Origin of the sequence: Pseudomonas arsenicoxydans (assembly GCF_006438915.1) — a bacterium.
Lineage (GTDB): Bacteria > Pseudomonadota > Gammaproteobacteria > Pseudomonadales > Pseudomonadaceae > Aquipseudomonas > Aquipseudomonas arsenicoxydans_A.
The window spans coordinates 112,442-227,784 of the sequence record NZ_RCZE01000009.1 but is presented as its reverse complement, the minus strand read 5'-3'; the positions used below and the strand labels follow the sequence as shown (position 1 = coordinate 227,784).

The following is a 115,343-nucleotide window of genomic DNA, read 5'->3' as shown; positions in this document are numbered from 1 at the left end:
ACGGCCAGGGCCGTGTCGAAGTTGATCTTCTGCGCGGTATAGGTGATGTCCGCGACACCAATCGCAGCCCCAATGGCCGACGCCTTGATTTGAATGATGAACAGATTGCCCAAAGGTCCAATGACCGACTGCACGGCTTGTGGCAACACCACTTCGCCCAGGATCTGGTCGAAGCGCATCCCGATGCTGCGTGCGGCTTCGATCTGGCCAATCGACACAGTGTTGATACCCGCCCGCACGACTTCACAGATCCAGGCCGCGCTATACAGTCCCAGGACCAGGACCGTGGAAGTGAACAGCGAATAGATGAAGCCCAGCTTCGGCAGTCCAAAGGTGAACAGCAGCAATAGCGCCAGAAGCGGCATCATCTGCATAAGTTCTACGTAACTGCTGGCAAACCAGCGAAAGGGTGGCCATGGGCTCACCCTCATGATTGCCAGAAGCAGCCCGAGAACGATCGCAATGGCGAAGGACAGCAGGGTCAGCTCGACGCTGACCGCGATGCCCCCCAGAAAGCGTCCGATATAAGACATCAGGTTCGCCTCTGCGCAGCTCTTACTGTTCGATCACTGGCACCTGCGGTGCGCCCAGCCCGGCTTCAAGATCCTTGCCGTACATTTCTTGCCACTTGCCACTCTGGATAGCCGCCCCCAACTGATTGCTGATCCAGCTACGCCAAACCTTGTCTTCCTTGGCCACGGCGATGCCGTAGGGCTCTTCAGTGAACGGAGTGCCAACCACCCGCAGCTTGCCGGGCTGGCGAAGTGACTCACCGACCAACGTGGCGCCATCGTCGACATAGGCGTCGAAACGCTTGTCGATCAACCCCTCGACACAAGCGGAGGCATCGCTGAAAGTCACGATCTTGGCATTCGGCGCTAACGGTTTGAGATTGCGCTCTACGGTCGTCCCGCTGAGTACGCAGACAGTCTTGTTATCGAGGTCAGCGGTTTTGTTGATCGAATGATCGTCGATCCTTACCAGAGAGTCCTGTCCGGCGAGGTAATACGGGCCCGCAAAGCCTATGACCTGCTTGCGTTCGTCGGTCACTGTCATGGTGGCGATGACCAGGTCGACGCGTTTGTTCTCCACCAGAGGAATGCGGTTTTCCGGTGTGGTGCTGACCCACTCGATGTTGTCTTCGGAGCCTGTGAGCTGTTTCGCCAGCATCCTGGCCAGATCAGCCTCGAAGCCTTCAACGTCTCCAGTCATGGGATTTTTGGACGAGAACATCAGCGTATTTAATGAGCTGCCAACCACCAGTTTTCCGCGCTGGTGAATTTTCGCCATCGTCGAATCGGCGGGGAATTGTTCGACGGTGGCGGCCGATGCAAGCGTCGCGAACATGCAGGAAGCCAGGAGGGAGACGCTGAAAGTAACGAACCGGTTTGAGCGCATGGTTGATCTCTCTTTTTATTGTGTTTTCAGATGAGTTGATTAATGAGCCAGAATCTTGGAAAGAAACTCCCGGGCACGCTCTGAGCGGGGGGCGCTGAAGAAGGTTTCCGGTGGAGCACTCTCAACAATCCGGCCGGCGTCCATGAAAATAATCCTGTCGGCAGCGGAGCGAGCGAACCCCATTTCATGGGTGACCACGACCATGGTCATGCCTGTGCGGGCCAAATCGACCATGACCTTGAGAACCTCGTTGACCATTTCCGGATCAAGTGCCGAGGTCGGTTCATCGAACAACATCACACTGGGCTTCATCGCCAGCGATCGAGCCAGCGCAACGCGTTGTTGTTGGCCACCCGACAGCTCCGCGGGATAAGCCTTCCCCTTGTGTGCCAGGCCGACTTGTTCGAGCTGTTGCATTGCCCACGCGTCGGCGTCCTGACGTTTCATGCCAAGGACCTTTCGGGGCCCCATGGCAACATTCTGCAGCGCGCTCCGATGTGCAAACAGATTGAAACTCTGGAAGACCATGCCGACCTTGGCACGCATTTTCGCCAGTGCCCCGCCCTCTTCAGGCAGGCGTTCGCCGTGCAAGAAAATCTCGCCACTGGTGATGGTTTCCAGGCGGTTGATACAGCGACACAAGGTCGATTTACCAGAGCCCGAGGGGCCGATAATCACGACCACTTCACCGGGCTGAACCTCCAGATCAACATCAAACAGGACTTGCTGACTGGCAAAGAACTTATTGACCGCGCGTAGTGAGATGGCCGGGGTTTGCTGGTTTTGCGCGTGAGTCGATAGCATGGTTTCTGATCTGCGTTAGAGGTCTGGTGGACGCCCGTAAGGCACCCGCACTAAACAAACTTCAATTGCACTGTGGCCTTCAACTGGCCTACCGGCGCGCCGTTGCAATTGTTCAACGCCGGATCTGCCCAAGGTGCCAACAACGGGTTATCGCTTCCCTGCTCCAGCACTCCCAGTTGCTTGAGTACGGCAATGGTGATGGCGAACACGGTAGGGAAATCGCCATCGCTGACTTTCACCGCCACACCCAACCCTCGACTACGGATACCGACCGTCTGCACACCATCGGCACCGGTTTTCGCGACCCAGTCGCCATTTGATGCAAGCGTGATCCCCAGGTCGGATCGGCCGGTACCGGAGACCATTTGCGGATTGCGCCGCATGGCGTCAAACAGACGTTGCAATACCGCGCTGAGGCTGGCGTCGGAACCGGCATCACCGCTGGCCAGTCGCGCCCACAGCAACGCAAGTCGTGACAGAGGCATCCCCAGGTTTGGCGCGTTACAGCCATCAGTGCCCGCCCAGAACTGATTTTCCGGAACACCGCTCAGCGATGTGACGACACGCTGGATGTCACGTTGCAAGGGATGGTCCGGTGCCAGGTAGGAATCACTGGCTAGCCCGTGAAGGCGGCAATAGGCAAGAAACCCGGTGTGCTTCCCGGAGCAGTTGTGGTGGCGTTGATCGAAGTGGAAGCCGGCCGGCGGCAGATTGTCCGCGCTATAGAAGTCCGGTAAATGGCAGCCGCACCCCAGGTCAGTCACTTCGTGCCGGATTTTCGCCAACATGCTGCTCACGGCATTCACGTGCGATGCTTCCCCGGAGTGACTGGCACACATGACGGCGACTTGATCATCGGAGAACCCAAAGTGTTCGACACCGCCATCGCGCACGAAAGGAACGGCCTGGAACGGTTTGAGCGTTGAACGGGAAAACATCATCGCTCCCGGATCGCCCGCATAGGCCAACAAAGCCCCTTCGGTATCAACAACGGCTACTGATCCCCAGTGAATTCGCTCCACGTGTTGGTTTCGGGTAGCAACAGCCAATGGAACATGTGCAGGAAAATCCATAATGATCTCGATACTCCAATGAGCCCTGGAGATGAGCGATTCTCTCGGGCGAATACGTTGGCGGAAGTTATGAACGGTGTGCGCACTTCGATCGAAATGAGTCTATATACTGGCGAAAATGGATGGAACATCGTCCGATAGAATTCGGTTTTGCAACCAGCGCAAAGGCAACTCTGAAAATGATTAATGAAATTGCACGTATTGATCACTTGGCTGTAATGAGGGCACTGGTCAAAGTAGTGGAGTTGGGCACCTTCTCCGCGGCAGCCCGAGAACTGCATGTCTCCCCTTCGACATTGACCCGAATGATTACAACGCTGGAAAAGTCGCTGAACACAATCCTTCTTCATCGCACAACACACATCGTCGCCCTCACCGAGGCCGGGCAGATTTATCACGCCCGCGCACTGTCGATGATTGCCGATCTTGACGACACGTTACGTGTCGTCAGTGACCTCAATCTTGCACCAAGCGGCCCGCTGAAACTGACTTCGCCCGTGGCTTTCGGCAGGCGCTTCCTTGCACCGCTGATCGCGCCTTTTTTACAGATGTACCCCGGTATCCAGATGGATTTGCGTCTGACCGACAACCACAACGATATGATCTTAGGCGGCTTTGACCTGGATATTCATGAGGGCGAGAATCATCTTGAGAACTTGATCGCCTATCCCATATCCCGCAACGATTCGCTACTGTGCGCAACGCCAGATTATCTGGCGCGCTGCGGTCATCCCCAAACACCTGCCGAACTCAGCCAGCACAATTGCCTCATCTACCTGCACCCCGACAGCGACCCGCATTGGTACTTCACCAAAGATGACGTTAAACATTCGATTTTCCCAAAAGGCAATCTTCAGTCGGACAATTCGGAATTACTGCTCGAAGCGGTTTGTGGTGGACTGGGCATTGCCGAGTTTGAAATCTGGCTGGTGCGTGATCTCCTCTTGAGTGGCGAATTACAAACTGTTCTCCCGCACTATCGTTTTGTTAACTCGCTGACAGGGAGACAGATTTATATGGCTTATCTTCCCAACCGACGCTATTCCACAAAAGTTCGAGTATTACGCGATTTTCTCGAAACCCGGCTCAAAGGCATTGGTGAACTTCCCCCTGAACTCTTTCAACACAATGAGGAATAGCGCGTCTCAATTTTTTAATCCGGCCTGATTGCCACGCCATCAAGTTCGTTCAAGCCAGGCACGGGCGATTTCTTCGCGCGTAGCAAACCAGACACCGCTGTGCTGATTAGCGTACTCGATGAATTGCTTGATCGCCCTGACCCGCCCTGGACGGCCCACCATCCGTGGATGCAGCCCGATCGACATCATGCGTGGTCCTTCAGCCGACTCTTCATAAAGGACCTCAAAGCTTTCTTTCATGTACTCGAAAAAGTCCGATGCCTGCGAAAGCCCCGGCGAGTTCCAGTAGCGGAAATCGTTCACGTCGGCGGTGTAAGGCACCACGAGATGACGCTTACCCTCGACATCGACAAAATAGGGCACGTCGTCGTTGTAGGCATCGGAATCGTAGAGAAAACCGCCCTCCTCTGCGACCAGGCGACGGGTATTGACGCTCGCGCCATACCGGCAATACCAGCCAACGGGACGCTTGCCGCAGGTGCGTTCGAATGACTCGATGGCCAAACGCATGTGTTCACGCTCTTGCTCTTCAGTCAGGCGAAACACTTCCTCCCAACGATAACCGTGGCTGCAAATTTCATGACCACCTGCGACTGCCGCGCGTGCCACATCGGGGTTCTGCTCAAAGGCTACTGCGCAAGCGTGAAAAGTCGCACGAACCGATTGCTGGTCGAGAATATCCAGGATTCGCCAGATCCCGACGCGAGAACCGTACTCATACATCGATTCCATCGCCAGATTGCGTGTGCCGTCGGGTATTGAATAACTGCCCCACTCGGTCATGGATTCCTGGTCCGGGTCGCCCATGGCGAGCGAACGTTCGGAGCCTTCTTCGTAGTTGATTACCAGGCTGATGGCCAAACGTGCGCCATTCGGCCAGGTACCTTGCGGGCGTTGTCTTCCATAACCCACTAAATCGCGTGCAGGTGAAACCATCGGGATATTCTCCTGAAGTGACTGGTTAAATAAGTTCGTGGCGAAAGTTGCGACTTAGCAGTCGATATCTTTCAGCCGGTCATGGCTAAAGGTGTTGTCCGATTGGCCGTCGCTGAAGGCCAGCCCCATGGCCAGGGTTTGCGCGATGCAGAACGAAGCGGTGAGTGAGCGAAAGCCCAGTAATTCAGCGTCGTTGACCTCGATCACCGTATCGGCCATCTGCCCGATAGGGCTCAGGACGCTGTCGGTGATCGCTACCAGCGTCACGCCTGCGGCACGCGCCAGACGACACGCCTCAACGGTGTCATGGGCGTACGGCGGAAAGCTGACGGCGATCAACAAATCATCATCGGCAATGGCGCTGACCTGCTCCGGCAACGTGCCGCCAGCACCACTGATGTGCACGGTTCGCCGGCCCACACGACTTAACGCGTAGCTCAGATACGCCGCCACCGGAAAGGCACGGCGCATACCGATGACGAAGGTGGTGCGCGCGACTTGCAAATGAGCGATGGCGGCTTCGATATTGGCCTGTTCACCCCCTTGAGCCAAATGTTCCAGGGACACGATGTTGGCCTGGCTAAACTCACGCAGAATTCCGCCGACGTCACTAGGGTCCTCCAGCAACGTCTCACCGCCGTAGTGCCGAATGCGCTCGCTGTGGGTGTCGGCAGCCTGCTGCAACGGTGCGCGAAACAGCCGCTGCAAATCCTTGAAACCTGCAAAGCCAAGCGCCTGAGCCAGCCGAATATAAGCGGAAGGCGCGATGCTCGAGCGCTTACCCAGTTCGGCCACCGTATTGAGTGCGATCTCATGCGGGTTGTCGATCAGGAATCGAGCGGCATCGCGCAGACGACCGGTCAGTTGTTCGTGCTGGGCCGCTATACAGTCACGCAGCTCTGCGAGGGTTTCAGGTAAGGCCATAGTGAAGGCTCGTAAAATTAGAAGTGTGCGCGCCTGTCAGCGTAACGCATTGATTGCCTGATCCAGCGCAGCGATAAGCCGGTCGACTTCTTCCAGGGTGTTGTAATGCGCCAATGATACCCGCACTACCCCGCCAAACTGGTCAAGCCCAAGGAATTCGATAAGTCGCCGCGCATAGAAGTCGCCAAAGCGAATGCCGATCCGGTGCTCATCGACCCTGCGCACAACGGCCTCGGACTGAACGCCCTCAACCACGAAACTGATCGTTGGCACTCGATTGCGAGTATCCCTTTTGCCAATGATGCGAACGCCCTCGCGCTGGCGCAAAAATGCCAGCAGACGCTCGGCGAGCAAATCTTCCTGCACTTCGAAGGCATCGAACGCAGCCTGCATGCACTTGCGCTCGCTGCCTTGTGCGCCAAGCCGGGTGCTGATGTCGAGCAAGTAGTCGGTAATGCCGATGCAACCGAAGGACAACTCATAGTTGACGTTGCCCGGCTGCAATTTGTAAGGCACCACATCCTGGCCGATAAAGAAGTGGTTAAGGCTCGGCAACTCCAACAACAGATAACGACGTCCCCAGAGCACAGCAAAGTGTGGACCGAAGGTTTTGTAGAAGCTGTAGACGTAGAAATCGGCACCACTGGCCTGCACATCAACCAGTCGGTGTGGCGCATAAGCAACAGCGTCCACGCACAGCTTGGCGCCCACTGCATGCACACGTCGTGCAACCTCGGCGACTGGATTGATCGAGCCGAGAATATTCGAGGTGTGGGTCATGGCCACATAACGGGTTTTGTCATTGAGCAAGACCTGCAGGTCATCCAGCTCCAGCTCACAACTGTCCTGGTTGACCTGCCAAACCCGCAGGGTCGCACCGCTGCTTTCGCACAGCTTGACCCATGGGCCGATGTTCGCTTCGTGATCGCAATTGGTGACGATGATTTCATCACCCGGAACGATTGACGGGGCGATGGCGCGACACAGTATTTGCAACAAATGGGTGGTCGAGCCGCCCATGATCACTTCTTCGGGATGCTCAGCGTTGATCAATTGCATCACCGAGTGCCGCGCCTGCATCACTCGCGCGCCAGCGTCGACGGAAGGTTGGTAGGAAGCGCCTAGTTGCACGCTGCTGTTGAGCATGTAATCAACGACCCGCTCAGCGACGGCGCCCAGCACCATCGAACCACCGGCGTTATCCATGTAGGCATAGCCATCGGCCAAACCTGGAAATTGCTTGCGAACGTAATCAATATCGAGAGGATTCACTCTACTTTCTCCAGCCGGATTCAATGATGCAAGATGGCCTGCAGGAACGCTCGTGTGCGAGGTTCTTGAGGTGCGGTAAAAAACGGTTCAGGGATGTTCTGCTCAACAATGCGTCCGCTTTCCATGAAGATCACCCGGTCGGCGACCCGACGGGCAAAGCCCATTTCATGAGTAACCACGACCATCGTGACGCCGGAGCGAGCGAGGTTTTGCATGACATCGAGTACCTCGCCAACCATTTCCGGGTCCAGCGCCGAAGTCGGTTCATCGAACAGAATCGCGCGAGGTTCCATGGCCATGGTGCGGGCAATGGCAACACGCTGCTGTTGGCCGCCAGACAGTTGGCTCGGGTATTTGTGCGCGTGATCGCCCATACCGACCTTCACCAAAAGATCCTTGGCCCTGGCGTGCGCATCACGCCGACTCAGCCCGCGAACACGGATCGGCGCCAGCGACACGTTGTCGAGAACGGTGAGGTGCGGATAGAGGTTGAAGCTCTGAAACACCATACCGACTTCACTACGGATGGCGCTCAGTCGCGGACCATTTTCAACCCGCTCCCCGCCCACGCGAATATCGCCCTTCTGGTAGTCTTCAAGCAGATTGATGCAGCGGATCAAGGTCGATTTTCCCGAACCGGACGGGCCAAGAATCACCACCACTTCACCTTCTTCAACCTGCAGGTTGATGTCGCTCAACGCTTTGAAGTTGCCGTAGTACTTGTCGAGCTTTTCGATGTCGATCAAGGTGCTCATGCGGTTTTTCCTCCAGAGGCATTACGACGCTCAACCCAGCTGACCATTTGCACCAGCGGCAACAGCAGCAACAGATACAGCAAGGCGGCTCCAACCAGTGGTGTCGGGTTCGCAGCCAGTGCCTGTGCCTGGGTCGCCTGCTTCAGCAAGTCAGGCATCGCTACCACCGAGGCGAGCGCCGTGTCCTTCATGACGTTGATGCAGTTGCTGGTCATGGGCGGCATTACGATGCGGATGGCTTGCGGCAGAACAACGTCGCGCATGGTGTTGAAAAAACTCATGCCTTGAGAAGCCGATGCTTCGAACTGGCCACGGGGAATGGCCTCGATGCCCGACCGAAAAATCTCTGCGCTGTAGGCGCAGGAGACAAGCGAGAGCGCACTGGCAGCGGCCGCAAAAGAAGACAGTCGGATACCCACAAAAGGCAGCGCGTAATAAATGAGTACCAGCAAAACCAACAATGGAATGGAGCGCATGATATCGATGTAGATTCGTGCGAGCGCTCGAACGGGTGCGTAGGAGTACAACCGCAGCAACGCCAGTAAAAGGCCGCCCACCAGGCCCAGGGCAATGCTCACCACCCCAAGCACAATGGTCACGCCCAGGCCACGCATCATCAGCGGAAGCGAATCGACGAGCACGTTCCAGTTGAAGAATGTCTGCAAAAGATCCATGGGATACCTCGGTCAATACAAGTGGCGAACGGGTGTCGCCACTTGCATGCATCATCAGCAGGGCTTACTTGAGGACAGCGGTCACTTTCAGGGTGCTGGAATCTTTATCGGCGTCGGTGCCGAACCACTCTTTGTGGATTTTTCCGAGCGTGCCGTCTTGTTTCATCTTGCTGATGATGTCGTTGACCTGATCGCTCATCGCCCAGCCTTTGGCGTGCATCAGCGAGTAGCGTTCACCGGTAGGGATTCGAGCAATGATGGTGTATTGCGGCTTGTCCTTGATGTAGTAGAGCACTGCCGGAATGTCGCTGAGGTAGCCATCGATTCGTCCGGAAGCCAGATCGAGCATGGCTGGCGATAGCCCTTCATAACGCGAAACATCGGCAAACTTGTACTCATCCTTATGTTGGTTAATCCACATGTCACCCGTCGAGCCAGTATCGACACCCACCACCTTGTCTTTCATGTCAGCCAGGCTTTTGACCTTGGAAGTGGTCAGTGCGGTGAGCGACTGGTCGCTGTCGAAGTAAGGCTGCGCAAAGGCTACCGACTCCAGGCGTTTCGGGGTAATGGTGATTGAGGAGATTGCGATATCGACACGGTTGGATTGCACGGCGCTGAACAGGCCGTTGAAGGGGATATTGACGAACTCGACGCTTTTTCCGGCGCGTTTTGCCACCTCTTTTACAACATCGACCTCGAAGCCGACAAACTCGCCTTTGGAATCCTGAAATTCCCAAGGCACGTTGCCAACGTTAGCCCCTACGGTCCAGTCCGCGGCCCAGGCTGGCAGTGAAACTGCGGCTGCCATGAACAATCCCAACATCACTTTCGCTTTCATGTTTGCTCCTGATTGTTTGTTGTTTTAGGTGCTAACAGCGGTTGATCTCGTACAACGTGAGATTGAGACTAAGCCAGTGGAGCAATTATTTCAATACCGTTCATCTGTGGATTTTTTGCTCCGCTACCATCGTTCGTTTTCCCGAAAGGGCACGCTCAAACGCTATGCATCGAAGCAACCGGTATTGAACGGACTTTCCTTGCTGCAGACGCGTATGACGGCTAGCGAGGTGAACAAAAAAACTTGCTCCTGAATGCTGATGGCGCGAAATGCCTACATCGCGACACGCCAAAGGGAGTACCTAGCAGGTTGCCGTACGCGCACTCGCGTAGTACGTGGATTCCGGTTCTGTATCGGGCCTGGCAGACAAGGACGCTCTACGAAGAAACCACCTATTTGAATGCCTTGAGGAAGCGTGGCTCATCACACCTCAAGAACCCCGATTTTGGTTGACTGACTTCCTCAGGGCGTGAAGCTGCCCTTCGCGGCAGGCAGCTAATGGCCATATACGGACGATCGTCAAGCTTGAGAACGCTGCATCAAGCCATTCACTTCACTCGCTGCTGACAAACCCGTCATCGCGGTGAAGACTCTTGTATGGCTTGTCGAGGTGCCTGGACACTTTAATTTGCAGCTTCAAGCCAACGATAGCGGAGGGTCTTGCTAACCGTGCAGCATGAACGATAGCTTCAGCTGTCTCAGGATCCGAGACGTTGTGCACATTCGAATATACCGGGTGGACATACCTGACCAGCATTTCGATGTAACGAATTATTTCATAGATGTTTACCTATAGAGTGGATCCTTATACGATGAGGGTCGCATCCACTGCTCTTTATCAGGCGCGAGTGAGGCATGTTGATTTAGCGCATGACAAAGTTACTTGAAAATTTAACTTTGTAGGTGCGCAAAACCTGGACAGACAAATACTCGAACCCGGATACAGACTCAATAACCCCCACCTATAAATATAATATGATTGAGTACCCGAACAATGAACAGTACTAGCTTACCAACTGAACCCCCAAACAATTTCAGCATAGTCATAGTGAATTACAAAACACCAGAAATCACTAAGATATGCTTAGAGTTGCTGCACCAGCACCTAGGCGGCACCAATGTTCCGATATGGGTGGTTGATAACTATTCGGCTGATGAAAGCACCCAATACTTACGAACACTTGACTGGATCAACTTAATCGAACGATCTGTTCCTGAACCAGAACCAGGCCATATCGCACACGGCAAAGCACTCGACCTGGTTTTGGAGCGAATAGATACTGATTATTTGTTCTTAATGCATACCGACACATTTATTTTCGATAAAAATGTCTTCCCGATGATGCTAAACAAGTGTGATAAAAATAAAGAAGTTGTAGCCATCGGCTGTGTAGAACAAATAAATCGGGGCACCGTTAGAACAGCTTGGCGCTTTAGTTCACGACTACTGAAACATCATTACAGACGCCTTAAAACCTCTATGGGATTACAGTCCAGAGAACCAAAACCCTATAGAGAGATCTATTTGAAGAGCTTCTGCACATTATGGAACTGCAAACTCGTAAAACAGCACGGTATGCACTTTTCGATGGATGATCGTGTTCCTGGATATACCCTTCAAGACCGCATGAGCGAGCTTGGCTATGTCATTGAAACTTTATCGCCACGTAAAATCTTCAGCTATCTTGATCATATCCAGTCGGGTACTGTCGCAGCGGCTGGCGGCTATGGAAAGTCTCATAGACGAACCAAAATGTACAATAATATACTTAAGCGCCTGAACAAAGTTGACAGTAAAACTTAAGCGACACCGGCATGCACGATCCGTGCGTTCGACTTTGCTTTAAGTCACCCAAAAGACGTTGTATTAAGTTATCGGAGAAACAATGGCAGTCATCACTCAAGCACTACCCATCACCCTTTCACCGGAGCTTGATTTCGACCAGAACAACGCCAGTGCTTTTGGTGACTCATTGGCTAGCCACTACGTTCAGGCTACGCCATTTCCGCACATAATCATCGACAACTTCTTACACGAAGATCTGATTGCAAGTATTTGCTCAAATTTTCCCGTCGAGCCAACCAACAACGAGATGCTCTACGAGCGCGGCTATAAAGGGCAACTAAAACGCCAAATCAGTCCAAACGAATGCTCTCCATTTTTGAAGACTATTTTCAATGCTTTCAACTCCGCGCCCATGCTGCAATTTCTTGAGAAATTAACAGGTATCGAAGGTTTGATACCTGACCCCTACTTTACCGGTGGCGGCTTGCATGAAACGAAAAGCGGTGGTTTCCTGGGGGTGCACTCGGACTTCAGGCTCAACAAAAAGCTTAATATCGAGCGCAGACTGAATATTATTATTTATCTAAATGAAGACTGGAAAGAAGAATATGGAGGCAATCTGGAACTGTGGGATGTCCACATGAAGACCTGTCTTAAAAAAATCCTGCCTATCTACAATCGCTGCGTCATTTTTAATACCGACAAAGACAGCAATCATGGGCACCCAGAGCCCTTGACAACTCCAGAGCACATTACTCGCAGGTCGATAGCGCTTTATTACTATACCGCGTGTACCTTGGCGATCGATCCAACGCAAAGAAACAAAACCCACTACAAACCAAGGCCCAAAGATCGTTTCAGCCTCAATTACTACATAACCAAATTAATCAAGAAGAAAAAATAAGCAACACAGCCAGACGATTGAGTTCGTGCTTTTTGGGCTTTAACTTGCGAATCCGCATTCGCTCTGCACGCTCAATCGCAGCTATGCAATTGCTTGTTGATTTCTTCACCCCTTTGCAGCCGCTGCACTACCGGCTGACGGCTTTGGGTAGTTTCGGCCTTAATTGCCAGGCAAAAAACAACCAATCACTATGCTGCCCAAGTGACTGAGTCAATCATCGTTGACCTGAAGTTCATCCAGAAGAAACCCAAGTGACTTGGGGGCGGCGTCATGACTTATTTCCGACCGTTGCGCATCCCATGGCATCGCGTCGTTGGTGCAGAAATCGCCCACACACTCCACGCTCAGTCTGGCATCGAGAAGTCCAAGCGGAATCCAGAAGTAAGGTGATTCGCGCAGTGCATTGGGCACGGTCGAGCCACATTGTGAGCAAAAGTCATTTCTGTAGCCGCTGGGTTTGCGCCAACTGGTGATCGCGTCTTGTCCTTCCTCCCATCGGAAGTCGCGCGCGTTGACCAGCGTGGCGAGGTTATGGCCGACCCCGGTTTGCTTGCGGCACAGGGTGCAATGGCAGCGGTAGAAGAATCGTGGTTCAACTGCTAGAGAAAAGCGTATGGCGCCGCAAAGACATTGTCCTGATGTCATGTGTATCTCCTTTGAAGAACGATTCATCGGTGTTTTTCAGGCGCTGATTCCATTAGATAGATTCCCTCGCCACAGGATTGCGATTGCGCGGTTGGCTCTATTTTATCCAGCACACCGTTCGCGGTAATCTCCGCCACCATGATGCAGTTTGAAATGCCCAGCAAGGCATAGCGCGACTCCCCTTCCCCTCGTTTATCGATGGAGTTGCCACGTTCGTTTCCAAGCGAAGGGGTGGCTGCTGTACGCAGGTTGGAAAACCAGGGTAAACGAGCCCGGCAGACCTATAAGGTCTCCCACGCGCAGCCGCCATAACGGAATGCACATCGTGCAAAAAAGTACGTTATGAAAGGTGCCTTCGTGTCGTTTACCCGTCGAGTTTCCAAGCCCGACCGCTGATTATCAGCGACAAGGAAACGATAAGACCATGACTCACTACACACAAGCCGGCGGATTCTGTCTTTCCCGTAGGTGTTGGCGCAAGGCGTTGTAGCCTCTTGCTCGTAACCGAAAGCCTCATTTAAACACTGGCGATTTTTCTTGTTTAAATGAGACCGATTGTTCACCGTCGATCTCCGCTCGACCGCGACCCACTACAAATTCCTTCTCCCCCGCTTTCTCGCCCAATACGTGATGTGTACGCAGAAGAAAATGCGACAGCGCTGGAATCAGGATCAATGCGCCGAGCATGTTCCACAGGAACATGAAGGTCAGCAGGATGCCCATGTCGGCCTGGAACTTGATCGGCGACCAGGCCCAGCACACCACACCGGCCGCCAGGGTGATGCCGACCAGACCGACGACGCGACCGGTGAACGACACCGCGTTGCGGTAAGCCTGGGACAGCGGCAAGCCTTGACGCTGGAACTGCAGCTGCACGCTGAGCAAGTACAACGCGTAATCCACGCCGATGCCCACACCCAACGCGATCACCGGCAGGGTCGCGACTTTCACGCCGATGCCCATCGCCACCATCAAGGCTTCGCAGAGGATCGAGGTCAGCACCAACGGCAACAGCGCCACCAGCGTGGCGCGCCAGCTGCGGAAGGTGATGAGGCAGAACAAGGTCACCGCCGCGTATACGTACAGCAGCATGGTGTGATTGGCCTCGCGCACCACGATGTTGGTCGCCGCTTCGATCCCGGCGCTGCCGGCAGCGAGGAGGAACTGGCGATCGTCGGTGCTGTTTTCCTTGGCGAACTGGTCGGCAATGGCGACCACGGCGTCGAGGGTTTCGGCCTTGTGATCCTTGAGGAAGGCGATCACCGGCATCAGTGAGCAATCAGTGTTGAACAGCTCCGGCGAGTTGACCGAAGCTTGCTGCGCGGCGTAGTTCAACACGTCCTGGTTGCGCTGGATGCTGTTGAGCTTGGGGTTGCCCTCGTAGGTGCCGGCGGTGATTTGCCGCACCGCGTTGACCAGCGAAGCCGTCGCCTGTACGCCGGGATATTGTTGCAGCTCCCAGGCCAGCCGGTCAGCCAACACCAACGTCTTGTAGTTCAGGCAACCTTCCGGCGCGGTCTTGATCATCACCGCGAACAGGTCGCTGGACAGCGCGTAATGCTGGGTGATGTAGGCGTTGTCGCGGTTGTAGCGCGAGTCCGCCCGCAACTCCGGGGCGCCGCTGTCGAGGTCGCCGATCTTCAGGTGCTGGCTGACCGCAAAACCACCGATGCCCAGCAAGGCTGCCGCCAGGACGGCGCCGGTGGCCCACCTGGCTGTGGTGAAGCGATCCAGTTTGTCCCAAAGTTTGCCAAACCCTTTATGCGCGGCCGCGCGGGTGTCGATTTTCAAGGCGCGCTCGGCAGCCTTGGCACCGACGCCGACGTACGACAGCGCCACCGGCATCAGCAACAGCGAGGTGAAGATCAGCACCGCGACACCAATGCTGGCTGTGATTGCCAAGTCCTGGATCACCGGAATGTCGATTAGCATCAATACCGCGAAACCTACGGCATCGGCCAGCAGCGCGGTGACGCCGGCGATGAACAGACGGCGGAAGGTGTAGCGTGCGGCGATCAGTTTATGGGTGCCACGGGCGATGTCCTGCATGATGCCGTTCATCTTCTGCGCGGCGTGGGACACACCGATGGCGAAGATCAGGAACGGCACCAGCACCGAATACGGGTCGATGGCGTAACCCAGCCAGGCGACGATGCCCAGCTGCCAGACCACCGCAATCAGCGAGCAGCCCACCACCAGCAAGGTGCTGCGCACGCAGCGGGTGTAGGCGAAAATGATCACCAGCGAAGTCACGACCGCCAGGCCGAAAAACATCATCACCTGAATCAGGCCATCGATCAGGTCGCCCATCAATTTGGCGAAGCCGATCACCCGAATCTTGTAGTGACCTTTGCCTTCCACACCGGACTTGCGCGCGGCGCTGTCACCGGCGTATTCGATCTTGTCGCGCAACTGCTCTTCGAGCATCTGCGAGAACGCGTGATAGTTGATGCTCTGGCCGGTGGCAGTGGCTTTGTCCAGCAACGGCACGATGAGCATGCTCGATTTGAAGTCGCTGGCGACCAGGCTGCCGACGATCCCGGCACGGGAGATGTTCTGGCGCAGTTGTTCGATGTCCGACGGTGAGCCCTGATAACTGTCGGGCATCACCGGACCGCCCTGAAAGCCCTCTTCCGTCACTTCAGTCCAGCGCACGGCGGGTGTCCACAGCGACTTCATCCAGGCGCGGTCGACGCCTTCGGTGAGGAACAGTTCGTCGTTGACCTGCTTGAGCACATTCAGGTACTCAGGGTCGAAGATGTCGCCCTGAGTGTTTTCCACCACCACCCGCACCGAGTTGCCCAAACCACGCAACGACTGGCGGTTCTCGAGGAAATTCTGGATGTACGGCTGGCTCTGCGGAATCATTTTTTCGAAGCTGGGGCGCAGCTCCAGACGGGTGACCGCCATGTAGCCCAGCACCAGAGTCGCCAGGGTCATGAGCACAATGAACAGCGGGCGGTAGTTGAACACCAGCCGTTCCAGCAGGTTGCCGGAGCGCCGATCAAAGTCGCGCAGATCGCGGATCACCGGCATGTTGTCTTGCTTGGTAGTGGCCATGTCTGGGTACTCGCTCTGGATCTTATTGTTATTGAAGGGACAGCGTGCGCACACCACGATTGCCCACCAGGATCAGCGAACCGTCGCGGGCCAGCGCAGCACCGGCCACCGGTGACAGGGTCTGTTGCGGCATCAATTGCAGCTTGGCGTTGTTGGACTGATCGACCAGCATGTGCCCGGCCTGGGTGAACAGCCGATAGTGACCTTGGGCGTCAATCGCGGCGGCGGTGACACTGATTTGCAGGCCGGTGTCAAACGGCGTCCAGCTCATCCCGCCGTCGGTGCTGCGCAAGGCATTACCGCGCAGGCCGAAGACGATGACTTCGCCAGGCTTGCCGACAACGCCGAAGAAACTGCCCTGATACGGTGTGTTCAAGGCGGCGAAACGCTGATGCGGGGCGTCCCATTTCAACACCAGGCCTTGCTCGCCAACGATGTACAGCGCGTCACCGGTCGAGGTGATGGCGTTCAAGTGAAAGTTCTGAGGGTTGTCGGTGCGATCCTGAAACGGGGTCCAGCTCTGACCACCGTCTTCGGTGCGCAAGATCAGGTTGAACACACCGACCACGTAACCGATTTTGTCGTCGGCGAACCAGACATCCAGCAAGGGTTTGTCGGCGCCCTCCTCCACGAGCCGCTGACCTTCAGCCAACCGCAGCGGCCATTGTTCATTGGCCGGTTCGGTCTTCTCCAGCGCCGCATAATGCTGGACCAGCAACGCACCGATCTCACGACCGTCCAGTTGCTTTTTCCAGGTCACGCCCGCGTCACTGCTGTGCAAAATTACGCCGTCATTGCCCACCGCCCAGCCTTGTTCAGGGGAAGGAAAGTACACGGCGTTGAGGTCGCTGCTGACCGGCACAGAGGACTGTTGCCATTGCTGTCCGGCATCGTCGGAATAAAGAATGTGGCCACGCTGCCCGACCGCGACCAGACGCGGTCCGGCATTCGCGACGTCGAGCAAAGGGCTGCGCACTGCCAATGCACTGGGCTTGGCGGGCAGGTCCAGCACATCAACGTACCCCGAGGCCTGCGCAAGCGTCTGCCACACCACCAACATCAGCGGCGCGAGCGTTTTAAATAAACACATGGTGCGTCCTCTTGCCAAAGCTGAAGCCGGCGCTCTACCGCCACCGGCCCAGACTTTTGTGGTGCGTTACTTAGCGAACGCCATTACCGGCCAGCGCATCAGGCGACCATTGCGACTTGGCAAGGGGCTCGATGTATTTGATGCCGCCGTACGCACCCGACAAACCGTTGATGTTGTACGTCCCGCCCACCAGGTCATAAATCACGTGTGGCGTGGTGTTGGGGGTCGTCACGTCGTAGCTTTGCGAGAGGAAGCTGAAAGAACCGCGATACAGTTGGCCACGGGCGTCGTACTGATCAGAGGCCAGAGCCACCCAGCTGTCCTCGTCCAGATAGAAGCGACGCTTGGCGTAGACGTGACGGGCACCGGCCTTGAGCGTGCCTTCCACTACCCACACCCGGTGTTTCTCCCAACGCACGAATTGCGGCGCCAGGTGGTTCGGTGTGGTCAAGGCTTTCGGGTCCTTGAGGTAGGTCAGTGCGTAGGTGTTGTACGGCACGATCATTTCCTGCTTGCCGACCAGTTTCCAGTCATAGCGATCCAGCGCGCCGTTGAAGACGTACACGTCGTCATAGGTGCCGGAACCTGAGGTGCCCGGGTTGGGCGTGTCGTAGGCCAGGGTCGGTGCCAGTTTCACGCGACGTTGCCCTGGCAAGTACTGCCAGGCACGACGGGCCTGCTCCAGCGGGTTGGCCGAGTCCTTGAGCAGGATCGCCTCGCCCGCACGGCGTGCCGGACCGGTGTAGAACAAGCGCGTCTGGAAGTAGGTGTCCTTGCCATCGATGACCTTGTTCGGGTCTTCGAAAATCGGGAACGAGTTGACGATTTCGCCACTGGTGGCCAGGTTTTGCGAGCCCGAGGAATCCACGTTCCAGGAATCATATTTGGTGGAATAGGCGACGCCCTGATAGCGCAGCAGGTGGTTCCACATGGCCTCGGCACCTGACTGCGGAATCGGGAACGGTACGCCAGGCAATACGTTCTCGATGGCGTTCCCTCCTTCCAGCGACTTGGCACCGGTCGCGTTCTTCAAGGTGTTGTCCAACACACTTTTAGGCAGTGCCACGCTGCGGTGGGTCGGATAGACCTCAACGCGAAAGCTCGGATAACGCGTGGCCAGTTCGACGGTGACGGCGGTCAGCTTGTCCTTGTACTGAGCGACGTTCTTGCCGTCGATCACCAGCAGCGGCTTTTCGTTGGCATAGGGGTCGGGCCGGAAGGTGTCGCCCGTCTTAAAACCGGCCGGTGCAGCGGTCAGCCCGCCGGTGTAGGCCGGAATGGAGCCATCGGCGTTCCCGGCTTTTTCAGCGCCGACAGCGGTCAGGTTGCTTCCCAGTTTCGCGGCGTCGGCGGCGGGCACGGCGGCCTGGACGAAACCGGCGAAGGCCAGTGCCAGGGAGGTGGTCAACAGTGTGTGCATGCGTTTCATGTGTCGTTCTCCTGATTGTTTTTAAGCAATCGCAAATCAGAAAGTGGTCTTGAAGGTGGCCGTGACCATCCCGCGATCCTTGAGTTGGGCCGGGGTTCCGCCAAACGCGGTGGTCTGGCCGGGTACGCAGTTGTACTGGCCGTTGGCACCCGGTGCTGCGCCGTCTCCTTGACTGCCCGCGTTGCCTGGCGAACTGCAGGTATCGAATGGACCGAAGTTGTCCACGTATTTCAGGTCGAAGCGGTATTGGTTGTGCACATCCATGCCGACACCGATCGAATAGCTACCGGAGTCTTCGTTACCGCCCAGTTGCACGGCAGAGTTGCCGTTAAGGCCGACGTTGTAGGTCATCGGCAGGTACATATCGATGCCGGGGAACACCTGGTACCAGGTCGGGTTGAAGTTCACGCCAATGATGTAGTTGTCCTTGGTGACCTTGTCGGTGCCGTGGTACCAGTCCTCGCCCTTGAACAGCTGTTTGTTCTCGGTCACGTCCAGCCAGCGGCTGTAGCCGAGCTCGACCAGCAACGAGGAGCTGTCCCAGACGGGCGTCTTGCCAAAGGTGGCCAGGCCGTTGAGCACCGCGTGCACGGTGTTGCCGCGGGCCACGCCGTTCTCGCCGTTGAAACTGCCAATGAAACCTGGCACGTGGGCGGCGGCCGCTGCCGGGCTGACGCTGCCTGGTACGCTGGCCAGCGGCATGTTTTCGCGGTAGTTCAGGTCGAACCCGACGCTGACGTCGCCGACGTTTTTCGACAGGCTGATGCCATAGATGTCGATGTCATCGACGTAGAACTGGTTGTAGCTGCCGATGTTGCCGGAGATCAGCTGTGCAGGGCCGACAGCGGTCGGTTGCAGTACCAGATTGGGCAGAATGTCGGAGGTTTTGCGGTAGTAGAGACCGAGTGTGCCGTCCAGCCATTCCGGGCTCCACTTGGCCATCAAGCCGAAGTCGCCATGCTTGTCCGGGGTGAAGGTATGGCCATTGCTCAGACGCAGGAACTGATTGACACCCAGTGGCCCGGGCGTACCAAAACGCGGATTCAAGCCACCGATCAGCGACAGGTTGTGCCCGCCATTCTCGATGCCGTCGTTGAAGCCCAGATACGTACCGGACTCCGGCAGGCGCGAAGCGTCCCAGTCGAGGAAGTACTGTGCACCGAGGGTCAGCTCCGGATTGACCGTGAAGTTGACGGACAGTTGATTACGCGGGATGAACAGTTCCTTGGCTTCGGTGCCGGGTACCGCCAAGGCCTTGGAAATATCCAGGCCGGACTGACCGTAGCTGTTGCCATGGGCAAAGGCCAGGACACTTTCGCCCCAGTACTGCGTGTGCTTGCCAAGTTTGCCGCTGAGGATCGAATCTTCGCCGACTTCGGTACTGCCGAAGACGAAGGCATCGAGGATCTCTGCCGACGGCCCGTTGTAATAGCGATCTGCGTAACCGCTGATATGGCGTGAATCCGGCACCCCGTTGTTGATCTGGTTGGTGGCCGCGTTGTCGCTGCCGACATTGTCATAGGCATGGTCGTACCAACTGTTGGTACTGACACGAAAACCCGCCTTCTTTTTGTAGCTCACGTCCAGTTCGGACAGCACATCCAGACGCTGGGCCACCGCACTTCCGGAGGAGAAGTTGCGATTGCCGTCGTTGTTGTTCCACGCGTTCGCCAACTTGCTGTTGGGACTTTCGACCCGCTGTGCATAGTTGAACTTGAACGTGTTGTCGAAACGCACCGCCCAGTCTTCATTGCCGGTGTCGATTTCGAAGGCGTGAGCCGCCGGTAAAGCAACAACGAACAACGCCGAAGCCAGCAGAGTTGGCTCCCAGACACTCACCACCGATTTTTTGTTTACACGCATACATTGGCTCCGATTTTTTTTGTTGTTGTTTTTATGTCTATGAAAAAACATCTGGCCACCCGATTCGGGCGCGACAGTGCTCACCACTCTTATCCCCATCAGGGGAGCGTTCGATTCATTCAAATTGATCATTCATTACTGCCGGCGTCAGGACACCGCTCGGTAATGAACGACCTGACTCAACTACCGAGTCGTATCAACAGCAACACCAGCCCCAACAAGAACACGGTTTCACCGACCATCAACACAATGGGCTTGAGCCCCACCGTGGCCAGCTCCTTCAACTGGATTTTCATCCCCAGCGCACTGATGGCGATCACCAGGCACCAGCTCGACATTTGATTGCCCAGGGTCTGCACCACAGAAGGCAGCCAACCCAGACTGGTGACCGTCGCCAAGGCAATAAAGGCCACGGCAAACCACGGCAACAAGGGCGGTTTCTTACCTGTCCCCTGCCCGCCCTGAGCACGGGTGATCAACACCGCACAGACGATGACCGGCAGCAACATCGCGATGCGCATCAATTTCACCACCGTGGCGGTGTCGCCGATGTCATGCGACATGCTGTACCCGGCACCGACCACTTGCGCGACGTCATGGATGGTGGCGCCGAGAAACACGCCGGCTTGCAGCGGGTCCAGGCCGAGCGCCCGGGCAAGCACGGGGTACAGAATCATCGCCAGGGTCGACAACGCGGAGACGCCAATGACCGTGAACAACGTCGCCCGCTCCTTGGCATGATGGGCAGGCAGCGCAGCGGCCAGCGCCAGTGCCGCGGACGCCCCGCAAATCGCCGTGGCGCCGCCGGACAACAGACCGAACAAGACATTGAAACCCATGGCCCGCGCCGCCAGCATGGACACCACAATGGTGACCACCACCGACACGACCACGATCAGCACCGGGTGCCAACCGAGCGCCACGATCTGCTCCAGGGAAATGCGCAGGCCCAGCAAGGCAACCCCGACACGCAGCACTTCGCGCGCGCTGAAATCGATACCCGGTTTGCTCGGCCCCGCCGCCAGAAAGTTCATGGCCATGCCGAGCAAGAGTGCCAACAGCATCACCGGCGCGTGGTACTGATCCGCCAGAAACCGCGCCGCAATAGCGACCACGATGCTGGCCAGGACACCCGGCAGGTACTGACTGACAACCGACTGAAACTGAATGACGGCGGATCTGGACATACGTTAAACCTTGATACCCATGGCTGGCAGCGCACGCGTGCTTTCACGCTTGGTACGAGCCGCCATATAGAAGAAGAATCCGCCCAGCACCAACGCCAGAATGTCGCTGACCAGCAACACATGGGTCAGCGGCGAGGCAACCCCGGCCACGGTCAGCGCATCGCTGATCCAGCCCACAAAGAACGTGCCGAGCGCCACCGAAAAGAGGTTCAGCAGGAGCATCGAGCAGCCCATGATCGTCGAACGCATGCGCACAGGGACGGCCCCCTGAATCGCCGTGGTCGCGGACCCGTAAAGCGACATCAACATGAAAATGCCGACGGCCATCCCCACGTAGAAGAGCGGTGAATCGCCGGGTACCAGGCGGTAGGCAATCATGAACGGCGCGCTCACCAGCATCAGCAACATCAGCACACTGGCGTGGCCGCCCTTGAATCGAGGGGCCAGGCGATCGCTCAAAATGCCGCCGGCCAACGCGCCCAATGAGCCGAAGACGATCTGCATGACGCCCATGGTCATGGCGATATGGGCCGGGTCCAGCCCCTTCTCCCGCACAATCCACAGTTGCGCGAACGAAATGCCCGGATAGACCAGGTGCGCCAGCACAAATCCGATAACGGTAAACCGCACGACACGGTTGCTGCGCAGCTCATCAAATACCGCGGCCAACTGAGTCTTGAGCGGTGCCCCGCGCTCCTGCACCGCATCGTTGCTGCGCTTGTCGCTCATGAACATCAACGGCAAGCCGATCACGACGCCGCAGACACCCAGCACATAGAACGTCGTGCGCCAGCCATGGGCGGCACCCAGCGTGCCCGCCAACAAAAAGCTGCAACCAATGCCCAGCGGAATGCCGAGGTAGAACAATCCCACCGCGGTGCCCCGGCGCTTCTCGGAGAACAGCTCCATCAGCAACGCCGTGGCGGCAGGCACCAAGGCCGCTTCACCGGTGGCCACCAGAAAGCGTGCGACCACCATTTGTTCGAAGTTCTGGACGAAACCGGAGGCCACCGTACAGGCGCTCCAGACCAGCATCCCTGCACCGATCACCCGTGGCCGGCTGTGACGATCCGCCAGCGCACCGAGAAAGACCGCCATCACGCCATAGCTCAGCACCCAGACCGCGCCGACGAGGAAACCGTACTGGGCGTTATTGATCGCCAGCTCGCCGGTGATTTGCGGCGCGAAACCCAGCAGAATATTTCGGTCCACCTGAGCCAACAGGTGAATCACCATCAACGTTGCCAAAACGGCGCAGGGACTCTTTTTCCAGAACATCGTCTGTACCTTTGAGTTGTTGTTATGAAGGTAAGGCTGGAGGCCGCTCGTCCTGCCAGGACTAGCGCATGGTCCGTCGCTTCGGCCCAAGGGAAAGTGCGGTGATGCGATAGGCGTCACCCACCCAGTTGCACAGCAGCGGACGCGTGCTGTCCGGCTCGATCACGTCGATCACGCCAAAACGCTCGGCCGTGCGCAGGGGCGACGCCAGGGCCTGGTAATGGGCTTCCAGCTCTTTGCGCCGCGCCAGTGGATCATCCGCAGCGGCGATGTCCTGCTTGTAGGCAGCCGCCACACCGCCCTCGATAGGGATCGAGCCCCACTGCGCCGAAGGCCAGGCAAAACGGTGAGGCAAGGCCGTGCCCGTCGGACCGTGCCAGGGACTGACCATGGCGCCGGCAAGCCCGACACAGCGGCGCAGCACGATGGTGATGACGGGCACACTGGCCTGCTCGATCGCGTGCACGGCCTGCATTGCTGCACCCAAGGTGCCCTGCATTTCTGCTTCTTGCCCGGTCATGACACCCGGCTGGTCCACAAGGAAGATGAGCGGCAGATGAAAGGTGTCGCACAGGTCGATGAAACGAGTCTGCTTGAGGGCCGCCGCACGGGTCAGCGCACCGCCGCCGACGCGCGGGTTGTTGCAGATGATCCCGACCGAATAGCCGTTCATACGGGCAAACGCGGTGATGGTCGACGCGCCGAAATCCGGGGACATCTCGAACAGACTGTCTTTGTCGACCAGCGACTTGAGGATCTTGTGCGGGTTGAAAATCTTGCGACGGTCATGCGGAATGGCGTCGTTGAGCCATGCGTCACGACGACCAGGCGCGTCCGTCACGGCGGCCCGTGGTGGCTGTTCCCAGACATTGCCCGGCAGATACGACAGGAAACGCTTGGCCAGATCCAGGGCCTCGGCGTCGGTGTTGGCCGCCAGGTTAATCATGCCGCTGTGACGATGCACCTGGTCATAACCGCCGAGGTCATTCTTGTCGATATCAATACCGAACGCCTGCTTCACCACGGGTGGGCCGGCCGCGAACACCTGGCTCTGGCCACGCACCATGATCGACAGGTGTGAGGCGGCCACCCGCAACGCGCCCAGACCGGCGCAGGCACCGTGGGCAATGCCAACCACCGGAACGGCGCCCAACAGATGGGTGATCGGCAACAGGGCGTAACCAGGAATCTTGGTATGACCGAGCTTGTCGAGCAGCTTCACACTGCCACCTGCGCTGTCGATCATGCGAATGATCGGCAGTTTGTACTCCCAGGCGTAACGATCGGCGTAGATCCACTTTTCAGCGACTGCCGCTTCCGACGAACCGCCGCGAATAGTGAAGTCATCCGCCGCCACCACGGTGCGCCGTTGTGCGATGGTGCCCACGCCAACCACGGCCGTGCTCGGGGTGGCGGAGGCAATCTTGCCTTCCGCGGTGTACTTCACGGCGCCGGCCAGGATGCCGAACTCTTCAAAACTTTCGCTTTCCAGCAAATGGCCAATGCGTTCACGCGCCGTGAGCTTGCCTTGGGCATGATGCTTTTCCACCGCTTCCGGGCCGCCCAACGCATAGGCAACTTCGCGACGGGCGCGGATGTCGGCGAGTTCCAGCGACCATTCAGGGGCAACAGGCGTGCTCATGATTCATTCCTCTCAAGACGCGCGAGATAACCATCGCGCAGAATGTTTTTGACGACCTTGCCGGCGTTGTTGCGCGGCAGCGCATCGACGAACTCGATGAGGCGCGGCTTTTTGTAACCTGCGATCAGCGCAGTGCAGTGATTGGCGAGCGTTTCGCTGTCGACGGTGGCGCCATCGCGGATGACGACAAACGCTGCAATGCGTTCGCCCCACTCCGCATCGGGCAACCCCAGAACCGCGACTTCGACCACCTGCGGATGGCATTCCAACGCATCCTCGACTTCCCGTGCGTAGACGTTGAAGCCACCGGAAATGATCATGTCCTTGTTGCGCCCGACGATATAAAGAAAGCCCTGCGCGTCGAGGTAGCCCAGATCGCCCGAGTAGTACCAGCCATCGCGAATCGCTTCGGCTTCCAGGTCGGGACGGCGCCAGAACGCCACCTCACCGATACCGTCGGTGGCGATAGCGATCTCGCCAATTTCACCTTGCGCCAGCTCCTGGCCGTTGGTATCGCGCACGGTGATCTGCACATTCGCGGTCGGTTTGCCGCAGGAGCGCAGCGCCCCCTCGTCAGCGTGTTCGTGCGGATACAACACCGCCAGCGGCTGCACCGCCTCGGTCATTCCATACTGTTGGCGCATCACTGGACCGAACCGTGTGATCGCCCGACGGATCAGGTCTACGGAGGTCGGCGCCGTGCCGTAATGAATGCACTTGAGCGACGACAGATCGGCATCGACACCGCTGTCGAGCGTGTCGAGCAAGCGTGTGAGCATGGTCGGCACGCACATCATTTGAGTGATGCAATGGCGATCGATTTGCCGCAGCGTTTCCAGTGGCTCGAACTTCTCCAGAATCACGTTGCGCGCCCCCCGCAAATAGCAGGGCAGCAAATGGACACCGGCGGCATGGGTCAAGGGACCGACATGCAACATCGCATCGTCCACGCCCAGGCTGTATTCCATGGCGTAGAAATGGTTGGTCAGGCGTTCGTACCAACGCTTGACCGTGTAAGTAACGCCCTTCGGTTTGCCGGTGGTGCCCGAGGTGTAGGCGATCCGCAGCAACGCATCCGCAGCGACTTGAACATTCGGCGCATCGGCCGGCATTGATGCGAGCAATTCGCGGTAATCCAGAACCGCCGGTGCCTGCCAATCAAGCCCGATCACATGGCGCAAACTGGTAACGCCGTCGCGAACACCTTCACCGATGTCCCGGAACTCTGGCCCTGCCACCAGCAGGGTTGCCCCGGCGTCCTCAAGGATTGCGATCTGCTCGGCCAACGTATGCCGCGCGTTCAGCGCGACATAAACCAGACCGGCCTTCTCGACCGCGAAAACGCTCTCGATAGCCTCCGGCGAGTTATTCAGTAAAACCGCCACACGGTCCCCGACCTGCAACCCCAACGAAAGCAGGGCATGGGCCAGACGGTTACTGCCGGCTTCTACATCGTCATACGTCAAGCAGTCGTCCCCGAATATCAGGGCGGTGCGGCCACGGTGCTGTTTTGCAGCCCAACTGAGCATGAGTCCTGCGGTACGTTTTTTTGTCATGGTATTTTTGTCTTATTGTCGACAATTCGACACAGCACTGGGGAGTGTTGTGCCCCCCTTTGCTTATCCCAATTGATTCAATGCAGCTTGATGGGAAGCGTTGATCAGCTCGACCATCATGTTTCCAGCGGCGGTACTGTTGTTCTGTCGGAGGGCTTCGACCAATTTGCGCCAATGAATGACGGAAGCCTGGCGGCGCTCTGGAGAACGCAACCCCAACCGGGTGTAACGCGCGGTCTGGATACCCAGCGCGCCCATCAATTCTTCCAGCTGCTTGTTGCCACAGGACTGGAACAGCAGAGTGCTGAGGCGGTAACTGCCCTGCGCGTATTCGTCCAGCGCATCCGCTTGCCCGGCGATCAGTTCGAGCCGGGTGACCACCGCATCCATTTGATTGACGACAGACGGATCCAGGTCTGTCAGGTGCCTGGCCAACAAGCCCGCCAACACCGCACGGATCTCGAACAGATTGTCGATCTCCTGCTTGCTCAATGAAGTCACATGCGCACCACGTTGCGGAACGATGGTGATAACTCCCACCTTCTCGAGAATGCGCAAGGCCTCGCGAATCGGACCCCGGCTGACCTGGAAGTGGTCGGCCAGTTCCTGTTCACGCACGGAATCACCCGGCCCGTATTCACCCCGCAGGATCGCAAGTGTAATGCTCTCGGCAATCTGCTCCGGCATCGTCAGCACGCGTTGACGACCTGCGCGCATGACACCTATTGCACTACCGCTCTTGGCGGTCGACGCCGAACCTGCATTCATTGACATAAAATTCAATCGCACTCCATAAGCAAAACATCCTGGCCATCTTTGACCACGTCGCCCTCGGCGACGAGCACGCTGATGACTCGACCCGACTCTGCGGCCATCAGGGGAATTTCCATCTTCATGGACTCCATGATGATCAGCGTCTGATCTTCTTCAACGACGTCGCCCTCGCGGACATGGATCTGCCACACCGTGCCAGCGACATCCGATTTAACCGCGATTGTACTCATTCTCGCCCCCTCCAAAACACTACTGTTTTCTTAAATCGCCGGCCCCTTGGCTGTCGCACGCTACGCTTTTTCTATCAAGTGCAGCGCAATCGCCTTGGGTGATGTTCAGCACAATACTTGATTGTCTGATTGTTGACAATCCTACGTTTGGATGTTTTTATCGGTCAAGGCAAATCTAACAACAAGAGGCCCTGAGGCATGTCGCTCACACATAAAGAAGCACGAAGAATCCTGGAAACGCTGGATCACGCCAGGCATCTGGACTTCCTCGAAGTCCGCATCGGTGACACCACGCTGACGGCGAGCAAGTCCGGCACGGTTCAACGTTCGCTGGAGCCTGTGCAAGGCACCGCGCCCGCTAGATCCGCACAGCCGGCGCCTGCCGTGGCGGTCGCGAGTGAACCTGAAGTCGCCGCAGGTCAAGTCGCCGTACGGGCGACCATGATGGGTACCTTCTATCGCAAACCCAGTCCCGACCAACCGTCGTTTGTCGAAGAAAACACCACGGTGGAGGCCGGTGCGCCGCTGTGCCTGGTCGAGGCCATGAAACTCTTCAACACCCTTGCGTCCCCAGTGAAGGGCCGCGTCGTGCGCATCGTCGCCCAGGACCTGCAGATGGTTCAGCGGGACCAGTTATTGATGATTATTGAACCGGAGGCCCGCTGATGAGCAGCATTCCCGTAGCAACCCGTGACATCCGTCGGGTACTGATCGCCAACCGTGGCGAAATCGCAGTACGCATCGTGCGTGCCTGCAAAACCCTGGGCATCGAATCCGTCGCGGCCGTCTCCGAAGCCGACCAGGACAGCCTGGCCGCCCGTCTGGCCGACCAGTATGTGGTGATTGGCCCGCCACCGGCCGCACAAAGTTATCTGTGCGCCGACCTGCTGGTGCGCACCGCGCTGGAACACCGCTGTGACGCCATCCATCCGGGTTATGGCTTCCTGTCGGAGCGCTCGCATTTCGCCCAGGCCTGCGAAGATGCCGGGCTGGTGTTCATCGGCCCTTCGGCCGAGATCATTGATTCGATGGGCGACAAAATCACTGCCGTTGGTCTGGCCGAAATGGCCCAGGTGCCGCGCGTACCGGGTTCCGATGCCGTGGCCGATGCCGACACCGCCCGTACCATCGCCAGCGAGATTGGCTATCCGGTGCTGTTCAAGGCGACGGCCGGTGGCGGCGGGCGCGGCATGCGCATTGTGCGCAGCGATGAAGAGGCCGAGGCGGCTTTTCGCTCGGCCTCGTCGGAAGCACAAGCGGCCTTTGGCGATCCGACCCTGTATGTCGAGAAGTTCATCGAGCTGGCACGCCACATCGAAATCCAGATCATGGGTGACCGCCACGGCAACGTCGTGCATCTGGGCGAGCGCGAGTGCTCGACTCAACGCCGGCACCAGAAACTGATTGAAGAAGCGCCCTCCCCCAGCCTTGCACCCCACACCCGCGAGCAAATGGGTGAATGCGCCGTACGCCTGGCCAAGAACGTCGGCTACTTTGGCGCGGGCACCATCGAGTTCGTGGTCGATGACCGCGACGGCAAATTCTATTTTCTGGAAATGAACACCCGGATCCAGGTCGAGCACCCGGTAACGGAGATGATCACCGGTTACGACCTGGTCGCCGAACAAATTCGCATCGCCGCCGGCCTGCCGCTGTCGTTCAGCCAGGCCGACGTGACACTGAGCGGCCATGCCATCGAATGCCGGATCAATGCCGAAGACCCGGACCGCAACTTCCTGCCGAGCCCGGGCCTCGTGAGTGAGTGGCTAGCCCCTCAAGGCCAAGGCGTGCGGGTCGACACCCACTGCTACAGCGGCGCCACCGTACCGCCGTTTTATGACTCGCTGCTGGCCAAGTTGATCGTGCACGCGCCGACGCGCGGCGAGGCCATCGCACGGATGCGCAAGGCACTGGAAGACATGAAAGTCGTGGGGCTGTCGACCACCGCCAGTTTCCACCATGCCGTGCTCGATCACCCGGACTTCGTCGCCGGCCTCGTCACCACACGCTGGGTGGAAGATGTCTTCGTACCGGCGCGCAAACTGGCGTTGAAACAAGCCAAGGAGCGCGCATGAACATGACAACACTGGTCGATGTCAGCCTGACCGACGGTCAGACCAGCGCCTGGAACGGTGCCGCCGACACCGCGATGCTGCTGGGGACAATGAACTCGCTGGGGCACGCGCGCCTGGCTGCCATCGAGGTGCTGAGCCCCGCCGTGATCGCGCAATGCATCAAGCGCGATGAGAACCCGCTGCAACGCGTCGACGCGATGCGCGAGCGCGCCAATGGAACCCCCTTGCGCGCGACCGTGAACCTGCTGCCCGCCCACGGTTATCTCGATGTGCTCGCCGGCGAAACGCTGGACACCTGGCTGCGACTGCTCGCCAAATCCGGCATCAGCGAGGTCGTGCTGATTGATCCGCTGCTGGACCTTTCACGCTTGGGCGACGCCGTACAGAAGGCACAGGCCAACGGCCTGACCACCATCGCCGCCCTGCCCTATGTAGACGATCATGAGCATCCCAATGCCTGGTTTGCGGCGTGTGCCGAACGGCTGGCCCAGACCGGTGCACAACGCATCATGCTGCGCGACGAAGCCGGCCTACTGCATGTCGATCGCCTGCCCGACTTGCTCTCGGCCCTGCGCAGCGGCGTGAATGGTAAACCTCTGGATCTGCACACACGCTGCCATACCGGCCTCGGCCCGCAGGTGGCGCTGGAAGCGATCCGACTCGGTGTCGACCGCCTCGATGCCGCACTTCCGGCTGTCGCCAACGGCGCATCGGTGCCTTCGATGCCGTTGCTGATCCGCTCTGCGCCATTGCTCGAACTGCCGCTGCAATCACCGGATCAGGACCGTCTCAAAGAAGCCCAGACTCAACTCGCCGCCGTGGCGGATCAGGAAGGATTTGCCGAAAGCGTGCCTTGGGCTTTCGACCTGTCCCCTTACGAACATCAGTTGCCAGGAGAAATCGCTGCCCAAACCCTGCACGCTTTGCGCGAGCGCGGACGCCTGGCCGATCTGTTCGAGTTTTCCCACGAGTGCACGCGCATACGCCAGGAGCTGGGCAATCCGCCGATGTTGCAACCGTTCGCTAGCGCCATCGCGCGGCAGGCCCTTGAGCACCTCGACGGCACCCCGCGCTTCGCCACGCTGCAGCCAGCTCTACGACGCTGGCTTCAAGGCTGTTACGGCCCGATCGACACATCGCTGATCAGCGTGCAACAACGCATTGGTGCGGTCGCGAACCCTGACCGTCCGATCCACCGGCCCGCGTCTGATGAAGTTCTGGCGGCGCGGATCTGCGGCTGCCCGGCGCTGCCGCCAGTGCAGAAGCTGCACTACGAAATGCGCACCCCCGAGCAAGCCCTGACGCACGGGCTGCTGCAACGCTGGCCCGACTACACCGTATTGAGTGTCACCGGCCCCGGCCTGTCCATCCATCTCGAACACAGCAAGGGGTGACTTGTGCTGAATCAATTACGCGAAAAAGTAGCAGCGGAGTTTGCTCGTACCGGCAAACGTCGGCGTATCCAGCTCGTTGATGCCACCCTGCGTGACGCGCATCAGTGCCTGTGGGCCACGCGTATGCGCACCGAGCACATGCTGCCGATGGCCGAGCGTCTGGATGCCCTGGGGTTTGATGCGATTGAAGGCGTTGCCCTGGTGCAATTCGACGCCAGCGTACTGTTCCTCAACCAGAGTCCGCTGGAACGCCTGCGTCTGCTGTCCGAACGCATCCGCCACACACCGCTGCGCGGCATCGTGCGCAGCAACATGCTGCGCAGTTTCTACCCGGAGCCGGACGACCTGAGCGAGTTGTATGTCGAACGTCTGGTCGCCAATGGTGCGCGTGATATCGGTTTTCTCGACTCTTTGCATTGCTGGGATAACCTGGTGCCGGCGATCACCACCGCCAAGCGACTGGGCGCCACTACGACCCTGGCGATGATTTACAACCTGGCGCCAGGCTACGACGCCGCGTTCTACGCCGCCAAGGCGCGCGAGGCCATTGAACGCTTCGACATCGACGCGTTTACCTTCGGCGACGCCGGCGGCAGCATGACCGTGGAGCAGGTGCGCAGCATTGTGCCGGCGATCAAGGCCGTGATCGGTGACCGACCGCTGGAAATCATCACCCATTGCCTGAACGCGACCGGCTCGCTGGTGGCCATCGAGGCCGCCGTGCACGGTGCCGACGGTCTGCTGTGCTCGATCGATCCGCTGGCCAACGGCAATGCCGGCCCCTCGGCGCAGATGCTGGCGCGCAATCTGCGCGAGATCGGCTTCGAGGTGAGTTTCGATGACCGTGCGGCAGACGAAATCGGTGACTACCTCACTGGGATAGCCGAAGAGAACGGCCTCCCCGTAGGCGTCCCGTCGGAATACGACCCCGCTCACTTCGTCACCCAGTACGCCGGGGGCGCCATGACCAATCTGCAATCGCAGCTGCAACTGGCGGGCATCGCCGACAAGCTGCCGGTGGTGCTCGAAGAGATCGGTCGCGTCCGCGTGGAACTGGGGTCGCCGGTGATGGCCACGCCTTTCCCCGCCATGATCGCCGCACAAGCGGTGATGAACGTGCTGAGCGGCGAACGCTATAAAGTGGTTCCCGACGAAGTGAAAAAGTACGTGTGCGGCTACTTCGGTGCGCTGCCGCTGCCGGTCGATCCCGACGTCAAGGACCGCGTGCTTGCCAACGGTTCCCGTGAAATTGCCACTACGCCACCGGCGCTGGCGCCGAAAGTTCCTGAGCTGCGTCGCCGCTACCCCGGCCTGTCGGATGACGAGTTGCTGCTGCGCGCCATGTACGGCGACGAAAAGATCACCGGGCTCGTTCCTGTGGCGGTCGACGACACGTTCAGCGTGCGGCGTCCGCTGCACGAACTGATCGCGGGCCTGGCCAGGCACCCGGAACAACGTCATGTGCACATCGCCATGGCCGGTTTCGAACTGCGTTCGCACTGAGGCTGCCATGTCGACTCTCCCTGCACGGCCATTACCCCAACCCACCACTGAAACGGCCGCCTATTGGGCGGCCGCGCAGGAGCAGCGACTGGTGATCCAGCGTTGCAGCAGTTGCGGCCATTGCCAGTTTTACCCTCGCGCCTTCTGCCTCTCATGCCTGTCCGATCGCCTCGGGTGGATCAACGCCAGCGGTCAGGGGCGCCTCTACACCTACACGGTCTGCCGGATCGCGCCCTCACCGGCCTTCGAATCCCGGTTGCCTTATGTCGTTGCGTTGATCGACCTCGATGAAGGCGTGCGCCTGCTGGCCAACATCCTCGATGCCGACCTGGAGCGCATCGCCATCGGCGCCCGCGTCGGCGTCTGTTTCGAATCCGTCAGCGAATCCTGCACGCTGCCTCAGTTCACTCTTTTGGATTAGCCGCCACCATGGAAATGATTACCGACCACTTCGATGCCGGCGCCAATCGCCACCCGGATAATGCCTGCCTGCAAGGCCCCGGCTTCAGCCTCACCTACGCCGAGGTTCAGGCCGACTCTCACGCCATCGGCCACGCCCTGTCGCAGCTCAGACTCAGGTCCCCGCATGTCGGGGTACTGGCGCCCAATCATCCGCTGAGCTTCGTCGCCATGCTTGGCGCCCTGCGCGCGGGCGCGACGTTCGTCCCGCTGAATGCCCGCGATTCGATCGACAGCCTGATCTGGTTCATGAGCTTCACCCAGCTGTCCGTGCTGGTGCTGCATTCGCATTATGCCGAACACGCCGACCGCATTCGCGCTGGCGTGCCGACTCTCAAAACCGTGATCGGCCTGGACGAACCCATCGCCGGCCTGAGCATCGCCCAGTGGTGCCGCGAACACGCCGGTCAGCGCTGCACCGTGCGCCAGTCCACCGATGACACCGCCCTGATCAAGTCCTCGGGTGGCACGACCGGGCGGCCGAAAGCGATCATGCAAAGCCATCGGGCGCTGCTGGCGTGCTACCGCACCAGCAACCAGTTCATGCCACCGAGCAAGAGCCCCGCCCATCTGGTCGTGGCACCGTTGACGCATGCCGCTGGCGCAACGGCCATGGCGCTGTCGAGCTTCGGTACACGTAACGTCATTGCGCCGTCCGCCGACCCGGGTGCCGTGCTCGAAACCATCGAACGGGAACGCATCACTCACCTGTTCCTGCCACCGACGCTGATCTATCGGCTGCTGTCGCACCCGGACGCCAAAACCCGTGACTGCTCGTCACTGGAATACGTGATCTATGGCGCCGCGCCGATGTCCGTGGACAAACTGCGCGAAGGCATCGCGTTGTGGGGGCCGGTGTTTGTCCAGGCCTATGGCCAATCCGAAGTGCCAGGGGTGATCACGGTGTTGACCCGCGAAGACCATATGCGCGACGGCAAACACTTGGGTTCTGCCGGTCGCCCCACGGGTGCCTGCGAAGTGGCGCTGATGGATGAGGAAGGACGCATCGTCGAACCGGGTGAACGCGGCGAAATCGTCGCCCGTGGGGAACTGGTCGCGCCGGGTTACTACGACAACCCGCAAGCCAACGCCGAAGCACGACGGTTCGGCTGGCACCACACCGGTGATATCGGCGTGTTCGACGAAGGGGGTTACCTGTACATCGTCGACCGGACCAAGGACATGATCATCTCCGGTGGTTTCAACATCTACCCGAGCGAGATTGAACAGGTGATCTGGGCGCATCCGGCCGTGATGGATTGCGCGGTGGTCGGCCTCCCCGATGCGGACTGGGGCGAGAAAGTCATCGCCGTCATTGAGCTCAAGGCGGGCGCCAGCGCGATGGCCGAAGAGTTCATCGCGGTCTGTCGCGAAAAACTCGGCAGCCTGAAAACGCCCAAACTCGTTCTGTTCTGGGAGAACCTGCCACGCAGCCCGGTTGGCAAGGTGCTGAAGAAAGACATACGGGCGCAGTTGCTCGCGCAGGAGCCACAAGCATGACGAACGACCCTTCCTGCCTGGCGGGCCGTTACGCCATTGTCGGCGTCGGCGAGGCCGGCCTTGGCAAGGCACAGCCTGGTGACACCGCGCTGTCGCTGCAATGCCGGTCGGCTCGCGATGCCTTGCTGGATGCCGGGCTGACGCTGGCCGATGTCGATGGGGTGTTCGCCCACTGGGATGACCGCGCCAATGCGCTGTTGGTGAGTGAGTACCTGGGCATCACGCCCCGCTACGTCGACAGCACGGTGGTGGGCGGCGGTTCGCCGCTCACCCATTTGATTCATGCCATGGCCGCAATCGAGGCGGGCTTGTGCTCGGTGGCTCTGGTCACTTACGGCAGCACCCAGCGCCTGGACCACAGCCGCAATCGTGCCGGCGTGATCACCGACCCGCGCTCACCCTCAGGCCAGTTCGTCGCGCCCTACGGCGTACTCAGCCCGATCAGCTGGTACGCGATGCTCTCGCAGCAGTATTTGCATCGTTATCAGGCGAGTGCCGAAGACCTCGGCGAAGTGGCGATCAACGCGCGGCGCTGGGCGCAATTGAATTCACAGGCGACGTTGCGCAAACCGTTGACGATGGAGGAGTACCTGGCGTCGCCGCTGATTTCGGACCCTTTGCGTAAAGCCGACATTTGCCTGGTCAGCGATGGCGCCGGGGCATTGATCGTCACCAAAGCCGATCACGCACGCACGCTGGCTAAGTCGCCCGTTTTCATCCGAGGATTCGCAGACACCTACCGGCATCACGTGACGCCATTCGCGGTGACGGACTGGCTCGACCCAGGCGTCATCGGCGATTGCACCGAGCGTGCGTTGCTGATGTCAGGCATCACGCGCAGCGCGTTGAGCATGGTGCAAATCTACGACGCGTTCACCATCAACGTACTGGTCGCGCTGGAGGCCATGGGTTTCTGCGCACCCGGCCAGGCAGGCGCGTTTCTGCGCAGCGGGATTGCCGCGCCCGGCGGCGCGTTACCGGTGAACACCTCTGGCGGAGGACTGGCCTTCAATCACTCCGGACAGTTCGGCATGCAACTGATGATTGAATCCGTGCGCCAGCTACGGGGTGAATGCGGCGAGCGTCAAGTCGCCAATGCCAGCAGTTGCCTGGTCCAGGCCAGTGGGCTGCTGATGTCGGCGTTCATGTCCATGGTGTTGGCGACAGAGGAGAGTGACCAATGACCCACGAACACTTATCACCGGAACAGGAACTGCAGGCGCGCCGCGCGAAGACCCTGCAAATGGGCGGTGAGGCCAAGCTTCAGGCACGCCGCGATGCGGGTGTGCTCAACGCACGTGAACGCCTGGAAGGCCTGTTGGACCCGCAGTCGTTCAGTGAGGTCGGGATGCTGGCGCACTCTGCCCGCCCGGAGGATCGAGACAGCACCCCCGCCGACGCCAAGATCACCGGTTTTGGCCGCATCGAGTCGCGTCGGGTCGCCGTCGTGTCCAACGACATGACGGTGAAAGGCGCATCGTCCTCATGGATCAATGCGCGCAAGATCGCTTACATGAAGGAATGCGCCACCCGCAATGGCATGCCGCTGATCTTCCTCGGCGAATCCTCGGGCCAGCGCATGCAGGACGCGATGGGCGCAGGCAGCATGGCCGGTGGCGGTCAGGATGCCCAGCAATATTGCCGACGTCGCGAGACCCCTTGGGTCAGCGCGGTACTCGGCGCATGCTTTGGCTCGGCGAGCTGGTACTCGTGCCTGTCCGACTTCACGGTGATGCGCAAAGGTGCACTGCTCGCCGTCTCCAGCCCGAAGGTCACTTCAGTGGCCATCGGCGAGTCTTCGGACACCGAAGAACTCGGTGGCTGGCGCATGCACTCGGAAATCACCGGGCTGGCCGACATGGTCGTCAACACTGACCAGGAAGCGCTGACGGCTATCCGGCGTTTTCTCAGCTACCTGCCCTCTCACTCGAATGAGACGCCGGCCGCACTGCCCTGTGGGCCCGAGGATCGCCCGGAATCGTCGGGACCAGAAACCATCGTCCCGGCGGAACGCAGTAAAACCTACGACATGCGCAAGCTGCTCGCCACGCTGGTCGATCGCGACAGCCTGTTTCCACTCAAGGACCGCTTCGGCCGCTCGGTGGTCACCGCCCTCGCCCGCCTTGAAGGGGCCAGTGTTGGTATCGTCGCTTCCAACCCGCAATTCAAAGGCGGAGCGCTGGACGCCGATGCCTGTCGCAAGGCCACCGGCTTCATCGCGATGTGTGACTCGTTCAACATCCCGTTGGTGTTTCTTGTCGATACTCCCGGTTTCCTCGTGGGCATCGAAGGCGAGAGGCGCGCAGCACCCGCACACATCATGAACATGATTCACGCCGTGCAACTGTGCTCGGTGCCGAAGATTTCGGTGATCGTGCGCAAGAGTTTCGGTCAGGCCTATCTGAACTTCGGTGGCGGCCGCAACAGCGACCAATCGGCCGCCTGGTGCATGGCCGACGTCAGTTTCGTCGACCCCAGCGTTGCGGTCAGCGTCGTGCATGGCGTAACCCGCGAATCCGACCCCGAGCGCTATGCCCAGCTGCACGCCGAGTTCGCAAAAGACACGTCGGCCTTTGCCCTGGCCGGTGCGATGGGCACCCACGAGGTGATTACACCGTGTGAAACCCGACGTTTTCTCGTCGAGGCTCTAGCAGTACAGCGGCGCGGATTTAATAACGGTATCGGACGGCATGAGATGCGTACGTGGCCGACCTATTTTTGAACAGCGCACGTTCACTTCACGCTGAATACCTTTCTGGATTTCAAGGAACACCATGAATGTTTTGATCGTGCATGCTCACCCCGAGCCAAAATCCTTCACCGCTGCCCTGCGCGACCAAGCGGTTGAAACCTTGCGGGCCCAAGGGCATCAGGTCCGGGTATCTGACCTTTATGCGATGAACTGGAACCCGGTGGCCAGCGCCGAAGACTTTACCGTCAGGGACAATCCCGAGTACTTGGTCTACGCACTTGAACAACGAAGCAACAGCAAAGAACGGACGCTTGCCGCCGATATCCAGCAAGAGTTGGACAATTTGCTGTGGGCCGACCTGCTGATCCTCAACTTCCCGATCTACTGGTTCTCGACGCCGGCCATCCTCAAGGGGTGGATTGATCGGGTACTGGTGTCCGGCATCTGCTACGGCGGTAAGCGCTTCTATGATCAAGGCGGCCTGCGCGGCAAAAAAGCGCTGGTGAGCGTGACATTGGGCGGACGTGAGCACATGTTCGGCGAAGGTGCCATCCATGGCCCGTTGGAGGATATGTTGCGTCCACTGCTACGCGGGACACTGGCCTATGTCGGGCTGGAGGTTTTGCCGCCTTTCGTGGGCTGGCATGTACCGTACATCAGCGATTCGGCTCGGCAGCACTTGTTGGAAAGCTACCGCCAACGATTGGAGAACATCGGTGAAGATCAGCCCATGGTGTATCCGCGGCTGGATCAGTTCGATGACCGTCTCTATCCGCTCGCCTGACACTCTTGTCGTCGAGGGGGTCGTTGGAGAGAGAGAACGGCCAAGGAATTTCGTATACCCTATCCCCATCTCACTGCAAACGACCTGCCGACGTGAACCTACCCAAATTCAACGCTCCCGACCTTGGCAATACGCCTTCGACCTCGGAGATCATCACCCGCCATCTGCGGGATGCGATCGTCGCAGGTCATTTTGCCGAGGATGAACCGATTCGCCAGGACGACATTGCCCGGCAGTTCAACGTCAGCAAAATCCCGGTGCGCGAGGCGCTCAAGCGGCTGGAGGCCGAAGGGCTGGTGATGTTCCAGCGCAATCGCGGGGCGATGGTCACGCGGATTTCCGATGCGGAACTGGCGCAGATGTTCGAAGTGCGCATGTTGCTGGAAGACAAGGTGTTGCGCCTGGCCATTCCGAATATGACCGAAGACACCTTCGCCCGCGCCGAGCGTATCTGCCAGGAATTCATCGGCGAAGACGACGTCGGGCGCTGGGCCGAGCTCAACTGGGAGTTGCATTCCTGCCTTTATGAGCCGGCGCAACGACCGTTTCTGGTGAGTCTGATTCGTTCGGTCAACGACAAACTGGAGCGCTACCTGCGCATGCAGATGAGCCTGTCCGCCGGCAAGGAGCGCGCCGATCACGAACACCGCGAGATCCTCGCGGCCTGCCGTGCCGGTGATGTCGACCTGGCGGTGAAGCTGCTGGATGAGCACATTGCCGGGGTCTGCAAAACCCTTTTCGAGCACCTGCCCCACGCGCATTGATCGCTGCGGACACTGTGCCGATTTCGTCATCGGCACCGGTTAAATCCATCAAGCCGCCACCCGACCGCACGGGCCACTCTAGCGTTCACTCAACCGAATGGACGTGGCCCTCCCATGAAAAGCATCTCCGTCATCGACTCCCACACCGGCGGCGAACCGACGCGTCTGGTGACCGCCGGTTTTCCTGACCTGGGCCTTGGCAGCATGGCTGAACGGCGCAAAATCCTCGCCGAACAACACGATCAATGGCGTGCAGCGTGCGTGCTGGAACCGCGCGGCAGTGATGTGCTGGTGGGTGCCCTGCTCTGCGAACCGGTTGACCCGAGCGCCTGTGCCGGGGTGATTTTCTTCAACAACAGCGGCTACCTGGGCATGTGCGGCCACGGCACCATCGGCCTGGTGGCGTCGCTGGCGCACCTGGGCAAGATCGGGCCCGGCGTGCACAGCATCGAGACGCCGGTGGGCACCGTTCAAGCTACCCTGCACGACGACCAAACCGTTAGCGTGCGCAACGTCCCCGCCTATCGTTATCGCAAGGATCTGACATTGCAGGTGCCGGGGATCGGTCAGGTGACGGGCGATGTCGCCTGGGGCGGCAACTGGTTTTTCCTGATCGCCGACCACGGCCTGCGGGTAGCCGGTGACAACCTTGAGACGCTGACCGCTTACACCTACGCCGTACAACAAGCGCTGGAAACCCAGGGCATTCGCGGTGAAGACGGCGGCCTGATCGACCACGTCGAGCTGTTCGCCGATGACGATCACGCCGACAGCCGCAACTTCGTGCTCTGCCCCGGCAAGGCCTACGACCGTTCACCCTGCGGCACTGGCACCAGCGCCAAATTGGCGTGCATGGCGGCGGATGACAAGTTGCAACCAGGGCAGATCTGGCGCCAGGCCAGTGTGATTGGCAGCGAATTCGAAGGCTCGTTCGAATGGCAAGGTGAACGCATTGTCCCGACCATCCGTGGCCGCGCGTTCATCAGTGCCGAAGCCCGTCTGATCATTGAACAGGACGACCCGTTCGCCTGGGGCATTCGCCCATGATTGAGGGGCGCGTGGCCGATGTCATCGTCATCGGCGCCGGCATCATTGGCGCAGCGTGCGCCCAGGCGCTGGCGCGTCGCGGCTTGCAGGTGCTGGTGCTGGACGCCGGCCTGCACAACGCGACGGCGGCGGGGATGGGTCACTTGCTGGTGCTCGACGACAACCCGGCCGAACTGGCCCTGAGTGATTATTCCCTGCATCGCTGGCGCGAGCTCGGGCCGGACCTGCCCGACGGCTGCGCTTACCGCAACAACGGCACGCTCTGGCTGGCCGCCAACGCCGAGGAAATGGCGGTAGCCCAGAGCAAATACCTGAACCTGCAGGCTCAGGGAATCGCCTGTGAATTGATCGGTGCCGGTGCCATGCGCCAGCGTGAACCGGAGCTGGCCGAGGGCCTTGAAGGGGGACTTCTGATCAAGGGTGACGGCATTCTGTATGCGCCCGCCACGGCCAACTGGATGCTCGAGACACCGAGCATCCGCCAGCGCCGGGCACGCGTCACGGAGGTCGATGGCCATCGGGTACGCCTCGATGACGGCCAGTGGTTGAGTGCCGACGCAGTGGTGCTGGCCAACGGTACTCAGGCCAATCAACTGTGCCCCGAATTGCCCATCGAGCCGAAAAAAGGTCACTTGCTGATCACCGACCGCTACCCCGCCACGGTCACTCACACGCTGGTGGAACTGGGTTACGTCACCAGCGCCCACAACGCCAAAGGCCCGTCGGTGGCCTGCAATATTCAACCGCGCCCGACCGGGCAATTGTTCATTGGCGCCTCGCGGCAATTCGGGACGACCGACCCGCAGGTCGAAGGCTGGATGCTCGCGAAAATGCTCAAGCGTGCGGCCGGCTACATGCCGGGGTTGGCCCGGCTGAATGGCATCCGCGCCTGGACCGGGTTTCGTGCCGCCAGCCCCGACGGTTTGCCGCTGGTGGGTCAGCACCCGCAACGTCAGGGCTTGTGGCTGGCGGTCGGGCATGAAGGACTGGGCGTAACCACCGCGCCCGGCACCGCGGATTTGCTGGTCGCGCAACTGTTCAACGAAACCCCGCCACTGGCCGCGCAACCTTACCTGCCCCAGCGTTTCCTCGGAGAACCTGCGTATGCCTGAATTGATGCTCGACGGTCATGCCCTGACGGTCGCCGACGGTACCAGCGTCGCTGCGGCCCTGGCGTTGGGCGGCAATGGTTGCAGTCGCACCTCGGTCAGCGGACAACGCCGCGCACCGCTGTGCGGCATGGGCATTTGCCAGGAATGCCGGGTGACCATCGACGGTCGCCGTCGCCTCGCGTGCCAGACCGTTTGCCGTGATGGCATGCAGGTGGAGACCCAGCCATGAACGAATACGCCGACCTGTTGATCATCGGCGCCGGCCCCGCCGGGATGGCCGCCGCATTGGCCGCGGCCCCCAGTGGCGCGCGCATTGTCATGCTCGACGACAATCCGTTTGCAGGCGGGCAAATCTGGCGCGACGGCCCTCAAGCCAGCCTTCCTGCTCAGGCCCGTCAGCTACGCGAGCGCTTGCAGTCCCACGCCAATATCCGCCACCACAGCGGCACGCGAGTGATCGCCAATCCCGGCCCGAAACAACTGCTGGTCGAAGACGACGAAAATGGCTGGCTGATCAGCTATGACAAATTGATCCTGTGCACCGGCGCCCGGGAGTTGCTGCTGCCCTTCCCCGGCTGGACGTTGCCTGGGGTGACCGGGGCCGGCGGCTTGCAGGCACTGATCAAATCCGGACTGTCCGTGAGCGATGAACGTGTGGTGATCGCCGGAAGCGGGCCACTGTTATTGGCCAGTGCGGCGACTGCCACACAACACGGCGCATCGGTGCTGCGCATCGCCGAGCAGGCTTCGCTAACGTCTGTCGCCGGTTTCGCTGCGCAACTGCCGCGCTGGCCGGCGAAATGGCTGCAATCGTTCAGCCTGTTCAACCGGCATTACCGGGCAGGCACGCATGTGCTGGCTGCGTTTGGCACCGACCGACTCGAAGGCGTGCGCCTGCAACAGCAAGGCAAAATCGTCGAACTGGAATGTGATCGACTGGCCTGTGGGTTCGGCCTGATCCCGAATATCCAGTTGGGTCAGGCATTGGGTTACGCCATCGAAGGACAGGCGTTGGCGGTGGATGTGTGGCAGGCCAGCAACCGCGCCGATCATTACGCGGCAGGCGAATGCACCGGGTTCGGCGGCAGTGAACTGGCCTTGGCCGAAGGCGCGATTGCCGGGCACAGCGCCGTGGGTGAGGTTGAAAAGGCGCGCCAATGGTGGCCACGCCGGGCACGCTGGCAGGGTTTCGCCAACGCATTGAATCAGGCCTTCACCCTCGACCCGCAACTCAAATCCCTGGCCCGACCTGACACCTTGGTCTGTCGCTGTGAAGACATACCCTACGCCGCACTGACCGAACACAGCGATTGGCGTGCGGCCAAACTGGCCAGCCGCTGCGGCATGGGCGCCTGTCAGGGGCGTGTGTGCGGCGCCGCGGTTGAGCATTTGTTTGGCTGGCAACCCTCCGCGTCACGTCCACCGTACAGCCCGGCGCGGATCGAGACGTTGATGTGCCTGGACGACACCCCGCCCGCGTGATAACCGAGTCCGGGGTTTCGGTCATGCGGCCGAGCCTCTATGATCCAGAGGTCGCCCTCGGACTTCCCAGCGCTATGTACCCCTCACTCACCACCTTCAAACCCTGCGACCTGCCGACGCTTTTAAGCAACCTTCAGCCGATCGCGCCGCTGCTCGATACCCTGTCGGACGTGGTGTTTTTCATCAAGGATCGCGAGGCCCGTTACGCCTTCGTCAACCAGACGCTGGCACGGCGCTGCGGTTTCAAACACAGCGAACAATTGCTGGGGCTCACCGCCGACACGGTCTTCCCGGAAAACTTCGGACCGCTGTACACCGAGCAGGATCGACGGGTGTTATCCAGCGGCCGGATTCTCGCCGACCAATTGGAACTGCACCTGTATTTCGGCAACCAGCCGATCTGGTGCCTGACCCACAAACTGGCCCTTCGCGACGAACAGGGTCACATCGTCGGCCTCGCCGGCATCTCCCGGGATTTGCCAACACCCCAGTCCACTCACCCGGCGTACCTGAAGCTCGCCGCCGTCGATGCGCATATCCGCAGCCACTTCGCGCGTCCCATCAGCCTTTCTGAATTGACGGCCATTGGCGGCTATTCCGTCGCGCAACTGGAGCGTCACTGCAAACGAGTGTTCCAGCTCACACCGCGGCAGATGATTCACAAGGCACGTCTGGAAGAAGGTTCGCGCCTATTACTGAGCACCGACCTGCCCATCACCGAAATCGCCCTGCGCTGCGGTTACACCGACCACAGTGCGTTCAGTCGGCAGTTCCGCGCGCTGACCAGTTTGTCGCCGAGTCAGTACCGCGATAATCAGCGTTAAGCCAGTCACCGGTGTTCCCTAAAGGGGCGCCCGCACCACCATTGCTCCCATCTGTAACACCGGCACGCAGGTCGCCGACGCAATGTTGCGCTATTGCAAACCTTCTACTTCAAGGGCTGACCACAAATTCTCGGTACTGACTGGAAATCGGCACGTTGATTGCTATTGTTAATATCGTATACGAAATCCTCAATACGATATTTCAACAGCACTTCACACGAACGAGGCCTCTATGAAAAACCCCGCATTTGCCGTAGCCCTCAGCGCTGTTCTCAGTACCTCCTTTGTCGCCAGCGCCCAGGCGGACAAGCTCGACGACATCATCGGTTCGGGCAAGCTGCGCTGTGCCGTGACCCTGGACTTCCCACCGATGGGTTTCCGCGATGCCGGTAACAACCCGGCCGGTTTCGATGTGGATTATTGCCACGACCTGGCGAAGATCCTTGGGGTCGAGGCTGAAGTGGTCGAGACACCGTTCCCGGACCGCATTCCGGCGCTGGTTTCCGGACGGGCCGACGTGATCGTTGCCTCTACCTCCGACACCCTCGAGCGGGCCAAGACCGTCGGCCTCACCGTGCCCTACTTCGCGTTCCAGATGGTGGTGCTGACCCGCGACGATACCGGCATCAACGGCTTCGACGACCTCAAGGGCAAAGCGGTGGGCAACACCAGCGGCACCTATGAGGCCATCGCCCTGGAGAAAGACGTGAAGAATTGGGGCAGCGGCAGCTTCCGGGCCTACCAGTCGCAAAACGACACGTTGCTGGCCGTTGCCCAGGGCCACATCGACGCCACCGTGGTCACCAATACCGTCGCTGCCGCCACCCTCAAGTCGGGGAAATACAAAAACCTCAAAGTCGCCGGTAACGCTCCGTACGTGATCGATTACGTGTCGCTCGGCGCCAAGCGCAGCGAGTATGGCCTGCTCAACTACCTCGACTTGTTCGTCAACCAGCAGGTGCGTACCGGTCGCTACAAGGAGCTGTTCGTCAAATGGGTCGGCACCGACATCTCCCCGGCCGACCTGACCGTACCAAAGGTCTACTACTGAGATGTCCAGCATGCCTAGGTCCGTTTCTCTGACCGGTCGCAGCCTGGTCGCGGGCGCCGCTCAAGGTGCCCTGCTGTTCGCCGATGTCGGGCTGAGTTTCTGGGGCGGGGTTGATTCCGCCAGTGGCGAGGTCATCGATCGCCACCACCCGCTCAGCGGCGAATTTCTGTCGGGGTGTGTGCTGGCGATTCCCAGTGGACGCGGTTCGTGTACGGGCAGCAGCGTGTTGATGGAGCTGATCAGCAACGGCCATGCACCGGCGGCACTGGTGCTGGCCGAACCGGATGAGATCCTGACCCTGGGCGTGCTGGTCGCGCAGACTATTTTTGCCCGCTCCCTGCCGGTGCTCTGCATCGGCCGGGAGGCCTTCGCAACGTTGCGCGATCACGCTTTCGCAAGGATTGATGGCGACACGCTGAGCCTGTTCGAAAACCTGCCCGGCGATGCTTGGCAGGCTCTCGACAAACCTTTGTCCACCGATAGCCACGCTTCAATCGAACTCACCGGGTTTGATCAGGCGCTGCTCGACGGCCAGTACGGTCAAGCCGCGCAAATGGCCATGCACATTGTTCTGCGCATGGCCGAGTTGCAAGGGGCGCGAAGCCTGGTGGATGTCACCCAGGCGCACATCGATGGCTGCATCTACACCGGACCTGCAAGCTTGCGCTTTGCCCAACAACTGGTGGAATGGGGGGCGAAAGTGCGGGTGCCCACCACTCTCAATTCGATTTCCGTGGACCAGCGCCGCTGGCGCGAATTGGGCATCGACCCGGCGCTCGGCGAGCCGGCCAGTGCCTTGGGCGATGCCTATATGGCGATGGGCGCACAACTGAGTTACACCTGCGCGCCCTACCTGCTCGACAGTGCGCCCAAGGCCGGCGAGCAGATTGTCTGGGCCGAATCCAATGCCGTGGTGTACGCCAACAGCGTGCTCGGTGCGCGCACCCTGAAGTACCCGGACTACCTCGACATCTGCATCGCCCTCACCGGCCGTGCCCCGCTGATCGGCTGCCACCTGGACGCGCAACGCAAGGCCCGGTTGCAGATCGAGTTGCCGGTACTCGGTGAACTGGACGATGCGTTTTACCCCTTGCTCGGTTATCACATTGGTGCACTGGCCGGCAGCCGCGTGCCACTGGTACTGGGCCTGGAAAATCGCCAGCCGAGCCTGGACGATCTCAAAGCGTTCGGCGCAGCGTTTGCCACCACCTCGGCGGCGCCGCTGTTTCATATCGCCGGGGTTACACCGGAAGCCATCGACCCGGCACAGGTGCTGGAAGTGGATGCCTGCATCCCCGTGGAAAAAATCTGCCTGAAAGAACTGCTGCTGAGTTGGCGCGAGCTCAACAGTGCCCGCGATCACCACGTGGATGTGGTGTCGCTGGGCAACCCGCATTTTTCCCTCAGTGAGTTCGCGCATCTGGCTCGATTGTGCCGGGGTCGGCGTAAGCATCCGGACGTCGTACTCGCCATCACCTGCGGCCGCGCGGTGCTGGAGCAGGCGCGCGAGGCCGGACATATCGCGGTGATCGAGGCCTTCGGCGCCACCCTGGTCACCGACACCTGCTGGTGCATGCTCGGCGAACCGGTGATTCCGCCGGCCGCCACCACGCTGATGACCAACTCCGGCAAGTACGCCCACTACGCACCCGGGCTGGTGGGGCGCAAGGTGCATTTCGCCAGCCTTGCCGAGTGTGTCGATACCGCGTGCAACGCCATCGCCAGCGGACGCCTGCCGGCCTGGCTGCAACCCGCCGCCCAACTGGAGAGCCCTGCGCATGTTTGACTACACCTTCCAATGGCGCTCTGCCCTGCGCGCCTTGCCGGACATGCTCGCCGGCGCCGTGGTCACGTTCGAGACCGCGGCCCTGTCGATGATCTTCGGCGTGCTCATCGCCCTGGCCCTGACGGTCATGCGCGAAAGCAAACAGCCGCTGCTGCGCGGCATCGGCAACGGTTGGGTTTCGATTGCCCGCAACACGCCGTCGCTGTTCCAGATCTACATCCTTTACTTCGGCCTCGGCTCGCTCGGCCTGCACGTCAGCTCGTGGCTCGCGCTGCTGGCCGGGATCACGTTCAACAACGCCGGCTACCTCGCGGAAAACTTTCGCGGCGGACTCAAGGCCGTGCCCCAGACCCAGGTCCGCGCCGCCCGGTCACTGGGCATGAGTGCCTTTCAAACCTACCGCATGATCGTCGTCCCGCAGCTGCTGCGCATCGTCTTCTACCCGTTGACCAACCAAATGGTCTGGGCGGTGCTGATGACGTCGCTGGGGGTGATCGTCGGGTTGAACAATGACCTGACCGGGGTGACCCAGGACTACAACGTCAAAACGTTCCGCACCTTCGAATACTTCGCGATTGCGGCGGTGCTGTATTACGCGATTGCCAAGACGATCGTCGCGACGGCCCGGCTGATGGCCTGGCGGTTGTTTCGTTACTGAGGAGCTGTCCATGTTTGCCACCGGTTTTTCCTCGAATGACCTGATGTTCCTGCTCAATGGCGCCTGGGTCACGCTGCAATTGACGTTCTGGTCGATCATCCTCGGCTCCATCGCCGGGCTGCTGTTCGGCTTGCTGCGAGCCTTGTTGCCACGGGCCAGTTTGCCGCTGGCCTGGGTGCTGGACGTGTTTCGCAGCGTGCCGTTGTTGATCCAGTTCGTGCTGTTCAACTCACTGAAAAGCATCGTCGGCCTGAACATCAGCGCCTTCAGCGTCGGCTGCATCGTGCTCGGCGTGTACACCGCCGCGTACTTCACCGAAATCGTGCGCGGCGGCGTGTTGGCGGTGCCCTTCACGGTACGCCGGGCCAGCCGTTCACTGGGCCTGAGTTTCTTGCAGGACCTGCGCTGGATCGTCCTGCCGATGGCCACGCGCGTGGCCTTCCCCGGCTGGCTGAACCTGGTGCTCGGGGTGATGAAAGACACCGCGCTGGTGATGTGGATCGGCATCGTCGAACTGCTGCGCGCTTCACAAACCATCGTCACCCGCATTCAGGAACCGTTGTTGGTGCTGTGCATCGCGGGCCTTATCTACTACGTCATGAGCCTGGTGGTTGCACGCCTCGGCGCTCGTCTGGAAAGAAGGTGGCAGGAAAATGATTGAGATCGATAACGTACACAAATCGTTCGGCAACCTCGAAGTGGTCAAGGGCGTGAACCTGACCGTGAACAAGGGCGAGGTGGTGTCGATCATCGGCGGCTCCGGCTCCGGAAAATCCACGCTGCTGATGTGCATCAACGGCTTGGAGCCGATCCAGAAAGGCAACATCCGCGTGGACGGTGTCGAGGTCCATGACAGCGCCACCGACCTCAACCGTTTGCGGCAGAAGATTGGCATTGTGTTCCAGCAATGGAATGCCTTTCCACACCTGACGGTGCTGGAAAACGTGATGTTGGCGCCGCGCAAAGTGCTGGGCAAAAGCAAGGCCGAAGCCGAGGAACTGGCGGTGCAACAACTGACCCACGTCGGTCTGGGCGACAAGCTCAAGACCTTCCCCGGCAAGCTGTCCGGCGGTCAACAGCAACGCATGGCCATCGCTCGCGCGCTGGCGATGTCGCCGGACTACATGCTGTTCGACGAAGCCACTTCAGCCCTCGACCCGCAACTGGTGGGCGAGGTGTTGGACACCATGCGCATGCTCGCCGAAGACGGCATGACCATGGTGCTGGTGACCCACGAGATTCGCTTTGCCCGCGATGTGTCTGACCGGGTGGCGTTCTTTCGTAATGGGTTGGTGCATGAGATTGGGTCGCCGGATCAGGTGATTGGCAATCCGGTGCACGCGGAGACTGCGGCGTTTTTGAAATCGGTTAAATAGCGGATGGCCCCTTCGCGAGCAAGCCCGCTCCCACATTTGACCGAGTTCTTCCAGAAGAAATGCGATTGAATGTGGGAGCGGGCTTGCTCGCGAAGAGGCCCGCACAGACACAACAAGGAGCAAACCATGCGCTCATCAAAAGTGATCCACGTCGTTAGCTGCCACGCCGAAGGCGAAGTCGGTGACGTGATCGTCGGCGGTGTCGCCCCACCGCCCGGTGCCACTGTGTGGGAGCAATCACGCTGGATCGCCAAGGACGAAACCCTGCGCAACTTCGTGCTCAACGAACCGCGCGGCGGCGTGTTTCGTCACGTCAACCTGCTGGTGCCGGCCAAGGACCCGCGCGCGCAGATGGCCTGGATCATCATGGAGCCGGCGGACACGCCACCGATGTCCGGTTCCAACTCACTGTGCGTGGCCACCGTGTTGCTCGACAGCGGCATCCTGCCGATGACCGAACCGCAAACCCGGCTGGTACTGGAAGCCCCCGGCGGGCTGATTGAGGCCGTCGCCGATTGCCGTGACGGCAAGGTTGAGCGGGTGGAAATCAAGAACGTGCCGTCCTTTGCCGATCGCCTGGATGCCTGGATTGAAGTCGAAGGCATCGGTTCATTGAAGGTCGATACGGCCTATGGCGGCGATAGTTTCGTGATCGCCGATGCCAAGGGTCTGGGCTTTTCCATTCGCCCTGACGAGGCCGCCGATCTGGTGGCGGTCGGGCTGAAAATCACCCGCGCCGCCAACGAACAATTGGGCTTTGTTCATCCGTTGAACCCGGAGTGGTCGCACATCTCCTTCTGCCAGATCGCCGCGCCCATCGTCCATGAGAACGGCATTGCTACTGGCGCCAACGCCGTGGTGATTCAACCCGGCAAAATCGACCGTTCCCCTACCGGCACCGGCTGCTCGGCGCGCATGGCCGTGATGCACGCGAAGGGATTGATGCAGGTGGGCGAGCGTTTTATCGGTCGTTCGATCATCGGCTCCGAGTTCCACTGCCGCATTGATTCGCTCACCGAAGTGGCCGGCCGCGCTGCCATCTACCCGTGCATTTCCGGACGGGCCTGGATCACCGGCACCCACCAATTGCTGCTCGATCCGAGCGATCCATGGCCACAGGGCTATCGCCTATCCGATACCTGGCCGGGTGCCTAATTCGATGAAAAGCTATTGTGGCGAGGGAGCTTGCTCCCGCTGGGTTGCGCAGCAGCCCCAATCTTTTAATTGCGGTTGATCCAGGTTTTACGACTGCTGCGCAGCCGAGCGGGAGCAAGCTCCCTCGCCACAGGGGTCCTGTTCTCCAGACCAACGGCTATAAAAACCCCCGATTGATTGAAAAAAGCGCTGGCCGAATCTTTTCATTTTAAATATCGTATACGAAATACAATTAACAACCCGGAGGCAACAAATGAGCAAACGTATTAACTGGAGTGGCGTCTTCCCCGCGGTGACCACTCAATTCAACGATGACTTCACCATTAACCTGGAAAAAACCCACCAGGTGATTTCCAACGTGATTCGCGACGGTGTGTCGGGACTGGTGGTGTGTGGTTCGGTCGGTGAAAACACCTCGTTGACCGCCGAAGAAAAAATCGCCGTCACCGAAGTCGCTGTCGATGCCTCTCGCGGCCGGGTGCCGGTGATTTGCGGCGTGGCTGAATTCACCAGCGTGCAAGCGGCCAAAGTGGCCAACGCCGTGCGCAAGGTCGGCGTCGATGGCGTGATGCTGATGCCAGCGCTGGTCTACAGCTCCAAGCCCTTTGAAACCGCCGAACACTATCGCTACGTGGCCAAGCATGCCGACGTGCCGTTGATGGTTTACAACAACCCGCCGATCTACAAAAACGACGTCACCCCGGACATCCTGATTTCCCTGGCGGACTGCGACAACGTGGTGTGCTTCAAGGATTCCTCCGGCGATACCCGCCGTTTCATTGATGTGCGCAATGAAGTCGGCGACCGCTTCGTGCTGTTCGCCGGCCTCGATGACGTGGTGCTTGAAAGCATCGCCGTGGGCGCCGAAGGCTGGGTCTCGGGCATGTCCAACGTGTTCCCGAAAGAAGGCGAAACCATTTTCCGCCTGGCCAAGGCCGGTCGCTTCGCCGAAGCCATGCCGATCTACGAATGGCTGATGCCGATCCTGCACCTGGATGCCCGTGCCGACCTGGTGCAGTGCATCAAACTCTGTGAAGCCATTGCCGGCCGCGGCAGCGCGCTGACCCGTCCGCCACGCCTGGCCTTGCCGGAAGAGGATCGCCTGTTCGTCGAACAGATCATGGCCAAAGCCCTGGCGAACCGTCCGCACCTGCCGGACGTCGGTCTCTGAGTGAGTGCCGGGCGGGCCTTGGAGGCCCGGCCCGGCTGCCTGTTTTTGCGCCTCTACAGGAAACGTCAGCATGCCCAATCATCAAGACACTCAACGCGCAACCACTCCCTCCGGACTCAAGCGTGTCGTGGCCGCCGCCATGGCCGGTACGGTCGCCGAGTGGTATGAATTTTTTCTCTACGGTACGGCCTCGGCGTTGGTCTTTGGCCAACTGTTCTTTCGCCAGACCGACAGTCCCGTCGACGGCATCATCGCCGCGTTCGCGCTGTACGCCGTGGGCTTTCTCGCCCGCCCGCTGGGTGGCCTGGTGTTCGGTCACTACGGTGACAAATTCGGCCGCAAGCGTCTGCTGCAACTGAGCCTGGTGGTGGTCGGCATCACCACGTTCCTGATGGGTTGCCTGCCCGGATTCGACCAGATCGGTTACGCGGCGCCGGTGCTGCTGGTGCTGTTGCGGCTGATCCAGGGTTTCGCCTTTGGCGGTGAATGGGGTGGCGCGATTTTGCTGGTGTCCGAACACTGCCCGGACAATCGCCGTGGCTTCTGGGCCAGTTGGCCGCAAGCCGGTGTGCCGGCCGGCAATCTGGTGGCGACGGTTGCCCTGCTGCTGTTGTCGTCGAACCTGTCGGAGCAACAGTTTCTCGCTTGGGGCTGGCGCGTGGCGTTCTGGTTCTCGGCGGTGGTGGTGTTGATCGGCTACTGGATTCGCACCAGTGTCGATGACGCACCGATCTTCAAGGAAGCCCAGGCGCGTCAGGCGCAAACCAAGCAGCAACAACTGGGCGTTGTGGAAGTGCTGCGCCACCACTGGCGTTCGGTGCTGGTAGGCATCGGTGCGCGCTTTGCCGAAAACATTCTCTACTACACCGTGGTGACGTTCTCGATTACCTACCTGAAGCTGGTGGTGCACAAGGACACTTCAGAGATTCTGTTTCTGATGTTCGGTGCTCACTTGCTGCACTTCTTCATGATCCCGTTGATGGGGTATCTGTCGGACATCGTCGGGCGCAAACCGGTCTATTTGATCGGCGCGGTGCTCACGGCATTTTGGGGCTTCGTCGGCTTCCCGATGATGGACACCGGGAACAACTGGCTGATCATGGCGGCCATTACCCTGGGGCTGGCCATCGAGTCGATGACCTACGCACCGTATTCGGCGCTGATGGCCGAGATGTTCCCGACTCACGTGCGCTACACCGCCCTCTCGCTGTGTTACCAGGTGGCACCGATTTTCGCCGGTTCCCTCGCACCGCTGATCGCGCTCACGCTGCTCAACAAGTACCACAGCTCGACGCCCATCGCCTGGTACCTGGTGGGTGCTTCGCTGATCTCTGTCGTTGCCGTCGGGCTGACCCGGGAAACCCGCGGCAAGTCGCTGCACGCGGTAGATGCCGAGTCCGCGGCACGCATTGCTGCACTGGATAACGCCGCTCCCGCGACGCCGCGTCGAGGCGATTCGCTGGCGTGAACCCACTTCACTGACAGGAGATTTTCATGCCCCAGATCCTCGGCCACAACTACATTGGCGGCACGCGCAGCGCCGCCGGCAACCTCACGTTGCACAGCCATAACGCCAGTACCGGCGAGGCGTTGCCCTGCTCTTTCGTGCAAGCCACCGAAGGCGAAGTGCACGCCGCCGCTCAGGCTGCTGCCGCTGCGTTCCCGGCCTTTCGTTCTATGCCTGCGGCACGCCGTGCGGATTTTCTGGAAGCCATCGCCGCACAACTGGATGCCCTGGATGACGAGTTCGTCGCCCTGGTCACCCGCGAAACCGCATTGCCGAGCGCACGGATACAGGGTGAACGCGCTCGCACCAGCGGCCAGATGCGCCTGTTCGCTCAGGTCCTGCGTCGCGGTGATTTTTATGCTGCACGCATCGACCGCGCCTTGCCCGACCGCCAACCACTTCCCCGCAGCGACCTGCGTCAGTATCGGATCGGCGTCGGGCCTGTGGCCGTGTTCGGTGCGAGCAACTTTCCGTTGGCGTTCTCCACGGCTGGCGGCGATACCGCAGCGGCCCTGGCCGCCGGTTGCCCGGTAGTGTTCAAGGCCCACAGCGGGCATATGGCGACGGCCGAACAGGTGGCGGATGCAATCATCCGTGCGGCCGAGCAGACTGGCATGCCCAAGGGTGTGTTCAACATGATCTACGGCGCGGGCGTGGGGGAAGCCCTGGTCAAGCATCCGGCGATCCAGGCCGTCGGTTTCACCGGTTCGCTCAAAGGTGGCCGAGCGTTGTGCGACATGGCCGCCGCACGTCCACAACCGATTCCGGTGTTTGCTGAAATGAGCAGCATCAATCCGGTTGTGGTGTTGCCCGAAGCCCTTCACGTGCGCGGCGAGAAAATTGCCAGCGAACTGGCTGCCTCTGTCGTGCTCGGTTGCGGCCAGTTTTGCACCAATCCGGGATTGGTCATCGGTATACGCTCGGTGCAATTCAGTGCCTTCACCGAAACTCTGACTGCGCGGCTGGCTGAGCAACCGGCGCAAACCATGCTCAATGCCGGCACCCTGCGCAGCTACGAAAAAGGTGTGCAGGCCTTGCTCAGCCACCCGGGCGTGACCCACCTGACCGGCAATGGCCAGCACGGTAATCGGGCGCGCGCGCATCTGTTCAAGGCTGACGTCAGCCTGCTGCTCGAAGGTGATCCTTTGCTACAGGAAGAAGTGTTCGGCCCGACCACCCTCATCGTCGAAGTGGCCGACACGGCTGAACTGCGCCAGGCGCTGAACAGTTTGCACGGTCAACTCACCGCCACCCTGATTGGCGAACCCCAGGACTTGCATGACCACGCAGAGTTGCTGGCGCTGCTGGAACAAAAGGTCGGCCGGGTGCTGTTCAACGGCTACCCCACGGGCGTCGAAGTGTGTGATGCGATGGTGCATGGCGGCCCTTACCCGGCCACCTCCGATGCCCGTGGCACCTCGGTCGGCAGCCTGGCCATCGAGCGTTTCCTGCGCCCGGTGTGCTACCAGAACTGCCCGGACGCGCTGCTGCCCGACCCACTGAAAAACGCCAACCCACTGGGCATTGCCCGCTTGGTCGACGGCAACAGCCACCGCAACCCGATCTGAAAAACACCCCAAAACCCTGTAGGAGTGAGCCTGCTCGCGATAGCGGTGGGTCAGTCAACAGAGATGTCGAATGTAGTGCCGCCTTCGCGAGCAAGCCCGCTCCCACACTGGATCGTTGCCGAAAACAAGATTTGTGTACGACTTCGATTCACTGTGGGAGCGGGCTTGCTCGCGAAAGCGGTGGGTCAGCCAGCAGGGATGTTGAATGTCCCGGCCCCTTCGCTTGCAAGCCCGCTCCCAGACTGGATCGTTGCCGAAAACAAGATTTGTGTACGACTTCGATTCACTGTGGGAGCGGGCTTGCTCGCGAAAGCGGTGGGTCAGCCAGCAGGGATTTTGAATGTGCCGGCCCCTTCGCGAGCAAGCCCGCTCCCACACTGGATCGTTGCCGAAAACAAGATTTGTGTACGACTTCGATTAACTGTGGGAGCGGGCTTGCTCGCGAAAGCGGTGGGTCAGCCAGCAGGGATTTTGAATGTGCCGGCCCCTTCGCGAGCAAGCCCGCTCCCACACTGGRTCGTTGCCGAAAACAAGATTTGTGTACGACTTCGATTAACTGTGGGAGCGGGCTTGCTCGCGATAGCGGTGGGTCAGCCATCAGGGATGTTGAATGTGCCGGCCCCTTCGCGAGCAAGCCCGCTCCCACACTGGACCGTTGCCGAAAACAAGATTTGTGTACGACTTCGATTAACTGTGGGAGCGGGCTTGCTCGCGAAAGCGGTGGGTCAGTCAWCRGGRATGTTGCATGTACTGCCCTCATCGCGAGCAGGCTCACTCCTACAGTTATCGAATTAATCCAGCAATGCCTTGAGGTCGTTATACAACGCCGCGGGAATCTGCACGCCCTCCACCAGGCTACGTGCCCGCGCTTCGTATCGACGTTGGGAGGGTAAGCGTGCGCCCTGCCCTTCGATTCCCTGGAACAACGCTTCGGCCCTGGCCAGATGGGCCTGCGTCGAGTCCCCCAAAAAGCGTCGTGGATCCAGGGCAATGATCAATTCCCCATGGTACGGCGACGACTTGCTGCCCGCGTCGTAAGCCAGCGACTCGGCGCTGGTCAGGTCACCGATCAATGGCCCGGCAATCAATTCCACCATGGCCGCCAGCGCCGAGCCCTTGTGCCCGCCGAATGTCAGCATCGCGCCGCTGTCGAGCACGACGTTGGCATCGGTGCTGGGCTGCCCTTGCGCGTCGACACCCCAGCCTTCGGGGATCGCTTTGCCGGCACGTCGGTGCAGTTCGATGTCGCCACGGGCGATGGCGCTGGTGGCGAAGTCGAACACAAAAGGATCCTGTCCCTGACGGGGCCAGCCGAAGGCAATGGGGTTGGTGCCGAACACCGGCAAGCGCCCACCGGCCGGTGCCACCCACGCGTGACTCGGATTACACGCCAGCGCCACTAAACCGGCAGCGGTCAACTGCTCGATCTCCACCCACAGCGCCGAGAAATGCACACAACGATTGATCGCCAACGCAGCAATCCCGTTGGCTCGGGTTTTCTCCGTCAGCGACGGTAACCCTGCCTGAAACGCCAGTTGCGAAAAACCACCCCCGGCATCCACCCGCACAATCGCCGGTGCCTGGTTGATGACCTCGGGTTCAGCCGTGGCCGAGACTTTGCCGGCCCGCAGAGAATTGACGCACCCCAGCACCCGGTACAAGCCGTGAGAGGCACAGCCATCGCGCTCGCCGGCAGTCACCGTCGTCGCCACCGCACGCGCATGGGCCAGGTTAAAACCGTTGTGCAACAGGATCGATTCGGCCAACGCATGGGCTTCGATCAGGGTCAGTCGGATCATGGTCATCTCCTTGAACAGACCGGTCAGGGTGGTCTATTCGAGGCGCCAGGGCTTGATGGGTTTGCGCGGAGGGAGTGACGAAATCAGCACAGGTGCGTCATCAAGGACCCGCGACAGTGCAATGACGAGCAATGCACTGTCGCCCGTCTCGGTCAGGCTTTCGTGCTTCGTACCACCGGCACCACCACCGCCGATTTCCTGGCCAGCAGGTAGTAAAGAACACCCGGCACCACCAGCCCGACGATCCAGGAAATATCCACGCCACCCAGTTGCGCGACCATCGGCCCGGAGTAGAAATGCGTGTCGACAAACGGCAGCTGGATCAACACGCCGCTGACATACACGCTGATCCCCAACACGTTCCAGCGACCGTAACGCCCCGCCGGGTCGGACAAGGCCGGGATGTCATAGCGCTCCTTGTTGATGAAGTAGTAATCCACCAGGTTGATCGCGCTCCACGGGGTGAAGAACGTCAGCAAAAACAGGATGAAGTACTTGAACGAGTTCAGGAACGAGTACTGCCCCACCAACGCGAGCGTGGTCGATGCTGCGACGATCAGCAGCACGAACAGCATGCGCTGGCGGGCGGTGATTTCCAGACGGCTACGGAAACCGCTGATGATGGTGGCCACGCACATGAAGCTGCCATAGGCGTTCAGTGTGGACACGGTGACCTTGCCGAACACCACGCTCAGGTACAGCAAGGAGGCCATCACTCCGGTACTGCCCAGGCCGACGATGGTCGCCACTTCGTGACCGCGAAAGTTGGCGCCGGCCAACGCCGCAGCGAATACACCCAGCACCATCGACGCCTGGGCGCCGAGCACGGTGCCGAGGCCGACGGCGGTGAAGGTTTTCCAGGACGACGTTTTGCTCGGCAAATAACGCGAGTAGTCGGCCACGTACGGGCCAAACGCAATCTGCCAGGACGCTGAAAGCGATACCGCCAGCAGGAAGGTGCTCCAGGCAAAGTGACGGTTTTCCAGGAGCAGGCCGATGTCGTTAAGCGTCATCAAGCGAGTGAACAGGTAAGCGAAGGCGATGATCCCCAGCACGCTGGCCACACGCCCCACCAGGTGAATCACCCGATAGCCAAAGATCGTCAGGAACGTGATGCACGCAGCGAAAATCAGAATGCCGGTGCTGTCGCTGACGCTGATCAACTGGGCAATCGCCTGCCCCGACAACACCGCGCCGGTGGCGCTGAAACCGAGGTACATCAGGCACACCAACACAATCGGGATCGCCGCACCGTAGACCCCGAACTGCACACGGCTGGAGATCATCTGCGGCAGCCCCAGTTTGGGTCCCTGAGCTGCGTGCAAGGCGACGACCGCACCGCCGAGCAACTGGCCAATCAGCAAGCCAATCAATGACCAGAACACATCACCGCCCAACACCACGGCCAACGCCCCGGTGACAATCGCGGTGATTTGCAGGTTGGCGCCGAGCCATAGGGTGAACTGGCTGTAGAGGCTGCCATGACGCTCGGCCTCGGGGATGAAATCGATCGAGCGGGTCTCGATCAGGGGACTTCGTTGTTGGCTATCGTGGGGCTGGCTCATTATTTTTATTCTCTTCAAAGATAGAACGAATCCACGCAATCTCCTGTAGGAGCAAGCTCACCCCACAAGGAATGTGTTTCAGGGGGCGGTTATTTTTGTTGTTCGGTCATGGCCACTTGGCCTACGAACGGCGCCTTGGCCCACACGATCTTGCCCCCCACGACGGTCATCAACACGCTGTTACGGGCCAGTTCCTCTTCGGGCACCTGCATGAAGTTTTTATCCAGCACGATCAGGTCCGCGAACTTGCCCACCTCGACCGAGCCGACGACGTTCTCCAGTTTCAGTTGCTCGGCGGCGTTGACAGTGATGGTGCGCAGCACTTCGGCTCGGGACAGCGCCGGGTCGGCATTCAGGCGGCCAGCGTATTTGGGACCATAGCTGTGCGGGTTCGTCGGATCACCGGAACGGGTGACACCGACTTTCAGCGCCAGGAACTCATCGAGCGGGTCAACCGGCCAATCGCTGCCATACGCCACCCGACCGCCAGCACGGGCGATGCTGCCCGAGGGTTCCATGCGCGCAAACCGCGAAGCCCCAAGGTGATCGCTGGTGCCATCGACCGTGGACGGCGCTTGCTGCGCCCACTGGAAGGACATATTGGCGGTCACGTCGAGGGCCTTGAAGCGCCCATAGTCGGCGGGGTCCACGGACTCGTTGTGGGTGATGGTCGGGCGAAAGCCGTTGCCGGGCAGCTGCTGGCGCACGTATTCGATGCCGTCGAGTGAGTCACGCACGGCGCGGTCGCCGGTGGCGTGCAGGTGCGGGTCGAGGCCGGCCTGCACGGCTTGCAACAGCAGCGGCTTGAGCACTTGCGGCGGGAAATACAGCTCTCCGACGTTTTTGCCCGGCGTCCATTTCGGTGACTTATCGGTGCCGGCATTGTGCAGGTACGGCGTCAGCATCGCCCCGGTATCCGCCGGCGCATTGATGATGCCATCCATGAACAATTTGACGTGACGCATGCTCACGCCCGGTGCGACTTTGGCTTCGCCCTGATCGTAGGTCGCGGCCATCGCCTTGGCGTCGGCAATGGTTTTCGCCGGGTCGGCTGCCGCAGCGGCCGGGTCCAGTTTGATTGCCAGCAAGGCCCGGGCGGTCAGTTCACCCGACTGCTGCAACGTGGTGAAGGCTTTGCCATTCTCCGGCCCCGACAAGGCATCGAAGAAACTGGTGATGCCTTGTTGGCGCATGGCGTCGAGCGCGGCGCGGGTCTGATTGAGTTTTTCCGCGTCGGTGGCGGGTGGCACCACGGCGGCCATCGCGTCAGCCGCCCCGTCTTCGCAGATGCCGGTGAGGTTGCCGGCACTGTCGCGCACGTACTTGCCATCCCCGGGATTGGCGGTGTTTTTGTTGATGCCGGCGACAGCCAGGCCGCGCGAGTTGGCCAGCACGGTGTGGAAATCGGTGGAGCGCACCTGAATCGGCCGGTTGGTCTTGAGGGCGTCCAGCGTCGATTTGTCCGGGTCGCCGTCGAGTCCGTCCATGCCCATCCGGTCCCAGCTGCCCACTTCCAGCCAGACGTCGGGCCCCTTGCCCTTGTCGGCATCCAGGCACGCCTGAATGGAGTTCTGGAACTCCTTGCGGGTCATGGCCTGATATTTCAGGTCGCACAAGGTCATGGCGCGGCCGCCGTCACCGGGGTGCATGTGCGCATCAATGAAGCCCGGCATCAGCATGCGCCCCGCTAGATCGATCAATTGCGTTTGCTTGCCGATGTACGACGCCGCCCCTTCATCGTTGCCGACGTAGACGATCTTCCCGCCCATGACGGCAATCGCCTGCTGCACCGAGTTCTGGCCATCGACGGTGTAGACATAGCCGTTGCGCATGACCATGTCTGCCGGGGTCGAACCCTGGGTCTGGCACCCCACCAGCGCCAGACCGGAAAATGCCGTGGTTGCCGCAATGGCGACAAAAAGCCTGGAAAATTTCAACTGCCTCACCTCTGTTTTTATAGTTTTGGAAGAGGCCCGAACAGCCTGCGCGCAAGCCCCTGATATGCAAGGCATACCCTATCGCGCGCGGGCGTTGGATGGACCTCCACAAATGAGGAGGGGGTGGTGATTCAGAGGGCTTCGCGGCGGGTTGCCTGTGCAGACAGGACAGTGCCCAGTTCGACTTTGCTCTTCACCCCAAGCTGCAAGTAGCAGTTGCGCAGATAAGTGCGCACAGTCGCGGGACTCAAGCCGAGGATTTTGGCAATCTCTTTATACGAGTGCCCGGCGGCGAACAGCATCGCCGCCGTCCGCTCCCGTGGCGCCAGCACCACGCCGCGTGACTGGGTTTCGAGGGACAGAATGACGTGTTTGGCATTTGGGCTGAGGGTCAGCGTACAGCGTCCCAGGCGCATGACGCTCGGCGCTTTCGGCAGTTGGGCGATCACTTGCGCCGGCAGCATCGAACCGCTCCACCCCGGCACTTCACGCTGAATGGCCGCACACAGGCTCGCGCCGACGTACAGCAGCGTTCCATCCATGCGCGCCACACCAAAATCGCTGGCGCCGTTACCGGTGTCGATGCGAATCATGTCTTGCACCTGGAAACGCCACAGCTGCAACAAGTGATCGCAGAAGGCCGAAAACAACGCGGCCTCGTTGTCGTTGAAGCCTGACGCGTGTTCACCGCGATAGAGGCAGACGAAGAACATCAAACCGCTTTCGGGCAACTCGAAGGTGATGCAGATCACATGGTAGAGATCGTGACGGCGAGCAAACGCATCGATCTCTACATGGGGATCGGTGTAACCACTGTCGCGCACCACTGCGCCGGGTTGGCTCAAGGTGTCGTGGGAGAACCGGTCGCTGCCCGCGTTCTTGTGCCATTCGGCGGCAAACGATTCGGGCAGGTCGATGCGCCCGTGCATCCAGCTTTTCGGCGGCACATGGGCGTTCGACGTGGACATTTCGCCCCACCACGCCGACGCAAACGGCACCAGTGGGCGAAAGGCTTGCAGCCCGTCTTCGATGAATTGCGAGGCGCCGCGCTCACGAGCCAGTCGCCCGAGGTGCAACACGCATTGATTGAAGGCCTTCAGCGTCGCCATCGACGGTGTGCCGCCGACCTCGTTCCCCTCCTCCATCATCTTGATCCTGTTGGCTGCGTGGCATTTTTTTCGACCATGCCACACGGGCAGTGATGGCGTCCAGAAGCCCTACATTCATGCGGAATTCGGCAACAGTGTTTGTCCTTCCGAGCGCTGTTTGAGTACAGGGCAAACCCCTAGCATCGTTCCTACCCGGTGAGCATTTACCAACAGCTCACAAGGTAGAAAACGAACCTCAACCCTCCTCAAACGACACGGTGAACACCATGAAACTTTCGAAATTCGCGCTTCTGCTGACACTTGCCAGTCTTGGCGCCCCCGCCTTCGCTGACGACCCTGCCTCAACAGCTGCAACCGCCAAGGCCCCGGTTGAAACCTATACCTACGACACCCACCTCGACATCAAACGCGTCATCAGCGTGTCAGACGTCGGCGATGAGTGTGGCCCGGTACCGGCGCAAATGACCTACGAAGACTCCCGCGGTCAACGGCACGTCCTGCAGTATCAAGTCATTGGCACCGGCTGTTCGAACAGTTGAATACCGTGCTGACGATGGAGGGTCGACACTCCATGGCGGCGACACCGGCGTTTATCTGTTTTTGCTTGAACCGACGATTTTTTCATCGGAGGCCAACAGGACCGGAATGTAATCCTTGAGAAAATCCACCCAGGTCTTGATCTTCGCATCGACGAATTTGCGTGACGGATAGATGGCAAACACATTCAACTCTTCAAAATGATACTCAGGCAATACCCGAACCAAATTCCCCGCTTTCAAACCTTCTACGGCAGACGCAATCGGTTGAATGCCGATGCCCATTCCGTTGCTGATCGCCACTGTCATCGCATCGGCGGTGTTGACGTGAAACGGCGACGTCGGTGTGCTCACCGTCACCACGCCTTCGGGCCCTTCGAATACCCAGTTTTCCCCCGGCATCACCGTGTTCACAATCCGCAGGCAATCATGTGTGCCCAGTGCAACCGGTGCTTCGGGAATTCCGCGTTTCTTCAGGTACGCCGGCGAGGCGCAAAGAATGCTGTAGGTAATGCCCAGCCGTTGCGCGACAAAGCCTGAATCGGGTAAGTCCCGCGCCAACACAATCGACATGTCATAGCCTTCCTCCAGCAAGTCCGGCAGCCGATTGGTCAGGGTCAAATCAAACATCACCGAAGGATGCGTCTCTCTGTACCGGGCGATGGCGTTGATCACGTAGTGATTACCCACGGCTGACATCGCATGAATTTTCAGCCGGCCCACGGGTTGGGTTTGAGCTGTCCCCGCTTCCTCATCGGCTTCACGCATCTGCTCGATAATCTTCTCGCAGCGTTGCAAATAGCGCTGCCCCGCCTCGGTCAGTGCCAGGCGCCGGGTCGTGCGGTTGATCAGGCGGGTTCGCAACCGCGCCTCCAGGCTCGAAACCGCTTTGGAAATATTGGTGGTCGAGGTGTCCAGCATCACCGCGGCGGCGGTAAAGCTGCCGCTCTGGGCCACGGCGATGAAACAGCGCATGGTTTGGAAAACGTCCATCGTTTTTGCCTCGGCGCACAATTGACCCGTCAAAAAAAACGGCGGCCTGAGATCAGGCCGCCGCGCTAGCATGGGTTACCTTTTGCCCGGGATAAAGCCCGGGATACCGGTTTCCACCACCGAGTTGAAGCGCACCCGCGTCGTGATGTCCTCCTTGATCTCAAGCATGGCCCGGTGCGGCAGCGTGGCAATGTCAAAGTTTTCCTGAATATGGCTCAGTGTTGCAGACGTGGTCAGAAATGCCACACCGCGCTGCACTGACCAGGCCAGGGCGACTTGAGCCGGGGTTCTCTGCAGGTGTTTCGCGATGCCGGTAAGCACGGGATCTTCCAGTACCGCAGGCTGCATGCCATGGCCGAGCGGCGCAAACGCGAGGACGATGATGCCGTGCTGTTTGCAGAATTCCAGCAGCTCCCATTCCGGCAAGTAAGGATGGGACTCCACCTGCACGACAGAGGGTTTTATCCGCGCCACGTCGACAATCGCCTTCAATGCCTCCAGGGTGATGTCCGACAAGCCGATGGACTTGCAGCGCCCGTCATCCACGAGCTGCTCAAGTGCTCGCCACGTCTCGAGCAAAGTCACGCCCGAGTCGTAGATCATGTGGCCGAAAGGGTCCCGGGGTTCCTGGTCATCACCGGGTTGAAAGGCGAACGGCGTGTGGATCAGGTAGCAATCAATGTAATCCACCTGAAGCCGGCGGCAACTGGCCTCGAACGCCGGCAACACCCGCTCGGGACGATGGTTGGTGTTCCACAGTTTGGTGGTGATGAACAGGTCTTCGCGCCGGGCCTTGCCCGAGTCGAGGAAGGCCTTGAACGCGACGCCCACCGCGTCTTCGTTGCGATAACGCTCGGCGCAGTCGAAATGGCGGAAACCGGTTTCCAGCGCGTGGGTGACCGCTTGGGTCGTGACGCTGAGGTCGCGGAACAAGGTGCCAAAACCCACGGCCGGCATCTCGGCCGAGCCGTGGTTCAGCGCAAATCTGGTCTCGCGAAGTTCGTCGTGAAAGGCTTCGTAGGTCATGTCTTTACTCCACTCTCTGAGGCCGCAGCCTCTACTGATATGAACGTTTGGATGCTTCGCGGCTGGCGACCCGCTGCTCAAACACACCGACCGAATTGCCGCCGAGGGCGACAAACAACTGAACGGTGTCGAGGTACTGCGCGGTCTTCACCCTGATCTGCCCCAACAACGCCTGCTCATAGGCGCGCTCGGCCTCCAGCACCTGAAGGATGCTGTTCTCGCCTTGGGCGTACGCTTGCTGGTTCAAACGAAAACTGCTGTCGGCGGCGCGCAATGCGTCTTCCTGGGCGAGGTTTTCTTCGGCGTGATGGTTGATGGCTTGCAGCGTGTCCGCGACCTGACCGAACGACTGGATGACGGTCTGCTGATAATCCGCGAGCGACGCGTTGTAGCCGTCAACCGCCGCCTGGCGTTCAGCCTTGAGGGTTCCGCCATTGAAGATCGGCCCCGCCACCCCGGCAGCGAAGCCCCAGAGCGCGGCGCCGCCATTGCCGGACGCCGACTGCGCGAGAAACGCTGACAGCTCCACATGCGGATAAAGGTTGGCGGTCGCGACACCGACGGCGGCGCTGGCCATGTGCAGTTGCGCTTCGGCCTGCAGTACGTCCGGCCGGGTGTGGGCCATTTCCGAGGGCAGACTGACGGGCACATTGGCCGGCAGGGCAAATTCACTCAGGTCGAAGTCCGGCGCGATCCAGTCAGCCGGGCCTTTGCCCGTCAGGATCGACAGCGCATGCCGAGCCGAATCACGTTGCTGAGCGAGAGGCGGCAACAGCGTGCGGTCTTGGGCGAGTCGGGTTTCGGCCAGCGACACATCGATCTGCGTGGTGCTGCCGTTGGCGTGGGCCATGCGCACCAGTTCGAGGTTCTTGGTGTCATTGGCCAGCAGCTTTTCCACGGCCTGGATCTGCGCGTTCGCCGAGGCCATCAACAGCGCCTGGCTGGCAACATTGCCCGTCAAGGTCAGGTACGCCGCTTCGTAGCGATGTTGCTGAAACGCCGTCAGTGCTTCCTGTTGTTCAACCTGGCGCTTGTTGCCGCCGAACACATCCAGATCGAAACCGACCCGAGGCCCGATGGCATAGAAGTTGGAAACCACCGGTTCCGGGCCATTGTGCGTACGCACACGGCCGGCCTGGGCAGAAAAATCGACTTGCGGATAAAGCACACCCTCCGCCGCCGCGACGGAGGACGCCGCCTGACGGATCGTGGCATCGGCGGCGACGAGTTCCAGATTGCCGTCGATGGCACGGCGCACAACGCTGTCGAGCTTGGGCGAACGAAATGCCGTCCACCAGTCGCCGTTGACCTTCTTGCCCAGATCGATGCGTTGACCAAGACGTTGCTCGGCCTGTTGATCGTAGTGTTGTGACGGGCTCGGTGGCGGCATTTGATAATCAGGGCCGACCGTGCAAGCGGTGAGGAACACCAGCACCGCTACCGCTCCGAAGGTGGTGTTGATCAGTTGTCTGTTGATGAAGCGCGCATTGGATTTCATGAGGCAAACTCCACGAAAACTAGTTGGTCGCAACGGGCTTGCGAAGAAAGATCACCAGTGGGCTCACCACCAGCATCGCGAACATCAAAATCTTGAATTGGCCGACCACGCCGATAAACGCCGCCTGGCCGGTGATCATTTCGTTGAGCCCCGCCATGGCTTGCAGGGACGTCGCCACCGATTGTGCCGCCGCGCTATACGGCGTCAGGTGGCTGGCCAGCGCCATGTGCATCGCGTGGGTGTTGTTGAAGAAATACAACTGCACGATCGCCACCCCGAGGGTGCTGCCGTACACACGCGACAGGTTGAAAAAACCGGTGCCTTCCGGGCGCAGCGTCGGGTCGAGCGTGCTGAACGCAACCTTGGTCAGCGATGGCATCAACAGGCCGATGCCGATGCCCTGAATCGCACCCGCCAGCGCCACCGGCCACCAGTCCATCAGCGGCGAATAGCCGAGCATCAACCAGTTGGCGTACACCACGATGGCCACGCCCGCCGCCACGAAGAAACGACGGTCGAAACGCTCCGGTACACGCCCCATCAGCAAAAACGCACCGACCAGGCCCATGCCACGCGGGATGGTCAGCGAACCGGTGGTGTCCGGCGGGTAGCCGAGGATTTCATCGAGCATCGGCGAGGTCAGCGCCATGGTCGACAGCAACACGAAACCCACCGCAAAAAAGATCACCGTCGACAGCACGAAGTTGCGGTCGCTGAACAAACGCTTGTTGAGGAAATGCACCTTCGCGGTCAGCACATGCATCAGGAACAGGTAGAGCCCGAGCGCACAGCCGATCGCCTCCAGCCAGATTTCGGTCGAGGCAAACCAGTCCAGACGCTCACCGCGATCGAGCAACATTTGCAGGCTGATCAGCCCCAGCGTGAAGGTGCCGAAACCAAAGAAATCGAACGTTGGGCGTTTCTCGGCCTTCTTCTCGGCCAGCAACAACGCGATCACCAGGAAGATGTACGCCGACAACGGCAGGCTGATGTAGAAGATCGGGCGCCAGCCGAAATGTTCGGCGACCCAGCCACCGATGCTCGGGCCACTGACGATGCCCAGCAGCACGATGGCCGTCCAGGTCGCGCCGAACTTGGCACGCTTCTCCATTGGCAACGTTTCCAGGGCAATCGCCATCGACAAGGGCGCCAGCACGCCACTCGCCAGCCCCTGGATAATCCGCGCGCCGATGAACGCCAGCGGCGTCGAGGCCAGGGTCGCGAGCAGCAAGCCCAGGACGAACACGGCCAGCGCGGTTTGATACACCCGCTTCAAGCCATAGCGACCGGCGAGCCATTGCGCGATCGGCATGGTGATCGCACTCGCTGCAAGGTACGACGTGAAGATCCATCCGGCCTGATCGTCGGTCATCGACATACTGCCCTGGATCAGACGGAGCACGGCATTGGGCAAAGGCAGGTTCGCCGATTGCATGAACGTCGCGAGCAATGCGGCCAACCTTAATGAACCTGCGGGGGTGGTGTTCATCAGGAAGCTCCTGAGGTAAACAGCGCCTTGATTGGATGCCACCATGGCGTGCGGTGCCCGGTATCGACCTTGACGGTGGCGCTGATCCCCGAATAGAGCGGCATCTGTGGGTCTAGCTCGTCGAGTTCGAGCCGCACCGGCACCCGCTGCACCACCTTGACCCAGTTGCCGGTGGCATTTTCCGGCGGCAGCAAGGCGAAGTCAGAGCCGGCACCGGGGCTCATGCTGACCACGTGGGCCTTGAATTCGTGATCCGGGTAGGTATCGAGGTGAATGGTCGCGGACTGGCCCGGACGCATATGCGTCACCTCGGTTTCACGGAAGTTGGCTTCCACCCACACCTCGCGATCGGACAGCAGCGCAAAGGCTGGCGCGCCGTTGTTGACGAAATTGCCCACCTGCAAATCATCGACCTTGGCGACGATGCCGTCGTCCGGCGCATACACCGTGGCGTACGAGAGGTAGAGCTGGGTTTCATCCAGCTGCGCCTTGGCCTCGCGAACGGCCGGGTGGCTGTCGACCTCGATGTTCGGATTACCGTTCAGGGCAACCACGGTGCTGGCGATCTGTTGTTCGATCGAGGCAATTCGCTGGCGCGACACTTTCACGTCGGTGCCGGCGCGCTCATAAATCGACTTCGACACGAACTCGGACGCGACCAGTGCCTTCTTGCGGCCAAACTCCTTTTGGTCGAAATCGGCCGACTCTTTGGCCGATTGCAGTTCAGCCTGTTGCTGCCGGTAACTGGCCTTGAGCCCATCGATGCGCAGCCGCGCAACGCTTAGCTGGGCTTGCGCGCGGTCAACGGCGATCTGCAACGGTTTGGGGTCGATGCGGAACAACACCTGGCCCTTGCGAACAGGCTGGTTGTCCTCGACGGCAATCTCGATGACCTGGCCCGAGGTGCGCGCATTGATCGACGCCTTGGCCACTCGGGCGTAAGCGTTATCGGTCGAGATGTAAGGCTCGCCAGCGACATAGTGGGCGTACCCGATCGCGGCGAAGAGCCCCGGGACACCCACCATCAGCAGTGGTCGTACGGTTTCTTTAAGCGTTTTTTTGTTGGGCGATGTCGGGTTTGGCCCAGGGTGCTCAAAGGTTTGTGAAGCCGGAATATCGAACTGTTTAGTCATGATCGAAAACACCTTTAACCGGGAAAGTCAGGGGCTAATACCCATAAAAAACAGCCATACCGTGCGCAGTCAGAAGGATCACTCCGCCGCACCCTGTTTCGTCGCCGCTATACCCAGTTCGAGCTCTGCTTCAACAAACCTGAAATTGAGGAACTTCTGGTTCCTTAATTTTGTGCGATGGTGTAAGAATATGCCTCACCCCACCTTCACACAAGGTTTTTGTACGCCATGGCACAAAAAAAGATTACCGAAGCAAAAGGACGTGGACGCCCACGCGCCTATGACCCGCAGACCGCGCTGCAGCAAGCGCTTGGTGTGTTTTGGAGCACCGGCTATTCCGCCGCGTCGCTGGACAGCATCGCCACGGCAGCCGGCATGAACCGCCCAAGCCTGTATGCCGCCTTCGGTGACAAACACGCGCTCTATATCAAGGCGCTGGAGCAATACTGGGAATTTGCTGCCGCCGACATGCACGCGGCGCTGACGGACAGCCAACTGTCCTTGAGCGAAGCGCTGATGCGTTTCTATGAGGGGCAGCTATCGATCTACTTCTCGGGTGACGGCCAACCCCGCGGCTGCTTCGCGATTGGCACGGCAACCACCGAAGCCGTCGAGGATGTTGAAATCCGCGAAGTGCTTTCGGATCGCCTGAGCCGTCTCGACGCCGATCTCGAAGCACGCCTGCGAACAGCCGTTACCGCCGGCGAACTCAAAGACAACGTCGACCCGGCCGCCCTCGCCGTGCTCGCCTCTTCCCTGTTGCACAGCATTTCGATCCGGGCACGGGCCGGCAAATCCCGCACTGAGCTGACCGAACTGGCACGCAACGCGGTCAACGTGATCTGCGGTTGAGAGGCCTTATGGCGAGTGAAGGACTTGAAGACATACTGGCCGATCGGCTCGACGTGATTTTCTGCGGGATCAACCCGGGCATGACGGCCGCCGCCCAAGGGCATCACTTTGCGGGCCGGAGCAATCGTTTTTGGCGCACGCTGCACCTTGCCGGGTTTACCCCCGAGGAAGTGCGCCCGGAAAATGACCGGACGATCTTGCAGTACCGCTGCGGATTGACCGCTGTGGTCGGCCGGCCCACGGCGCGCGCCGATCAGCTGTCGTTGCACGAGTTCATTGCCGCCGCTGCGGATTTTGAACAGAAGATCCTGCGCCATGCACCCCGCGTCGTAGCGTTTCTCGGCAAAGCCGCCTACAGCGCGTTAACCGGCCAGCGAGAGATTGCCTGGGGCCTGCAACCCAAGAAATTCGGCAACGCCAAGGTCTGGATCTTGCCCAACCCGAGCGGGCGAAATCTGGCGTTTTCGCTGGATCAACTGGTGAGCGCGTATCGCCAACTTCATCAAAACTTGCACAAATCGACAGTAGGCTAAGCTAAGGATCAGCTTATTGCGCACGATGCTCGCTCCGGCAGGGTTTGGGTTTTTCTGAAGAGCGTCTGCAACAGCTATTTCAGACAGGCCCACACTGTTCACGCAGGTATGACGTGATGACCGAGCCCCTCCTCAGCTTTGACGAACTGAAGCGTGCCGCCGTTGCCGGCGAAATTGATACCGTACTGGTCTGCATGGTCGACATGCAGGGACGTCTGGTTGGCAAACGATTCCAGGTCGAGTTTTTCATCGACAGCGGCCATGAAGAAACCCACTGCTGCAATTACCTGTTGGCCGACGACATCGACATGGAGCCCGTACCGGGCTATGCCGCTGCCAGTTGGAGCAAAGGTTATGGCGACTTTGTGCTCAAGCCCGACATGTCCACCCTGCGCCGGGTGCCCTGGCTGGAATGCACGGCGCTGGTGCTCTGCGATGTGCTCGATCACCACCATCGCCGCGACTTGCCACACAGCCCGCGGGCGATCCTGAAGAAGCAAATCGAACGCCTGCGCGAGCGTGGCTATACCGGCATGTTCGCCTCGGAACTGGAGTTCTATCTGTTCGACGAGAGCTACGAGGCCATTCACAAGCGCAACTACCACAAGCCGAAAACCGCCGGCCATTACATCGAGGATTACAACATCCTGCAGACCACCCGCGAAGAACCGGTGCTGCGGGCGATTCGCAAGCACCTGCAGGCCAGCGGCATTCCCGTGGAAAATTCCAAGGGTGAATGGGGGCCCGGCCAGGAAGAAATCAACATCCGCTACGCCGATGCCCTGACCATGGCCGACCACCACGTCATCATCAAGCACGCCTGCAAAGAGATCGCGCAACTGCAAGGCAAGGCGATCACGTTTATGGCGAAGTGGCGTTATGACGCCGCCGGGTCCAGTAGCCACATCCATAATTCGCTGTGGGACAAGAACGGCAAGAAGCCGCTGTTCTTCGACGCCAAGGCCGAGTTCGGCATGTCGAAACTGATGCGTTCCTGGGTCGCCGGGCAGCTTAAATATGCCAACGACATCACCTGTTTTCTCGCGCCGTACATCAATTCGTACAAGCGTTTTCAGGCCGGCACGTTTGCACCGACGCGGGCAGTGTGGAGTCGCGACAATCGCACCGCCGGTTTTCGGCTGTGTGCCGAAAGCAGCAAATCCATTCGCATCGAATGCCGCATCGGCGGCGCCGACCTCAACCCTTATCTGGCCTTCGCGGCCCTGATTGCGGCGGGCCTTGCCGGAGTCGACGAGAAGCTCACCCTCGCGCCGCCCTTTGAAGGTGACGCGTACGTCGATGACCACCTGCCCGAAGTCTCCAAGACCTTGCGCGAAGCCAGCGCCGCGCTCCAGACCTCGAGCATGTTGCGTGAAGCGTTCGGCGACGAGGTGATCGACCACTACGTGCACACCGCCGAATGGGAGCAGAAAGAATACGACCGGCGGATCACCGACTGGGAATTGCAGCGCGGCTTCGAGCGCTATTGAGGTCAGCATGACGGCAACCATCAAACTCATTTCCCCGGTCGATGGCCGGGTGTATGCCGAGCGCCGCTACGCCGACGCCACGCAGATCGAACAGGCACTGACCGCCGCCTCCACCGCCCAGGCGCAATGGAAACGCCGGCCACTGAGCGAACGCGCGGCTTTTTGCAGCGCGGTGGTGGACGCTATGTTGGCGATGAAAACTGACATCGTGCGGGAACTGGCCTGGCAAATGGGGCGCCCGGTTCGGTTTGGTGCGGGCGAATTGCGCGGTTTTGAAGAGCGTGCGCGGCACATGATTGCCATTGCGCCTGAAGCCCTGGCCGCAATAGAACCCACTCCTGTTTCAGGTTTTCGACGGTTTGTTCAACGTGATCCACTGGGTACGGTGCTGGTCATTGCCCCCTGGAATTACCCGTACCTGACCGCCGTGAACACGATCATTCCGGCGCTGATGGCCGGCAACAGCGTCATCCTCAAACACGCGTCGCAAACGCTGCTGGTCGGTGAACGGTTCGCCGAGGCCATGGCCAACGCCCACTTGCCGGCCGGTCTATTTCACAACCTGCTGCTCGATCACCGCCAGACCGCCGACATCATTGGCTCCAGACGCGTGCAGCAAGTGAATTTCACCGGTTCCGTCGGTGCTGGCGAGGCCATGGAAACCGCCGCCACCGGGCGCTTCCTTGGCGTAGGCCTGGAGCTCGGCGGCAAAGACCCGGCCTACGTGCGCGTCGATGCCAATCTCGAACACGCGGTAGAAAACCTCGTGGACGGCAGCTTCTTCAACTCCGGGCAGAGCTGCTGCGCCATCGAACGCATTTACGTCGACAAGACCCTCTACCCGGCCTTCATCGAGCGTTTCGCCGCCCTGACCCGCCAATATGTGCTGGGCAACCCGCTGGACGAAGCCACCACACTCGGCCCCTTGGTCACCCCGGCCGCCGCTGATTTCGTGCGCGGCCAGATCGCCGAAGCGCTGGCCCAAGGCGCCACCGCACTGATTGAACCCACGGCGTTTCCCGCTGACGAACCGGGCAGCGCCTACCTCGCGCCGCAGGTCCTGATCGATGTCACTCATCAAATGTCCGTCATGCGCGAGGAAAGTTTCGGCCCGGTAGTCGGCGTCATGCCGGTGGACGGCGACGACGAAGCCATCGCCCTGATGAATGACAGCGAATTCGGGCTCAGCGCCTCGATCTGGACTCAGGACCTGGCCGCCGCCGAACGCCTGGGCAACGAGATAAACACCGGCACCGTGTTCATGAACCGCTGCGATTACCTGGACCCGGCCCTGGCCTGGACCGGGGTGAAAAACAGCGGACGCGGCGTCACCCTGTCGCGCCTCGGTTATGAACACCTGACCCGCGCCAAATCCTTCCATTTGCGCCACGAGATCTGAGCCATGAGCCTGACCGCGAACTGGAATTACCCCACGAGCATCCGCTTCGGCGTCGGCCGCATCGCCGAACTCGCCGACACCTGCCGCGCCCAAGGCATCCAGCGCCCGCTGCTGGTCACCGACAGTGGCCTGGCGCGTGCGCCGATGACCCTCGCCGCGCTGGAAGCCCTGCGTGCCGCCGGTCTTGGCGTCGCGATGTTTAGCGACCTCAAGCCCAACCCGGTCGAAGCCAACCTGGCCGGTGGCCTGGATGCATGGCGCGTCGGCAACCACGATGGCGTGATCGCCTTCGGTGGCGGCAGTGGCCTGGACATGGGCAAACTCATCGCCTTCATGAGCGGGCAGACGCGCCCGGTCTGGGATTTCGAAGACATCGGCGACTACTGGACCCGCGCCGATGAAAGCCGTATCGCCCCGGTCATCGCGGTACCAACCACGGCGGGCACGGGCTCGGAAGTCGGCCGTGCAGCGGTGATCATCGACGAGGCGACCCACACCAAACGCATCATCTTCCACCCGAAAATGATGCCGCGCGTGGTCATCAGCGACCCGGCGCTGACCGTCGGCATGCCGGCCAAAATCACCGCCGGCACCGGCATGGACGCCTTGGCGCATTGCCTGGAAGCCTACTGCGCCCCCGGTTTTCACCCCTTGGCCGACGGCATCGCCGTGGAAGGCATGCGCCTGGTGGCCAACGCACTGGTGCGCGCCGTGCACACGCCAGGCGACCTTGAAGCGCGCGCGAACATGCTCGCGGCGGCAGCGATGGGCGCCACCGCGTTCCAGAAAGGCCTGGGCGGGATGCACGCCCTTTCGCATCCGGTGGGCGCGTTGTACGACACCCATCACGGCATGACCAATGCGACCTTCATGCCCTACGTGCTGAAATTCAATCGCACGGCCATCGAAGAACGCATCACGCGCCTGGCCGCGTATTTGCGTTTGCCCTCCCCCGGCTTCGACAGTTTCCTGGCCTTCATCCTCAAGCTGCGCAAAGACATCGGTGTGCCGCACACGCTGTTCGAGTTGGGCGTGGATGACCGACAGGCCGACCTGATCGCGGACATGGCCGTAGTCGACCCTTCCGCCGGCGGCAACCCGGTGCCCTTGACCAAGGCCGGTACGGCAGAGATTTTCGACGCGGCGTTTCACGGCCGCCTGTAGAGCAGTTGACTGTCGGTGCTCGACACATGAATGCAGCGCACGGGCAGGTTGTACGGTGGGAGACAGGAGCAGTACGACAAGGGGTTGAAAGCCAGCTCGTCCGGCATTCCGGAGGGGCGCGTATCAAAACCTGAAGGGGCACACAACATGAATCCAGCAAGTCAGCCCGGCGCCGACGCGTCGCATGACGACGACGTCAAGGCGCTGCACAGCATGGGCTACGCCCAGCAGCTCTCGCGACGCATGGGCGTTTTCTCCAACTTCGCGATTTCCTTCTCGATCATCTGCATCCTCTCCGGGGGCATCAACTCCCTCGCCCAGGGCACCTCCGGCGCGGGCGGCGCGTCCATCGGCATCGGCTGGCCCATCGGCTGCCTGATCTCCGGGGTGTTCGCCATGGCCATGGCGCAGATTTCCTCAGCGTACCCCACCGCTGGCGGGCTGTATCACTGGGGTTCGATTCTCGGCAATCGCTTCACCGGATGGCTGACCGCGTGGTTCAACCTCTTGGGGTTGGTCACCGTGCTGGGCGCGATCAACGTCGGCACCTATTACTTCTTTTTCGGTGCGTTCGGCCCGGCGCTGGGTATGGAAGATACGACTACGGTGCGGGTGATTTTCCTCGCCGTGCTGACCGGTCTTCAGGCCCTGTGTAACCACTTGGGGATCGGCCTGACCGCCAAGCTCACCGACTTCTCCGGCTACCTGATTTTCGCCACCGCGCTGGCGCTGACCATCGTCTGCCTGATCTCGGCACCGAGTTATGAATTCGCGCGGTTGTGGACCTTCAGCAACTACTCCGGCGATGCCGGCGGCGCGGTCTGGCCATCGGTGTCGAACGGTTGGGTGTTCATGCTCGGCCTGTTGCTGCCGATCTACACCATCACCGGGTATGACGCCTCGGCGCACACCTCCGAAGAGACGCGCAACGCGGCGGTTTCCGTGCCGCGCGGCATGATCATGTCGGTGGTCTGGTCGTTGCTGTTCGGATGGGTGATGTTGTGCTCGTTCGTGCTGATGCTGCCGAACATGGACGAAGCGGCCAAGCAAGGCTGGAACGTGTTTTTCTGGGCGATGAACACCCAGGTCAGCCCGACGCTCAAGCTCGCGTTGTATGTGGCGATTTTCGTCTCGCAAATCCTCTGCGGGTTGGCGACGGTGACCTCGGTGTCGCGGATGATCTTCGCCTTCTCCCGTGACGGCGGCCTGCCCTTTTCCAAAGCACTGGCCTCGGTCTCGCCGACCTTTCGTAGCCCGGTGGCGGCGATCTGGACCGGTGCCACCCTTGCCGTGCTGTTTGACTGGGGCTCGTCGGTGATCTCGGTCGGGGCCACGCCGGTGTATACGATCGTGGTGTCCTGCACGGTGATCTTCCTGTTCTTCTCCTTCATCATTCCCATCGTGCTGGGCCTGTTTACCTACGGGACCGCGAAGTGGCCGACCATGGGGCCGTGGAACATGGGGCGCTTCTGGTACACGGTGTTCGCCCTGCTCTCGGTGCTGTCGATGGTGATCATTTTCATCATCGGCATTCAGCCACCGAACGATTGGGCGCTGTACATCACCATTGGCTTCCTGGTGCTGACGGCGATTGTCTGGTTCGGCTTTGAAGCCCGGCGCTTCCAGGGGCCGCCGGTGGGCGATGTAATTGCCCAGCGCCAGGCGCAGATTGCGGCGGCTGAGGCGGCGTTGGATAAACACTGAGCAACCTGTGGCGAGGGAGCTTGCTCCCGCTGGGCAGCGAAGCGGCCCCAAAAAATGGGCCTGCTGCGCAGTCCAGCGGGAGCAAGCTCCCTCGCCACAGGACGGCGAATACCCAGCACCGGGTTAGCCGTGATCTGTTCAGACAGCCAAACACCGCCCCCTCAAAAACGCGGCTTGACGGTTTTCCACTCAGGTTTGTAACGCTGCATCTGTTTCACATCATCGCGCTGGCGAATGCCGCACGTCAGGTATTGGTCATGCAGCTTGCCGAGTTGATCGTGATCCAACTCCAGGCCCAACCCCGGCGCGCGGGTAATTTTCACGCAGCCATCGACGATCGGCAGCTTGCCGCCCTTGATCACCTCTTCGTCCGGCTCCTGCCACGGGTAATGCGTGTCGCAGGCGTAATCGAGATTCGGCACCGACGCGGCGACATGGGCCATGGCCATCAGGCTGATCCCCAAGTGCGAGTTGGAGTGCATGGACACGCCCACGCCAAAGGTCTGGCACATTTTCGCCAGTGCCTGGGTGTCGCGCAGGCCGCCCCAATAGTGGTGATCGGCGAGGACGATCTGCACGCTGTTCAGAGCCACACTGCGGCGAAACTCATCGAAATCAGTCACCACCATGTTGGTCGCCAGCGGCAGGCCGGTGCGTTTGTGCAGTTCGGACATTCCCTCCAGCCCCGGCGTCGGGTCTTCGTAATATTGCAGGTCGTCGCCCAGCAGTTCGGCCATGCGAATCGAGGTTTCCAGGGACCAGTTAGCGTTCGGATCGATCCGAAGCGGGTATCCCGGAAAGGCCTTTTTCAGCGCCTTGATGCACGCCACTTCATGCTCCGGCTCCAGCACGCCAGCCTTGAGCTTGATGCTCTTGAAACCATAGGTCTCGATCATGCGCCGCGCCTGGGCGACGATCTGCTCTTCGTTCAGCGCTTCCCCCCAACTGTCGGGCTTGTAAGGCGAATCGATGTGCTGGGCGTACTTGAAAAACAGATAGGCGCTGAATGGAATCTCGTCACGGATCGCACCGCCCAGCAAGTCCACCAACGGCACATTCAGCGAGTGCGCCTGTAAATCCAGGAACGCCACTTCGAAGGCCGAATACGCATTGCTCACCGCTTTGCTGGCGTGAGAACCGGGTGCCAGTTCCGCGCCGGCGATGCTCGCCGGTTTGTTCGCCGCCACGGTGGCTTGCACGATGGCGCGCAGTTGATTGAGGTTGAACGGGTCGAGGCCGATCAGCTTGTCTTGCAATTGCTGCTGGATCGCCAGCGCCGGAGCGTCGCCGTAGCTCTCACCCAAACCGATGTAGCCATTGTCGCTCTCGATCTCGATGATCGAGCGCAGCGCGAACGGTTCGTGGATACCACTGGCATTGAGCAGCGGCGGATCACGGAAAGCGATGGGGGTGACGGTGACTCGTTTGATTTTCAAGAGGCTGCTCCCTTTGGATCTGGTTTCAAAGCGCTGTGACTGACAATGGGTTGTGGCAAGGGGGTCGTGGCGGGTTTACCGGTCAGCGAGCGCAAGGCGTCGCCACGGGGCGCCGTGCGCGCGAAAAAGATCACCACGGCGGCGACCAGTGAGGTGGCGGCCAGGCCGTAGAGCCCGCCCTCGATTGAGCCGGTTTTTTGTTCGAGAAAACCAAACGCCGTCGGCGCCACGAAACCGCCCAGGTTGCCGATGGAGTTGATCAGCGCGATCACCGCCGCGGCGATGCGTGCATCCAGATAGCCTTGCGGAATCGGCCAGAACAACGCCGAGGCTGCCTTGAAACCAATGGCCGCAAAACAAATGGCGACAAAGGCGAAGATCGGTCCGCCGGTGGTCGACATGAACATGCCAAACGCCGCAATCACCAGCGTCAACGCCACCCAGGCTTGCTGGTGTTTCCATTTGCTGGCCATGGCGGCGAAGCCATACATCGCGACGATAGAAATCAGCCACGGAATCGAGTTGAACAGGCCGACCTGGAAGTCACCGAGGTTGCCCATTTTCTTGATCATGCTCGGCAGCCAGAACGTGGCGCCATAGATGGTCAGGGCAATGGAGAAGTAGATAAAACAGAACAGCGCAATTTGCTTGTCGGCCAGCAGTTTGAACATCGACGGCTTGATCGTCTGCGCGGCTTCGCGAGCCTGCTGCTCCAGCGCAATAGCCCCTGTCAGCGCGTCCTTCTCCTCGGCGCTCAGCCATTTCGCTTCACGCGGATGGGATTGCAGCCAGAACCAGACAAAACCGCACAGGACGATGGACGCGAAACCTTCAATCAGGAACATCCACTGCCAGCCATGCAGGCTGAAACCGCTGACGTTCAGCAGCGCACCGGACACCGGGCCGGAAATGACCGACGCAATCGCCGAACCGCTGAGAAAGATTGCCATGGCCTTGCCCCGTTCCGTCGACGGCAGCCACTGGGTGAAGTAGTAAATGATGCCAGGAAAGAAACCCGCTTCGGCTGCGCCGAGAACGAAGCGCAGCACATAAAAACTGGTTTCGCCGCGCACGAAGGCCATGGCCATGGCGGCTGCGCCCCAGGTGAACATGATGCGCGTCAACCAGGCGCGAGCACCGTAGCGTTGCAACAGCAGGTTGGAGGGCACTTCGAATATTGCGTAACCGATGAAGAACAGCCCTGCACCCAGGCCATAGGCCGCCGCGCCGATGCCCAGGTCGGTTTCCATGTGGCTGCGCACGAAGCCGATGTTGACCCGGTCGATGTAGTTGACGATGAACATCACCACAAACAGCGGCAGCACGTGGTGCTTGACCTTGGCCGCGGCGCGGGCCAACACAGTCGGGTCCGGCGGATTCTGGAGGGTATTCAAGAGGCAACTCCCGATCATTGTTTTTTTAGGGACGGACCGATCATGGACGCGACAATTGATCCCGTCTAATCTAACTTGTCATTCGATTGATACCTGGATTAGATCAATGTTCGAACTGACTCAACTGCGCTGCTTCACCACAGTGGCCACCGAACTCAACTTTCGGCGCGCCGCCGAACGCCTGAACATGACGCAACCGCCGCTCAGTCGACAGATCCAGTTGTTGGAGCACCACCTCGGTGTCGAACTGTTCACCCGCACCACTCGCAGCGTCGCCCTCACCGCCGCCGGTCGTGCCTTCTTCATCGAAGCGCAAAACCTGCTGGAGCGCGCCCAGCAAGCCGCGGTGACTGCTCGACGGTTTGCCGAAGGCGACATCGGCTCGGTCAACATCAGCTTCGTCGGCAGCGCGGTGTACGAATTCCTGCCCAAGGTCATTGCCGAAGCGCGGCTCACACAGCCCCACGTCAAAATCGACCTGTCAGAGATGAACACCTACCAGCAGCACGAAGCCCTTCGCGCCCGGCGTATCGATCTGGGCATCGTCCGCGCGCCCTTGCTGGAACCGGGCTACGCCACCGAGTGCCTGGTGCGCGAGCCGTTCGTACTCGCCGTACCCAGTCGCCACCCGCTGGCCACTGCCGACACCGTGTCTGTCCAAGACCTCGACGCACAACCGTTCCTGATGTACTCCCACGCCGCCTACCCGCCCTTCAACGAACTGCTGACCGGCATGCTGCGCTCGGCCCGCGTTGCCCCGGAATACGTGCAATGGCTCGGTTCGTCACTGACGATCCTGGCGCTGGTAAACGCCGGAATGGGCCTGGCGTTGGTCCCGCGTTGCGCCACCAGCGTGGTGTTCAAGAACGTGGTGTTCCGGGATATCGATCTGGGGGAAGGCGTACAGAGCGAGCTGCATTTGATCTGGCGCGAGAACAATGACAACCCGGCGTTTGCGATGTTGCTGGAGGGGATTCGCAAGGCTGTGAGGGAAGGATGGGGCGTGTGAATGTCTGAGGGATCACCTGTGGTAATCCTCACCCGCGACAGCGCGCGAGTAAGCTTGATCCGCCTCGGTTCGTAAGTCTCGCCACTCCTCCCAAGTAACGATGTCCTGCCGATCCATCTCGTCAGCCAGACGAAGCAGCTCTTCATGATAGGCGTCCGGGCACTCCATACGCAGGGAGCAATTCTCAAACGCACGATGCCATGAATCCAGTGCCCGGATTTTTTTGTCCAGAGGCGGTGCCAGCCTGTTTCTGAATGAGTTCATGACGGCGCGCATCCCAGAGTCTTTCAACATGGAACATGAGGCTGGCGTTTGAGTTCATGAAGGCTGACAGGAGGCGCTGATCGAGAACCCAATCCTGTCATGCACTCGGTTTTGCCAGTTGGATAAACACAGACCAGCTAGCGAGCAGGACCCAAAACGTCGCGAAGATCCAAGGCGTGCGAACGGAAAACAGCAGGGCCTTTCGATACCCCTTGTGCGTCGACTCACTTTCGCTGAAGAGCGGCGATTCGTCATACGCCAGGCCCATCATCGGCTCACTTCGCAAGAGCTCGCTCTGTTTGTAATACCAATGATCAATGATGTCATACGCCGCGCGAATGCCAGGCCACGCATTCAATGAACTCAGCAGTCCCAGCGTGGCAAGAAACGGCGGCACCACCAGCGTGAACAGCTTTCCCCATTCAGGGTTGAGATTGGCCATACACGATGCGAATGCAATGACCAAAAATGATTGTGCGGCCAGATAGGCGTCAGTCCGGTTCGCCAAAATGCTCGTCTCGTATTGAATCTCCCGGCGATAAAAGTCCAGGCGTTCCTTGGGTGATCCGAACATCTTGGCGTTGTGTTCGCTCAGTTCGGCGTCGTCCAGGTGGGAAGTTAAAATTTTCGGCAAAATAAACTCACTCTCAAATCGGTTAAGACGAATTCCCGTTCAGCCCAACGCTGTATCGACAAGCATCCAGGCCTGAAAGGCGCCGATACCCATTCGATGATTCATCGAATGCGGCGCCCACAGTCATCTGAAGGTGTTGCCCTTGAGAAAATTTTAAAAAGATTTGAGGGATCGCGACCGACGGTTTTTGGCCGTGCAAATTGCCTGTTTTGTCGCCAGTCGTCGGGCACTTTTCAACGGACTAAAACTTTTCTTTCCTCGTCAGTCTCAACCGCTGTCACGACTGTTTTCAAGATGCATTGCCAATGTGCTTCAGCGCCGCAACGTTTCTTGGCGGCAAAAAAAACGGGAGGTCAACATTCAACCTCCCGCCTTTCCTTCAACGCTTACGCCGTCCCCAATCCTCGAGAGAGATCGGCTGGACCATCAGTCCTTCCGGATTGATCGCGTTCCGGGTTCATCCCCACGTCCGAGTGATCCGTGGTTTTGGTCACTGTATCGCGCACCGCCTCAAATCCCTCCCGCGCCTGTTGCTTGACCTTGTCCGCCAGCCCGGCGCTGGTCTTGCCCATGTAGCGTTGCTCGGTCGCTGTCGACGGCAATGCCGCCCCAAGCATGGCACCCAATGCGATACCCGCAGCAGCGACCATCAGCGGCTGCTCCTTGAGCAGACGGCTGAACTGATCGCCCACCACTTGGGTACTGCGCACTAAACGGTCGCTGGCGTCGTGTACGACATGGCTGATGTTGTCGGTGGCAGCGCCGAGGTTGTCACCCAGGTTCGACGCTTTGTCTTTCACACTCTGGAAACCGTCCTTGAGCGTGTCAGCAGTCTGATGCAGATGATCACGTGCACTGTCGATGCCTTCGGCCAGTCCATCGGCCCACTCCCCGACTTTGTTGTGATCGGGGCTTGCGGGATAAACCGGGCGTGGGGTCGGCGGACGGTTCTGACTCATCATCAGCCACAGCAATCCCACCGATGTCAGCACCGCAGGCACAGGATTGTTTCGAACGCTGGTCCCCAGATTGGTCAGGAAGGTCGTGCCGTTGTTCTGCATGAACGACAACGCCTGATCAAAGGCTTGCCCCGGCGTGAACTTGCTTTCGAGGGCATCGACAATGTTGCCGATGCTCGCCCGCTGCGCATCGATATCGCGCTCGATGGCTTCGGGGCTTTTTTGCGACTCGTATTCGAATTCACTGTTCATGAGACTCTCCTGCGCAGCGCTTCCTGGTCTTTGTTCAAGGCGTCCAACGTCCGATCAGGTTTCAAATGGGACGGTTCGAACTGTTTTTTTCCGGCCTGCAGCATCGCGAACCCGGCGATCATCACTACTACACCGACGATCAGTGCGGCCAACCACGGCGCCATCACGAGGCTCAGGCCATAGACGGCGGACATCAACAGAATGATGAACCCCGCCATCAGCACAATCGCACCGCTCGCGACCCCGGCAATGCCGGCCTTGAGCGTGGTGAGACTGGCCTGAAGTTCGGCTTTGGCCAACGCCAGTTCCTTGGTGAACAGCGCGGGCACTTCGCGGGCTAACTGCCGTAACAGTCCGACGACCGAAGCGTCAGGGTCGGGAACGGACGCCGGTGTTGCCCCCGGGAAATTGGGATCTTCTCTGTTCATCACAATGCTCCATTGACGTTGGTCGAACCAGGGGTCGAAGGCGTAGCGAAGTCCGAAGGATGGCCGTGATCATCGGATGCTGACGGCGTGAAGCCGGCGGCGTGGTCAGGGCTTTGATCGGTGCGGGAGGGAACGGAAGTTTCGTAGGGGCGTTGAGCACCAAAACCACCCGATGGCGGCATCGAGTGGCCGGCGGCCGGATCTCTGGCAGCGGTGAATGTCGCCGCTGGTGCTGAACCGGCCTTGAGAAAGCGCGACAAGCCAAAGCCCAACGCAATGCTGCCCGCAATGAACAGGGCCGGGTTGTTACGGGCCAGGTCAGCGCCGTCATGGAGCAACTGTTCCGCGCTTTTCCCGCGCAGGTTTCCCGCCAGGCCGCTCATGGACTCCGCCATGTCCACGAGGTAATCGGACATGCCCAGGGTGTCCTTGTCCTCCAGTTCTGAAACGAAAGATTTGGTCCCTTGCGCGAGTGCTTCAATTTGGTCTGCCGCGGTGTCGCGGTATTGGCCAAACTGCTCATCCGCCTGCTGCCGTGCATCGCCCAGTGCCTCTGTTACGTTTTCTTTCAGGTGTTCGAAGTTTTGCTCTGTGCCTCCGGTGTCAGGTTTATCGGGCTGGTTCCCGTTGGTGCTGTCTGAAGTATTCATGTCGTCCCTCGCCTTCTGATTGAAAAAGCGTTAACAGGGTTCGCCACGAAATACCCGCAGCCCCCCGTATTCCAGATGACGGAGCGTTGTGTGGGGAGTTCCAATGGAATGATGAGCGATCCGGCAATCTCTGCCGTGGAAAAGGCAATTCAACAAACGATGCATAACCTGTGGCGAGGGAGCTTGCTCCCGCTGGACTGCGCAGCAGGCCCATTTTTTGGGGCCGCTTCGCTGCCCAGCGGGAGCAAGCTCCCTCGCCACAGAACAGCGGTTACACGGAGGGCTCAACCTTATCCAGCACCCGGTTCGCCGTGATCTCCGCCACCATGATGCTGTTGGAAATACCCAGCAAGGCGTAGCGTGACTCACCCTCCAGATGGTCCACCAACTGATGGATCATCACATCGACCGACGCCAGCGTTTCGACCAAAAATACGGCCAGCGTTTCGGCCGTGGCCGCTGGATCCACGGAAAACAGCATGCTGCGTGTTCGCTTGGTGGCTTTGATGTCGGCATTCGACGGAAAGTGAAAGTTGAGTGCGCGCTCGGCGGCTTCGTTGAGTTTTTTTGAATGGGGTTCGTACGGGGAAACCGGATCAGTGTCTGGCGAATCGGCGTCCGGCGGATTGGGCGTTACTTTGAACATAAATCAAACTCCTGATACGAGTTTATTAGCAAAGAGCCGTCACTTTCGCTACCAACGAAGGGTGATGGCCATACGCGGGTTGGTAGACCGGTCGTATCAGTTCCCGGCGCCCTCGAAAGAGCCCCGCGCATGGCCACCATAATAAGTGACGCCATGCACCGTGATACGAAACCGGGCTACCAAACCCGATCGCTGTTTTTCAGCGACATGGAAACGATAAGGCCCGTATCAAAGGCGCACAAGCCGGCGGATTCTGGCGTAGCCGTAGGCAACGGCGCAAGGTTTTGTAGCTTTCAGGACGTAACCTAGAGGGTGTTTAAACACGCGCTTTCAAAATCTGTTGAATGGACTGACACGCAGTTCCTACAGACTCCTGTCTTGAGAACGATGAATAACCTGTGGCGAGGGAGCTTGCTCCCGCTGGACTGCGCAGCAGGCCCATTTTTTGGGGGCCGCTTCGCTGCCCAGCGGGAGCAAGCTCCCTCGCCACAGGTCTGCGAAAGGGGGCGAATATATTTTTCTGTGGTCTGAAGCCGCTCACTTCTGCGGAACAACAAAACTCACTTCCGTACGGGTGAGAATTTTGTGCGTCGGGTCGGCCACTTCAAGCAGCACCTTATGCGTGCCGGGCGTCAGCCCAACCACGATAATCGGATCTTCGCTGGTGTGCGCCCATGTCCCTTTCCAGTCGTCGACGGTCACATGCAGGTGAGCGAGACGGGGGGATACCTCAGCAGCCGTCTTGCCAAATACCGGCATGACCCTGGCGTGCTCTATTTGATACTGGATGATGACAACACCGCGAGCGAGCGGCTCGGCAAGCGGCGGATAGGCGATAAGTGTGGGCACCGCCTCGGATTCCAGCGGGAGAATTGCCGGTGGCTGAGGGGTATCTGCATTGCCTTGACCGCTCGCGGCGATATAAAACAATAATCCCGAAGCAACGGCCAACGCATTTCTGAGAACGACGGGCATGATTTTTCTCCCGTGAGTTATTTAATGCTAGATCAAACCGGGCAGTTGTCGATGTGGCACAGAACGCGCCGCCTCCTTTCGAAGGCAGCACACGCGGAAAAGTGCACGAATTTATTTCCTGCCGACTTCAGCGCCTTGTCAGGTACTTTGGATAATCGGCTGCAGGAGAAAATATCTGCCATTTAGAGAAAAGGCCTTAGCACTACCAAGGTTAATTCTGTTTTTTGCTGCGGGATTATGGTTCGAATTGCTCATTGCCCACTCAATATGAGCTGGATCCTCTGCGTTGCTCGTAGGGCCATCAAGCTTTACACCCAAGTGTTGGGCATAAGATCTTCTTGCTGCAACGACAGCACTTTCAGAAATCCCATCGACTCCCTCGGCAGCAACGACCGCTAGCTCGCAGAGCCGGCCTGCTTTTGCTTCGGAAAACCTAATATCTGCCCTGCACTCATCAATTAGTCTGCATAACGCGCGACATTGTTTGCATTGGCACTCACGAACTTTTTGTTCTAGATCATTCATATCTCGATCTCCAGACTAGAAAGGAAACGGAAAAATAAATCCGCCACCTTTCTACTTCACGATGAGTAACCTGTGGCGAGGGAGCTTGCTCCCGCTGGACTGCGCAGCAGGCCCATTTTTTGGGGCCGCTTCGCTGCCCAACGGGGGCAAGCCCCCTCACCACAGTTCAGCGTTTACACGGGTTGCTCTTTTTATCCAACACCCCGTTTCGCTAATACCGCAAGACAGCCTCCCCCGTCCGCGGATTGGTGAGGGTCACATTCTCAAGCGCTCGTATGCGCCAGGTATCGTCCTGCCTCGTTAGCACCGCGAGTATCAGCGTATCCACTGCGTGTGTGCCGGCAGGATGGGCGGAACCGGCCATCAGGCGACTCCAGAAATGGATGACGGCCACTCCGGCCGCAACATGATCAACATCGATGAGTTCGTTCTGAAGCGTAGAGTCGCGATAGATCGTTTCGTGAATCGGCACGTGCAGCGCCACAATCTCTTCAATGCCCCGAACATAGTGTCCGAAACGACTCACGAACGTCGCTTCCTGATCGAACAGACGGCCCAGAGCAGCCATATCATGGCTGTTCCAGGCGGCCTGGAACGCAGCGGGTGCATCTTCAGGTCTTTTCATCGGGGAGCCCCCGTCACTCAATGCGGCGCGCGAGGAATCGTCTTCAGCAGGTCTTCAGGACTGATGTAACCCACGACCGGCTCCGACACACTGCCCGGCAGCGGCAGGTCAAGGATGTGGCCCTTGATCTTGCCGATGACGTGCATTTCGCACGGTTTGCAATCGAACTTCAGCGTCAGCACCTCGTCACCGTGCACCAATTGCATGGGCGCGACCTTGGTGCGCACACCGGTGACGCCTTTGGCTTGCTTGGGGCACAGGTTGAAGGAGAACCGCAGGCAGTGCTTGGTGATCATCACCGGCACTTCCCCGGTTTCTTCATGGGCTTCAAACGCTGCGTCGATCAGCTTGACGCCGTGACGGTGGTAAAAGTCCCGGGCCTTCTGGTTGTAGACGTTGGCCAGGAATGACAGATGCGACTCCGGATACACCGGCGGCGGAGTCGTTTCGGCCTTGCGATGACCTCTCGGGTGGGCGAGCAGACGGGCCTCGGTCAACGCCTCAATCACTTCGCGGCGCAAGGTTTTGAGCTGCGAGTTAGGGATGAAGAACGCCTGGGGTGCATCCAGCTTAACGGCGGTGGCGTGATAAACCGTGGTGCCCAATTGACCGAGCAGATCTCGCAGTTGCTCCAGCGCCTGCTCCGGCTTGTTGGCCAGGCCGAACGGACCGTCCAGAGATGCGCTGGCGCTGACGCCCTCCTCGCTCGTGGCAGTCAGTTGCAGGCGCTGCTCGTCAAGACGAGCCACCCAACTCAAACCGATACGACGCTCGGCGGAAGTCTTCTGCAAGGCTTGCTGCCAGTTATGGTCCAGGTTGCGGCTCAGTGGATGGTTGGGCCGCAGCTTGAACATCCCGTCCGGCATCTCGTTGGGTTGGACCCGGTAGCGATAGCGCTTCTGGCCGTCTTCGAGGAATTCACCCTTGGGCTCGGCGATGTTGGCGCGCAAACCCACCACCTCGCGCTTGATTTGCACATTGAGGCCGTCGCCATTGGACAGCGGCTCAAAGGTCACCACCTGCAAATCACGCTTGCCGACCTTCTCCACCACGCCCACCGACAAACCAGTGAAGGTCGGTGAGTCGAAGGCACCGATGTCGATCTTGCGCTCGCTGACGAAGTAGTCGGTGCTGCCACGGTGGAAGGTTTTGTCCGGGTCGGGCACGAAGAAGTGCGCGGTGCGGCCGCTGGAGGCCCGAGCCAGGTCCGGACGGTCTTCAAGCACGTCGTCCAGACGCTGACGGTAATAGGCCGTGATGTTTTTCACATAGCCCATGTCCTTGTAGCGTCCTTCGATCTTGAACGAACGAACCCCGGCTTCGACCAACGCACGGATGTTGGCGCTCTGATTGTTGTCTTTCATCGACCGCAGGTGTTTTTCGTAGGCAACGACGCGGCCCTGATCATCCTTGAGGGTGTAAGGCAAACGACAGGCCTGGGAGCAGTCGCCCCGGTTGGCGCTACGGCCGTTCTGGGCGTGGGAAATATTGCACTGCCCGGAAAACGCCACACACAACGCGCCGTGGATGAAGAATTCGATCGCGGCATCGGTCTCGTCGGCGATGGCGCGAATCTCTTGCAGGTTCAGCTCGCGAGCCAATACCAGTTGGGAGAAACCCGCCTGGTCCAGGAACTTGGCCCGCGCCAGTGTGCGGATGTCGGTCTGGGTGCTGGCGTGCAGCTCGATCGGCGGGATATCCAGCTCCATCACGCCCAGATCCTGAACGATCAACGCGTCAACGCCCGCATCGTACAACTGGTGGATAAGCTTGCGCGCCGGCTCCAGCTCGTTGTCATGCAGGATCGTGTTGATCGTGGTGAACACGCGGGCGTGGTAGCGACGGGCGAACGCCACGAGTTGCGCAATATCGCTGACTTCGTTGCAGGCGTTATGCCGGGCGCCGAAGCTCGGGCCACCGATGTACACGGCGTCGGCACCGTGCAGGATGGCCTCGCGAGCGATGGTCACGTCACGGGCGGGGCTGAGTAATTCCAGGTGATGTTTAGACAGAGACATATTTTTTATCTGGTTATCACGGTAGGTGCGCATTGTAGCGGGCAAAATCGTGATGGGCACGTGGGGCGACGCAATGGCGGATTGTCGCTAGGCGTCGACCGGTTGGATCCCCAGTTAATAGCGGCCGATCGTAGCGAACAGCTAACGACCGGCCGTCTGTACACGTGTCCTGCAACAGGGTCACTGGCAACTTCTAACAATCACCACAACCTCACGTGGGATTGACCACCCCACGGGAGTGAATGCGCAACTTGAATAAAGCTCAGACAGGCTTGAAACAGTACGCGGCCAATTTGTTGCCATCCAGATCCCGGGCATAGGCGGCATAAGCATCAGGTGCCCAACCACGTGGCCCGGGGGCGCCTTCGTCGGTGCCACCACAGGCCAGAGCGGCCGCGTGGAAGGCGTCGATTGCGGCGCGATTCGGTGCTTCAAAACTGACGGTGACACCGTTGCCGACGCTGGCAGGCGCGCCGTTTGCCGGTTTCAGCACGAAGAAGGACGGGGCATTCTCACCCCAGATCGATCCATTATCTTCCAGATCAGCGATGCGTTTCTGACCGAGTGCGCCGAGCACATTGTCGTAAAAACTGCGGGCCTTTTGCAGATCGTTGGTACCGACGGTGACATGAGTGAAGATGCTCATTTTTGATGCTCTCTCTTTAAAAACAACATGGGTGGGCATTGCAGTTCGCCCGTGCGCGAGACGTCTAACGCTCAACACCTGGACGATTTAGTCAGCGATCGAAATGGATAACGGTGCGAATACTCTTGCCTTCATGCATCAACTCGAAGGCCTTGTTAATGTCTTCAAGCCCCATGGTGTGGGTGATGAAGGTGTTGAGCGGGATTTCACCGGTCTGGGCCTTTTCGACATACGTGGGCAATTCACTGCGGCCTTTTACACCGCCGAAAGCAGAGCCGCGCCAGACACGACCGGTCACGAGCTGGAACGGTCGGGTGCTGATTTCCTGGCCGGCGCCAGCGACTCCGATAATCACCGACTCGCCCCACCCTTTGTGACAGCTCTCCAGGGCTGCACGCATGAGATTGACGTTGCCAATGCATTCGAAGGAGTAGTCCACGCCGCCTTCAGTCATCTCGACAATCACGTCCTGAATAGGCTTGTCGTGATCCTTAGGATTGATGAAGTCGGTAGCGCCCAGCTGCCTGGCGACTTCGAACTTGGCTGGGTTGATGTCGATCGCGATGATCCGCCCTGCCTTGGCCATGGTCGCGCCGATGATCGCTGCCAGGCCGATGCCGCCAAGACCGAAGATCGCCACGCTGGCGCCCTCCTCCACTTTTGCCGTGTTGAGCACCGCACCAATGCCGGTCGTCACACCGCAACCCAGCAGGCAAACCTGCTCCAGCGGCGCCTCCTTCGGAATTTTGGCCAGCGAGATTTCCGGCAGCACCGTGTACTCGGAAAAGGTCGAGGTGCCCATGTAGTGAAACAGGGGCTGGCCTTCGTAGGAGAAGCGACTGGTGCCATCCGGCATCAGGCCCTTGCCTTGAGTCGCACGAATTTTCTGGCAGAGGTTGGTCTTCCCGGACTTACAAAATTTGCAGTCGCCACATTCCGGGGTGTAGAGCGGGATCACATGATCGCCTACCGCCAGGGTAGTCACACCCTCGCCCACCGCTTCGACAACACCACCGCCTTCGTGGCCAAGAATGACGGGGAAGATCCCTTCGGGATCGGCACCGGACAAGGTAAACGCATCGGTGTGACAGACACCTGTCGCAATTATGCGCACCCGTACTTCACCGGCTTGCGGCGGTGCCACATCGATTTCCACAATTTGCAGTGGCTGGTTCGCCGCGAAAGCGACGGCCGCTCGTGATTTGATCATGTTCGTAATTTCCGGACGCGAAGAAGAGCCGCCTCTGTGTAGAAGCAGTAAAAATCAGCAGTGAGAGTGTGTTCAGAGGGACGCTACCAAGGGCGGGCATCCTTGCCCTCAGACAGGTTAGAGCGATGCCTCGATCTTTTTTGCCGCGGCGTCATCTACCCAGGCGTGCCAGATTTCCGGGTGTTCCTTGAGGAACAGTCTGGCCAGCTTCGGAGATTCGATGCGTTCTCGGGTCATCCTCGCCAGGTTCTGATTCAACAGATCGATGGGAATGTTGACCTTCTGCAGAACCGCTACCAGCTCAGGCGCCTGTTCATGAAAAGCCTTGGAGAGTCCGACCATGGTAATAACGTCTTTGTTGGCTCCCGTCTTTTCTTCCAGTCTGATCGCGTCAATTTGACCCATCAGCGGCGTCGGTGACCAGTAGTAGAACAGCACCGGTTCACCGCGCTTATAGCTGGACAGGACAGCCGCATCCAATGCGGCACCCGTGCCAGGACGGAAATTCGTGTAGGTGCTTTCAAGACCATACTCTTTCAACATCTCGGTATTGTCCTGTTCACAAATCCAACCCGCAGGACAGTTGTAGAAGCGGCCTTTGGATGGCTCCTCCGCATCGTGAAAAACGCTCGCGTACTTGCTCAGGTCAGCGACTGTCTTGAGGTCCGGCGCTTGCGCTGGCCGGTTACGTTTAGCGTCCCCCTCAACGACATAGCGCGGTACATACCAGCCCTGAGTCGCACCGATGATCGGCGCCCCCACCCCGACAACCTTTCCGGCTGCCGCGGCCTTTTTCCAGACCTCGCTGCGTTCCATCCATTCTTCGCCAAACACCTGGATGTCATTGCCGGCCAGAGCGGTTTCAAGAATGATGGTATTACCCACCAACTGATCCGTTGCACAGCCATAACCGTCCTTGAGCACGATCATCATGATGTCGGTCAGGAGCATCCCGCTCTCCCAATTCAGGCCGGCAAATTTCACTGGCTTGCCCGACTCACACCATCCTGAGGCCTGGCTTGAAGCACTACCAACGAGCAAGCCAAGGGTGAACAACGAGGCCAGCAACTTCTTCCTGTTTTTCATAATCAGACGCTCCGAATCATTATTATTGGGGGCAGCGAACTGTTGTGTGCGACACAGGAACCAACGAGTCCATCAGATTTAGCATGGACACGTACGTGCGCATACACGTGAAGCGAAGGCGTGAATCAATTGCTTTTATTGTTATTGGTGAAACTCAAACCGGATCTACGGAGGTGCGCCCGTAGAACAACTGGCGGGCATAAGCACTGAATTCAACGTCAGGCTGGTCGACGTACGCGAACACCGCATTGAGCCTCAGCCGGTCCCCTTCCACCGGCGTCACCCGGTGCAATGAATAGCGGCCGCGGAATAATGTCAAAGTGCCGGGCACTTGAGGCAAAACCTCTATCTGCTGTGTTTTCGGGTCATCGAGGAATTGCCTGACCGCGTCGTAACAATCGTCATTTTCATTGCGCAGCATGCGCACATACTCAAAATCCCCACCGGCGCTCGCCGCTTGGAGCGACAGCGTGACACTGAAGTCGGAACGATCAAAATGCCATCCCAACTGCTGTCCTGCGGTGAAGCCCTGCAAGTTAAGGGCAGCTAACGGATCGGCGTGGCGATAGAGCGCGTCCAGAGCCAATACATCTTTGATGAAAGCAAGGACTTCGTCCGACTCGTAGATCTGCCTGATCAAATGCTCGGCCGGAATATCGGCGTAGGCAACGGTGTCTTTGGCCGTGTTCATCAACCGTCGTAGTGGATGTTCCGGATCAACGCTGTCCTCTTGAGGTTTGAAGTAAACCGTGTGGTTTTCCCGAAAATGAAACATGCGCGAATGCAGGGCGAGTGTCTGATCTGCCATCTCGACAACCGATGGATCGCGAACAAAACCAGGGAAAATCGCAACGCCGTCCTCTCCCAGCAATGACTGACTTTGAGCAACCAGTGCGAGGTAAACGGAACTGCTGCGGTCAGTAATGGGGTAACGCTCAAGATCGATGATATCGCCCAGGGTTGGTGCAGGTGTGAAAGGCAGGGTAGTCATTATTGTTGGTCTCCAGTGGCTCTGCTGGATTCAGATTGCATCGGCACAAAAAACAAGTCACGCTCATAATTTTACGCAATTTCGTGAATTATTTTCAGGTCGCTCGCCATGAGACTCACGCTGGATCACCTTGTGATGTTAAAAACCCTGTCGGAGGTGGACTCGGTAACGGCCGTTGCCGAGCGTTTATGGCTGACGCCCTCGGCAGTCAGTCATCGCCTGCGCGAAGCCGAGCGGCGGCTGGGTGTAAGCCTCACGGAAAGATCAGGAGGAAAGCTAAGGCTCAGCCCTGCTGGCGCGCGCCTGGAACGCGCAGCCAAAGACATCATCGCGATACTCAATGAAGCCGAATCTGAAGCCCGGTCCATGGCCGGTGGCGTCACGGCGTTTGTACGCATGGGCGTCACCTCCTACGGCCCGTTTCGCTGGATTCCAAAATTCATCAAGCACTACTCAAGTCTCCGGCCAGACATTGAAATCACACTGGTGACCGTGCCCCGTAATGACGTTTACGCGAGCCTGATGCAAGGCAGACTCGATGTGTCCATCATCGATGACGGCATGGTGCCTAGTGGTGTCGCCAAGTTGCCGCTTTTTCGGGACGACTTGATTGCGATCATGGCAACCGATCATCCCCTTGCGGGAAGGAAAAATATCTACGCGCAAGACTTCAAGACCTACAACCTGGTGACGTACTCGACCGATCGCGCCAGCGGCTGGGAATATGACCGTTTCTTCGCCCCCGCCAGCATCTTGCCGCGCCGCATGATCACGGTGGAGTTGATCGAAGCCATCGTTGAGTTGGTGCGCTCAGGCTACGGAATCAGCATCCTGCAACGCGACTTGGTGACCCCCAGCCTTGAGCGCGGGGAGCTGGCGTGGGCGGCCCTGAATGACGGCTTGGATATCGCCTGGAACGCCATTATTCGCCCCTCCGAACGGGAAGACAGTGAGGTCAATAAAATGGTTACAGAGCTTGATACCTGGATTAAAGAAGCGGGAAAACCTGAACACAGATAATCCCTGTTAGCGTGTGAAATGGTTGTTTGGGTCGATTGCTGTCCTTTGGATCAGGAAGCAAAGCCATAAGAGGACATTCATGCGTCACTAAACCCCTTGAATAAACGACGTTCCGAGCTTTTCAGACACCTGAGTAAAGCACTGCCGCGAGGCTCATTTGCAACGTAAATCCGATCAATCGATTACTTAAGGTTGCTCTGAAAAAAGGTCGTCAGCTTGTCAAAGGGAATAAGATTGACACGGTCATAGAGGTCGACATGGCCAGCGCCTGGAATGATGACAAGCTCCTTGGGTTGACCGGCAAGCTTGTAAGCCTCTTCGCTGAACTCTCTTGAGTGCGCATCTGCGCCCGCTATGAACAACATCGGACGAGGTGAAATCGTCTCAATGTCATTGAATGGGTAAAAGTTCATGAACTTGATGTTGCTGGCCAGCGTTGGGTGCGTCGTCAGTTCCTTCGTCGAGCTGGGTGGCGTGTACTCGCCGCGCGGTGTGCGGTAGAAGTCGTAAAACTCCTGCTGAATGGGATGCGTAGTCTCATCCAGTTTATGCACCGTACCGCTGGTGTAGCGGGCTTCACCGCCAGTGAACTCCACATAACGTTGTTGTGCTGCTTGGGCGATGATGTCTTTACGTTGCTCAAGTGTCTGCGAATGCTTCAAGCCATTGCGATTGGCTGCGCCCATGTCGTACATGCTCACCGTTGCAATGGCTTTCATGCGTGGATCGATCTTGGCCGCACTGATCACGAAGCTACCGCTACCACAAATCCCGATGGCCCCAATCCGCTCTTTGTCGATGTAAGGCTGGGAGCCCAGAAAATCCACTGCCGCGCTAAAGTCCTCCGCATAGATATCCGGCGAGACAGCATTGCGAGGTCGTCCCTCGCTTTCGCCCCAAAACGAGAGATCCAGGGACAGCGTCACGAATCCCTGCTCCGCCATTTTCGTGGCATATAGGTTCGCGCTTTGCTCCTTGACGGCGCCCATTGGATGGCCGACAACGATAGCGGGACTCTTCCCTTTGAGATCCAGATGTTTGGGCGTGAAAAGATTCCCGGCCACGTTCATTTGGTATTGATTTTTGAACATGACTTTTTGCACGGTCACTTTTTCGCTCGTATAAAAATTATCGGCGCCGTTAGACATATCCGCTCCTAGTGCTGAAAGTGAACTGATAAAAAGCGTGAGTAAAAGAATGACTTTTTTCATTGGAAACCCTATTCATGCGCAGAAATTAGTCTTTGGAAAACACGACCTGCACATCACGCGAACCTAGGGGCACCGAGGCGGATCATGGTCATGACTTCCCTACTCTGTGCGAGGCTCAGGCGACCCGGGATGTTTTCGAACGTGATGTCAAAACAGTCAGCAAAGCCGCAAGCAAAAGTACGGCTGCGCTCGCCACGAAAGTGCTCTGGTAACCGCTGCTATCGAACAGCAGACCGCCAACCGTAGAACCCATCGCGATGGCCAACTGAATCACCGCCACCATCAGGCCGCCGCCAGCCTCAGCATTTTTGGGTAGGGCTCGCGCAACCCAACTCCACCAGCCAACAGGCGCCGCAGTCGCCACGAGCCCCCAAAGACCAAGCAGCACCGCAACGGCAAAGACCGAGGTGCCAAAGGGAATCAGTGCCAAGGCGATCCCGGCCATCAGCAAGGGAATGAAAATGAGTGTCCGGAACAGACCTCGCTGCAGGAAAGTTCCGATAATCAGCGTGCCGATGAAGCCTGCTACGCCAATCACGAGCAAGATCAGCGACAGCATGGAAACGTCAACTTGAGTCACTGTTTCGAGGAACGGCCGCAGATAAGTGAACAGAGCGAACTGCCCCATGAAGAAGGCGGCGCATCCGGCCATGCCTAGCGCCACGGACCGTTGCTTTAACAGTTTGAGGACATTGTCGGAACCCGGCGTGCGCTCATCCGCCTTCATGGTCGGCAGGCTGGACCATAGCCAAATCAGGGCAATCGCCGCGACCGGCACCAGGCAGAAAAAGGCGCCGCGCCAACCCATGACCGAACCCAGATAGCTGCCCAGCGGTGCGGCAATTACGGTCGCCAACGCGTTACCGCCGTTGAAGATGGCCAAGGCCTTGGGCACCTGTTTGGCAGGAACCAGGCGCATGGCCGTTGCCGCGGACATGGACCAAAAACCACCGATGACCACGCCAATGAGCGCACGGCCGACCATGTACGTCAGATAGTTTGGCGCCATCCCGACCACAATACCGGACAAAGCCATCAAACCGGTCAGCGCCAACAACAGCGTCTTGCGGTTGAGGGCTCCAGCCAGCCCCGAAATCGACAAGCTGGTCAGCACCGCGAAAGCCCCGGAAATCGCTATGCCCTGCCCTACCAGCCCTTCGGTGACGCGAAGATCAATGGCTATCGGTGTCAACAGGCTGACGGGCATGAATTCCGACGCGATCAGCGCGAAAACACACAGCGTCATTGCAAAGACCCCGCTCCAGTAAGCGGGTTGATCAGTTGTCTCAGCTATTGGGAACACAGGGGCCATCGGAGCTTCGCCTTCATTCAAATTCATGAATGGTAGGGTGAGGCAAGGACTTTCCAGCGACTAGCTAATGAATACTTAATAGGGCTATAAGTACAGCTAATCAATAGACCACGAAGGCGTTTGCAATATGGTCAGAAGAAACCTCAATGATCTGCTGTCCTTCGTGACCGTGGCGCGCGAGGGCAGCTTCACACGTGCCGCCTCGCTTCTGGGTGTCAGCCAATCTGCGCTTAGTCAGGCCATCAGCGGACTGGAAGCGCGCCTCCAGATCAGGTTGCTGACACGTACCACGCGCAGCGTCTCGCCCACGTTGGCGGGCGAGCGACTGCTACAAGCCATCGGCCATCGTTTCGATGAGATCGAAGCGGAGCTGGATGTACTGACGGAATTGCGCGACAAGCCAGCCGGCACTGTACGAATCACATGCGGCGATCACGTGCTGCGTAAAACACTGCTGCCGAAGCTCACTCCGTTGCTACGCGAATACCCGGATATCGACATCGAGTTCGACGTCAATTACGGATTCAGAGACATCGTGGCTGATCGTTTTGATGCGGGTGTGCGTTTGGGCGACACCATCGACAAAGACATGATTGCAGTGCCCATAGGACCACCGTTACGGATGGCGGCCGTTGCCGCGCCAGCTTACTTTGCTACTCGTACTGTTCCCAAAAACCCACGGGACTTGATGGAACATAGCTGTATCAACCAGCGCATGCAGACATCAGGCGGGCTTTACGTGTGGGACTTTGAGCGGCGCGGCAAGCTGTTGAACGTCCGCGTAACCGGGCAGCTCACGTTCAATACGTCTGTCCACATAGTGGATGCAGCATTGTCGGGTTTGGGCATTGCTTACCTGCCTGAGGAGGAATTTGAACCCCACCTTCGCGAAGGCAGGCTGATGCGAGTTCTGGAAGACTGGTGCCCCCCGTTCGCTGGATACTATTTGTACTACCCCAGCCGGCGGCAACCCTCTCCGGCATTTTCGCTTGTTTCCAGTGCGCTGCGTGAATTGGGCTAGAGGTGGAGAATCGCAGATTTAATGCTTGGGTCAGTGCGTAGACCGAGATGCGAGCAATCAGGCCTGCGCCTCGCCAGGGAACGCCAGCAGCCCGCACGTCAACGCAAGTTCCAAGGCTGGTTACAAGGGGTATAACTATCAGAACAAAAGGCCGGTCACGCAGAATAGGCCCTCCAAAGTTAGCGCCCGGGCCAGGCGCCCCTGGCCTGATCTGCACCTGCGGCGCGGAGCGATGTGATGAGTTCCAGAGCATGGCGATGGGCTCGCAAGAGCTTTATTGGCTGCATCGAGCTGGCCTTGCTGGTCGCGCCACTGTGCGCCAGCGCCATGTTCAAGTGCCAGGCCAGCGACGGAGCCATCAGCTACACCAGCCAAGCCATTGCCAGCGCCCGCTGCACTCGCCTGAATGGCATGGCGGACGCCGGTGTCGGCGCCAAGGCAATGGCCCCGCCGGGAGTTGTGCGGGACGACTCAGGCGCGGTGCGGATTCGGGTGTTCACCTTCATCCACAAGGGTATTCGCCAATATGTGAGCCGGCGCCCCGAAGGGATCTCCGCACGGGTCGATGTCCTTGAGCTCTATGTCATCAAGGGCTGCTATCTGTGCATGGCGCCGAAGGATTTCAAGATTGGCTCACTGAGCCTGGACACCCATTCCTATCGGCGGGAGATCGAAGCCGCTTCAGGTCTTTATGGTGTCGACAGTGCGCTGGTCCGCGCAGTGATACATGCCGAATCGGCGTTTCGCCCCAACGCCATTTCCGAAGCCGGCGCCCAGGGGCTGATGCAGTTGATGCCCGCGACCGCCGAGCGCTTCGCCGTGGACAATCCGTTCGACGCACGACAGAACATTCGTGGCGGCGTGCGTTACCTGGCCTGGCTGCTCAAGCGCTTCAACGGCAACCAGATGCTGGCGTTGGCAGGCTACAACGCCGGCGAAGCGTCCGTGGTCGAGTACAACGGGGTGCCTCCCTACGCCGAGACGCAATCCTACGTCACCCTCGTGCAGTCCTTGACCGAACGCTATCGCAACCATCGCTAATACCGTAGGGCGCATGACCCGGAATAGGTAATACGCCGAGCGGGAATGGCTCAACCGAACGTTCACGTTCACCGGTAGCTATCGACACCATAGCGTCTCTCGGTGAGGGGCGAAAACCGGCTAAACGCGGTTGAAGCTGCGTCGCACCGAGTACCGATTCATACACCAGTGCTAAGCTTCACTCCTGACTAATCGTTCGATCAATGCTGCATCTGACTTCGGCATCGCAAGTAGTCCAACCTCCGTCCCACTCCACTAGATAGAGGTCAGTTATGCCCAGCAACTCCATTCGCGCACTGCTCACCACAATCCTGGTCACGGCCTCCTGCTTATCAGGCGCCGCCGAGTCCACCGCAGCGAAAAGTACAGGAGTGAACGATATGTCCCCACCTTCGACATTGTCCTATGAAGTACTTGTTACTGACGGGGTAACTCGCGCGAGCGATAAACACCTACCCAATGGTGATCGCATCGTTTCATCGCCGATCACCTCAACCCTGATCTTCGGGAAAACCGACGCTGTGCTGATCGATCCACCAATGAGCCGTGAGCAAACGCAAAAGGTCAGCGACTGGATTGCGCAATCCGGTAAGCACTTGAAATACATCTACGTGACCCACGGACATGGCGATCACTGGTTCGGTACTGAACAGATCCTCGAGCGGTTTCCAGGGGCCACTGTATATGCAACCGAAGGCACGATCCGGCTCATGCACCAGCAGGCCACTGTCGGACGCGAAAAGGTATATGACAAGGACTTTCCCGGGCTCATTGGAAAGACCGATGTTATTGCTCAACCGATTCCTGCTGAAGGCTTCACACTTGAGGGCAACACCCTCCAGGCCATAGATGTCGGTCATACAGATACTGACGACACCACAGTGCTGTATGTCCCGTCCATGGGACTGGTGGTGGCCGGCGACGTTGCTTACAACGGTGTACACCAATATCTCCTCGAAGGCGGCAACGGGGGGCTCCAGGCTTGGGTCAAAGCGATTGACCAAGTAGAAGTTTTGAAGCCGCGGATCGTTATTGCTGGGCACAAACAGAAAAGTCGTGCCGATGATCCAGTCATTCTGGAGCAGACCCGCCAATACCTATTGGATGCCATAAAGCTGCTCGCCGAGCAGCCGACCCCACGTGAGTTCTTCGACAAGATGATCGAACTCCACCCAGACCGCATCAATCAAGGACCGCTCTGGTACAGCGCTATCGGACTGCTCGGAGCGCCGACTGCATCTTCGGGTGATGCCCCCCAGCCCAAGAATTAAACCTTTAGCCGTTTAGTTGAGGATCACCCCCATGTCTACTTTTTTGATCCGTATAGTACTTCTCGCAAGCCTGGTTACAGCCTCATTTTTCGCGTCTGCGGCAGAAGAAAAAGTCACCTTCTCCGTTGACGGAATGAACGTCGTCGGCACTTTGAACCTGCCCGACGGCGTTAAAAAGCCCCCAGTAATCCTGTTACTTCACAGTTTCGGGGGCAGTAGGGATGAGCTCATCATTCCGGCCGTCAATGAAGGTATTTTTGCCCGTGCCGCACGTCTTTGGGCCGAGCAAGGCATTGCCAGCCTCCGTATCGATTACCGTTTTGATGGCGACAGCGATGGTGCCAAGACCGACGGCACACTCGATACGGATGTTGAGGATGGGCTGGCTGCGCTCGACTTTCTGGCCAAGTCCGGGCGCGTCGACGCCAACCGCATGGCGCTTGTGGGATGGAGCATGGGCGGAGCAGTTGGTGCTGCTGTAGCAGGACGGACCCCGCATAAACTCGAAGCGGTCGCACTCTGGAACCCTGCAACCAATATGGGAGCTGCTTTCCCGCTGCTGTGGGGCGCCGAGAAGATCAAGGAAGCGTTGCACAGCGGTGACACCCCCGTCGCACTGGCACTACCTAATGGTGGCGAGATCAAGCTTAAATCCGCGTTCTTTATCAGCTTGATGACCCTCGATGCCGCCGCCGAGATCACTCGTTACAAGGGACCACTGCTCGTCGCTGTCGGCACTAACGACGACATCGTTTCTCCGCAGCCAACCCTCGGGAAAAGCTTTATCAGCTATCACCCTGGAAAACATGAGTTGCTTGTCCGGCCCATGGATCACTTTTTCAACATGAAAAAAGACGAGAAGCAGATCGACGAGTTGATCTCGACGACAGCTACCTTCGTCAAGAAACACATTCACTGATCCCAGAATCACCGACTACTGCGAGTTGCTTGAAGCGCGCCCCTTACCGTTGACTATCGACTGGCAAGGGGCTTAGTCGCTGGAGGCGCATGATGTGCCCCGTGTTCGGCGAATGCGTTAGCGTCAAAAAGAAGACCACGCAATCGCATCTGGACTCAGACGTTAACCAGAAAGGAATCGTCCATGTCTCTATCAAGTCAACAAAAGCGGCCGTTTCTGCCCTTCGCGACTGACTGCTTTGTCTTGGAAGCAGCCCTTCCTGACAGGCGAAAACCGGCCAAAAGCAGTCATCCAGATTGAGCGCTATCCGGAATGACTTTGGCCTCGACGTCAAACCTGCTCAACAATGCGGCACCATCAGTAACACTAAGAATCTGATCGATCGCAGCGATTTTAAGGCTTGCGTGGTCGATCTGAAATTCTGCGTTGTTGTATGCAGCCTCCGCCTCATTGTGGAGTGCATAGGCCATATGTGCCGCGATACGGACGCTCATGGGAGCATTTACATCGCTGCCCAGATAATCAGCAAGCAACGTCCTAATCTCAAGCAGTGCGAGCGCGAGTAGCCTGGTCTGGTCAGTCTGCATAAAGGGAGCCCGGGTATTAAAAGCTAGAGTGCTATCGGATTTCGTGAGGTTATATAAACTCTTGGTCAGGCAAAAGCGAAAGACAGCTATGGGCCGGAAGCAGCCCTTCCTGACAGGCTGAAATCGGCCAATGGCAGCTTTCCAAATTCTACCCTCTCCGATGCGGATACATAGGCAGTCGCGCCACTGGAACGCAGGCCGGCGACTATTTAGTCGTAGGGCCTGACTGGAAAGGCCCGGCACCTGGCGGCGTCAAAAAAGTCTTTCACTCGACCCCCCCTTCGCGCTCACTGTTATTCGCACCCAACTCTTCAACGCGGCAGACATGCCGAACGTCGTGTCCAGGATTAGTTGACCACTACAACAAGGCGAAGCCGCTCTCTGCGTTTTTGAAACAACCCGCCCCAACCGCTCCCCCCGTCACTGCCTTCCCTCCCGCCACGACTGCGGGAATCAAAGATAACTTCTACGAGTATCTGGATGCCGCGCTTCAATTCGTCCCCGAATCAGCAGCGGATAAAGTGCTGCGCGCCAGACTCGCCAGCATCGGTATCGGGCCAGGGAAAACCTTTGAGTTCAAAGATCTTTCCATGCAACACAAAGCCGCGTTTTTGCTGGCCATGAAGGACGGCGACGAGAAAATTTCAAAGTATCTGTCGGCGGGGATGAAGGAAATCAATGGGTGGACAGTCGGATCTGTGTTTGCCGACCAGGCCTTTTTCAACGGCAATTGGCTGTTGCGCGCCGCAGCCGCAAAGGCTGGCATTTACGGCAATGATGCTGTCGAAGCGGTGTATCCCATCGCTCGTAACGATGCGAAAGGGAAAATACTCGATGGCAGCACACACCATTACACGCTGACTTTTCCAGCCGGAAAGCTACCGCCAGTAAACGCTTTCTGGTCAGTCACGATGTACGACGGCAAGAGTCAGCTGTTGATCGAAAACCCGATCAACCGCTATCTCATCAATTCGCCCATGTTGCCCAGCATGAAAAAGAATGCAGACGGGTCACTCACCCTCGGAGTTACCGTACTGCAGCGGTCACTACGACCGTGCGCCATGGCTCGGGTGGATGGCCAGTGGAACTACCGCTTCGATATTCGCAGTCAAGGCGAAACGGAAACGGTGTTTTTTGACTTCTGATACCCCAGGCAGGGTGTTGAGACGCGAGCGCTCAACACCTGGCCGTTCTCCCTTCTACGTCCGCTGCAATACCGACTCACCCGCCTTCGATGGCAATCGCAGGATGTCCAGCAACGCAATCGCGGCCACCACGGCGACACAAAGGAATGTCAGCTGAAAGTCGACTGTCTCTGCGGCCCCGGCATTGCCATGGACGCTCATTGAGAGGCGCAGCAGCAACGCACCCGTGGCCACCCCCATCGCCATGCTCAGCTGGAAGAACATGCTGAACAAGGTTGAGGCTTCGCTGATCTGCTCCTTGGGGACATCGGCAAAAGCCAGGGTGTTGAACACGGTGAACTGCATGGATCGCGACAATCCGCCGACAAACAGAATGAACATGATCAGTGTCCAACTCATCTGCTTGTCCAGCCAGGCACAGGCCGCTATCGCCAGTACGCCAAGGACACCGTTGATCATCAACACCGGGCGAAAGCCCCAACGTTGCATCACCTGGGTAGTGAACGGCTTCATGGCCAGATTGCCGGCGAAGACTGCCAACACCAGAAGCCCTGAATCCAGCGCAGAAAGACCGAAGGCCAGTTGGAACATCAGGGGCAGAAGAAACGGCAAGGTGCTGATGGCAATGCGAAAGATCGACCCACCTCCCAGACAGACACTGAAGGTCCGGATGGCCAATACGTCCAGCGCCAGCAACGGTTGCCCATGCCGACGCATATGGCGCCAGGCCAGGACACCGAGCATCCCCCCTGCACAACTGAGTGCCAGTGCCGGCAGCCCATTGGCCGGACTTTGCCCGAGCAGCTCCATACCGAACAGCAGCGCAGCGCTGGCACCGCCCACGAGCACAAAACCGGTGAAATCGAAGGGCCGGGCAACGTTCTGCTCATGCCTGGGAATCAACACGAGCGCAGCCACCACGGCCAACACACCCAGCGGCAGATTGAGATAAAAAATCCACGGCCAGGCTGCGTGGGTGACGATGAACCCGCCCAGGGGTGGACCGAGTATCGGGGCGACCAGACCGGGCCAGGTAATAACGGATATGGCCCGCACCAGGTCTTTCTTCTCGGTCGTGCGAAGTACCGCCAGACGCCCGACCGGCACCATCATCGCGCCGCTGATGCCCTGTAACACGCGCGCGGCGACAAAGGCCGGCAGGCTGTCACTCAAGCCACAGAGCAACGAAGACAGGCTGAACAGCACGATCGCCGAACTGAATACCAGCCGCGAGCCTAAGCGATCAGCCAACCAGCCGCTGATTGGAATGAACACCGCCACCGCGAGCATGTACACGCTCATGCCGACGTTCACGTCCACCGCCGGCACACCGAAGGTTCTGGCCATGTCCGGCAGCGCGGTGGCGATGACCGTGGCGTCGAGGTTCTCCATGAAGAACGTGACCGCTACCAAAAGGGCAATCAATGTTGAGCGACGTTGAGACATCGGTCATCCCTGTGGGGTTACGACATGGTTCGACACTCTACTATCGAAACGCGGGCAAGGTTATCCCCACCCATGAGCCTCTTCAATAAAGTGCAGCACCGCACTGGAACGCTCATCAATTCGTGAAATCAGCGACAGCTCACTGACCATTTCCTCTTGAGCCAAGGGCACAATGCGTATGCCCGGCATGGTCAGGCGGGTCATGGTTTCAGGCACGATGCTCAGGCCGATGCCGGCGGCCACTAGCCCGGGGATGCTCATTAGCGACGGCACATACATGATGTTCTGCGGGTGCAACTGGTTCTGCCGGCACGCCTGAAGGGTATGGGAGGTCAGGCCGATGCCGGCGCTGTCCTGCAGGAACACGAACTTTTCATGGCGCAGTGTCGCCAGGTCTCCGCTGAAGCTGTCGACCAGTTCATGGTTGTCCGGCATCAGCAGGACGAGTCTGGACTGGCTGAAATGGTGGGTGCGTAAACGTTCCGGCAAGTGATCCTTGAACACCCTGGCAAAGGCCAGGTCGAGTTTGTGGTCGAGCAACATGTCGAACTGCGCGCGAATACCGGCGTCCACCAGCGATACCTTGACCTCAGGGAACGTGCTGAAGTAATGCCGAAGCAATTGCGGCAAATTGGCCTCGAACAACGCTGAGTGGTAGCCGATGTTGATCTCGCCCACTTCCCCGCGCCTGGCACGCCGGGCAGCCGCTATTGCCAGCTCGCTGGACTCGATGGACTGCCGCGCATGGGGTAGAAACGCCTCACCGGCAGCGGTCAACGCCACCCCGCGGTTTTCCCGGCGAAACAATACTAGCCCGAGCTCGGACTCAAGCGTGCGCATCAATTGACTCAGCGCCGGTTGCGCAATGCCCAGTTGCTCGGCTGCGCGACTAAAATGTTGCAGGTCGGCCGCGACCACAAAGGCTTTCAGGTGACGCAGTTCCATAATTCGCACCCATAAGGTCAGCTTATGTATTTGTCTGGATTTCGATAATTATTCTGCAAGCAGTATGGGTTAACGTCTACTCACTTCGACGTTTCTGCTGGCGCCCTCGCCCGGGCTGGATCGTTGGGGTACCCCATAATCATAAAAATGACGAGCACCTCAATGAGCACAACCAGTCACGAGACTCATGATTTGCGCATGCCTCGCAAAGCGGTGACCGCCGCGACCATCGGCACCGCCCTGGAGTGGTTTGACTTCACTTTGTATGGCGCTGTGTCGGCGACCATTCTGCCCAAGCTGTTCTTCCCGGCGATGGAACCGACGGCCGGCCTGCTCGCGTCGCTGGCGACCTTCGGCGTTGGCCTGGCCGCGCGACCATTGGGCGCCATTACGTGCGGCTACCTCGGCGACAAACTAGGCCGCCGCAACCTGATGTTGGCCACTGTGACCATGATGGGCCTGGCGTCGGTATTGATGGGCTTGTTGCCCACCTACAACCAGGTGGGGATCTGGGCACCGATCCTGCTGGTCATGCTGCGGATCATTCAAGGTTTCGCCCTGGGCGGTGAGTCCACCGGGGCACAACTGATGGCGCTGGAGCACGCCGCCCCCGATCGCCGCGGACGGTATTCGGGCATGCTCGGTTTGTGCTCACCGCTGAGCCAGATAATGGCCAATGGTGTGTTGATGGGCCTGGCAGCGACACTTTCAAGTGAGCAATTCGAAAGCTTCGGCTGGCGTATTCCCTTCCTCATGAGCTTCGTACTGGTGGTGGTCGCGATCTTCATCCGCCTGAAAGTCGATGAAACCCCGGCCTTCGTCGCGTTGAAAAAGACCCCGGTGAAGCAGGAAAAAAGCCCGCTAAAATCGGCCGTCGGCAGCCATTACAAGACCATCCTGCGTTTGATGCTGTTCTTCTGCTCGCCTGCTGCGCTGTTCTACCTGATCGTGATTTTTTCCCTCAGCTACCTGACCAAGCACCTGGGCTTCAGCCAATCGACGGGCTTCATGTCGCTGATGGTGGCGAACGTCTGCGCCATTTTCGGTGCGCTGGCCGGCGGTTATCTGGCAGATCGCTGGGGCCGCAAGAAGGCGCTGGCCCTGGGTTCATGCATGACCTTGCTGATCCTGTTCGTCTACTTCCCGATCCTCAATACGCTCAACGTCCCCGCCATCATGGCAATCATGGGGCTGTTCCTGGGCTTCACCCAGTTCCAGAGCGGCATCCAGCCGGTGGCCTTCGCCGAAGCATTCCCGACCCAGGTTCGTTACTCCGGCTCGGCCCTGGCCTACACCGGCGCCAACCTGGTGATTGGCGGCCCTATGCCGATGATCGCCGTGTGGATGATGAGCCAGTCGAACAACTCCCCTTGGCCTCTGGTGACGCTGTGCGCGGTGATCAACCTGATCTCGCTGGCCATGATCGTCATCGGCCCGGAAACCCGCGGCATCGACCTTAACGCCGTCGCCAAAGACGACGCCGTCGACTCTCGCGCTTCAGCCATTCTTTCCAAATAACGCAGCAGGACGACCATGAACCGCACCGTCTTCATCCTCAACGGCCCTAATTTGAACCTGCTGGGTCGTCGCGAGCCGCACATTTACGGCCACACCACGCTCGATCAGATTCGCCAGACCAGTGAAAGGCTGGCCGAGGAGCTTGACCTGGTCTGCGACTTTCGCCAGACCAACCACGAAGGCGTGATGGTCGACTGGATTCAGGAGGCGTTTGAACAAGGCGCGGCACTGATCATCAACCCGGCCGGTTTTTCGTTTCACTCGATTCCGGTACTCGATGCCCTGAAGCTGGTCGACACACCGCTGATCGAACTGCACCTGTCGAACATCCATGCCCGCGATGAACTGCATCGCCACTCGATCATGTCCGGCGTGGTCAATGCGGTGATTTGCGGCATGGGCGCCGACGGTTATCCGCTGGCCATCAGGGCCATTGATGACCTGCTGCGTCGTCAGGTTGCCACCCACTAATACACCTCTTCTCCAGACACTTGCACGGCGGTCTCTTGGCAGATTTTTGCCAGGGCTGCCTGCACCTGAAATTCAGTCGCCGGCAGCAAAAACGTGCCGAAAAAAATAATAATTCATCGCGAGACAATCACCATGCGCCACACTTATTTTCGCCGTAACGTGCCCGCACACTACTCATTGATCGGTCTGACCCTGGCACTCAGTGCCGTCTCGGCAACGGTCGTTCAGGCCGATGAAAATAGCGGTTTTATCGAAGGCGCTACTGCCACCCTTAATCTGCGCAACGCCTATATCAATCGCAACTTCGTCAATCCCGCCTACCCGAATGCTGCCGCACCGCAAAACAAAGCCGAGGAATGGACGCAAAACTTTATCCTCGATGCCCGCTCCGGCTACACCCAGGGAACGGTAGGTTTCGGTGTTGATGTACTGGGCCTTTATTCGCAAAAACTCGACGGGGGCAAAGGCACTGGCGGCACGCAACTGTTGCCAATCGACAGCGATGGACGTCCTGCTGACAACTTTGGGCGCCTTGGCGTTGCCGCCAAGGCCAAGGTTTCGAAAACAGTCGTCAAAGTCGGCGAATGGGTGAGTACCCTGCCGATTCTGCGTTCGGATGACGGCCGCTCGTTACCGCAGACCTTTCGGGGTGCTCAGGTCACCTCCCAGGAGGTCGGCGGGTTGACGTTGTATGGCGGCCAGTTCCAGCAGAACAGCCCGCGTAACGACGCCAGCATGGAAGACATGTCCCTGAACGGGAAACCTGCGTTCACCTCCGACCGATTCAACTTCGGCGGCGGTGAATACACCTTCAACGAGAAGCGCACCACGGTTGGGCTCTGGTACGACGAACTAAAAGACATCTATCAGCAGCAATATTTCAGCCTCAATCACAGTCAACCCGTGGGTGACTGGACGCTGGGCGCCAATATGGGCTTTTTCTCGGGTAAGGAAAACGGCGCCAGCCTGGCCGGCGATCTGGACAACAAGACCGCCTTCGGCCTGTTCTCCGCCAAACTGGGGGGAAACACGTTCTATGTGGGTCTGCAAAAACTCACCGGAGAGAGCGCCTGGATGCGGGTCAACGGTTCCAGTGGCGGCACATTGGCGAACGACAGCTACAACTCCAGCTACGACAATGCGCAGGAACATTCCTGGCAGGTTCGCCATGACTTTAACTTTGTCGCAGTGGGTGTGCCGGGGCTGACCATGATGAACCGCTACATCAGTGGCGATAATGTGCACACAGGTGCTATCACCGATGGCAAGGAATGGGGTCGCGAGTCGGAGCTGGCCTATGTGGTTCAATCTGGCGCCTTGAAAAACCTGAGCGTCAAATGGCGAAATTCCAGTATCCGGAAAAACTTCAGCACCAACGAATTCGACGAAAACCGGCTGTTCATCAGCTACCCGATTTCGTTGTTGTAAGGCGGCCCACATAGGCACGCTGGCCTATCCACGTGGATAGGGATGAGACCCGCGTGATTTAAAAGCGGGGATGTCGACGAGTCTGTTCGTCGAATCCCCGTTCACTCCTGATCCATCACCTCGGCCAGTCCCCTATCCTCCCCCAGAAACCCGCCGCTTTGACGCTGCCACAGCCGCGCGACTTGCCTCTTCGCGAGCCTGCTCGCGAAGAGGCCCTGACAGTCAACATCAATACTGACTGTCACACCTGCGCGAGCACTCACCACAAAACCCCAAAATTTAATGAACCCCGCCCACCCCAGCTCACCTAACTGAATGACTATCAGGAGGGTGACGAATGCAAACCGAAACAATCTGGATCGTACTCGTGGCAGTGCTTCTGCTGATCGAGCTTTGGGCCATCAACCGAGTCCGCAAAGCCCAAGGTAAATCAAGTAACAAACTCTTGTGGATCGTAGTGATCGTCTTCGTGCCGCTGATCGGCGTCGTGGCATGGGCACTGACCGGCCCGAAACACACCGAACATAACCCGCATTCGCCCCAAGCCAGGCAATGACGTCGAACGATCAAAGCCCCAATGATTCGGGGCTTTGTCGTTTCTGCCCATCCGAAAATCGTGTAGGAAACCGCCCTCTGTGGCGAGGGAGCTTGCTCCCGCTGGGCAGCGAAGCGGCCCCAATACTCACCGCATTTTTAAACACGCTTACATCCCGTAGCAGCTGGCGAAGCTTGCGTCCTACTGCGCAGCAGCCGCGATCCCGGCACGCACGGTACACCTGACATTAAACAACCTCCGAGATCACGACGGCCACTCAACCAAACGCAGTCTCCACCCTCCACCCATAACCCGCCTTTACGTCCTACAACCCCGTTTGCAGCCGCCAAAATCGACGCCTATATTCGACCCGTCGCTGACCGCAGTTAGCGATTGGGTTTCGCAGCCCTACAGAATAGAATCAGCCGGCACCGTCATAAGACACCCAGGCGAGCTTCGCCTGCGTCGCAGTTTATGGCGGCTGTGCGTGGGAGACTTTCGAGTCTGCCGGGTTTGATTCTTCCTGGTCTGCGAACCCGCGCACAGTTGCCACCCATTTTGTATCGCAGCAAAAAGGTGGCAGTTCATTCCCTCAAAAAGAATCTTATCTAATGAAAACGAACAACCCGCCCCGCCGTTTCACCCCAATGTCCCAACTCGCCACCGACTACCCCGTCCTGCTCATCGACAGCGACGCCCCACTGCGTGAACTACACAACTGCGTCAGCGAACGCCTCAGCGCCGTCCTCAAATACCTAAACCTGATGGCCTGCACCAGCCTCCCCGACTACGCCGAAAACGACATCAACACCGTCACAAACATCGCCCGGATTTTAATCCAGGATGTGAGCGATGTGTTTCGGGTGATTGAGCAGCGTGGGTTTGATGTACCTAAAGTGAACTGACCCGATCTGAACCGCAGCAACCCAACCTGTTGCGGTTCTTTATCGTCTGAACACATTCCGCAATGCTCGATTCCTTTCCAACGGGCAGGCTGCAAAAGAAAAGGTGACAGATCTATTTGTAAAATAGATCTGTCACCTCTGACCTTTTTTCCTTCCTTTTTTCGGTTGTCACCTTTTTCCGGTTACCTTTTTTCTTTATTCCTCACAAGAAAAACCATAGTTAAATCAAATAAAACCTTGCACCCTTACCTGCTATATAACCATTGCGCTGTACCCCTACCAACACAAAAGCATCCACTAAAATCGCCAAAGTACCCATAGATGTTAAAAAATAATCAACTACTGACCCCCTAATTGATTCCCCTCTATAGTCCACACGCACTTTCGTCCCACAGCCAAGACGGTCTTTAAAAACATATATTTCCTCTAGCGGTTCACTCTCTGCAACGGGAGGAGGCGCTGCAGGTAAAGTGTCTACTTGGCTCGCTGCAAACTGCTCAAAATCCAACAACGAAATAGGCGGTCCCACAGCTCGTGTGTTTTGGTCGTCCCAAATAATGTCTTTAAACACACCATGATTCAAAAAAATATCATCAGAATTACTCATCGCAATACTCCTAAAAAATCGAGACCAACAATAACTTCATGGCTCGTTCTGCAATTGGATATTGAATTAAAAATAAAATTATCTCACCTGTCAGATCTGACAGTTTTTTAGATTTTAAATGAATAAAAAACCATCACAAACAAATTAAACACAACAAGGAAGAACAAAAAAGGCGGCCGTAAAGGTTATAGATCTGTTATGAAATAATCTGACGCTGATTTTTCCAGAGTTCTTGAGTGGCAAGTGTTAGTCCAACAGCGTTACTTTTTTCAGCAATTCATAAAGCCCATCAGGAACCAACGGCGCGTCATCAGTAAAGCCTTCCCACGCAAGCCACTTCGCAGTAAAGGTTGCGCCATCGGTTTCTTGACCATCCAAATGCGGGAGCGCATAGACGCTGACATCGACGAATTTCGCATCGTAGATCTGCACGATTTCATGACCGGGCGTGCCGGCATACGTAAAGATGTTTTCAAGCGTACCGAGTAAGCGAACATCGGTGATAGCTAATCCAAGTTCTTCCTGAACTTCACGTTCAATGGCCTGGGCACTGGTTTCGCCGAACTCGATACCGCCACCGATTGGGCGGAAGAATGGGCGGTTTTTGATGGGGTCGTGGGCTTCGCTGAGCAGGATCTTGCCATCGTGATGGAAGATGCAAAGTGCGACGGGGCGGATGCGGGGTGGGGTCATGAGGTAAAGTCCATTTTCTTCTATTAAACGCTGAAACAGCTGCTTCCATTCAGCTTGGGTGTTGGATGCGGACGCAGCCTTCGGCAGCTGCTACAGGGTTGCGTCCGTATTGAAGTTAGAAGTTGGCCGGGGTGTTGGCGCTGATGATTTCCGCTTCATCCTGGCCGATATTGCGAAACTTGTGCGGCAAAGTCGTCGGAAAGTAGTAGCCATCGCCCGCATTGAGCACGCTGATCTGCCCATCCACTGTCAATTCAACTGTGCCACGCGTGACGAGTCCACACTCCTCGCCTTCCGAGTGAACGATGGGCTCCTCGCCAGAACTCGCCCCAGGCGCGTACTGCTCGCGCAACAGGCGCATCTGCCGACTCGGCACCGAAGCCCCGATCAGCAACAACCGCAGCCCATGACGGCCAAGATCCGGCTGTTCATTGGCCCGGAACACGTATTGATGCTCACGCGGTGGCTGATCAAAGGTGAAGAAGTCCGCCAAAGACATGGGAATGCCTTCGAGCAGTTTTTTCAGGGAGCTGACGGAGGGACTGACACGATTTTGTTCGATCAGGGAGATGGTGGCATTGGTGACGCCGCTACGCCGGGCCAGCTCGCGCTGGGACATTTTGTAGCTTTCGCGTACTAATTTGAGTCGTGAGCCCGTGTCCATGACAGCCTTATGCGAAGAATACTTAAGGGTTATGGGGGTGGATGGCGGGCGACTTTTGGCCGCGAGAGTACCGCTTCCCTGTCCCGGAAATTTGAAAGGCGGGTATTAAATCACGTTTGGGGGTGTTGCTCAGCAGGTTCGATAACTGGTTAGTGAAAAAGCTGAGGGTGGTCATGTCGGGCTGTTCTGCTGTGTGGGTTTTGGGGGTGTCAGGTGGGATTGATAGTGGCTGATATGGCCTCTTCGCGAGCAAGCCCGCTCCCACATTTGATTTGGGGTGTTAGGGGCACAGGTGATCTCCTGTGGGAGCCGAGCTTGCTCGCGATGGCGGTGTGTCAGGCAACATCAATGTTGACTGTGCCGCCGTCATCGCGAGCAAGCTCGGCTCCTACAGGGATTGTGGCGATTAGATGCCGAAACGGTCGCGCAGCGAGTAGTACACGGCGCCGAGGGCGGTCAACGGTGCCGAGAAGGTGCGGCCACCGAGCATCGGCATGTGCGGGAGCGAAGCGAAAGCATCGAAGCGTTCAGCGTCGCCGCGGATCATTTCCGAGATGAGTTTGCCGGCCAGGTGCGAGCAGGTGACGCCGTGGCCGCTGTAGCCTTGCATGTAGTAGGCGTTTTTTTCGATGCGGCCGAATTGCGGCATGCGCGACATGGTCAGCAGGAAGTTGCCGGTCCAGCGGTAGTCAATCTTCACGTCCTTCAATTGCGGGAAGGTCTTGAGGATTTTCGGCTTGATCAGTTGTTCGATGTCGTCCGGTTCACGGGCGCCATAGACCACGCCGCCGCCGTACAGCAGGCGGTTGTCGGCGGTCAGGCGGTAGTAGTCGAGCAGGTAGTTGCAGTCTTCGACGCAGTAGTTGTTTTTGATCAGGCTGCGCGCAACCTTTTCCGACAACGGTTCGGTGACGACGATCTGCGAGCCGCACGGCATGCTTTTGCTGGTCACGCGATTGTCGAGGCCCTGCGGCAGGTAGGCGTTACCGGCGATCAGCAGGTACTTGGCGCGGACCATGCCTTTGGCGGTGCGCACGGTGATCGGTTCGCCGTAGGTGATTTCCACCGCCGCCGATTGTTCGTAGATTTTGCCACCGAGGCCGATGATGGCCGAGGCTTCGCCGAGGGCCAGGTTCAGCGGATGGATGTGGCCACCCTGCAGGTCGAGCAGGCCGCCGACGTAGGCATCGGAACCGACTTCACGCTTGATGTCAGCCGTGTCGAGCATTTTCAGGTTCTTGTTGCCGTAGCGCTCCCAGCTCTTCTTCTGCTCGGCCAGGCCTTTGAGTTGCTTCTTGTTCATCGCGGCGAAGATGCCACCGGGCTTGTAGTCGCACTGGATGTCGTAGTGCTGTATGCGCTGACGAATGATGTCGGCGCCTTCGAAGATCATGCTGCCGAGGACTTCAGCGGTTTTGTCGCCGTAGCGTTCTTCGATGACATCGACGTCGCGGCTGTAGGAGTTGACCAGTTGACCGCCGTTGCGACCGCTGGCGCCGAACCCGACCTTGGCGGCTTCGAGAACGGTCACGCTGTAGCCTGCTTCCGCGAGGAACAGGGCCGAAGACAAACCGGTGTAGCCGGCGCCGATGATGCAGACGTCGCAGTCCACCGCTTGTTCGAGCACCGGGAAGTCACCGGTGAAGTTGCGGGTGGCGGCGTAGTAGCTGTTTACGTGGGTTTGTTTCACAGAATCTTGTTTCATAGCTTTCTCCGATGGCCACCGGCAGCGTGCCGGCGACCGTCGCTTTTTTTATAGGTATTAGAGCTTGATCCAGGTCGCTTTGAGCTCGGTGTATTTGTCGAACGCGTGCAGCGATTTGTCCCGACCGTTACCCGACTGCTTGTACCCGCCGAACGGTGCAGTCATGTCGCCGCCGTCGTACTGGTTGACCCAGACGCTGCCGGCGCGCAAACCGCGCGCGAAGGTGTGGGCCTTGCTCAGGTTGCTGGTCCAGACGCCGGCGGCCAGGCCGAAGATGCTGTCGTTGGCGATGGCCAGGGCTTCTTCAGCGGTGTCGAAGGTGATCAGCGAAAGCACCGGGCCGAAAATTTCTTCGCGGGCGATGGTCATGGCGTTGGTCACGCCGTCGAAAATCGCCGGTTCCACGTACAGGCCGCCGGTGCTTTCGAGGGTGCGGCTGCCGCCGGCGATCAGTTGCGCGCCCTGGTCTTTGCCGACCTGGATGTAACGCAACACGTTATCCAGTTGACGCTGGTCGACGACCGCGCCGACGGTGGTTTCCGGGTCCAGGGCATGGCCCGGTTTCCACGCTTGCAGCGCTTCCACCAGCAGCGGAATGAACTGCTCGCGGATCGAACGCTCCACCAGCAAGCGCGAGCCAGCGGTGCAGACTTCGCCCTGGTTGAAGGCAATCGCACCGGCCGCTGCTTGTGCTGCCGCGCGAAGGTCCGGCGCGTCGGCGAACACCACGTTCGGGCTCTTGCCGCCGGCTTCGAGCCACACGCGTTTCATGTTGCTCTGTCCGGCGTAGATCATCAGTTGCTTGGCAATCGCGGTGGAGCCGGTGAAGGCCAGCACGTCGACGTCCATGTGCAACGCCAACGCCTTGCCGACGGTGTGGCCGTAGCCCGGCAGAACGTTGAACACGCCTTTCGGAATGCCAGCGTCCAGTGCCAACTGCGCGATGCGAATGGCGGTGAGCGGCGACTTTTCCGAAGGCTTGAGAATGAACGAGTTACCAGCGGCCAGGGCCGGGGCGAACTTCCAGCTGGCCATGATCAACGGGAAGTTCCACGGCACGATGGCGGCGACCACGCCCGCAGGTTCGCGGGTGATGAGGCCGAGTTGGTCGTGCGGGGTGGCGGCGACTTCGTCGTAGATCTTGTCGATGGCTTCGGCGCTCCAGCGGATCGCGTTGGCGGTCGCTGGAATGTCGATGTTCATCGAGTCGTTGATCGGTTTGCCCATGTCGAGGGTTTCGAGCAGGGCCAGTTCTTCCTGGTTGGCCAGGATCAGGTCGGCGAAGCGGATAAGGATACGCTTGCGCTCGGCCGGGGCCAGGTTGGCCCAGATGCCGGATTCAAACGTGCGGCGCGCGACGGCGACGGCTGCATTGGCGTCGGCTTCGTCGGTGCTGGCGACGTTGGCCAGGAAACGGCCGTCGACCGGGCTCATGCACTCAAAGGTGTCGCCGCTGAGTGCCGGGCAGTATTGGCCGTCGATGAATGCACGGGCTTCGATAGTGAGGGACTGGAAGCGTTGTTCCCAGTCGCTGCGAGTGTTTGTCATGGTTGTGACTCGACGCAGAGGAATAAATGATCGTTGGATTGATGCCAATCAATTGAGGATTTGAAATGCAATCCCTTGTGGGAGCGGGCTTGCTCGCGAAGGCGGCGGCACATTCAATATTAACGTCGCCTGACACACCGCTTTCGCGAGCAAGCCCGCTCCCACATTTGATGGGTGGTGTATGCAGAGAATGCGTACACCAACAGGTCAATCAAACGGTGTGCAAGTACCAGTTGTACTCAAGGTCGGAAATGGAGTTCTCGAACTCGGCCAGCTCGCTTTCCTTGCACGCCACGAACACGTCGATGTACAGCGGGTCGATGTAACGGGCCATGACTTCGCTGTCGTCCAGCTCGCGCAGTGCATCGCGCAGGTTGTTCGGCAGGCTCTGCTCGTTTTGCTCGTAGCTGTTGCCTTCCACCGGGGCACCCGGCTCGATCTGGTTGGTCAGGCCGTGGTGAATACCGGCCAGCACCGAAGCCATCAACAGGTACGGGTTGGCGTCGGCACCCGCAACGCGGTGTTCGATGCGCACCGAGTCCGGCGAGCCGGTTGGCACACGCACCGCCACGGTACGGTTGTCGATGCCCCAGCTCGGCGAGTTCGGCACATAGAACTGCGCGCCGAATCGACGGTACGAGTTGACGTTCGGGCAGAGGAACGCCATCTGCGCCGGCAGGGTCTCGAGCACACCGCCGATCGCGTGTCGCAGCGCGGCGTTCTGCTCGGGATCCTCGCTGGCAAAGATGTTGTTGCCTTCTTTGTCGAGAATCGAAATGTGCACGTGCAAACCGTTGCCCGCCTGACCTGGATAGGGCTTGGCCATAAACGTGGTGTCCATCTCGTGGTCGTAGGCGATGTTTTTCACCAGACGCTTGAGCAACACCGCGTAGTCGCAGGCCTTGATCGGGTCGTTGACGTGATGCAGGTTCACTTCGAACTGCGCCGGGGCGCTTTCCTTGACGATGGCGTCGGCAGGAATGCCCTGCTCTTTCGCGCCTTCGAGGATGTCTTGCAGGCAGTCGACGTATTCGTCGAGGTCATCGATCAGGTACACCTGAGTCGACACCGGACGCTTGCCCGATACCGGCGAACGCGGCGACTGCGGACGACCGTTCACGTTGTCCTGGTCGATCAGATAAAACTCGAGTTCGAAGGCTGCGCAGATGGTCAGGCCCAGGTCATCGAACTTGCGCACGATATTGGCCAACACTTCTCGCGGGTCGGCAAAGAACGGCTGGCCTTCGAGTTCGTGCATGGTCATCAGCAATTGAGCGGTTGGGCGCTTCTGCCACGGCTCAATGCTCAGGGTGCCGGGGATGGGGAAGCAGATTCGGTCAGAGTCGCCGATGTCCAGACCCAGGCCGGTGCTTTCCACCGTAGACCCGTTGATGTCCAGAGCAAACAGGGACGCCGGCAGGTTAATGCCTTTTTCGTAGACCTTATGAAGACTGGTGCGCTCGATGCGCTTGCCGCGCACCACGCCGTTCATATCCGCAATCAGAAGGTCGACGTACAAAACCTCAGGATATTTCTTAAGGAATGCGTTTGCTTCGTTGAGTTGAACGGCACGCAGAGGGACCGACATGATGCACCTATTTTTTAGCTGTTAATTATTATGTTCACTACCCTTTCACGAGCCCAGTCAACCCGAACGGCAAAGTGAAGTCAATAGCGAACATTTGAGCCTTCAACCTTTATTTTCGGGCCTTTTATGGGCACGAGAGTGCCAGATCAGTCGTGCACACCGTGTAAATGCTGAAGATCGGACGTGCGGCGTTTAGAATTTTTTACATGAGAGTTGTTAATTAAAATCAACAAGGCTAAGCTCCGGAAAAGCTCGTTCAAGTGTGAAACTTCGAGGTGATAAAAATGGCATTCAAGCCATTGATCGGCGTTACTGCATGCGTCAAACAGATTGGCCTGCACCCCTACCACATCAGTGGCGACAAGTACTTGCGTGCTGTCAGCGTCGCGGCTTTGGGGCTGCCTGTGGTCATACCCTCCTTGGGCGAGTTGACTGAAATCGAGGATGTGCTCGCGCATCTCGACGGTCTGCTGCTGACCGGCTCCCCCTCGAATGTGGAACCTTTCCAATATCAGGGCCCGGCCAGCGCTCCCGGCACGGATCACGATCCGGCGCGGGATGCCACGACCCTTCCTTTATTACGTGCGGCCATTGCGGCCGGCGTGCCGGTACTCGGCATCTGCCGGGGCTTTCAGGAAATGAACGTGGCGTTTGGTGGCAGCCTGCACCAGAAGGTCCACGAACTGCCGGGCATGCTCGATCACCGTGAAGCAGACAGCCCTGAGCTGGCGGTGCAATACGCACCGGCGCATGCGGTGACGGTGCAACCGGGCGGCGTGTTTGAAGCCTTGGAGTTGCCAGTCGAGTTCATGGTCAATTCGATTCACAGCCAGGGCATCGACAGACTCGCCCCCGGCCTGCGAGCCGAAGCGATTGCGCCGGACGGTTTGATCGAGGCGATCTCGGTGGAGCACAGCCCGACGTTTGCCGTCGGCGTGCAATGGCACCCGGAATGGCAGGTGCTCACCAATCCTCCTTATTTGAGTATTTTCCAGGCGTTCGGCGATGCGTGCCGGCGACGGGCCGCGCTGCGTAAAAGCCGCTGACTTAATACCCAAACAACCGATTACTGCCCCCGCGAGTCAGGCGGGCGCGCCTTTGCGCGCCCGCCCCTCGCGACAGCAACACTGCGATAACAACAAGTACTACCAGGCAGCCAGGACGGCGGCGCCGAATAAGCCCAATGGGCATGGACGATATCAGTGAGCCAGGCTCAGTCCATGTGGGAGCGGGCTTGCTCGCGAAGGCGGAGTGTCAGTCGACATCATTGTTGCCTGATGCACCGCCTTCGCGAGCAAGCCCGCTCCCACAAGGGATCTTCGCTGATCTGACTGACATCGCCCGCCCCGGGGCTTGCAATCAACTATTAAGTCAGGCCGCGTTGGCCCGACGACTGAAACCTGTTGGGAGTTTCACATGGCAAACGCCTCCAGCACTTACAGGAAGGCTCTTGAAGGTCACCAGACATCGAAAAAGGTGTTGTTGAAGGTCGACCGCGTCACCAAGAAGTTCGACGAAACCTGCGCAGTAGACGATGTCTCGCTCGAGATTCATCAAGGCGAGATCTTCGCCCTGCTCGGCGGGTCCGGTTCCGGCAAATCGACCCTGCTGCGCATGCTCGCAGGCTTCGAGCGCCCGACCGATGGGCGGATTTTCCTCGACGGTGTGGACATCACCGACATGCCGCCGTACGAGCGGCCGATCAACATGATGTTCCAGTCGTACGCCTTGTTCCCGCACATGACGGTGGCGCAGAACATCGCCTTCGGCCTCAAGCAGGACCGTTTGCCCGCCAGCGAAATTGACGCCCGCGTCGAAGAAATGCTGCGCCTGGTGCACATGACCCAATACGCCAAGCGCAAGCCGCATCAACTGTCCGGTGGTCAGCGTCAGCGTGTCGCCCTCGCCCGCTCCCTGGCCAAGCGCCCGAAGCTGTTGCTGCTCGACGAACCGATGGGCGCACTGGATAAAAAGCTGCGTTCGCAGATGCAACTGGAGCTGGTAGAAATCATCGAGCGCGTCGGTGTGACGTGCGTGATGGTGACCCACGACCAGGAAGAGGCCATGACCATGGCCCAGCGCATCGCGATCATGCACCTGGGCTGGATCGCGCAAATCGGCAGCCCGGTCGACATCTATGAAGCACCGGTCAGCCGCATGGTCTGCGAGTTCATCGGCAACGTTAACGCCTTCGACGGCACCGTGGTGGAAGACCTGGAAGGTCACGCGATCATCCACAGCCCGGACCTCGAGCAGAAGATTTACGTCGGTCACGGCGTCAGCACTTCGGTGCAGGACAAGTCGATCACCTACGCGATCCGCCCGGAAAAAATGCTGGTCAGCACGGTCAAGCCCGAGAACCGCTACAACTGGTCCAAAGGCAAAGTGCATGACATCGCCTACCTCGGCGGTCACTCGGTGTTCTACGTCGAACTGCCAAGCGGCAAAGTCGTGCAGTCGTTCATGGCCAACGCCGAACGCCGTGGCGCGCGTCCGACCTGGGACGACACCGTCTACGTGTGGTGGGAAGACGACAGCGGCGTGGTACTGCGCTCATGAAAACACTCAATCAGCAGTTCATGCGGCTGATGCCGAGTGGTCGAAAGCTCGTCATCGGGGT

At 59.0% G+C, this 115,343-nt stretch carries 105 protein-coding genes and 2 pseudogenes (2 of these 107 running past the window's edge); 50 read left to right on the top strand and 57 right to left on the bottom strand.

Annotated elements, in window-relative coordinates; all coding sequences use genetic code 11:
• From EAH78_RS20025 to EAH78_RS20010, 4 genes are all read right to left on the bottom strand, one after another.
• Positions 1-533 carry the 5' portion of an amino acid ABC transporter permease gene (locus tag EAH78_RS20025; RefSeq protein ID WP_140669062.1) on the bottom strand. Its footprint begins 100 nt before the window's first position, so only the first 533 of its 633 coding nucleotides appear in the window; it begins with the start codon at positions 531-533; its stop codon lies off the left edge, out of view.
• 22 nt (positions 534-555) lie between these two features.
• Positions 556-1,347 carry a glutamate ABC transporter substrate-binding protein gene (locus EAH78_RS20020; protein ID WP_161599696.1) on the bottom strand — a complete coding sequence of 264 codons (792 nt, stop codon included), beginning with the start codon at positions 1,345-1,347 and terminating at the stop codon, positions 556-558.
• Positions 1,348-1,437: 90 nt separating this feature from the next.
• Complete coding sequence (locus EAH78_RS20015) at positions 1,438-2,202, bottom strand: amino acid ABC transporter ATP-binding protein (protein WP_109786222.1); 765 nt, start codon at positions 2,200-2,202, stop codon at positions 1,438-1,440.
• A gap of 50 nt (positions 2,203-2,252) precedes the next feature.
• Entirely contained in the window at positions 2,253-3,275 is a 1,023-nt protein-coding gene (locus EAH78_RS20010; protein ID WP_140669060.1) for an asparaginase, read from the bottom strand.
• A gap of 122 nt (positions 3,276-3,397) precedes the next feature.
• On the opposite strand from EAH78_RS20010, the gene EAH78_RS20005 reads away from it, so the two are divergent.
• Positions 3,398-4,414, top strand: coding sequence for a LysR family transcriptional regulator (locus tag EAH78_RS20005; protein ID WP_240051910.1), 1,017 nt, complete (start codon positions 3,398-3,400; stop codon positions 4,412-4,414).
• A gap of 39 nt (positions 4,415-4,453) precedes the next feature.
• Here the strand turns inward: EAH78_RS20005 and EAH78_RS20000 are convergent, their stop codons facing one another.
• The 6 genes from EAH78_RS20000 to EAH78_RS19975 form a co-directional block, all read right to left on the bottom strand.
• Positions 4,454-5,350 (bottom strand): allantoinase PuuE, encoded by an 897-nt coding sequence (locus EAH78_RS20000; RefSeq protein ID WP_140669059.1) that lies wholly within the window; start codon positions 5,348-5,350, stop codon positions 4,454-4,456.
• A gap of 54 nt (positions 5,351-5,404) precedes the next feature.
• Entirely contained in the window at positions 5,405-6,274 is an 870-nt protein-coding gene (locus tag EAH78_RS19995) for a MurR/RpiR family transcriptional regulator (RefSeq protein WP_140669058.1), read from the bottom strand.
• 36 nt (positions 6,275-6,310) lie between these two features.
• Complete coding sequence (locus tag EAH78_RS19990) at positions 6,311-7,546, bottom strand: cysteine desulfurase-like protein (RefSeq protein ID WP_140669057.1); 1,236 nt, start codon at positions 7,544-7,546, stop codon at positions 6,311-6,313.
• Between the two features lie 20 nt (positions 7,547-7,566).
• Positions 7,567-8,301, bottom strand: coding sequence for an amino acid ABC transporter ATP-binding protein (locus EAH78_RS19985; RefSeq protein WP_140669056.1), 735 nt, complete (start codon positions 8,299-8,301; stop codon positions 7,567-7,569).
• Positions 8,298-8,975 carry an amino acid ABC transporter permease gene (locus EAH78_RS19980; protein ID WP_140669055.1) on the bottom strand — a complete coding sequence of 226 codons (678 nt, stop codon included), beginning with the start codon at positions 8,973-8,975 and terminating at the stop codon, positions 8,298-8,300. The genes EAH78_RS19985 and EAH78_RS19980 overlap by 4 nt, the downstream gene beginning before the upstream one ends.
• Positions 8,976-9,039: 64 nt before the next feature.
• A complete protein-coding gene (locus tag EAH78_RS19975) occupies positions 9,040-9,816 on the bottom strand; it encodes a transporter substrate-binding domain-containing protein (protein WP_140669054.1) in 777 nt (258 codons plus the stop codon).
• Between the two features lie 994 nt (positions 9,817-10,810).
• Here EAH78_RS19975 and EAH78_RS19970 point away from each other — a divergent pair.
• Both EAH78_RS19970 and EAH78_RS19965 read left to right on the top strand, forming a co-directional pair.
• On the top strand, positions 10,811-11,620 hold the full coding sequence (locus EAH78_RS19970) for a glycosyltransferase (RefSeq protein WP_140669053.1): 810 nt from the start codon (positions 10,811-10,813) through the stop codon (positions 11,618-11,620).
• 82 nt (positions 11,621-11,702) lie between these two features.
• On the top strand, positions 11,703-12,506 hold the full coding sequence (locus EAH78_RS19965) for a 2OG-Fe(II) oxygenase (protein ID WP_140669052.1): 804 nt from the start codon (positions 11,703-11,705) through the stop codon (positions 12,504-12,506).
• A gap of 210 nt (positions 12,507-12,716) precedes the next feature.
• Here the strand turns inward: EAH78_RS19965 and EAH78_RS19960 are convergent, their stop codons facing one another.
• The 12 genes and pseudogenes from EAH78_RS19960 to EAH78_RS19910 form a co-directional block, all read right to left on the bottom strand.
• Positions 12,717-13,151 (bottom strand): GFA family protein, encoded by a 435-nt coding sequence (locus EAH78_RS19960; RefSeq protein WP_140669051.1) that lies wholly within the window; start codon positions 13,149-13,151, stop codon positions 12,717-12,719.
• A 95-nt stretch (positions 13,152-13,246) separates the two neighbouring features.
• Positions 13,247-13,336, bottom strand: a pseudogene (locus EAH78_RS33405) (DUF6124 family protein); the annotation flags it as partial.
• Between the two features lie 328 nt (positions 13,337-13,664).
• Complete coding sequence (locus EAH78_RS19955; protein ID WP_240051909.1) at positions 13,665-16,211, bottom strand: efflux RND transporter permease subunit; 2,547 nt, start codon at positions 16,209-16,211, stop codon at positions 13,665-13,667.
• 28 nt (positions 16,212-16,239) lie between these two features.
• Positions 16,240-17,301: a WD40/YVTN/BNR-like repeat-containing protein gene (locus EAH78_RS19950; protein ID WP_140669050.1), complete on the bottom strand. Its 1,062-nt coding sequence runs from the start codon at positions 17,299-17,301 to the stop codon at positions 16,240-16,242.
• A 70-nt stretch (positions 17,302-17,371) separates the two neighbouring features.
• The gene (locus EAH78_RS19945) at positions 17,372-18,730 is read right to left on the bottom strand and encodes a DUF1329 domain-containing protein (protein WP_140669049.1); all 1,359 of its coding nucleotides are present in this window, start codon (positions 18,728-18,730) and stop codon (positions 17,372-17,374) included.
• Between the two features lie 36 nt (positions 18,731-18,766).
• Positions 18,767-20,593 carry a DUF1302 domain-containing protein gene (locus tag EAH78_RS19940; RefSeq protein ID WP_140669048.1) on the bottom strand — a complete coding sequence of 609 codons (1,827 nt, stop codon included), beginning with the start codon at positions 20,591-20,593 and terminating at the stop codon, positions 18,767-18,769.
• A gap of 179 nt (positions 20,594-20,772) precedes the next feature.
• Positions 20,773-21,780: a YeiH family protein gene (locus tag EAH78_RS19935; protein ID WP_140669047.1), complete on the bottom strand. Its 1,008-nt coding sequence runs from the start codon at positions 21,778-21,780 to the stop codon at positions 20,773-20,775.
• A gap of 3 nt (positions 21,781-21,783) precedes the next feature.
• Positions 21,784-23,058, bottom strand: coding sequence for a spinster family MFS transporter (locus tag EAH78_RS19930; protein ID WP_140669046.1), 1,275 nt, complete (start codon positions 23,056-23,058; stop codon positions 21,784-21,786).
• Between the two features lie 61 nt (positions 23,059-23,119).
• Entirely contained in the window at positions 23,120-24,700 is a 1,581-nt protein-coding gene (locus EAH78_RS19925; RefSeq protein WP_140669045.1) for an acyl-CoA carboxylase subunit beta, read from the bottom strand.
• Positions 24,697-26,229 (bottom strand): class I adenylate-forming enzyme family protein, encoded by a 1,533-nt coding sequence (locus EAH78_RS19920; RefSeq protein WP_275671732.1) that lies wholly within the window; start codon positions 26,227-26,229, stop codon positions 24,697-24,699. The genes EAH78_RS19925 and EAH78_RS19920 overlap by 4 nt, the downstream gene beginning before the upstream one ends.
• 90 nt (positions 26,230-26,319) lie before the next feature.
• Positions 26,320-27,030 (bottom strand): GntR family transcriptional regulator, encoded by a 711-nt coding sequence (locus EAH78_RS19915; RefSeq protein WP_140669043.1) that lies wholly within the window; start codon positions 27,028-27,030, stop codon positions 26,320-26,322.
• 5 nt (positions 27,031-27,035) lie between these two features.
• Positions 27,036-27,260 (bottom strand): acetyl-CoA carboxylase biotin carboxyl carrier protein subunit, encoded by a 225-nt coding sequence (locus tag EAH78_RS19910; RefSeq protein WP_140669042.1) that lies wholly within the window; start codon positions 27,258-27,260, stop codon positions 27,036-27,038.
• Positions 27,261-27,458: 198 nt separating this feature from the next.
• Between EAH78_RS19910 and EAH78_RS19905 the strand changes: the two genes are divergently transcribed.
• From EAH78_RS19905 to EAH78_RS19785, 24 genes are all read left to right on the top strand, one after another.
• Positions 27,459-27,926, top strand: coding sequence for an acetyl-CoA carboxylase biotin carboxyl carrier protein (locus EAH78_RS19905; RefSeq protein ID WP_140669041.1), 468 nt, complete (start codon positions 27,459-27,461; stop codon positions 27,924-27,926).
• A complete protein-coding gene (gene accC / locus EAH78_RS19900) occupies positions 27,926-29,335 on the top strand; it encodes an acetyl-CoA carboxylase biotin carboxylase subunit (protein WP_140669040.1) in 1,410 nt (469 codons plus the stop codon). The genes EAH78_RS19905 and accC overlap by 1 nt, the downstream gene beginning before the upstream one ends.
• Positions 29,332-30,729 carry a hypothetical protein gene (locus tag EAH78_RS19895; protein WP_140669039.1) on the top strand — a complete coding sequence of 466 codons (1,398 nt, stop codon included), beginning with the start codon at positions 29,332-29,334 and terminating at the stop codon, positions 30,727-30,729. Before accC ends, EAH78_RS19895 begins: the two co-directional genes overlap by 4 nt.
• Positions 30,730-30,732: 3 nt before the next feature.
• Positions 30,733-32,232: a carboxylase gene (locus EAH78_RS19890; protein ID WP_140669038.1), complete on the top strand. Its 1,500-nt coding sequence runs from the start codon at positions 30,733-30,735 to the stop codon at positions 32,230-32,232.
• Between the two features lie 7 nt (positions 32,233-32,239).
• Positions 32,240-32,653, top strand: a complete 414-nt coding sequence (locus EAH78_RS19885) for a Zn-ribbon domain-containing OB-fold protein (RefSeq protein ID WP_140669037.1) — start codon at positions 32,240-32,242, stop codon at positions 32,651-32,653.
• An 8-nt stretch (positions 32,654-32,661) separates the two neighbouring features.
• The gene (locus EAH78_RS19880; RefSeq protein WP_140669036.1) at positions 32,662-34,191 is read left to right on the top strand and encodes a class I adenylate-forming enzyme family protein; all 1,530 of its coding nucleotides are present in this window, start codon (positions 32,662-32,664) and stop codon (positions 34,189-34,191) included.
• A complete protein-coding gene (locus EAH78_RS19875; RefSeq protein ID WP_140669035.1) occupies positions 34,188-35,375 on the top strand; it encodes a thiolase C-terminal domain-containing protein in 1,188 nt (395 codons plus the stop codon). Before EAH78_RS19880 ends, EAH78_RS19875 begins: the two co-directional genes overlap by 4 nt.
• On the top strand, positions 35,372-36,913 hold the full coding sequence (locus EAH78_RS19870) for an acyl-CoA carboxylase subunit beta (RefSeq protein ID WP_140669034.1): 1,542 nt from the start codon (positions 35,372-35,374) through the stop codon (positions 36,911-36,913). Before EAH78_RS19875 ends, EAH78_RS19870 begins: the two co-directional genes overlap by 4 nt.
• Before the next feature lie 52 nt (positions 36,914-36,965).
• Complete coding sequence (locus tag EAH78_RS19865; protein ID WP_140669033.1) at positions 36,966-37,667, top strand: NAD(P)H-dependent oxidoreductase; 702 nt, start codon at positions 36,966-36,968, stop codon at positions 37,665-37,667.
• A 92-nt stretch (positions 37,668-37,759) separates the two neighbouring features.
• Positions 37,760-38,431 carry a GntR family transcriptional regulator gene (locus EAH78_RS19860; protein WP_140669032.1) on the top strand — a complete coding sequence of 224 codons (672 nt, stop codon included), beginning with the start codon at positions 37,760-37,762 and terminating at the stop codon, positions 38,429-38,431.
• Positions 38,432-38,545: 114 nt separating this feature from the next.
• On the top strand, positions 38,546-39,478 hold the full coding sequence (locus tag EAH78_RS19855; protein ID WP_140669031.1) for a 4-hydroxyproline epimerase: 933 nt from the start codon (positions 38,546-38,548) through the stop codon (positions 39,476-39,478).
• Positions 39,475-40,590: an NAD(P)/FAD-dependent oxidoreductase gene (locus EAH78_RS19850; RefSeq protein ID WP_140669030.1), complete on the top strand. Its 1,116-nt coding sequence runs from the start codon at positions 39,475-39,477 to the stop codon at positions 40,588-40,590. The genes EAH78_RS19855 and EAH78_RS19850 overlap by 4 nt, the downstream gene beginning before the upstream one ends.
• The gene (locus EAH78_RS19845; RefSeq protein ID WP_140669029.1) at positions 40,583-40,819 is read left to right on the top strand and encodes a (2Fe-2S)-binding protein; all 237 of its coding nucleotides are present in this window, start codon (positions 40,583-40,585) and stop codon (positions 40,817-40,819) included. Before EAH78_RS19850 ends, EAH78_RS19845 begins: the two co-directional genes overlap by 8 nt.
• Positions 40,816-42,072, top strand: coding sequence for an NAD(P)/FAD-dependent oxidoreductase (locus EAH78_RS19840; RefSeq protein WP_140669028.1), 1,257 nt, complete (start codon positions 40,816-40,818; stop codon positions 42,070-42,072). The genes EAH78_RS19845 and EAH78_RS19840 overlap by 4 nt, the downstream gene beginning before the upstream one ends.
• Positions 42,073-42,146: 74 nt before the next feature.
• Positions 42,147-42,896, top strand: coding sequence for an AraC family transcriptional regulator (locus EAH78_RS19835; RefSeq protein ID WP_140669027.1), 750 nt, complete (start codon positions 42,147-42,149; stop codon positions 42,894-42,896).
• Between the two features lie 232 nt (positions 42,897-43,128).
• Entirely contained in the window at positions 43,129-43,947 is an 819-nt protein-coding gene (locus EAH78_RS19830) for a transporter substrate-binding domain-containing protein (RefSeq protein WP_140669026.1), read from the top strand.
• A gap of 10 nt (positions 43,948-43,957) precedes the next feature.
• Positions 43,958-45,733 (top strand): aconitase X, encoded by a 1,776-nt coding sequence (locus EAH78_RS19825; protein ID WP_140669025.1) that lies wholly within the window; start codon positions 43,958-43,960, stop codon positions 45,731-45,733.
• A complete protein-coding gene (locus tag EAH78_RS19820) occupies positions 45,726-46,391 on the top strand; it encodes an amino acid ABC transporter permease (protein WP_140669024.1) in 666 nt (221 codons plus the stop codon). Before EAH78_RS19825 ends, EAH78_RS19820 begins: the two co-directional genes overlap by 8 nt.
• Before the next feature lie 10 nt (positions 46,392-46,401).
• Positions 46,402-47,052 (top strand): amino acid ABC transporter permease, encoded by a 651-nt coding sequence (locus tag EAH78_RS19815; protein ID WP_027924790.1) that lies wholly within the window; start codon positions 46,402-46,404, stop codon positions 47,050-47,052.
• Complete coding sequence (locus EAH78_RS19810) at positions 47,045-47,767, top strand: amino acid ABC transporter ATP-binding protein (RefSeq protein ID WP_027924791.1); 723 nt, start codon at positions 47,045-47,047, stop codon at positions 47,765-47,767. Before EAH78_RS19815 ends, EAH78_RS19810 begins: the two co-directional genes overlap by 8 nt.
• Before the next feature lie 126 nt (positions 47,768-47,893).
• A complete protein-coding gene (locus EAH78_RS19805) occupies positions 47,894-48,922 on the top strand; it encodes a trans-3-hydroxy-L-proline dehydratase (protein ID WP_027924792.1) in 1,029 nt (342 codons plus the stop codon).
• A gap of 253 nt (positions 48,923-49,175) precedes the next feature.
• A complete protein-coding gene (locus EAH78_RS19795) occupies positions 49,176-50,093 on the top strand; it encodes a dihydrodipicolinate synthase family protein (protein ID WP_140669022.1) in 918 nt (305 codons plus the stop codon).
• Positions 50,094-50,163: 70 nt separating this feature from the next.
• A complete protein-coding gene (gene abaF / locus EAH78_RS19790) occupies positions 50,164-51,561 on the top strand; it encodes a fosfomycin efflux MFS transporter AbaF (protein ID WP_140669021.1) in 1,398 nt (465 codons plus the stop codon).
• Between the two features lie 26 nt (positions 51,562-51,587).
• Complete coding sequence (locus EAH78_RS19785) at positions 51,588-53,168, top strand: aldehyde dehydrogenase (NADP(+)) (RefSeq protein ID WP_140669020.1); 1,581 nt, start codon at positions 51,588-51,590, stop codon at positions 53,166-53,168.
• 791 nt (positions 53,169-53,959) lie between these two features.
• Here the strand turns inward: EAH78_RS19785 and EAH78_RS19775 are convergent.
• The 4 genes from EAH78_RS19775 to EAH78_RS19760 form a co-directional block, all read right to left on the bottom strand.
• Complete coding sequence (locus EAH78_RS19775; protein WP_140669018.1) at positions 53,960-54,967, bottom strand: Ldh family oxidoreductase; 1,008 nt, start codon at positions 54,965-54,967, stop codon at positions 53,960-53,962.
• 152 nt (positions 54,968-55,119) lie between these two features.
• Positions 55,120-56,532 carry a purine-cytosine permease family protein gene (locus EAH78_RS19770; RefSeq protein WP_140669017.1) on the bottom strand — a complete coding sequence of 471 codons (1,413 nt, stop codon included), beginning with the start codon at positions 56,530-56,532 and terminating at the stop codon, positions 55,120-55,122.
• A gap of 89 nt (positions 56,533-56,621) precedes the next feature.
• Entirely contained in the window at positions 56,622-58,469 is a 1,848-nt protein-coding gene (locus EAH78_RS19765; protein WP_140669016.1) for an amidohydrolase, read from the bottom strand.
• Between the two features lie 131 nt (positions 58,470-58,600).
• Positions 58,601-59,614, bottom strand: coding sequence for a helix-turn-helix transcriptional regulator (locus tag EAH78_RS19760; RefSeq protein WP_140669015.1), 1,014 nt, complete (start codon positions 59,612-59,614; stop codon positions 58,601-58,603).
• Positions 59,615-59,844: 230 nt separating this feature from the next.
• Here EAH78_RS19760 and EAH78_RS19755 point away from each other — a divergent pair, with 230 nt between their 5' ends.
• Positions 59,845-60,117, top strand: coding sequence for a DUF2790 domain-containing protein (locus EAH78_RS19755; RefSeq protein ID WP_140669014.1), 273 nt, complete (start codon positions 59,845-59,847; stop codon positions 60,115-60,117).
• Positions 60,118-60,168: 51 nt separating this feature from the next.
• Here EAH78_RS19755 and EAH78_RS19750 read toward each other — a convergent pair whose 3' ends face one another.
• The 5 genes from EAH78_RS19750 to EAH78_RS19730 form a co-directional block, all read right to left on the bottom strand.
• Entirely contained in the window at positions 60,169-61,107 is a 939-nt protein-coding gene (locus EAH78_RS19750; RefSeq protein ID WP_140669013.1) for a LysR family transcriptional regulator, read from the bottom strand.
• Between the two features lie 75 nt (positions 61,108-61,182).
• Entirely contained in the window at positions 61,183-62,133 is a 951-nt protein-coding gene (locus EAH78_RS19745; protein ID WP_140669012.1) for an aldo/keto reductase, read from the bottom strand.
• 31 nt (positions 62,134-62,164) lie between these two features.
• Positions 62,165-63,631, bottom strand: coding sequence for an efflux transporter outer membrane subunit (locus EAH78_RS19740; RefSeq protein WP_140669011.1), 1,467 nt, complete (start codon positions 63,629-63,631; stop codon positions 62,165-62,167).
• A 19-nt stretch (positions 63,632-63,650) separates the two neighbouring features.
• Entirely contained in the window at positions 63,651-65,120 is a 1,470-nt protein-coding gene (locus EAH78_RS19735) for a DHA2 family efflux MFS transporter permease subunit (RefSeq protein ID WP_140669010.1), read from the bottom strand.
• Positions 65,120-66,253, bottom strand: a complete 1,134-nt coding sequence (locus tag EAH78_RS19730; protein WP_140669009.1) for an HlyD family secretion protein — start codon at positions 66,251-66,253, stop codon at positions 65,120-65,122. The genes EAH78_RS19735 and EAH78_RS19730 overlap by 1 nt, the downstream gene beginning before the upstream one ends.
• A gap of 228 nt (positions 66,254-66,481) precedes the next feature.
• Here EAH78_RS19730 and EAH78_RS19725 point away from each other — a divergent pair, with 228 nt between their 5' ends.
• The 6 genes from EAH78_RS19725 (at position 66,482) to EAH78_RS19700 (ending at position 73,395) form a co-directional block, all read left to right on the top strand.
• Entirely contained in the window at positions 66,482-67,105 is a 624-nt protein-coding gene (locus tag EAH78_RS19725; RefSeq protein ID WP_140669008.1) for a TetR/AcrR family transcriptional regulator, read from the top strand.
• A gap of 8 nt (positions 67,106-67,113) precedes the next feature.
• On the top strand, positions 67,114-67,638 hold the full coding sequence (gene mug, locus EAH78_RS19720) for a G/U mismatch-specific DNA glycosylase (RefSeq protein ID WP_140669007.1): 525 nt from the start codon (positions 67,114-67,116) through the stop codon (positions 67,636-67,638).
• Between the two features lie 116 nt (positions 67,639-67,754).
• The gene (locus EAH78_RS19715; protein WP_123432148.1) at positions 67,755-69,128 is read left to right on the top strand and encodes a glutamine synthetase family protein; all 1,374 of its coding nucleotides are present in this window, start codon (positions 67,755-67,757) and stop codon (positions 69,126-69,128) included.
• A gap of 7 nt (positions 69,129-69,135) precedes the next feature.
• Positions 69,136-70,527, top strand: coding sequence for an aldehyde dehydrogenase family protein (locus tag EAH78_RS19710; RefSeq protein WP_140669006.1), 1,392 nt, complete (start codon positions 69,136-69,138; stop codon positions 70,525-70,527).
• 3 nt (positions 70,528-70,530) lie between these two features.
• Positions 70,531-71,691, top strand: coding sequence for an iron-containing alcohol dehydrogenase (locus EAH78_RS19705; RefSeq protein ID WP_140669005.1), 1,161 nt, complete (start codon positions 70,531-70,533; stop codon positions 71,689-71,691).
• A gap of 147 nt (positions 71,692-71,838) precedes the next feature.
• Entirely contained in the window at positions 71,839-73,395 is a 1,557-nt protein-coding gene (locus tag EAH78_RS19700; RefSeq protein WP_140669004.1) for an amino acid permease, read from the top strand.
• A gap of 161 nt (positions 73,396-73,556) precedes the next feature.
• Here the strand turns inward: EAH78_RS19700 and EAH78_RS19690 are convergent, their stop codons facing one another.
• Both EAH78_RS19690 and EAH78_RS19685 read right to left on the bottom strand, forming a co-directional pair.
• Complete coding sequence (locus EAH78_RS19690) at positions 73,557-74,831, bottom strand: glucarate dehydratase family protein (protein ID WP_140669003.1); 1,275 nt, start codon at positions 74,829-74,831, stop codon at positions 73,557-73,559.
• Complete coding sequence (locus EAH78_RS19685) at positions 74,828-76,225, bottom strand: MFS transporter (protein ID WP_140669002.1); 1,398 nt, start codon at positions 76,223-76,225, stop codon at positions 74,828-74,830. The genes EAH78_RS19690 and EAH78_RS19685 overlap by 4 nt, the downstream gene beginning before the upstream one ends.
• A gap of 106 nt (positions 76,226-76,331) precedes the next feature.
• Between EAH78_RS19685 and EAH78_RS19680 the strand changes: the two genes are divergently transcribed.
• Positions 76,332-77,234: a LysR substrate-binding domain-containing protein gene (locus EAH78_RS19680; protein ID WP_140669001.1), complete on the top strand. Its 903-nt coding sequence runs from the start codon at positions 76,332-76,334 to the stop codon at positions 77,232-77,234.
• A gap of 361 nt (positions 77,235-77,595) precedes the next feature.
• On the opposite strand, the gene EAH78_RS19670 is transcribed toward EAH78_RS19680, so the two are convergent.
• The 13 genes from EAH78_RS19670 to EAH78_RS19605 all read right to left on the bottom strand — a co-directional run bounded on the left by EAH78_RS19670 (position 77,596) and on the right by EAH78_RS19605 (position 89,143).
• Positions 77,596-78,132 (bottom strand): hypothetical protein, encoded by a 537-nt coding sequence (locus EAH78_RS19670; RefSeq protein WP_240051907.1) that lies wholly within the window; start codon positions 78,130-78,132, stop codon positions 77,596-77,598.
• 386 nt (positions 78,133-78,518) lie between these two features.
• Positions 78,519-79,343: a DUF3618 domain-containing protein gene (locus tag EAH78_RS19665; RefSeq protein WP_140669000.1), complete on the bottom strand. Its 825-nt coding sequence runs from the start codon at positions 79,341-79,343 to the stop codon at positions 78,519-78,521.
• Positions 79,340-79,771, bottom strand: a complete 432-nt coding sequence (locus EAH78_RS19660; protein WP_140668999.1) for a phage holin family protein — start codon at positions 79,769-79,771, stop codon at positions 79,340-79,342. Before EAH78_RS19660 ends, EAH78_RS19665 begins: the two co-directional genes overlap by 4 nt.
• Entirely contained in the window at positions 79,771-80,421 is a 651-nt protein-coding gene (locus EAH78_RS19655) for a hypothetical protein (RefSeq protein WP_140668998.1), read from the bottom strand. The genes EAH78_RS19660 and EAH78_RS19655 overlap by 1 nt, the downstream gene beginning before the upstream one ends.
• 271 nt (positions 80,422-80,692) lie before the next feature.
• Positions 80,693-81,067, bottom strand: coding sequence for a DUF6124 family protein (locus EAH78_RS19650; RefSeq protein ID WP_140668997.1), 375 nt, complete (start codon positions 81,065-81,067; stop codon positions 80,693-80,695).
• A gap of 537 nt (positions 81,068-81,604) precedes the next feature.
• Positions 81,605-82,042, bottom strand: a complete 438-nt coding sequence (locus EAH78_RS19645) for a DUF6130 family protein (RefSeq protein WP_140668996.1) — start codon at positions 82,040-82,042, stop codon at positions 81,605-81,607.
• Between the two features lie 138 nt (positions 82,043-82,180).
• Complete coding sequence (locus EAH78_RS32345; RefSeq protein ID WP_170219141.1) at positions 82,181-82,567, bottom strand: hypothetical protein; 387 nt, start codon at positions 82,565-82,567, stop codon at positions 82,181-82,183.
• Positions 82,568-82,778: 211 nt separating this feature from the next.
• Complete coding sequence (locus tag EAH78_RS19630; RefSeq protein ID WP_140668994.1) at positions 82,779-83,192, bottom strand: SgcJ/EcaC family oxidoreductase; 414 nt, start codon at positions 83,190-83,192, stop codon at positions 82,779-82,781.
• Between the two features lie 17 nt (positions 83,193-83,209).
• A complete protein-coding gene (locus EAH78_RS19625) occupies positions 83,210-85,210 on the bottom strand; it encodes a peptidase U32 family protein (protein ID WP_140668993.1) in 2,001 nt (666 codons plus the stop codon).
• Between the two features lie 262 nt (positions 85,211-85,472).
• Positions 85,473-85,856 (bottom strand): VOC family protein, encoded by a 384-nt coding sequence (locus tag EAH78_RS19620; RefSeq protein ID WP_140668992.1) that lies wholly within the window; start codon positions 85,854-85,856, stop codon positions 85,473-85,475.
• A 91-nt stretch (positions 85,857-85,947) separates the two neighbouring features.
• Positions 85,948-87,066 (bottom strand): S-(hydroxymethyl)glutathione dehydrogenase/class III alcohol dehydrogenase, encoded by a 1,119-nt coding sequence (locus EAH78_RS19615; RefSeq protein WP_140668991.1) that lies wholly within the window; start codon positions 87,064-87,066, stop codon positions 85,948-85,950.
• Positions 87,067-87,183: 117 nt separating this feature from the next.
• Positions 87,184-88,152, bottom strand: a complete 969-nt coding sequence (locus tag EAH78_RS19610) for an ABC transporter substrate-binding protein (protein ID WP_140668990.1) — start codon at positions 88,150-88,152, stop codon at positions 87,184-87,186.
• 154 nt (positions 88,153-88,306) lie between these two features.
• Positions 88,307-89,143 (bottom strand): HalD/BesD family halogenase, encoded by an 837-nt coding sequence (locus EAH78_RS19605; RefSeq protein WP_140668989.1) that lies wholly within the window; start codon positions 89,141-89,143, stop codon positions 88,307-88,309.
• Positions 89,144-89,251: 108 nt separating this feature from the next.
• Here EAH78_RS19605 and EAH78_RS19600 point away from each other — a divergent pair, with 108 nt between their 5' ends.
• The gene (locus EAH78_RS19600; protein WP_140668988.1) at positions 89,252-90,163 is read left to right on the top strand and encodes a LysR family transcriptional regulator; all 912 of its coding nucleotides are present in this window, start codon (positions 89,252-89,254) and stop codon (positions 90,161-90,163) included.
• A gap of 182 nt (positions 90,164-90,345) precedes the next feature.
• Here EAH78_RS19600 and EAH78_RS19595 read toward each other — a convergent pair whose 3' ends face one another.
• Together EAH78_RS19595 and EAH78_RS19590 are read right to left on the bottom strand one after the other, a co-directional pair.
• Positions 90,346-91,374: an alpha/beta hydrolase gene (locus EAH78_RS19595; RefSeq protein WP_140668987.1), complete on the bottom strand. Its 1,029-nt coding sequence runs from the start codon at positions 91,372-91,374 to the stop codon at positions 90,346-90,348.
• A gap of 115 nt (positions 91,375-91,489) precedes the next feature.
• Positions 91,490-92,686 (bottom strand): MFS transporter, encoded by a 1,197-nt coding sequence (locus tag EAH78_RS19590; protein WP_140668986.1) that lies wholly within the window; start codon positions 92,684-92,686, stop codon positions 91,490-91,492.
• 127 nt (positions 92,687-92,813) lie between these two features.
• Between EAH78_RS19590 and EAH78_RS19585 the strand changes: the two genes are divergently transcribed.
• From EAH78_RS19585 to EAH78_RS19570, 4 genes are all read left to right on the top strand, one after another.
• On the top strand, positions 92,814-93,707 hold the full coding sequence (locus EAH78_RS19585) for a LysR family transcriptional regulator (RefSeq protein ID WP_140668985.1): 894 nt from the start codon (positions 92,814-92,816) through the stop codon (positions 93,705-93,707).
• Between the two features lie 237 nt (positions 93,708-93,944).
• A complete protein-coding gene (locus EAH78_RS19580) occupies positions 93,945-94,748 on the top strand; it encodes a lytic transglycosylase domain-containing protein (RefSeq protein WP_140668984.1) in 804 nt (267 codons plus the stop codon).
• 272 nt (positions 94,749-95,020) lie between these two features.
• A complete protein-coding gene (locus EAH78_RS19575; protein ID WP_205017968.1) occupies positions 95,021-96,019 on the top strand; it encodes an MBL fold metallo-hydrolase in 999 nt (332 codons plus the stop codon).
• Positions 96,020-96,050: 31 nt separating this feature from the next.
• Positions 96,051-96,938 (top strand): alpha/beta hydrolase family protein, encoded by an 888-nt coding sequence (locus tag EAH78_RS19570; protein WP_140668983.1) that lies wholly within the window; start codon positions 96,051-96,053, stop codon positions 96,936-96,938.
• A 287-nt stretch (positions 96,939-97,225) separates the two neighbouring features.
• On the opposite strand, the gene EAH78_RS19565 is transcribed toward EAH78_RS19570, so the two are convergent.
• Complete coding sequence (locus tag EAH78_RS19565) at positions 97,226-97,525, bottom strand: hypothetical protein (protein ID WP_140668982.1); 300 nt, start codon at positions 97,523-97,525, stop codon at positions 97,226-97,228.
• A 122-nt stretch (positions 97,526-97,647) separates the two neighbouring features.
• On the opposite strand from EAH78_RS19565, the pseudogene EAH78_RS33145 reads away from it, so the two are divergent.
• Positions 97,648-97,785 (top strand): annotated as a pseudogene (locus tag EAH78_RS33145) (DUF1254 domain-containing protein); the annotation flags it as partial.
• Between the two features lie 129 nt (positions 97,786-97,914).
• Entirely contained in the window at positions 97,915-98,670 is a 756-nt protein-coding gene (locus EAH78_RS19560) for a DUF1214 domain-containing protein (protein ID WP_240051906.1), read from the top strand.
• 54 nt (positions 98,671-98,724) lie between these two features.
• Here the strand turns inward: EAH78_RS19560 and EAH78_RS19555 are convergent, their stop codons facing one another.
• A complete protein-coding gene (locus tag EAH78_RS19555) occupies positions 98,725-100,116 on the bottom strand; it encodes an MFS transporter (protein WP_140668981.1) in 1,392 nt (463 codons plus the stop codon).
• 60 nt (positions 100,117-100,176) lie between these two features.
• The gene (locus EAH78_RS19550; RefSeq protein WP_140668980.1) at positions 100,177-101,061 is read right to left on the bottom strand and encodes a LysR family transcriptional regulator; all 885 of its coding nucleotides are present in this window, start codon (positions 101,059-101,061) and stop codon (positions 100,177-100,179) included.
• A gap of 162 nt (positions 101,062-101,223) precedes the next feature.
• On the opposite strand from EAH78_RS19550, the gene EAH78_RS19545 reads away from it, so the two are divergent.
• From EAH78_RS19545 to EAH78_RS19525, 5 genes are all read left to right on the top strand, one after another.
• Entirely contained in the window at positions 101,224-102,579 is a 1,356-nt protein-coding gene (locus tag EAH78_RS19545) for an MFS transporter (protein ID WP_140668979.1), read from the top strand.
• 15 nt (positions 102,580-102,594) lie between these two features.
• Positions 102,595-103,050, top strand: a complete 456-nt coding sequence (locus tag EAH78_RS19540) for a type II 3-dehydroquinate dehydratase (RefSeq protein ID WP_140668978.1) — start codon at positions 102,595-102,597, stop codon at positions 103,048-103,050.
• Between the two features lie 132 nt (positions 103,051-103,182).
• On the top strand, positions 103,183-104,478 hold the full coding sequence (locus tag EAH78_RS19535) for an OprD family porin (protein ID WP_140668977.1): 1,296 nt from the start codon (positions 103,183-103,185) through the stop codon (positions 104,476-104,478).
• Between the two features lie 337 nt (positions 104,479-104,815).
• On the top strand, positions 104,816-105,034 hold the full coding sequence (locus EAH78_RS19530; RefSeq protein ID WP_027925286.1) for a PLD nuclease N-terminal domain-containing protein: 219 nt from the start codon (positions 104,816-104,818) through the stop codon (positions 105,032-105,034).
• A 590-nt stretch (positions 105,035-105,624) separates the two neighbouring features.
• Positions 105,625-105,918 carry a fructose-bisphosphate aldolase gene (locus EAH78_RS19525; RefSeq protein ID WP_140668976.1) on the top strand — a complete coding sequence of 98 codons (294 nt, stop codon included), beginning with the start codon at positions 105,625-105,627 and terminating at the stop codon, positions 105,916-105,918.
• Between the two features lie 220 nt (positions 105,919-106,138).
• Here EAH78_RS19525 and EAH78_RS19520 read toward each other — a convergent pair whose 3' ends face one another.
• The 6 genes from EAH78_RS19520 to EAH78_RS19495 all read right to left on the bottom strand — a co-directional run bounded on the left by EAH78_RS19520 (position 106,139) and on the right by EAH78_RS19495 (position 112,723).
• Positions 106,139-106,525, bottom strand: coding sequence for a hypothetical protein (locus EAH78_RS19520; protein ID WP_140668975.1), 387 nt, complete (start codon positions 106,523-106,525; stop codon positions 106,139-106,141).
• Positions 106,526-106,771: 246 nt separating this feature from the next.
• Positions 106,772-107,218 carry an NUDIX hydrolase gene (locus tag EAH78_RS19515; protein ID WP_140668974.1) on the bottom strand — a complete coding sequence of 149 codons (447 nt, stop codon included), beginning with the start codon at positions 107,216-107,218 and terminating at the stop codon, positions 106,772-106,774.
• A 115-nt stretch (positions 107,219-107,333) separates the two neighbouring features.
• On the bottom strand, positions 107,334-107,882 hold the full coding sequence (locus EAH78_RS19510; protein WP_046027697.1) for a cupin domain-containing protein: 549 nt from the start codon (positions 107,880-107,882) through the stop codon (positions 107,334-107,336).
• 406 nt (positions 107,883-108,288) lie between these two features.
• On the bottom strand, positions 108,289-109,572 hold the full coding sequence (locus tag EAH78_RS19505; protein ID WP_140669114.1) for an NAD(P)/FAD-dependent oxidoreductase: 1,284 nt from the start codon (positions 109,570-109,572) through the stop codon (positions 108,289-108,291).
• 72 nt (positions 109,573-109,644) lie between these two features.
• Positions 109,645-111,135: an aldehyde dehydrogenase gene (locus EAH78_RS19500; protein WP_140668973.1), complete on the bottom strand. Its 1,491-nt coding sequence runs from the start codon at positions 111,133-111,135 to the stop codon at positions 109,645-109,647.
• A 211-nt stretch (positions 111,136-111,346) separates the two neighbouring features.
• The gene (locus EAH78_RS19495) at positions 111,347-112,723 is read right to left on the bottom strand and encodes a glutamine synthetase family protein (RefSeq protein WP_123436074.1); all 1,377 of its coding nucleotides are present in this window, start codon (positions 112,721-112,723) and stop codon (positions 111,347-111,349) included.
• Positions 112,724-113,007: 284 nt separating this feature from the next.
• On the opposite strand from EAH78_RS19495, the gene EAH78_RS19490 reads away from it, so the two are divergent.
• The 3 genes from EAH78_RS19490 to EAH78_RS19475 all read left to right on the top strand — a co-directional run.
• Positions 113,008-113,769, top strand: a complete 762-nt coding sequence (locus EAH78_RS19490; protein ID WP_140668972.1) for a gamma-glutamyl-gamma-aminobutyrate hydrolase family protein — start codon at positions 113,008-113,010, stop codon at positions 113,767-113,769.
• Between the two features lie 370 nt (positions 113,770-114,139).
• On the top strand, positions 114,140-115,282 hold the full coding sequence (gene potA, locus EAH78_RS19480; RefSeq protein ID WP_140668971.1) for a polyamine ABC transporter ATP-binding protein: 1,143 nt from the start codon (positions 114,140-114,142) through the stop codon (positions 115,280-115,282).
• A gap of 29 nt (positions 115,283-115,311) precedes the next feature.
• On the top strand, positions 115,312-115,343 hold the 5' portion of the coding sequence (locus EAH78_RS19475) for an ABC transporter permease subunit (protein ID WP_170219144.1). Its footprint extends 850 nt past the window's final position; only the first 32 of its 882 coding nucleotides appear in the window; the start codon lies at positions 115,312-115,314; its stop codon lies beyond the right edge, outside the window.

What these genes read in the sequence shown, in the direction of transcription:
- EAH78_RS20020 (WP_161599696.1), bottom strand. Translation starts at nt 1,347, where the DNA reads ATGTTCGCGACGCTTGCATCGGCCGCCACCGTCGAACAATTCCCCGCC.
- EAH78_RS20015 (WP_109786222.1), bottom strand. Translation starts at nt 2,202, where the DNA reads ATGCTATCGACTCACGCGCAAAACCAGCAAACCCCGGCCATCTCACTA.
- EAH78_RS20010 (WP_140669060.1), bottom strand. Translation starts at nt 3,275, where the DNA reads ATGGATTTTCCTGCACATGTTCCATTGGCTGTTGCTACCCGAAACCAA.
- EAH78_RS20005 (WP_240051910.1), top strand. Translation starts at nt 3,398, where the DNA reads ATGGAACATCGTCCGATAGAATTCGGTTTTGCAACCAGCGCAAAGGCA.
- EAH78_RS20000 (WP_140669059.1), bottom strand. Translation starts at nt 5,350, where the DNA reads ATGGTTTCACCTGCACGCGATTTAGTGGGTTATGGAAGACAACGCCCG.
- EAH78_RS19995 (WP_140669058.1), bottom strand. Translation starts at nt 6,274, where the DNA reads ATGGCCTTACCTGAAACCCTCGCAGAGCTGCGTGACTGTATAGCGGCC.
- EAH78_RS19985 (WP_140669056.1), bottom strand. Translation starts at nt 8,301, where the DNA reads ATGAGCACCTTGATCGACATCGAAAAGCTCGACAAGTACTACGGCAAC.
- EAH78_RS19980 (WP_140669055.1), bottom strand. Translation starts at nt 8,975, where the DNA reads ATGGATCTTTTGCAGACATTCTTCAACTGGAACGTGCTCGTCGATTCG.
- EAH78_RS19975 (WP_140669054.1), bottom strand. Translation starts at nt 9,816, where the DNA reads ATGAAAGCGAAAGTGATGTTGGGATTGTTCATGGCAGCCGCAGTTTCA.
- EAH78_RS19970 (WP_140669053.1), top strand. Translation starts at nt 10,811, where the DNA reads ATGAACAGTACTAGCTTACCAACTGAACCCCCAAACAATTTCAGCATA.
- EAH78_RS19965 (WP_140669052.1), top strand. Translation starts at nt 11,703, where the DNA reads ATGGCAGTCATCACTCAAGCACTACCCATCACCCTTTCACCGGAGCTT.
- EAH78_RS19960 (WP_140669051.1), bottom strand. Translation starts at nt 13,151, where the DNA reads ATGACATCAGGACAATGTCTTTGCGGCGCCATACGCTTTTCTCTAGCA.
- EAH78_RS19955 (WP_240051909.1), bottom strand. Translation starts at nt 16,211, where the DNA reads ATGGCCACTACCAAGCAAGACAACATGCCGGTGATCCGCGATCTGCGC.
- EAH78_RS19950 (WP_140669050.1), bottom strand. Translation starts at nt 17,301, where the DNA reads ATGTGTTTATTTAAAACGCTCGCGCCGCTGATGTTGGTGGTGTGGCAG.
- EAH78_RS19945 (WP_140669049.1), bottom strand. Translation starts at nt 18,730, where the DNA reads ATGAAACGCATGCACACACTGTTGACCACCTCCCTGGCACTGGCCTTC.
- EAH78_RS19940 (WP_140669048.1), bottom strand. Translation starts at nt 20,593, where the DNA reads ATGCGTGTAAACAAAAAATCGGTGGTGAGTGTCTGGGAGCCAACTCTG.
- EAH78_RS19935 (WP_140669047.1), bottom strand. Translation starts at nt 21,780, where the DNA reads ATGTCCAGATCCGCCGTCATTCAGTTTCAGTCGGTTGTCAGTCAGTAC.
- EAH78_RS19930 (WP_140669046.1), bottom strand. Translation starts at nt 23,058, where the DNA reads ATGTTCTGGAAAAAGAGTCCCTGCGCCGTTTTGGCAACGTTGATGGTG.
- EAH78_RS19925 (WP_140669045.1), bottom strand. Translation starts at nt 24,700, where the DNA reads ATGAGCACGCCTGTTGCCCCTGAATGGTCGCTGGAACTCGCCGACATC.
- EAH78_RS19920 (WP_275671732.1), bottom strand. Translation starts at nt 26,229, where the DNA reads ATGCTCAGTTGGGCTGCAAAACAGCACCGTGGCCGCACCGCCCTGATA.
- EAH78_RS19915 (WP_140669043.1), bottom strand. Translation starts at nt 27,030, where the DNA reads ATGTCAATGAATGCAGGTTCGGCGTCGACCGCCAAGAGCGGTAGTGCA.
- EAH78_RS19910 (WP_140669042.1), bottom strand. Translation starts at nt 27,260, where the DNA reads ATGAGTACAATCGCGGTTAAATCGGATGTCGCTGGCACGGTGTGGCAG.
- EAH78_RS19905 (WP_140669041.1), top strand. Translation starts at nt 27,459, where the DNA reads ATGTCGCTCACACATAAAGAAGCACGAAGAATCCTGGAAACGCTGGAT.
- accC (WP_140669040.1), top strand. Translation starts at nt 27,926, where the DNA reads ATGAGCAGCATTCCCGTAGCAACCCGTGACATCCGTCGGGTACTGATC.
- EAH78_RS19895 (WP_140669039.1), top strand. Translation starts at nt 29,332, where the DNA reads ATGAACATGACAACACTGGTCGATGTCAGCCTGACCGACGGTCAGACC.
- EAH78_RS19885 (WP_140669037.1), top strand. Translation starts at nt 32,240, where the DNA reads ATGTCGACTCTCCCTGCACGGCCATTACCCCAACCCACCACTGAAACG.
- EAH78_RS19880 (WP_140669036.1), top strand. Translation starts at nt 32,662, where the DNA reads ATGGAAATGATTACCGACCACTTCGATGCCGGCGCCAATCGCCACCCG.
- EAH78_RS19875 (WP_140669035.1), top strand. Translation starts at nt 34,188, where the DNA reads ATGACGAACGACCCTTCCTGCCTGGCGGGCCGTTACGCCATTGTCGGC.
- EAH78_RS19870 (WP_140669034.1), top strand. Translation starts at nt 35,372, where the DNA reads ATGACCCACGAACACTTATCACCGGAACAGGAACTGCAGGCGCGCCGC.
- EAH78_RS19865 (WP_140669033.1), top strand. Translation starts at nt 36,966, where the DNA reads ATGAATGTTTTGATCGTGCATGCTCACCCCGAGCCAAAATCCTTCACC.
- EAH78_RS19855 (WP_140669031.1), top strand. Translation starts at nt 38,546, where the DNA reads ATGAAAAGCATCTCCGTCATCGACTCCCACACCGGCGGCGAACCGACG.
- EAH78_RS19850 (WP_140669030.1), top strand. Translation starts at nt 39,475, where the DNA reads ATGATTGAGGGGCGCGTGGCCGATGTCATCGTCATCGGCGCCGGCATC.
- EAH78_RS19845 (WP_140669029.1), top strand. Translation starts at nt 40,583, where the DNA reads ATGCCTGAATTGATGCTCGACGGTCATGCCCTGACGGTCGCCGACGGT.
- EAH78_RS19840 (WP_140669028.1), top strand. Translation starts at nt 40,816, where the DNA reads ATGAACGAATACGCCGACCTGTTGATCATCGGCGCCGGCCCCGCCGGG.
- EAH78_RS19835 (WP_140669027.1), top strand. Translation starts at nt 42,147, where the DNA reads ATGTACCCCTCACTCACCACCTTCAAACCCTGCGACCTGCCGACGCTT.
- EAH78_RS19830 (WP_140669026.1), top strand. Translation starts at nt 43,129, where the DNA reads ATGAAAAACCCCGCATTTGCCGTAGCCCTCAGCGCTGTTCTCAGTACC.
- EAH78_RS19825 (WP_140669025.1), top strand. Translation starts at nt 43,958, where the DNA reads ATGCCTAGGTCCGTTTCTCTGACCGGTCGCAGCCTGGTCGCGGGCGCC.
- EAH78_RS19820 (WP_140669024.1), top strand. Translation starts at nt 45,726, where the DNA reads ATGTTTGACTACACCTTCCAATGGCGCTCTGCCCTGCGCGCCTTGCCG.
- EAH78_RS19815 (WP_027924790.1), top strand. Translation starts at nt 46,402, where the DNA reads ATGTTTGCCACCGGTTTTTCCTCGAATGACCTGATGTTCCTGCTCAAT.
- EAH78_RS19810 (WP_027924791.1), top strand. Translation starts at nt 47,045, where the DNA reads ATGATTGAGATCGATAACGTACACAAATCGTTCGGCAACCTCGAAGTG.
- EAH78_RS19805 (WP_027924792.1), top strand. Translation starts at nt 47,894, where the DNA reads ATGCGCTCATCAAAAGTGATCCACGTCGTTAGCTGCCACGCCGAAGGC.
- EAH78_RS19795 (WP_140669022.1), top strand. Translation starts at nt 49,176, where the DNA reads ATGAGCAAACGTATTAACTGGAGTGGCGTCTTCCCCGCGGTGACCACT.
- abaF (WP_140669021.1), top strand. Translation starts at nt 50,164, where the DNA reads ATGCCCAATCATCAAGACACTCAACGCGCAACCACTCCCTCCGGACTC.
- EAH78_RS19785 (WP_140669020.1), top strand. Translation starts at nt 51,588, where the DNA reads ATGCCCCAGATCCTCGGCCACAACTACATTGGCGGCACGCGCAGCGCC.
- EAH78_RS19775 (WP_140669018.1), bottom strand. Translation starts at nt 54,967, where the DNA reads ATGATCCGACTGACCCTGATCGAAGCCCATGCGTTGGCCGAATCGATC.
- EAH78_RS19770 (WP_140669017.1), bottom strand. Translation starts at nt 56,532, where the DNA reads ATGAGCCAGCCCCACGATAGCCAACAACGAAGTCCCCTGATCGAGACC.
- EAH78_RS19760 (WP_140669015.1), bottom strand. Translation starts at nt 59,614, where the DNA reads ATGGAGGAGGGGAACGAGGTCGGCGGCACACCGTCGATGGCGACGCTG.
- EAH78_RS19755 (WP_140669014.1), top strand. Translation starts at nt 59,845, where the DNA reads ATGAAACTTTCGAAATTCGCGCTTCTGCTGACACTTGCCAGTCTTGGC.
- EAH78_RS19750 (WP_140669013.1), bottom strand. Translation starts at nt 61,107, where the DNA reads ATGGACGTTTTCCAAACCATGCGCTGTTTCATCGCCGTGGCCCAGAGC.
- EAH78_RS19745 (WP_140669012.1), bottom strand. Translation starts at nt 62,133, where the DNA reads ATGACCTACGAAGCCTTTCACGACGAACTTCGCGAGACCAGATTTGCG.
- EAH78_RS19740 (WP_140669011.1), bottom strand. Translation starts at nt 63,631, where the DNA reads ATGAAATCCAATGCGCGCTTCATCAACAGACAACTGATCAACACCACC.
- EAH78_RS19735 (WP_140669010.1), bottom strand. Translation starts at nt 65,120, where the DNA reads ATGAACACCACCCCCGCAGGTTCATTAAGGTTGGCCGCATTGCTCGCG.
- EAH78_RS19730 (WP_140669009.1), bottom strand. Translation starts at nt 66,253, where the DNA reads ATGACTAAACAGTTCGATATTCCGGCTTCACAAACCTTTGAGCACCCT.
- EAH78_RS19725 (WP_140669008.1), top strand. Translation starts at nt 66,482, where the DNA reads ATGGCACAAAAAAAGATTACCGAAGCAAAAGGACGTGGACGCCCACGC.
- mug (WP_140669007.1), top strand. Translation starts at nt 67,114, where the DNA reads ATGGCGAGTGAAGGACTTGAAGACATACTGGCCGATCGGCTCGACGTG.
- EAH78_RS19715 (WP_123432148.1), top strand. Translation starts at nt 67,755, where the DNA reads ATGACCGAGCCCCTCCTCAGCTTTGACGAACTGAAGCGTGCCGCCGTT.
- EAH78_RS19710 (WP_140669006.1), top strand. Translation starts at nt 69,136, where the DNA reads ATGACGGCAACCATCAAACTCATTTCCCCGGTCGATGGCCGGGTGTAT.
- EAH78_RS19705 (WP_140669005.1), top strand. Translation starts at nt 70,531, where the DNA reads ATGAGCCTGACCGCGAACTGGAATTACCCCACGAGCATCCGCTTCGGC.
- EAH78_RS19700 (WP_140669004.1), top strand. Translation starts at nt 71,839, where the DNA reads ATGAATCCAGCAAGTCAGCCCGGCGCCGACGCGTCGCATGACGACGAC.
- EAH78_RS19680 (WP_140669001.1), top strand. Translation starts at nt 76,332, where the DNA reads ATGTTCGAACTGACTCAACTGCGCTGCTTCACCACAGTGGCCACCGAA.
- EAH78_RS19665 (WP_140669000.1), bottom strand. Translation starts at nt 79,343, where the DNA reads ATGAACAGTGAATTCGAATACGAGTCGCAAAAAAGCCCCGAAGCCATC.
- EAH78_RS19660 (WP_140668999.1), bottom strand. Translation starts at nt 79,771, where the DNA reads ATGAACAGAGAAGATCCCAATTTCCCGGGGGCAACACCGGCGTCCGTT.
- EAH78_RS19655 (WP_140668998.1), bottom strand. Translation starts at nt 80,421, where the DNA reads ATGAATACTTCAGACAGCACCAACGGGAACCAGCCCGATAAACCTGAC.
- EAH78_RS19650 (WP_140668997.1), bottom strand. Translation starts at nt 81,067, where the DNA reads ATGTTCAAAGTAACGCCCAATCCGCCGGACGCCGATTCGCCAGACACT.
- EAH78_RS19645 (WP_140668996.1), bottom strand. Translation starts at nt 82,042, where the DNA reads ATGCCCGTCGTTCTCAGAAATGCGTTGGCCGTTGCTTCGGGATTATTG.
- EAH78_RS32345 (WP_170219141.1), bottom strand. Translation starts at nt 82,567, where the DNA reads ATGAATGATCTAGAACAAAAAGTTCGTGAGTGCCAATGCAAACAATGT.
- EAH78_RS19630 (WP_140668994.1), bottom strand. Translation starts at nt 83,192, where the DNA reads ATGAAAAGACCTGAAGATGCACCCGCTGCGTTCCAGGCCGCCTGGAAC.
- EAH78_RS19625 (WP_140668993.1), bottom strand. Translation starts at nt 85,210, where the DNA reads ATGTCTCTGTCTAAACATCACCTGGAATTACTCAGCCCCGCCCGTGAC.
- EAH78_RS19620 (WP_140668992.1), bottom strand. Translation starts at nt 85,856, where the DNA reads ATGAGCATCTTCACTCATGTCACCGTCGGTACCAACGATCTGCAAAAG.
- EAH78_RS19615 (WP_140668991.1), bottom strand. Translation starts at nt 87,066, where the DNA reads ATGATCAAATCACGAGCGGCCGTCGCTTTCGCGGCGAACCAGCCACTG.
- EAH78_RS19610 (WP_140668990.1), bottom strand. Translation starts at nt 88,152, where the DNA reads ATGAAAAACAGGAAGAAGTTGCTGGCCTCGTTGTTCACCCTTGGCTTG.
- EAH78_RS19605 (WP_140668989.1), bottom strand. Translation starts at nt 89,143, where the DNA reads ATGACTACCCTGCCTTTCACACCTGCACCAACCCTGGGCGATATCATC.
- EAH78_RS19600 (WP_140668988.1), top strand. Translation starts at nt 89,252, where the DNA reads ATGAGACTCACGCTGGATCACCTTGTGATGTTAAAAACCCTGTCGGAG.
- EAH78_RS19595 (WP_140668987.1), bottom strand. Translation starts at nt 91,374, where the DNA reads ATGAAAAAAGTCATTCTTTTACTCACGCTTTTTATCAGTTCACTTTCA.
- EAH78_RS19590 (WP_140668986.1), bottom strand. Translation starts at nt 92,686, where the DNA reads ATGGCCCCTGTGTTCCCAATAGCTGAGACAACTGATCAACCCGCTTAC.
- EAH78_RS19585 (WP_140668985.1), top strand. Translation starts at nt 92,814, where the DNA reads ATGGTCAGAAGAAACCTCAATGATCTGCTGTCCTTCGTGACCGTGGCG.
- EAH78_RS19580 (WP_140668984.1), top strand. Translation starts at nt 93,945, where the DNA reads ATGAGTTCCAGAGCATGGCGATGGGCTCGCAAGAGCTTTATTGGCTGC.
- EAH78_RS19575 (WP_205017968.1), top strand. Translation starts at nt 95,021, where the DNA reads ATGCCCAGCAACTCCATTCGCGCACTGCTCACCACAATCCTGGTCACG.
- EAH78_RS19570 (WP_140668983.1), top strand. Translation starts at nt 96,051, where the DNA reads ATGTCTACTTTTTTGATCCGTATAGTACTTCTCGCAAGCCTGGTTACA.
- EAH78_RS19565 (WP_140668982.1), bottom strand. Translation starts at nt 97,525, where the DNA reads ATGCAGACTGACCAGACCAGGCTACTCGCGCTCGCACTGCTTGAGATT.
- EAH78_RS19555 (WP_140668981.1), bottom strand. Translation starts at nt 100,116, where the DNA reads ATGTCTCAACGTCGCTCAACATTGATTGCCCTTTTGGTAGCGGTCACG.
- EAH78_RS19550 (WP_140668980.1), bottom strand. Translation starts at nt 101,061, where the DNA reads ATGGAACTGCGTCACCTGAAAGCCTTTGTGGTCGCGGCCGACCTGCAA.
- EAH78_RS19545 (WP_140668979.1), top strand. Translation starts at nt 101,224, where the DNA reads ATGAGCACAACCAGTCACGAGACTCATGATTTGCGCATGCCTCGCAAA.
- EAH78_RS19540 (WP_140668978.1), top strand. Translation starts at nt 102,595, where the DNA reads ATGAACCGCACCGTCTTCATCCTCAACGGCCCTAATTTGAACCTGCTG.
- EAH78_RS19535 (WP_140668977.1), top strand. Translation starts at nt 103,183, where the DNA reads ATGCGCCACACTTATTTTCGCCGTAACGTGCCCGCACACTACTCATTG.
- EAH78_RS19530 (WP_027925286.1), top strand. Translation starts at nt 104,816, where the DNA reads ATGCAAACCGAAACAATCTGGATCGTACTCGTGGCAGTGCTTCTGCTG.
- EAH78_RS19525 (WP_140668976.1), top strand. Translation starts at nt 105,625, where the DNA reads ATGAAAACGAACAACCCGCCCCGCCGTTTCACCCCAATGTCCCAACTC.
- EAH78_RS19520 (WP_140668975.1), bottom strand. Translation starts at nt 106,525, where the DNA reads ATGAGTAATTCTGATGATATTTTTTTGAATCATGGTGTGTTTAAAGAC.
- EAH78_RS19515 (WP_140668974.1), bottom strand. Translation starts at nt 107,218, where the DNA reads ATGACCCCACCCCGCATCCGCCCCGTCGCACTTTGCATCTTCCATCAC.
- EAH78_RS19510 (WP_046027697.1), bottom strand. Translation starts at nt 107,882, where the DNA reads ATGGACACGGGCTCACGACTCAAATTAGTACGCGAAAGCTACAAAATG.
- EAH78_RS19500 (WP_140668973.1), bottom strand. Translation starts at nt 111,135, where the DNA reads ATGACAAACACTCGCAGCGACTGGGAACAACGCTTCCAGTCCCTCACT.
- EAH78_RS19495 (WP_123436074.1), bottom strand. Translation starts at nt 112,723, where the DNA reads ATGTCGGTCCCTCTGCGTGCCGTTCAACTCAACGAAGCAAACGCATTC.
- EAH78_RS19490 (WP_140668972.1), top strand. Translation starts at nt 113,008, where the DNA reads ATGGCATTCAAGCCATTGATCGGCGTTACTGCATGCGTCAAACAGATT.
- potA (WP_140668971.1), top strand. Translation starts at nt 114,140, where the DNA reads ATGGCAAACGCCTCCAGCACTTACAGGAAGGCTCTTGAAGGTCACCAG.